Here is a 115,343-nt window from a genome sequence, read left to right as displayed (position 1 = left end):
TTTAATATTAAATGTTTCAGGTTTTACCAGACCATTATTATCAAATACTTCATCAATGGCTTGCATTCTATAGCCTTTTTTTCCACAAAAAGATTTATAAAATTGATTGTCATTTGTTAAAAAAACTGAATGCGATTCTCTAACCATATCCTGGGGAAAAATACTTGATAGTAGAACTAAACAGTCTTCTTTAGAAATACGTGAGGACAACAATAATTCTTGATGTGGATGCCATAAGCCTTGATGCAATATATTGTCCTCATACTGGATGCCATAATCATCGTTGAGTTTTGTAAGTTCCGCTTCAATATCTAATTTTATGGATTCATAACATTGCTCATAATCTAATTCTGGCGCTTTAAATTCGTTACGGTATTTTAGCGCTGAACTAAAGTTCATTTTTCCATTAGTTGAACTATATAGTTTACGCAAATAATGTTCTAATTTTCTAATTCCTATATATTCGAACGTAACAAAACGAGAACAAACTATATCCACAAAGGGTGAATTTTTTAAGCATTCATAGAATCTTGTAAAACTTGGATAACTGTCATCAATTAAATAAGCTAATAACTGTGTATCAAGGGCCACTTTAATTTTAAATGCCGGATCTACGGTGTTAAATTTTGTCATTTTGCCTATTTATTGTAAATGACTTTTTGCAAAGTCAACATCAATTAATTTGATATCTTTTTCATCAGCAGCTCGCTCTAAAATAAAATGTAGTTTTCTTAAGGCCAATCGGGGTAATTCTCCTGAAGATTTATTTACTAAATCTAAAGCCTCCTCAGTAAAAGGTTCATATGTTTCGCTTGAATCACGACTTAAGTTCAGATAATTGATTACCAGTTTTCTGAACTGGTCAGCGGAAAGTCTTTGAATATTTATTTCTCTATCAGTTAATCTATCGGCTAATGGAGGAGAAATTTTTCTAATATCTTCTAATGCTGTTCTGGTTAAAGCAATTAATAAGCACCATCTTCTCTCTTTATCAATTAATGCTCTCAAATTGTAAGCATAGGAATCACTTTCTTTTTTTGTGAGTCTACCAGATGTAATATCTTCAAATTCGTCGACTAAAAGATAAAACCTATCGAAGCCTTGATCCCGAACAATATCAATAATTGCATTCAATAATTTGACTACCTTATTATTAAGATACTTGCCAGTTCCTGAGGTTATAGTTTCCCATGTTTTACTTACCCCAAAATCTTCCGCAATAAGGTTATAGAAATAATCTGCTATAACAGCATCATTGTTTCTTTTTTCTAAAATCTGAAGGATAATTGTTTTGAGAGTTTCGTTTAATTCCGAACGTGATTTCTTGTTATTAATTTGATTCAGAAACGCATCTAAAAATGCTTTGTGATTCGCTTCATTTTCTACAGAAAATGGATCATTTTCATCACCAAACATTTTTCCTTGTGGATTGGCTAAAAATTTCGACAACTGGACTTTATAGTTATTATTAGTGTTTTTAATTTCATCTATAACTTGGGTCCATAAGTATTTTTTAAACTGCTCTTGACCAATGTTTTCAATTATAGAACCTATTAGCTGAGAAAGTGTGGTTCCTGGATTGTTAATATAAATAGCAAACGCTTTTTTACTTTTACTTTGAATAATAGACTTTGCATATAATAGTAACTGAGTTTTTCCTGTGCCATAATCTCCTGTAATTGTTCCAATTAATTTTTGGTCTTCTTCATTAGAAGCATATAGGGAATCTGCAATATAATCTACTATTTGGCGATGAACAATATCATCTATTGGGGTAAGGGCCTTGGTCTGCTCAGATGATTCGTTAATATTTGCTGTACCTGATTTAGGAAAAGGGTTAGATTTCAAATTTAATTTTTCATATCTATCCTTGTCGCTTTGGTCTTCCCTATTTTTTAAAATTTCGTTTATGTCTATTGTCATTTCCTTATTATAAGATGTGAAACATAGCTATCATTAATAATTGGATATAAATAAGTTGCTGCCTTTACTTTTTCCGCGCTATTTTTTCCTTTTACAATAAAGACTGCAGAAGTTCTCTCATAAGTCAACTCATCGTTTTCCAGAATTTGTTGAACTATGAAATTTTTTATTTCAAAAACAGAATATCGAAATTCTTTGGCAATCTCAAAAACCAATTCAGGTATTAAAATTTGACGACTCCAGAATTTCTTTCTTTCTATAAAGGCTCTTAGGTCAAAATAATTAAATGGCTTTATAAAATAAGAGATTGTGATATCCTTATTATTTTGAGTTTTCAAATTTATTGAGTTTAGATTGAATTTATCCATTATACCTAATGTAGTTCCCCATTTTAGAAAAACCTCAAAGAATCTCATCAGATGTGTTAAATCCTCATCAACAACATAGACATTACGAATATTTTCTAATTTAAATAAAATTTTGTTAAAAAATTTGTCGTCTTTAGTGGCAAACAATGGAATAGAATCCTGGACAAGCTCTTTAAGAGTAATAGATTCAAATCGATTATGATTTTCCTGACAAGGAAATAGATACCAACTGGATATTTCTTTAAATCTGAAGTAACTAAAGAATATATCTCGAAAATCTAACAAATCATTTTGTGACAATTCTTCTCCAATTTCAGAATCCTCAAAAACTTCTTTAATTATTTTATTTTCCTGATCAATTAATCCAAAATTTCTTAATGCATTTACATATTCAAGATTTTTTCTTTTTGACCATTTATTGCTAAGATCTGGTATCGTTTTTAAATAAGCATCTCTAATTTTTCTATTATCTAACTTTGTATGAGGGTAATTTTTAATTATTAGATAAATGTCTTTTATCGGTTGTAGATAATAAACGTTTGAATACGACCATCCTTTATTATACGTTTTGGATACTAAAATGTCATCCAAAATGGGAAGTTTTATAACAGGTAAACTTGATATGTCCTCAATTGTACTATTCAAGCAATAAAATGTTTTCTGATAATTTTAAATTATGTCGATGGGTAAGAGATTGCCATTTTGTTCCCCTTTCTCTTATCTTTATAATTTCAAACTTATTAAATCCACAATTTTTTGCAATCTCACCTAAAACTTTAGTGGTATCTATAAAAACTCCATAGGGAGCCGAATCTCCCAAAACTAAATAGGCCTTACTACCCTTCCTTAAAACTCTCCGCATCTCTAAAAAAACTTGGTACATATCTTGAAAATAATATAATGCAAGAATGTGAAAGCTTTTTTTGCCTTTGCGAGTCTTACTAATAGTCTCGATTTTAAATATATCCTTTAGAATATTATCCATTACTATTCTATTGTTCAAATAAAAATCTTCACGTTTCCATTTCTCAATTTCAAATTCAGACTCCTTATAATGAGTGGTCGCACCAGTAACAAGGTTTTTTCTTACTTTTTCTGTAATCTCATTCCAGTCATTCGTGAATCCAAAAAAATGAGAGCAAACCTTGGAAACTTCTCCATAATCCAAATTGTTTAAGTATGGAGGTGAGGTTATACAAATGGAACATGACCCATCATTAATATTTTCATTTTTTCTTCTGGAATCGTGCAGAAATATTTCCGTTGTTAGTTCCTTTTCTTTTACAAATTCTAGATCCTCTTTCATTTTAATTACAGTATTCTTGAAAGTATCAAGAGCAGATAAAGAATTATTTAAGGTCTTACTTCTGGAAATATACGGAATAGCGATCGGATGTATACTTACTTTGTGCAATGATTGAGTAAGGGCCAAGTTTAAAAAATAGGTTAATCTCTCATCACTTACATTTTTACTAATATAATCTCGAATAAAATAGAGTTGATATAGATCGCTTTCGGAATATAATGTCTTAAGCAATTCATGATAGTTATCCTTGTAGGTTCCATTATCTAAATCTCTTTCTAATTGGGTTAAAAATCGAGTAATTTTACTAATATCAACAGACCAATCCAGTTTTCCTTTGATAACATTATAGAGTAATTCCTGACCTTCATTACCAACCGCTTTAATTCCATTTTTTTGAGCTGAAACCAAAGTAGTGCCACAACCTGCAAAGCTTTCATATATGCAATCCTTTGAACCTAGTTTTTCGGCTTCGATAATTTTTTGAACCAATTTATATGAAAAACCGGCTGTGAATCTATACCAATCATGAATAGGGCTATTCCGGTTATCTTTCGCAGTTCCAATATCCCGATGTAAATTAACTAAACTCATGATTTATTTTTTATATGCGATATTATTTGAAAATATATAGATTACTAATTATAATGAATTTCAGTTAATCCTTTTAAAGTTTAAAGCGTAATTTGAGAGCAAATTACGTGAAAATTTTAGAAGTAAAGATTAATCTGGAAACTCTATTGAAAATATGGCCTCAATCAAGCAACTAACTACATCTGAAAGATATCTTTAAAAATAAGTTTTTTGAATTATCACATTTTCTTTTTATTAATTTTATATTTATTCTCTTCTTTTTTAATAAGTATGATTTTAAAGCCTTCATATCATCACTAATTTTTCTATTCACAATCTTAGCATAATGTTGGGTGGTTCTTAAATCTTGGTGCCCCAGCATCTTACTTACAGATTCAATCGGAACTCCATTGGTCAATATAATAGTAGTTGCAAAAGTATGCCTGGCGAGGTGAGTGGCAAGGGGTTTATTTATGCATATCTCGAATTACTCCCATATGCTAAGACAAATGACTGGTATTTTACGAAATTCGTTATTTTATATCAGTATTACAAAATATCGCGTATCGCGATACGCGATATTTTTTTATTGTATATTGTTTTATAAGCATATAATGCATATTATTGCATATCGAGATATACAATAATTGTGAACAAACCTTCTTTAAATCAACTAAAACCTCAGGATTTGCTGGTGCTGGCAAAATTAATTGTCAAGGATGGCTCTGATTATACTCAAATGGAATTAGCCCAGACTTTATATATGAGTCAATCAGAAATTAGCAGCTCTATTTCAAGATCTGTTTATGCTGGTCTCCTTTTCAAAAAAGGAAAAGAGGTTAATCGCAAATTATTTTTTGATTTTATAAAGTATGGTCTCGCAGTAGTTTTCCCTCAACATCCAGGTGCTATTGTAAGAGGTACTCCAACTGCTCATAGTGCCCCCCCACTGGCTGCCGAAATAATGAGTGATGAAAAATTTGTGTGGCCTTATGCTAAAGGAAGAGCAAGAGGCCAAAGTATAATACCCCTGTATCCAAGCGTAAATCAAGCCATTGTTTTAGATTCCAACCTATATGAAATACTGGCTTTAATGGATGCTGTACGTGCAGGTAGAGCACGCGAAAAAAATATAGCATTAGAATTCTTAGAGCAGCGTATATGTTGAAGAATACATTAATTAATAGAGCCGCCACAGTAAAAATAGCTGAAGCTTTAGGAGATTTGAATAAAGAAGTAGTTTACGTAGGCGGCGCGATGGTAAGCCTCTATATAGATGACCCTGCCGCCGAAGATATCAGGCCTACCAAAGATATTGACCTCACTTTTCAACTAGCCACCTTTGCCAAACTCGAACAACTTAGGGAAACATTAATAAGCAAGGGCTTTACTCAAAATGCTGAAGACACAGTGAATTGTAGGTTCAGATATGAAGACGTAAAAGTAGATGTAATGTCCACAAAAAATATTGGATGGGCGCCATCCAACCCATGGTTCGCCAAGGGCTTTGAAAAAGCTATTTCTATAACCCTGGATGATGTAACTATAAAAGTGCTCCCTCTTCCCTATTTTTTAGCAACGAAAATGGAAGCTTTTCTCGACCGTGGCATAAAAGATATTTATGCCAGCCACGACCTGGAAGATATAACCTATTTATTCAATTATACCAGTGATATAGACAGGCAAATCCTAAAGGCCAACAATGAGGTAAAGGAATATTTAATGGAAAAAATAAAGTTCTTACAAAGCAATCGTAAAATTTCTGCTGCCATTCATGGTAGCTTGTATTACAGCGAGGCAGATGAGCGCATGGAAATCATACAACAACGTATGCGGAATATAATTGAAGGCTAATGGAAATTACATGGAATTCACCATGCTTATAAATAAAACTCAATTACGAGCATTACCTAATATTCACAGCGATATTGAAAAGTATATTAAATATCAGGTAAGGTAAGCTCAACTCGGGTTTTAAAACTAAGAATGCTCCCTCCCTTCAAAAAAATATAAAGTATAAAAGGTCTAACCCATCCCATTAACAAAGGTTTCAATAAAACCTTTGATCTTATCTATAATTCTTTCTGAAGAAGTCTTTCGTTCTCTAAGACCGGGTTTTTTATTCATTGTATCAATTACTTCATCTCTTAAGGGTTTCTTTTCAGTAAAAAGATAATTGGCTATGACCCTGTTTAATTTTGCCTGGTCTAAGTTCTCTTCCTTGCTGATGCCTTCTAATGCCTTTTGTTTTTCAGTGGTCCAGAAAGATTCAAACTCTTCAGGAATATTCTCACGATCTCTTATAAGGGGTAAGTTTTCGGCAATAAACCTTTCGATCAATTCCTTTTTACTTCTCAATTGGGTTTCAGAAGCCATCAAATCTGAAATCTGTTTTTTCTTTTTAGCGTGATCAGCAGGACCGGAATCCTTTAGATCTGCCAACAATGTGAGTATATAAACTACATTGACCTCATCCCTGTGAATAAGCTCCACTTCGAAATCTATATCATCAAGTATCGAAACTTTCTCGTTGCTTTTATGGTTTCGAACCTTATCTCTTATATCTAAATATTTACTCTTATAATCCTCAAATGTTTGTTCATCAATATCGAGGTCACTAAAATCAAATTCAGTAAAGGTGGTTAGTACATTTTTGATACGGAGCAATTCACGGAAAGCTGTAACAAATTCTAATTCCTCGTTTTCTGAAGGTAGTTCATTCACACCTTGAACCGTGGGAGCAATCTCTAATAATTTCCTAACGGACTCATCAAATTTAGTGATGTAATTCTCATAAGGTTGCAGAATAATATCTTCTATAGCATCCTTATTAGAAAATAATGTGATGGCTTCATCAGTTGCTTTTTTTAGATTCCGGAAAGATACGACGTTACCCTGCGATTTGAGTTCGTTAAGGATCCTATTTGTTCTTGAATAGGCCTGAATTAAACCGTGAAAACGTAAATTCTTATCTACGTAAATAGTATTAAGTGTCTTACTATCAAATCCGGTAAGGAACATATTCACTACAAGCAAAACATCCAGTTGTTTGTTTTTTACCTGTTTCCCAATATCTTTATAATACGAATAAAAGTCACTTGTCGAATAGTTTCGCTGAAACATTTCGTTATAATCCTGTATGAAATCATCCAAATATTCCCTGCTATGTTTACTATCATATTCGGAATTTTCCTCAGCAGCTATTGGTAGTGCCCTCGGATCTGTTTCTATCATTCCAGTCGCTTCAGAATCTTCCTCATTAGTCTGGTAAGAAAAAATAGTTCCAATTTTCAGGTCATGTTCTCCATTTAGCTTTTTCTGGTTAAAGAGCTTATAATATTTAATTAAGGTATCCACATTGGCAACGCAAAATATTGAGGTGAATCGCTTCCCATGCGTTTTGCGAGAATGATTATTTATGATATAATCTACAATACCCTCCAACCTCTTAGGTGCCTCCATTACCTCGGCCTTATCTATAGACTCTACATCAATATCTACCACTTCATTTTTCTTTCTGAAAGTGCTTATATATTCAATTGAGAATTTTAAAACATTTCCATCCCGAATAGCATCGGTAATAACATATTTATGCAGGCATTTTTCAAATAAATCTTTCGTTGTACGCTTTCCCAGTTCATTTCTATTTGCATTATCAGCAAAAATTGGTGTTCCGGTAAAACCGAACATTTGTACATCTTCAAAATAGTTTTTTATTCTATTATGCGTATCTCCAAACTGACTACGATGACATTCGTCAAAAATGAATACCATTCGTTCATTTTTGAACCTTTCCATCTTTTTTCTGTAATACTGTTTATGAATGGAAGTATTCAGTTTCTGAATAGTTGTAACTATGATTTTCGTATCATCATTGAATTGACTAACCAAAGATTTAGTATCATTAGTGCCGTCAATACTGCCGCTACTAAAATGATTGAATTCTTTGATGGTCTGGTAATCCAAATCTTTTCGATCTACTACAAAAACTACTTTCTTAACCTCTGGGAGATTTGTTAAGATCTGGCTGGTTTTAAAGGAGGTTAGGGTTTTCCCGGATCCGGTAGTATGCCATATATAACCATTTTTCCTACTGGTCTTCACTCTTTCAACAATAGCCTCAACAGCATAATATTGATAAGGCCTTAGAGCCATTAGTATCTTTTGGCTTTCATTCAACACTATATATTTTGTGATCATCTTAGAGAGATGACATGGCTCCAGGAAAACATCAGCGAAGTCGCTTAGCTGTGTGATCTTTTTGTTTTCCTTATCTGCCCAAAAGAAAGTTTGTTTAAAGTTTCTCGCCTTTATAGGGTTATTTGCATAATATTTTGAATTCACTCCATTGCTTATTACAAAAAGCTGAATGTACTGGAACAATCCCTTCCCTGCTTGAAAACTATGTCTTTGGTAACGGTTAGTTTGGTTAAAAGCTTCTTTCATTTCCAAACCCCGTCTTTTTAACTCAATCTGACAAAGTGGAAGTCCATTTATGAGGATGGTGACATCATAACGGTTTTTATATTTACCCTCCATTTTAATCTGGTTGGTAACCTGATATTCATTCTTGCACCACTGAACCTGGTTTATGAGTTCTAGGTAACCGGTCTCACCGTTATCCTTAGTAAAATCTACCTTGTCACGAAGTATCTTCGCTCTTTCAAAGATATTCCCTTTACTTATTTTATTCAATACCTGTTGAAATTCCAGCAGAGAAAGCCTGGTATTATTATGTTTTTCTAACTGGAGTTTCAGGTTCTCTAAAAGGTCTTCTTCTGTTTTTAACTGAATAGATTTATATCCCAATCCAATCAATTGAGAAATAAGGTTACCTTCTAGAACCTGTTCTGGTTCAGTAGTCATTATTAGATGTATTCAAATTTGATAGTGGTAAGGTATAATTAATTTTAGAAATAGATTTTGAAAAACATATCAATCATTTTAATGATCGGAACATTTGATTAATTGCTTTTTTCTTCTGTTCTGTATTGGGATGAACATACAAATTCAAGGTAGTGCTTATGTTAGAATGTCCTAAAAGTACACTCACAGTCTTATAATCGCAATTACTTTCTATACATCTGGTTGCGAAACTATGTCTTAAACCATGAAATTTTAAATGCGGGATTCCCAAATCCTTCATTAAGTTCTTATAATAGTTTCTGTATGTTCTAGGCTCAGTGGGTTTAGACTCATTAGTTAGTACAAAAAATGAACTATTGACTACTTTCTTCATCGGTTTTAGAATTCTTAATAAATCACTACTTAAAGGAATTTCTCGAATTGAATTCTTAGTCTTAGGACTATCAATAATTAATTCGGTTTTACGAACACCATTTTCAATAGAATAGATACGTTGAATTGTTTTATTAATGCTTACCATTCCATTAATTACGTCTATATCTTCCCACCGCAAAGCGCAAACCTCACCAATTCGTAAACCAGTGCTTAAACATAAATATACTCCCAAGTTTCGAAAGGTAAAATGATCCTTTATATGATTCATAATTTTTTTTTGATCTGCCCGACTTAGTACTTCAAGCTGCTGATTATCCCTTACAGTAGGAAATTGTATATCGAAAGGTTCATAGTTCAAATACCCCTTCTTTGAACCGAATTTGAGTATCATTTTTAGAACGATTAGAATGTCTTTAATAGATTTTTGGCTAAGTCCTTCTTTTAATTTTTGAAATACAAATTCCTGTACCTCAGCTTCCGTAATCTGCCGATTTTCTCCAAAAACCGGTATAAGATGATTTTCTGTTAAGAGTAAATAAGCAGAGATAGTAGACTTTTTTACAAGTTGCTTTTTCTCTTGCTGCCAGCATTTACTGATTTCTAAAAATGTTTTTTGATTGGTCATTTCTTGATTTTATGTTAAAACTTCAAATCTAAAACATGACTATTTAACCTTTGGGAAAATAATTCGAGAAAGTTCCAAATTTGAGATTTCCAGAGTATGAGGATGACTGGCAGGAGAAAAAAGTTATCGATATAGCTCCTTTACAAAGGGGTTTCGATTTACCAACAAAAAAAGTAGAGAAGGGAAAATATCCCGTGGTTTATTCAAATGGTATTTTAAGGCACCATAAAAAATCAAAAGTAAAAGCACCTGGAATCGTAACCGGACGTTCGGGTACTATTGGAAAGGTCACATACGTGGAAAGGGATTATTGGCCACATAATACATCTCTCTGGGTAACAGACTTCAAAAATAATTATCCTAAATTTATTTACTTTTTCTATTTGAACCTTCACTTGGAGCGATACAACGCAGGCTCAACTGTTCCCACATTAAATAGGAATGATGTCCACTCATTAAAAAAAAGAATTCCAAAATTTATAGAACAACAAAAAATCTCTTCTTTTCTCACAGCTATAGAGAAACGTATTGAAACCCAAAACAAAATAATTAAGGACTTAACCGTATTAAAAAATTCATTAAGCAAGAAGTTATATAAACAAAAAATGAAATTTCCTGAATTTAAAAACGACTGGAAATTTTTTAAACTGGGAGAAATGGGAAAATTTTTCTCGGGAGGAACTCCTCTAACATCGAAGAAAAATTACTATGAAGGGAATATTCCCTTCATAAAATCTGGAGAAATTAATGCCGAGAAAACGGAACAATTTATTTCTAATGAAGGATTGAAAAATTCTTCAGCAAAAATGGTGGAACCTGGAGATTTAATTTTTGCCTTATATGGAGCTACTAGTGGAGAAGTGGGAATTTCCAAGTTTAAAGGAGCTATAAACCAAGCCATTCTTTGCATTAAGACAAATATAGATAATGGTTTCTTACTTTACTATCTACGAACGAATAAGAATCGGATTCTAAAAACCTACCTGCAAGGAGGTCAAGGAAACTTATCTGCTCAAATAATTAAATCATTGAAAGTTCCTGTTCCTAGTAAGGAAGAACAGCAAAAAACCGCCTCTTTATTATCTTCTCTTGACAGAAAAATTGAACTCGAAAATAAAATCTTGGAACAATATATTTTACAAAAAAAATATTTTCTACAGCACCTATTTATATAAACATGTTTTGAAGCAAGTATTGCTTTTGTTTCTTGTACTGTTGTAATAAGTATTTTTCTGATTTAATTTTTTCATCGAAAGAAGAAAGAAATTTTAAAATTTTAGTTTGTTCGGCCAAACATGGAGTTTTTATTTTTATCTTTTCAATTGTACTCTTTGATAAACTTGGTACACCCGTAGCTTCATTGTATTTTTTCCAATTTATTTGAAGGAAAAGATAATAAATGAATTTAGGAAATACTTGTTTAAATGAATGGGTATAAAACAGAGTGTCAACAGTCCAGAATTTACCTTTCAAGAAAACAGGTTTGTCAATAGTACCTTTTCGTCCAATACCTACACTTTCTCCCTCATATAAAAATCCCTCAACTGAAGTCATAAAACCTCCTGTACCAAATACAGGGATATTACCTTCCTTTAAATGTTTATAATCCCTGCCGCTACCGATTTCCAAAACATCCTCCAGTTTTACTTTTTTCCAATCATTGCATCTATTCCCATCAACATTATGAAAGCGTAGCTTTTGGCTAAAAATCTTTTTTCCTAGACCTTTCATTAAGGATTCTAAATTTTCAATTATTTTGATTTGGGCTTTTATCCTTTTCTCAATTAAATTCAAAAATGAGCCTATCTTATATTGTTCATTTATTGTAGGCAAAGCAATATTTAATTTGGAGAGCTGTTTTGCATATAAATGAACAACAGAAGAACCTTGTGCAATTCTACCTATATTATTCTTTTTTTTATTATTTAAGTAATACGCCAAAAAATTTCCATAACTATTTGTTTTTATAATATTTAGGTCTCCTCCTAGCGCGACACCCGATTTTTGGACACAAGAAGCTTTTGCAATTTCAATAGAAGACTCACCGGAGGAAGGAATGATTATATCATTTTCCTCGCTAAGTATTAAATTATCTGGATTCAAATTAGTAGTCGAAATAACATCTTCAATTACCTCATCATAATATGTATAAAGTTCACCATACCGAATACAATCTGTTTTACCCTCTATAGAAATATCATTTTTTGAGATTCCTTTACCTTTTTTAAATACAGCTATATCACCCAAACGTGTTCTCACCCATTCCTCCTTAAACTCAGGAAATCTCAAATTTGGAACATTATTGTTTTTTTTACCTTCTTCCTTCATAGTAGACATTAAAATTCTGGTTTTTTTAGATTAAGGATTTTTACTACTAAAAATTTATACCTAGTTCCTGAAAATACCCCTCAATCTCCTTATCCAATTCTGTTCTCTGAGCTTCCAGACTTTTTATTTCCTTCATTACAGCATTAATATCTACAGGTTCTTCTTCCTCAAATGTGTCAACATAACGAGGAATATTTAAATTGAAATCATTTTCTTGTATTTCTTCCAGAGGAGCTACATAGCTAAATTTATCTATAGTTTGGCGTTTTCGATAAGTATCGACTATTTTCTCTATATGGGTTTCAGTAAGTTTATTTTTATTCCCATCTTTTTCATAGCTCTCGGATGCATCGATAAATAAAATGTTATCATCATTAACTCGACACTTACTAATAACCAAAATACAAGTAGGAATACTGGTTCCGTAAAATATATTAGCTGGCAAACCGATAACTGCATCAAGGTAATTCAGTTTTTCAATCAGATATTTCCTAATTGTTCCTTCAGCAGATCCTCTGAAAAGTACACCATGAGGTAGAACACAGGCTATAGTTCCATTTTCCGAAAGTTGATAGATCATATGCTGCACGAATGCAAAGTCAGCCTTACTACTTGGCGCTAACTTGCCATACTGGCTAAAACGTTCATCATTTTCAAATAAAGGATTTTTCTTTCCGGGCCATTTTGCAGAAAAGGGAGGATTAGCTACAATGGCTTCAAATCGTTCGTTTAAGTGTTGTGGATCTCTCAATGTATCTTCTTGCTGTAAATCGAAATGACGATAATGAACATCATGAAGAATCATATTCATTCGGGCTAAATTATAAGTAGTCCGATTAAGTTCCTGTCCATAGAAATCATCTACCTTAACTTCCTTCGCTACCCGTAATAATAATGACCCTGATCCGCATGTAGGATCATATACACTTTTCAATCTTTTTTTATCACTAGTAACAAGCTTCGCAAGTATTTTCGAAACCTGCTGCGGAGTGTAAAATTCACCAGCCTTTTTACCCGCTCCACTGGCGAATTGCCCGATTAAATATTCATAGGCATTACCAAGAATATCACTATCTGCATCTTCAAGATTAAAATCGATTTCATCCAGATGCCCCAGCACTTTTGCAATTAGATTATTCCTTGCCTCAACAGAACGACCTAATTTAGTGCTACTAAGATCTAGATCTTCGAATAGCTTATTAAAATCTTCTTCACTTTCAGTTCCCATCGTACTCTGTTCTATATTGTTGAGAATACTTTGAAGATCTTCGAGAATAAAGTTATCCTGAACTTCTTTATCAGCATTCCCTTTGGTGGCTATTGCAGTGAATAATTCCTCTGGACGTAGAAAATAACCTAATTTGAGAACAGATTCTTCCTTAATAAAATCCAAATCCTCCTCACTCGTGATAAGTGTATATTCCTTTATACGCTCGGTTTCCAGCAATTTATTCGCGTATATATGCTGTTTCTCTGACAGGTACTTATAAAAAATAAAACCTAGAATATAATCTCTAAATTCATCGGCATCCATCTTCCCTCTTAATTCATTAGCAATATTCCACAGCTGTGTTTCGAGAAGTTTTTTTTGATCTTCAGACATTTAATTGATTTAAAGTGTAACGGTAGGATCCTGACCAAATATAGCAATATCTTTAAAAAACATTGATTAGATATTTACAGATAGCTTTGCGCTACCAATAGCTTACAATTTTGTGCTTAATACCAATATCATATTTTTTGTTGGGAAATAAATAAAATCCGAAATTCTATTATGAAAATGAGCGGTGATTTTCTCTTCTATATTGCGAAGGTGTCTGCCCAAATTGTTTACGGAAATTCTTAGAAAAATGAGAATGATCCTTAAAACCGCATTTTTGAGCAATGATAGAAACCGGCATTTCTGTAGTTCTAATCAAAAGGGCTCCCTTTTCGAGCCTTTTTTCCATATGAAAGCGATGAATGGTAGTACCATACATTTTTTTGAAACCTTCTTTCAATTTGGTTTTGTTGGTTCGATGAATTAAACCTAATTCTTTGAGCGAAGGTAGATCGGTATGAAGATTCCTAAGTACATAGAGGCGTACCTTCCTGAGTAGCATTTTAGTGGCAGCACTTTCCTTCTTTTCTGATTTTGATTCTGGATATGACGTGATTAATTTTTTCTCAGAATCGTTCTCTTTCACAAAGCGAAAAGCAGTAATAGCATACGAACCGGTAGCGTCTATCCCAGACATCCTCTGAATAATGCAAGGGCATCTATATAGTGTAAGATCTTCAGTTATAAAATCGACAGGAATAAATCGCTGATATAATCCTCCTTTATCGGAATTGAGTTCATCCATTATAACCGTTATTGAATTCTTCGAAAGGATCTTAGAAACCGGCTTATCATATTTTTCCTGTTCCCATTTCAAAATGTTAGGGGTTAGGTTGGTATAGGATGTTACATTGAACTTGTCATCCAGGAATATAGTAAAAAGTATTTCCGGTTGTTCAGCTTCTTTATGTGCTTCAAAACAGAAATTATATATTTCTTCAGACATCATATTCAATAGAACTCCCAAGGTATCGATAGGATCTCTCCGACCTGATGATTCCTGACGAAACATAAAATTCCCACAGGCAATTTCAATAATTTGCTGATACAACGAATTTAATCTCATTTTCTCGTCGTTGATATTCGACTCTTCCATAATTGTTGAATTAATGATTCTACTTATAATCTTCTAAGAATAACAGTGCCATCCTCTTATCTGTAAACACACGGGTAGGATAATCGGGACTGGCTGTTCTTATGAATAGCTGGCTGATTGCCAAGGCATGCTCATCCTCAACAAGTAAGGCAAGTGCTTTTGTCATATAAGCTCCTTCTATTGCAAGGTAATCCCTTGCCTCCTTTTCAGCATTGGTAACTGCCCGTAGATCGCAAAAGATGGGATAGGAATCTTCATTCTGCAGCTGTAAACGTTGACTGACTATCTCTTTGGCCATACTCCTATTGATCTCATAAATTTCTTTATAGACAAAGTACAGGATCCCATCTGAGATCCACATTTTTGCATAGGTACCATCCACAACCATTCCCGTAAAGTTTTGGATATCACTAATATATACAAATAAAATTATACCAACCTATCAGAACAGTTCAATAGGTGCTAAATATCATTCGATAAAGTTATTTCCATAGCATTTATAGCCATTTGAACGAAAAGCCATAAAACTGTTCTGAAAAGACTTTTAGCAATAACGGTTAGATTTATAATAGATAATTGTCATAGCTTGAATAGAAATTTTAAAGACAAATTTATGGCAAAGATCAAGCATAATAATTTTCTGGATACGGTGGATGAAGTCATTACCAATGCGACTAAAGCAGGGGTTCTTCATTTGCATGCAGAAGATTCAGAACTAAATGGTCGGAAGATCATAGTTAACGGGATCAACTCCTGTCATTTTGGGACCACCGGTTATTTAGGTTTGGAACAAGATGAACGTCTTAAGAAGGCGGCCATTGAAGCCATAACGAAATATGGAACTCAGTTTCCTCTTTCCAAAACCTATATCTCCCATCCATTATATGCCCGGCTCGAAAAAAAATTGGAGAAAATTTATAATAATCTAATTCTCATTACCAAAAATAGCACCTTAGGTCATATAGCTGTCATTCCTACTGCGGTGGAAGATAATGATGCCGTTATCCTGGATCACCAGGTGCATTGGAGTGTTCAGAACGCGGCCCAGTTATTAAAGATCAGGGGAATTCCAGTAAACTTGATCCGTCATAATTCTCTTGAAATGCTGGAAGACCGTATAAAAAAATTATCAGGTAAAGTTAGAAGAATATGGTATATGGCTGATGGGGTATATTCGATGTATGGAGACTATGCACCTGTCACTGATCTAATCTCTCTTTCTCAAAAATATCCTCAATTACATTTATATTTCGATGATGTACATGGAATGAGCTGGAAAGGACCTAACGGTAGTGGTTATATAATGAGTATGCTTGAAGAACTACCAGAGAATATATTATTGTTTGGAACCTTAAGCAAAACTTTTGGTGCCTCGGGAGCTGTGTTAGTCTGTCCGGATAAGAAGCTATATCGAAAAATAAAAAATTTTGGGGGGCCTCTCACCTTTTCCGCTCAACTGGAACCCAGTGCGGTAGCAGCAGCTATAGCTTCGGCAAACATTCATCTATCTCAAGAAATATACGATCTTCAAGATACGTTACATGAACGAATAAATTATTTTAATTTCCTACTACAAAAAACCAGCCTGCCCTTAATAGAAAATAATGACTCCCCGGTCTTTTATATCGGTACTGGTTTACCAGCCACCGGGTATGCTTTTGTAAAAAAGCTCATGAATGAAGGTTTCTTTGTGAACCTGGGATTGTTCCCTGCTGTACCTGTTAAAAACACTGGTGTAAGGATCACTGTATCCCGCCATAATGAATTAGAAGATATCAAAGGCCTGGTGGAAGCCATGGAATATCATTTCCCGAAAGCACTTGAAGAAACAGACAATTCTTTGGGACGTATCGGTAAAGCCTTCAATATTGAAATAAACAGCCGCAATGAAAAGGCCAAATCCACAGAAGAGCTATCGCTAACCTATACTGAGACTATTCAGGAGATTGAAGAAAGCTCCTGGAATCAATTAATGGGACATCACACTATCCTTAATTGGAAAGGACTTGAATTTCTGGAAAACTCATTCCGCAACCACGAAAGTAAAGAGCATCGCTGGAGCTTTCATTATTTTATTATAACAGATCAGCAGGGCAATCCTATCCTCGCAACTTTTATGACATGTGCCTTATGGAAGAATGATATGCTATCCCCTAGTTCCGTCTCAAAAACGATAGAAGAAAAAAGAAAATCTAATCCTTACGAACTAACTTCTCGCGTATTATCCATGGGGAGTTTATTTACTGAAGGCGTTCATTGGTATTTGGATGAAGATCATCCTTTAGCTACCCAGGCCATTAAAAAATTATTATTAGAGATCGAGATCTTAAGTGCAAGACTTGATTCTAAAATGACTGTCCTAAGAGATTTTAAAAAGGAGCCATGGTTGAGTGATCTTTTTCATCAGGAAGGTTTCATACCTATTGAAATGCCCGATTCATGTATAATAGATGATCTAAGCTGGAATAATGAAAAGGAATTTGAAGAACGTCTCAGTTCAAGATCCAGAAAGCATTTTCGAAAAGAGGTTTTGCCTTTTGAAGATAAGTTTGAAATTTCTATTCACACTGCTCCCACTCCCGAACAAATTCAACATTACTATCAATTATATAAAAATGTAAAAGCTAATAATCTGGGCCTTAACACATTTACTTATCCCGAATCACTATTTAAAAATATGGTTTCTCATACCAGCTGGGAATTTATTGAATTAAAACTAAAGGATCTCAATAAGGTAGTTGGTATAATGTTCTGTTATAAGAACGATCGGGGAATATATGTTCCAAGCCTGGTTGGTATGGACTATGACTATGCTCGCGAATTTCAGGTCTACCGTCAGTTGTTGTATCAAACCATAAAAAGAGCCAGGGATTTAAACATGAAAAGGATCGATTTAGGGTTCAGTGCCTCATTTGAGAAAAGAAAATTTGGAGCGAAGATCATTGGCAAACATGCCTTTATTCAATCCGATGATAATTATTTATTAGAGCAGTTAGATATGATGAGAAATGAGTAGTGAAAACATTCATTTTAATCACTAATTAATCATACATCCGATTTGAAAATTCCATTACCCCATTACTTTTTAATGGTCCAAGGTACTAACAAGATGTTTGACGAAATAATCCGAGAATTTCATAATGAACTAAATTCCAGCGTGGTCTCTATCCCTCAGCCTTTGAAAAAGGCGGATAAGGGTATAGATATATCTAATTGTACCCTTTCGAAATTAAAAGAAATTGTAGAAAAGGAGGATTTTGAAAATACACCTGAAGAGATTGAATTCTTCAAAAAAATAAAACCGTGCCCCATGAGCTATCTGATCTATTTCTCTGAAGTCAGATCATGCGAGATCCGTAAACCTAAAGCTGGAAAGAATTTTCAGTATAACTTCTTCGAGAAAGAACTTCAGAAGATCAATAAGTTTTTCTATAAGAATAATGATTTCGTTCAGTATATGGAACAGGGTCATGAATACCTGGATCATCAACTCTTTACCAGGCATCATCGTAAAAATTATCCCTTTATTCCGATGATCAATTATTATCAGTATCCTGAATTTTCCAGTTCACATGATATGCTTTGGTCTAAAATCCAGGCGATGTATCGTCTTATCCACTACATACGTGAAGCAATGGAGACCTTAAAACCCGGTTCTCAGGAAGCTATGCTGGATAAAAAGCACAAGGTAATGCTATGGTCGGGGTCTAAAACCTCTTTGGTAGAGCTTATATATGCATTGTGTGCGAATGGAGACCTAAATCATGGCGTAGTGGATATAAGCACTGTTACCGCTTCATTTGAAGATTTCTTCAATATCAAACTGGATAATATCTATAAAACCTACTCAGAAATAAAGGCTCGTAAAGGTCCCCGGGCAAAATACCTACAAAACTTAATTATTCGTCTGGAAACTAAAATGAACCAGGATGATGAAAAATAGATTTTCGTAGTTACGAAGAGGTACGAAAAACAAAATTCACTCAGATAATAAGTCTCTTGGAAAAAGGGTCGGTTGTTTCTTCCCTTCCATATAGCTATAAAAGCTACCAAATAAAATCATTCTGAATTAAAATGTTAAAATTTATCGTAACTACGAAAGGCATGGTGAAAGAAAACGTGCAATTAACTTCAATTTAGTAGAACGAAAGTCAAACTCTGTTAGGGGCTATCAATTTTAAAAAGTATAACCAATTGGTGGCTCCATTCTTTTAAAACGTTCTATTATGCCAACAAACATTATCACCACCGATGATCTTCGGGAATTCAAAATGGAATTGCTTGAAGAATTTAAAAAGATGCTCAACCAACAATCTTCTGGCACTCTTAAACGCTACCTAAAATCTGCAGAAGTAATGGATCTGTTGCAGATCAGTCCGGGTACTCTTCAAAATCTACGGGTAAACGGAACTCTACCCTTTTCTAAGATTGGAGGGATAATTTATTATGATGTCCACGAGATTCAAAAGCTGATGGAAGAAAATCGAGTTTTTCATTTTGATCTTTAAGCAATGAATTACATCCGACAGTTAAATGCAGCTTTTGAGAAATTCTATTTCGATGAACGATTAAATCCTACCCATATCAGCCTATATATGGCACTATTTCATGAATGGAATAGCAGTCGTTTCGCTGATGAATTCTTTGTGAATCGTAGGGATTTGATGCGAGTAGCCAAAATAGGTTCAAAATCAACTTATCACAGATGCGTTACAGATCTGGACAATTGGGGATATCTAGGATATTTTCCATCTAACAATCCATTTAAAGGAAGTAAAATTAAGATGATCGTTATCGATACGGATAAGGGACAAGATGACCAAGATTACGATCCCAAATTAGAACATCTCGCAGAACACTACTGTCCCACAAGGAGACCGGTTTTGAGACAGCACCATCCCAATAATGGACAAGTACAGAACCTTAAGCGTCCCATGAGTGGACAAGCATTGGTATCTACTATAAACAATAACAAACAATTAAAACATAAAAAACATCCAAACAATCAGGAGGATGTATTGAATTTTTTTAAAAATAAAAGTTTCAATTCGGATCATGCCAGGGAGTTCTTTGAATATTATCAGGATCGCAATTGGGAAACAAGCGATGGAATGGCCGTCAGGGACTGGCGTGCACTGGCAATTTACTGGATGGATAACATTGAGCTAATGAATATAAAAAAGCAAGTAAAAAAGAATGATGGGTCCCAAATCCAGGACAACCTTCGAACCACTAAAAAGAAAAACTATGGACAACCCTTGTAAAATAGTAGAAGGAGGCATAGAATATTCCCTAGGTAATTATGATGGAAGTTACGTTCAGTATGATTTTTCCAAGATCCTGATCTATCTCAACTGTAAGGGCAAGCTTCTATTTGGAAAGCGATTCAAAATCTATAAGGAAGATAAAGTAATCCTTCTAAAACTCTGTTCTTATTTCACCCGGGATGAGATTAATTGCAAAAAATATGGGCTTGATATCAATAAAGGGATTCTATTATCCGGACCGGTTGGATGCGGGAAAACATCGCTAATGAAGCTCTTACGGCATGTCGTTCCTCAACAACGGCCTTACGAGATGATACCCAGCCGGAATGTCTCCTTTAGTTTCAATCATCTCGGCTATAAGACCATTGAAGATTACGGCAACACAAAATTCTTCTGTTTTGATGACCTGGGGGTGGAACCTCCAGGGAGGTTTTATGGCAAAGATCTGAATGTTATGGGAGAGGTACTTTTGTCAAGGTATGAACTTTACCTGGATACCAAACATAGAATAAAAACTCATGCCACTACGAATTTAAATGCCGAAGAACTGGAAAGTAGATACGGTAACAGAGTTCGTAGCCGAATGCGGGAACTTTTTAATCTTATTGCCTTTGACGAAACTGCGAAGGATAAACGGAAATAAAATGATAAGTTTTACCTCTTTAACTCACCAATCTGACGTTTTTTAATGATCTAGCCTTCTCCTCATTTTCACTTATCAACAGGTAGGAAGCTGAAAATCATATAATTAGACACCATTTAAAACTAATAAAGAACAAACAGAACTAAATAATATTTTATTCACAAAATACTGATTTTCAGTATTTTAAAATGAAAAAGATGTAGTTTTCTCATAACGGAAATGAATAAAAATTTAAATCCATTCGTTATGAAAAAATCTATAATCCTAATTACTCTTTTCTCGCTATCCTCCACCTCTCTCTTTGCCCAGATAGGAGGTATTGAAAATTCGGTAAATGAGATTTCAGACACCATCAGAAACATTTTTCCAATCGTTTTAGGCGTCATCTTTTTAGTTGGCTTCTTATTTAACGTAGGGCATTTCTTTGGTGAGAATTCTGATCTAAAGAAAGGTGTCACTCGTGTCTTATTGTTTGTCCTTATTTCAGGAGTGGTGGTTGGCATCTTCACCTATTTAATCACCATGGTCATATAATTTCAAAGGAAAAAGGTCATGAAAAAATACGAACCCTATAAAAACATCAGAAAGCAAGCTGTAATTTTTGGCCTGACCCTACCACTTTTTGCGCTGTTCATGGTATCTATTATTGCCTCGCTACTGGTTGTCATATTCTCTTTCAGCCTGGGAGTCATTTTAGTCGCTTCTGTTTTCAATGTGAGCTTATATATCACGCTCCTTAGGATCAACAGGTTCCTGGAGGTTTTTCAAATGATCAGGGTTTTCCCGGTGATCCTCAGTAATAAAAAAAATTCAGACATCAATTATGAAAAAGATTAACCTCTCTTCTCACTGGCCCATAGCGGGTTGCAGGGACAACATCATCTTTGCAAATAATGGCAATGTACTAGGAGGTTACGAAGTAAGCCTTCCTGAGATATACTCACTATCTGAAAAGGATTTTGAAGATATTCATGCTACATGGTTTCAGGCAATCAAATCACTGCCTGTTGCAACGGTAATTCACAAACAGGACATTTATTTTAAAAAAGAATTTACTGCAGAGCAGTTACCCAATAATACATTTCTGGAAAAAGCAACCCGGCAGCATTTCGAAGGTAGGGAATATATGGAACACCGATGCCTGTTATATTTTGTTTTAACTAAAAACAAAGCCTTAAACAATGCCAAATATATAAACCCTTTTCGAAAGGTCTCAAGAAGTATTATAAATAAACTGGATGAAAGAGTTCAGGAATTTATGACCGCGGTAAACGATTCCGTTTCATTTTTAAATAATAGCAGAAAACTTTCCTTACAACCCTTAGATCCAAAGGACATTTCAGATTTGACCCATAATTATTTCAATGGGTTTAATTCAGGCTATGACACGGATGTCCTTTTGAATAAACAGCATCTTCATGCGGGCAGACATTATTTTGATGTCCTTGCCATCAACAGTGAACTATGTTTCGGTGAAAGTGTGAAGACGAGCAATACCAATGAAAAATTCACCTCTGACGATTTTATATTTCACCAGGGGTTTGTGGATGGCTTGGGGCTTACCTTAAAAGAAAACCATATCCTCAATCAGATCCTTTACCTGGATGATAAACACAAATGGCGGAAGCTACTGGATAAAAAGGTAGAAGAGCTAAGCAGGAGTTCCGGTTTTGGTTCTCAGAATAAGGTGGTTCTGGCTAAAATCCAGGAAATCCTTACTCAAATCAATTCCGATGACAATTCCAGGATCATACGCGGTCATTTCAATATCATATACTGGTCAGACCAGGCGAAGGATCTGGAAAGAATTGGATCGAAAATAAAAGCCGAACTTAAAGAGTTGGATATCCTTCCTTATTATCCACGGGGAGAAGAACGGAAAAATTATATACTAAACAGTTATTGCTGTTTTTCCTCGAATTTCTCCAATGAAGATCTCTACGTCACTGATCTAAAACACGCATTATGCCTCTTTATTAATAATACCAATTATAAATCTGACAGCACCGGGGTTATATTCAATGATCGGGAGCACAATCTGCCGATCCTGAAAGATGTCTGGGATGAACGTAAGAGGCGGATCAAAGCAAGGAACTTTACCATCTTCGCCCCTACCGGTGAAGGTAAATCCTTTTTGGCTAACAACATCCTTCGGCAGTATTTTGAAAGTGGCGTTCGCCTGGTCATCATTGATCTTGGAGGCTCCTATACGAAATTCGCCAGGCTCTATCCCGACAAGTATACCATACTACACTATGAGCATGGTAAGAATTTAGGGATCAATCCTTTTTATATCTCCAGTCCCCGGGATGTGGGGCCGGAACACCTGGAGGATCTATCTATGTTTCTTTTTGAACTTCTGGCATCCAATTTAAAAGTTACCAAAGCGCAGTCTGTATCCATAAAAAAGATCCTACGATATTACTACATCAGCGTCAAAGAGAATCATTCTTTAGATAGTTTCTACACCTTCATTGAGCAAAACCAGACAAATCTGCTTAAAAAACTTAAAATCCATCCCGACTACTTCAATGTCCTCAATTTTCTGCACGTGCTATCGGAGTATGTCGGCGATGGTCTATATAGCTTTTTGTTTGCCGCCAGCGGTGATCAGACTTACAGGATTGAAGATAAGCAACTGATTATTTTTGAACTTGACGAAGTAAAGGATAACAAAGAGATTCTTTCGGTAATGCTAAAGCTGATTAAGTCTGCTATTCAGCGTAGCATTTGGAAAAACCGTCAAGAAAAAGGAATTATATTATTTGATGAATTTGCCAAGCAATTAAAGTTTGAAAATGTACTGGAAAGTGTTGAATTCTATTACCAGGCGATCCGAAAACAGAATGGCGCCATTGGAATTATCTTACAGTCTATAAATCAACTTCCCGATAATGCTACATCAGCCAGTATCTTAGAGAATACTCAGGTGATCTATAGCCTGAACAACGAGAAAGGTTATCAGGCACTCGTAGATCGACTGCATCTTTCCAGTCATGATCATAAGCAGTTAAAATCTATTAAGAATAATCTTACGGGACCTCGCAAGTATACTGAGATGTTCATAAAAATAGGCCGGCAAAGTAACATTTTCCGTCTAGAAGTACCTCCTGAAGTGTATGCAGCATATCTCACCGATGGGGAGGAAAATACCCAGATCATGGCGCTATATGATCAACTCGGCAATATGGAGGAAGCTATCAAAACATTTATTCACCTTAAAAATCCAAAAAAATGAAAAGTAGAATATTTAATAAAAATAAAATGATGATCATGGTCATAACGATGGCTCTGCTTGCATCAGGCCCCATGTTAGCCCAGGGAATGCCTGTATATGACAACACGAATTTTATCAGTCTGGTCAAATCGCTGGTAGAATCTGCTAAACAAACTGCCAATCTGGTAAAGACGGTTAATTTTCTAAAAGCTCAGAAGGAGAATATTGAAAAGGTCAATGGTGTAATTAAGGATTTACAGGCTGTCAGGGAGATCGGCAGAAATAATCAGCGATTAATTAATGTTATGCAGAATGATCTTCGAGATATTCTGGATTCTCCCTATATCAAACCCGATGAAGTAACAAGGGTGACCGAATCTTTTAATACGGTGGTGGAGAATTCCCTGGCAACGATGGATTTTATCGATGAGATCTTATCCAGTGATCATTTGAAAATGACTGATGCAGAACGGGCCGAGGTTTTAAAGCAAAAGGAATTGGAAAGCCAGGAAATGGTGAACGATGTTCGATTAAAGACCAAACGGTATCAGCAGATCATCTCATTTCGAAAAATGCAGGATAAGATCAATAACCGGGAAACCAGCTTTTAATGACATCGGGCACCATCATATCAGCAATAGGGCTTGAATATATTGATACTGTATTCCAGACGATTCAGAGTAGTGAATTTTCTCAGTATACTATCGTAGGCATGAAAACCTTAGCTGTCCTTTTCTTTCTGGTCAACATCCTAAAGAAGTATAACGAGGGGATCGTGGAAAAAGATGGCTATACCTGGGGGCTGAGCCCGGCGGAGTTAGCAAAGAATTTTGCCGTGGTATTACTGGTAATATTCTCCACGCAAATCTTAGGATTCTTTGATGGGATCCTGGTGGCCATAGAAAACCAATATCGGGAAACCGCTCCTGCCCTCCTACCCTTGCAAATGCAAGAGATCCCGATAGAAGAAGATGTGTCAGCACTGGACGCTATGCGAAAAGCAATGGCCTTATTATATGAAGCATTGGTCACACCATTATATGGATTTAAAACCTTTGCATTTCTAATTAGCCTATTCTTATGGATAATAGATCTGTTCATTTATCCTCTTTTCCTTGCGGAGCGTTATTTTATCCTGGGAATCATGCAGGCATTCTTCCCATTGATACTTAGTCTTTCAGTATTCGAAAAGTTCCGTTCGATGGCCTATAGCTTTTTCAGAATATATGCGGGAGTATATATGCTTGTTCCCGCATTTTTCCTGGTCAATGTATTTATTAACGCGATCTACACGGAGATCAATACCAACTTCTGGCAAAACCTGTTTGGAACTGATTATGACAGTAATTTCTTTGCTCCGGTAGTAGAATTGGGTTCTATTGGGTTTATCGTGTTTCTAAAATTCAAGTTATACCGTCGAGCCATCTCCTTTACGTTGAGATTATTTACGAGTTAAAATGCCGATGGTTATAGAATCGATAAATCAGAGTCAGCAGATGTATAAACACTAAAACAATCATTATGAAAACACCATATAAAGATATTTACACCGTATTAAAACTTAATCGGTTTTTGGTTTTAGCAATCGTTATCAGCGCACAAATATTCAGTGCTTTTGCTCTGTGGGTTACATTCACAACTAATAGAAAAGCCTTGAATTCAGCTTTTGCGATCAATAATGACGGAAGTATTATTCCCTTAAAACTGGTTACACAAAAAGAGAATTTCAGGGTGGAAGCATTAGCACACCTAAGCTTATTCCATACCTATTTTTATGATATTGATGCTAACAGTTATGAGAAAAATCTTGAAAAGGCATTATGGCTGGGAAATGGTTCTGTAGCCGACTTATATCGACAGAAAAGGGCTGATGGGGTATATAATCGTCTGCTTCAGTATTCTCTGGTTCAAAAAGTACAAAGTATAGAGTCGGATATTGAAGAGATGGAGGATCATTACAGATTCCGAACAACGACCATTTTTGAAATCAATCGGGGCACTGTTGTCGACACCTATGAACTTATTTCCACAGGAAAACTTATAACAGTAGATCGGCATTTCCCTAATAATCCACATGGCCTTCTGATCACGGATTACTTTGAAAACAGCCTTAGAAAGATAATTCCGGAATCCTAAAAAATATCATCATGAAAATAGAAAAGAATAAAATTGTAGTAGTGAGTATCGTCGCTATCGTTGTCATCTTTTTGATCTCTTATACGATAATGATTATGAATGATGATCAGGACGCGCCCAAGCAATTAAATCATGCTCCCGTTCCGGAGCTTAGGGAGGAGCCACCATCCTATGATTCCAAGCTAGATGCTATCAATGACCTGAAAGAGGTAAGAGAGACAAATGTTCCCAGTATATATGATGAGAAATTAATGGATTCCTTGGGTTATTATGATCCGGAACTTCCTGAAAAAGAAAAAAAGCGGATCATAGATAGTATTTATTTCCTGGGAGAACGCAGGGCTTCAGAAGTACAGGCCATGGCTTCGCCTCCTACGACATCCCCTAGAAGGACACTCCCTCGTCCAGATACATCAGCAATCCGGGAAGAACGGAAAATTCAGACTAAGGAGATGGGACTGGAGCATCAACTATTTTTTGCCTCCAATCCTACATCAAACAAAAACACGATTTCCGGAAGTACTGATTCCGAAATACGGGTTGTTGTGGATGGCACCCAGGTAGTCAGGTCTAATTCCCGGATCCGGTTACGACTAGACCAGGATGCAACTATAGGTACCAGGAAGATCCCAAAGAATACCTCCATTTTTGGCTTTATAAGCTTTCAGCCTAACCGGGTGCTTATTGAAATTGAAAATATAAAACATCAACCTACCACTTTAAAAGCATATGATATACAGGATGGTAGTGAAGGTATTTATGTGGAAAATAATTTTCGCGAGGAAGCAACTACCGAGGTTCTGGATGATCTTTTGGGAGAGATCAATATACCCAGTGTTCCACAGGTCAGTGGCGTAGGAAAACTTCTAAAAACCAAAAATCGTAATGTAAAAGTTACGGTCTTAAATAACTATAAACTAATCCTAAAACCGGGTATATGAATTCCTGATTTTACTAAAATCCTTTGTTATGAAACCATATCTTCTAATTTCCGCGATCCTTTTAACTACCGCCCAACTTTATTCTCAAAAGATGGAACGTTTGGACACGATATTTGCCAATGAGTATAAAAACGTGGCCTTATTTTTTCCTCAGCCTATCAGCCAGGCTATTACCGGTGCGGACCATTTCGTGTTCACCCACAACAGAGAAAGACAGCAACATTTTGGCTTATTACAGGCCAAACCGGGTACAGAAAGTAATCTTCTAGTCATAGATGCTGGTGGGTCGGTCTACTCTTATATTCTGAAATATAAGAAGCAGCTTTCCAGATTAAATTATTTTGTGCGGAGTACAGAACGTATTGGCACTGAAAAACGCGATATATCCGTTACTGCTAAGGAAACAAAACTCCAAAAGAAAAAGCTAGAAAAGGATATTCACTATCTAAATTTTTGTTCCTATCTACTGGGTAAAAAAGAAAAGATTGGCAGGTTAAAGACAAAAAATCAGGGTATTCTGTTAAGTATTGAGAATATAGTTTTCAACCAAAATGAATTGTATTTTGTCATTCAGATTGAAAATGAATCCAGCCTGGATTATGATGTTAATTTTCTGAATTTATCCGTGAAAACCAGGCAAAAGGGAAAGAAAAAGTCGATGCAAACCATTATAAAAGAATCTATATTCAAGTATAAAACTCCGGTGAAGATTAAAGAAGGCCAAAGGGCAAGACTGGTCTATGTATTTCCTAAATTTTCCCTGAGCAATGACCGGCATGTCTTAGTGGAGCTGAACGAAGGAAAAGGAGAAAGGGATTTACTTTTAAAAGTCTCTCACCGGTTTATAAATAATCCTAACTGAAAAAATTTTAATGGTCAGAACGTAATTAAATTCACTAATCCTTATTGGATCGCCGCCACGAATTAACCAGCTGTTCAATATCATCTTTTATAAATTCCCAGTATTTTCCATGAAGACAGATGGGATCAAAATCATCATCAGCCTGGGAAAAATTGGTGAAGTTCTCAATGATAGTATTTCTCTCGTGCGTATAGGGGTATCGGTTCTTATGTAGGTCCAGCATATCGGAGTTGAAAAGTGCATGTAGATCCCAGAAATCCTTCTTTCTACCTCCTCGCTGGACCACATCTATTTTTATAGCTATGATCTCTTCCAGGGTAGCCATTCGTATCCCATCCTCTAATAAAGGTGGTTGAAGAAAGTGGTCCGTGTAAAAGACATCTAATTTTATAGTTTCATCCTGATCAGTTCCTATTATATAAGATTTCCCAAGCGCTGGTGGAGCGGTTAAATGGTCTATATATAGAAAGCTTAATTCCAGTTATGTAATTAATCCTTCAAAGTTGATGGTACCATAATCTGAGTTAGGCTCGGCTATGAAATGTTACAAGGTTTAGCAAGTACAAGCCAAACTAAAAATTCGCTAAAATTTTCAGAAGTAGTCGAACACAAGTAATTACTTTTAACGATTGTTAGGCAATGTTATTTTTTGTTTTTCAATATTTTCAACAGGTTCTTAGGATTTTGTCGGTTATCCCAAAATGCAGTGATTATAATTTCTTTATTATGCAATTTATAGAAAATGCTAAAATTTCCGAGAGAAGCGACTCTAGTGTCTTTAAAGTCAGTAATTTTAAAAATTAATGGTTGTTCAGCAATTTGTTTTGTCCTTTCCGAAACTAATTTTAGAAGTTTTTTAGAGTAGATATTAGATTTATTCCTATTTGCCCAATATTCTAATATTCCCACAAATTGAATGTCAGCTGTTCGAGTCCAAATTATATTGCGTTTAGCCATTCCAGATTTCTTTTGTCCATTGCTTCTTGAGAAATCAGTTTTCCATTTTTAATATCCTTTTCACTCATCTCCAGCATTATTTTTTGCTCTTGTGTCAATTCAATAATGTCCGATTCAGATGAACTTGATGTAATTAATTTATCAAGAGCGACTAAAAAATCTTTATTTCTAATTGATAGTATCTTATCAATCAATCCGTTTCGTATATTGTCTACTGTTGCCATTTTACTTGAATTTAAGGTCTAAATATCCGAAAAATTGCTCGTTTTCCCTAATGTTGTCCATCACTAAATAGATCGGTATCTACGAATTCGCGATGTTCGATCTATAAACTCAGGGCATCCCACCTACCATTCGGAATTCTTTGAATTCTTTGGCAGCCATTAATTTTATTAAGCTATCATGCAGTTTAATGTGGTAGTTAGTTAATAGTAGGAAATGAAGGTCGAGTTATTGTATCTAATACAGTCTTTACCTTTTTTTTACCATAAAACCGAAGGATCTCCTTTTTTTCAGTAAAGTTACCACGTTCAAAGATCCTTTTAATAACAGCTCTATATTGTTTTATCCAATCTATTCGATTGAAATCAGTATCCCAAAAAAGTGATTTTCTAAGTAAAGAGAGTTTAGGTGTTTTCAAATTAAGCTTTTCCTTTTCCTGAACGATATCATAATAGGTTCGTAGAATAGCGAGTGTTCCTTCCTTTAAATTAAGCTTATCCTCTATTTTTAGCGCTAAAGATGTATTTAGGTTTCTTTTACCCTTTATAATTGTATTTAAGGTTTGTGGATATTCATCAATACTCAGAGCGAATGGGTGTTGTTTTATAGAACGCTTCTCTAACTCTCTACCAAGAATAATCCCTGGATGGATTCCCTTGTATTTAAATAATCTATCCATCATCCAAATATAAAATTTTGTTTACATATTTTTTTAAATTTTAGTAGCAATTGCAACTCCTTATACATTTCCATTAAAAATGGATTGAGCTTCCTGGTGTATTCTCTCAAAATTAATTTCCAAATCTTTTTGAGAGAATGTCTGCGATTCTCCAGGATGCTTTCGTGGAATGGGTGGTAATTTAAACTGCACCTTTCTGTCTTTACCATCGGCATAGGTAATAAACTCGCCTTGCTTTAATCGAAAGAATACATCAGCTCTGATCTTTGGAATTTCATTTTCTCCCGTAATGACCCGGGTATCAAAATTAAGATTATGGCCCCTACTTACACTCCTCGTCTGATCTTTGATAATTTCAAAGAAACGTTCATAATATTTGGCGGTATCCGGATCGTTTACTTTACCGAAAAACTGGTAAGAAAGATTACTCAATATAGCTTTGCTTGCCTTGTCTCCATACATCATATCATTCTGTATCTTGTCCTGCATCACATATATGGTAGCGATGTCATAACTTCTTAAGGTGGCCGGAATACGGTACATGTTCAGCAGACGTATAGTCGGTGCTTCCTCCATCAAAAGGAAGGACGAATTAGAGTTACGTACACTCATTTGCTTGGTAATAGTATGTATAATAGCCGCAATAACAGCGGCGTATGAAGATTCAAATTTAGGATTGTTCACCACAGAGATCACGGCCGGATTTTCGGGATGATTAATATTAAGCGGTATGTCATCTGCAGACAAAGTCATAAAAATGCTTTGGGTACTAATCCTTTTTAAGGCGTTGGCCAGCGTACTCTTAACTCCGGCTGTTTGCCGTTCTGAATCTTTTCCACTAATAAAGGCATCGGCCATTGCCCTGGAAGTCCTGTTTGATTCCAAAAAGGCAATAAGGCTATCTGTATCCAGAAACTGGTAAATCGCTATTAAATGGGGCAATGTACAATATTGTGGATAGGATGTTTTCAATTTCCAGATCATCCCTCCTATTAAACCTTCTGCAGCATCATTAAAGAATTTTGTGGTTCCGCTTGTGCCTGATTCCTTTTGCTCTAATAGATTCTCAATGAGAACTCTGGAAATTTCATTGACGCTCTCTTCATTTTCCAGATAGCGGGGTGCAATCGGATTGACCCGGTGGATAATCTTATCAAAGGAGATGATCTTAAAAGGAATATCTGAATCCTTAAAAAGCGGATAAGCCATTTCGGTAAGTTCAAAATCCTTGTAATCATGAATCACCCCACAGAAATTGTACTGCTGAAAATGCTTTAGAAAACCATAGACCACACTTTCCGTTTTTCCACTACCGGCAGACCCGATAATCGACGCACCGCGTTTGATGTTAGCAATTTTAAAGTCTTTGCCACTGGTTTTAAAATTTACCTGGTACTTCCTGGCAACCTTACCCTTTATTTCAGTGGAATGACAAAAAACATAGAAAACCGTATTGATTAGTAATAAGGGGCAACCCACAAACAGTAGGCCTTCTATAATCAGCTGGGGATAAAAGTAGAAAAGAATAAACCCTATTAGCAAAAGGGAATTGATCAAAAATGCATATCTGGAAATACGGTATAAACCGTAGAAAAGCAGACTACAAAAAATGACGATTATGGTGGTATTTACAATGTTGAATTCTTCCATATCATTTATATTATTTCATTTAAATTCCGATAGAGCTTGATTTAACTGCTATATCCACTCCCCTTCTCAACCGGTTAAAAACTTTTAAAGCCAACTGGGCTTTATTGGTTGGGATGTTTGGCATCATGGGCATTCCGGTTCCTTTTAGCATTTTCATGGCAATTGCTTTTTCACTGGTTGGCAGTTTCATCAAATTTGAAAAATAACTTCTAGGGTTTTTAATGAACTCTTTCCTGGCAGTATAGGTTTCCACGAAGTTTCGTTGATATCCGAAGTTCTTATCGAATGTTTTTTCAGCTTTTCCAAAGAATTTATCACGATCAAAACCCCGTTTGACTGTTTTCCCATTTAATTCAACCTTCGATGCTCTGTATTTGCTACCGGGAGATAAGCTATACTTATTCGAAGCATCCTTACGGCTCACTATAATATGGATATGGCTTTGGTTCCCTTCTTTGGGCATTCCCTGTACAATTCGTTGCCCCGCTTGTTTATGGGGAGCTGCTTTTTCCTGTTTATTGATCTCCCGTTTCATCTGAGCAATATTCCCAGGTTGTTCTCCGCGCTCAACTTTTTGGATATCATTTTTTAGTTGAAGTATTTTGGTAGCAAAGGGCTGATTTTCCCGTACCTGTTTATCGGTGCCTTTAAAAAATCGTTGATGTTCAATTTTGGCGTAGTATTTTATATCATCAATATTGACCGGTCGGCCATTGAGTTCACGATTAAAAGAAGCCACATAATCTTTCATCACTTCGCGGGTATATTTTTTTAGATCTTCGCTGTTGTTTTTCAACCTGTTCAACTCGTATTTTGAAGGGCTTATCGTAATAGAATAAAACCTTGGTTCCGTTTTTTCCAGTTTAGCGGTATTGGCATCAATTTCCCGAACTACTTCCTCTGCTGAAATTTGATCATTATACTGATTGAAAAAGAACTCCTTATCCTGCGAATCCAATCCCTCATTTTCCTTTTCCAGATAGTCAACAAAGTCGGCAGATCCTTGAGAATAATTTCCCCCTAATTTTTGTGCTGTGATGGTGATATACATCTTTAATAATTTATAAGTCTTGTTGATTTCGTTCCTGATATTTGGGTTGCTTTTCTTCCGTATTTTTCTTCTCCAGAATCAGGGTTTGTTTTTTAGGTTCAGCTTCCTGAAACAAAGATTGCATCATGGCTACCGTTGGTTTGGTTTGTCCTTTCTCAATATCTTTTAAGATAGCGATGACTCCACTGATCCTTTTTTTGATCAGGTTTTCCAGGGTTTGCATTTTAGGGCCCATAGATTCCGTTGGAGAAATTCCATTATCCTCAAAAAACTCCAGCATCAACAGTAGGCTTATCGATTGAGATTTTGACATAGCACGGCTAAACCGTCTAAATTTTTTAGCCACAGAAGACTTGATCTTTAAAGTCTCAAATTGCTCTTTTTTATATTCTTCATCCATTTTTTAGTAAAAAACTGACTATTTTTAAGGGCTGCGGAAGGATTTTAGTAAAAAATGATTTCCGAATTCCCAGAATTTAAATAATTTAATTTTAAATAACTGATATTCAGTTATTTAAAATTGAGATGAAATATATAACGCGGCTTTGCCCGTTATCCTCTTGCTATTCCTTTTCGTCCCGCCAGGCGGGACAAAAATCTCATACAAACTAGACCAATGTCCATTTGCATTTTGAGGAATAAAATTCCATTATGTAAAAAATTATGATTGGTAAGGATATCAGCGAAAGTCAAAAATTGGGATACCTTACATAAAACTATGTGCTGAAGTTCAGCTAATTAAATATACCATATTTTTTTTCAAAAGGAAATTAATATGCTATAGAATAGCTAAAATTTTTTAGTTTTATTATTCATTTATTTCCATACTTAGAAATTAAAAAAGGAAGATTCAGGTAACAGCGAATTTTCCTTTTCTAAAATTTTAGACTACCGGTAACTAATAAAAATTTGAGGGGTAGAATAAAAAAATACCCCTAAAGTTTTTAGAGGTATTTTATAAGGGATTAAAAAATAGTTTACAGGATACCTTCATCCGCAAAGCTTACATAATCACCATCTGGTGTCAGTATTAAATGATCCAGGACTTTAATATCTAACAGTTCCGCTGCTTTGGTAATTTTTTCAGTCAGGCGTTTATCTGCTTCGCTCGGTTTCAAAGTTCCGGACGGATGATTATGTGCAAGGATTACAGAACAGGAAAGGCTTTTAAGAATAACCGCAAACAAGATGCGTAGATCTACCAAAGTACCTGTAATTCCACCGGTAGAAACTTCAAAAATACCTTTCACTTTATTTGCGTTATTAAGCAGCATTACTTTAAAAGTTTCCTGCAAGCCGATCTGGTCTTTGTTCCAGGTATTGTATAATAGTTCAGCAGCATTAACGGATGAACTTATTTTAGGCGCCTGAGAGATCTTAAAATTCCCCTGATATTTTATCGATATTTCATTAACTTTCGTTTTCATTTTAATCTGATTTAAGGTTAAAATTGAAAAAGAGGGCGTTACCGTGAGCAAGTACCCGCCCTCTATTAATTAACTACTGCTGGCTTTCTGTCTTAGCAGTTCCATTACCTAAAAGAAGAATTTCACTGGCTACCACTTCGGTGACATATCGCTTCTCTCCTTCTTTGGTCTCATAGGATCGAGTGGTCAATTTACCTTCAATGGCAATTTCTTTTCCAGTGCCCACATAATTCTCTACGATTTCAGCGGTTTTTCCCCATGTCACAACATTGTGCCATTGCGTATCCTGTACTTTTTCCCCTTTTGAATTTTTATAAAATTCATTGGTTGCAATTGAAAAGCTGGCTACTTTTTTACCACTTTCAAGATTTTTGATTTCCGGGGTTTGTCCCACATTTCCGATTAACTGAACTTTGTTTCTAAGCGTACTCATAATTAAAAGATTTAAAAATTAATAATTGATTTACTTATTATATCCGGGGCGTTTTCCTGTTTTTGATTTTTTTTACTTCGCTTCCGGGTATGTTGTTTTGAAATGATTTCATGAGATTTTTATTTGATTTACTTCCTATAGAGCCGTGTGCTGTTACCTTTTTTGATGCTGATACATTTTCAAGAGTTAGAATTAGGGAAGACTTATAAAAAGGAGTATGCGACTGGCTTATGCAGTCTGTACTAACTTCTAAATATTGGTATTTTGCATTACAAAAAAGGTAGGAACAGCAACGGCCGGGAAGGAAATGGAAATGCTGAAATTAAAAAACAACCGGAAGCGAAGTAAATGGATAAATGGAATTCCGATTTAGCGGGCGTCCTTTATTATTTAGTTTATAGAATAAGACTATAGGATGAGCACAAATTACTATATATCGAATACATCAAGAGAAAAATGAAAAGGATGCTCAAGATATCCTAAAGGAAGCTTTTTACCCGACATGGAGCATTTTGCAGAATGAAGCGGTAATGTGCTGACTGATTTACAACCAGAAAATTAATGAGATTAATAGTCACAATCTTTGGCGTTTTTTTTATTCCAAACGAAATACATGGTAATTTTTTTTTGGTTCCTAATTAATTAGTGATTCGACCTAGCTATCTGTTAAAAAGACGTGTTATAGTTTTTAATATTGTTATAACTGGATTAAGAACAATATCTATTAACCATGGAAATGCGAAAATCATAAATTCACTTCTAAAAGGAGAGTATTGGTCTAAACTCCTCTAAGTTTTAAATAGAATTTACAGGCTATATATTCAAAGTATTGTTGATTTGTTCCTTTAAATCAGTGCCATTTTATAATTGTTTCAATTCACTGATAGTTAATGTCAATTTATACACTAAACTAAATACCATAAAATTTAGAGTAGAAACAGATTATCTCCAAGTATTATTTCCGCCATAGTTCTTTATAGTTCCTGATTTGACTCTACATCCATCCTCTGGAAGTACTTTCAATTTTATAAAGTACATAATCCATTAAGGATTCTGCTTTATTTCGATCTATCAGCTCGAAGCTAACATCCCCTCCGGCTGAATGGAAAGTGAGAGTTACGAGATTTTTCTTTCTATACCAGAGCGGTTGCGAAATTGAAACAGCTTGTAGTTTCCAGATTTCCAGGTACTGCTGTTTATTTTCCCATACACCAGAATTTTTTAGAATAAATTCCTCCGAAAAACTTAGGCGCAAAGATCGAAAATATAGAAGTTGATATCCCAAGAGAATAACCGAATAAACTGATATAATGATGATCAACCATTTTAAAGGTAAATTAAGATTGTAAAATTTCGATATAATAGGAATAAGGAGCAAGGGTAGAAATCCTGCACTGATCTTTTTAAAAATAAGTAACTTATTAGGAATGATTTGAGTAACCTGTTTCTTTATTGGATTAACATGCATATATCCAAGGATCTTTGACAAAAGTTCTTGGGAAATACCGGGAATGGTAGTAATACTTTTCTCAGGATCATTCGGGCTGCTTGCCAAAAAAATTTGATCTTTTGGAGATTAAGCCTTTGTTGAAAAGGATTGTTCAAAATTTCAATAGCCTGTACTCTTTTTGCTTTTAAGCTCACCTTTTTATTTTTCCGAAGCCCCATCTCTACCTGTAGTCCTGAGTTGGATTTTTTAAGACGAAGGCCATAATATTTAATGAAGGTGTCCGCCACAGTGACTGTAATTATCGCCAATAGCAGAAGTATAATTTTCCAGACGCTTAAAGGAGAGTCTAAGTTTGGCTCCACCATGATGAATTCGGGAGGGATGAATTTATTTAAGAAAAACTGATCTTTGAGAGTAAGGTAGAAAGTGATCAACAGAAGAAGCCCGCGCAGGTAGTTGCTGATTAACCCGAGCTTTAGAAGCTGGAGAATGTTTAAAGAAAAATGCCAGTCTTCAGCGGCTTTTTCTTCTTTTTCTTCTTGCTAAATGTTTTCTTCCAGCCGGGAATAACTTATAAGAAGTTCTGCAAGTTTCTCTGCCTTTATCCTGGATAAAGCCTTTATTTCCTCCTCTTTTTCTTTGCTCCCCGCAGTATCGATTAAAACACTATAGACACCTATTAATCGCTGCACAAGGTTTCTCCTAAGATTGACCTGCTGGATTTTATTGAAAGGGAGGCTGATAGTTTGAGAATTGAAAACCCCTTTTTGAAGTACAAATTCCTCAGTTCTAGGATTAATTAAAAAAACAAACCTCGAAAAATAAAGGATACTATAAGCTAAAGCTAAAATAAAAATTATAGTAGCCACGATAGCAGCATTAAGGATTGTTTGAGAATCTAATTCGTTCATGAAAAAATAGATCCCCAAAAACCACAAATTCTTAAAAAGAAGATAAAGGCTGTTCCCAAAAACAAGTATCACTCCTATTTTAGACTGCCTCTGTGGCCGATGGAAATTACTGCTATCCATTAGAAGACACCCTTTTTGAGATAGCTTCCTTTAATGCTTCCGCATTTCTCGAAAGAAGTCCAGAAATAGTAATGTCACTGGCTGAACCACCTGCAGAAAAAATTGCCAAAGATGAAATTCCCAAGAATTTGTCCAATAAATCTTTTCTAGCCGAGACATGTTGCACCCTATTGAATGGTACGATTGTTATTTTTTCATGGAGAAAACCTCTTTTAAAAATTATATCTCTTTCTCTTAAAGCATATCCATTTCTTTTCTGTAGCTCAAAATTGCGATAGAATAACCATAAGAAAATCGGTAAGAAAAGAATTGCAGACCAAAGGATTAATATTTTGAATTCTATCATAAGAAAGTATCCTACAATTAAAGCTCCCAAAATTACTAATGCACCAATACCAGTCCGAATATTTAGCTTAATCAGATACTTATGATCGAGCCGATAGAATTCCACTTCAGTAAATCGAGGTAAAGAATTTATATCCAGTTGTTTATTTTCAAATTCTGCCTGGTTTGAGGTCATCGCATTTCAAATTTATTTATTTCTTATTGTTGGATAAAATAACTTGTCAAAGACTGGTATAAAATATAATTTGTACTCATACCTTTAATTCACTTATTCTATTTTTTTCGTACGCAATCTCAATGCATTGGCTATTACTGAAACTGAGCTAAAGCTCATGGCAGCAGCGGCAATCATAGGCGATAGTTACCATAAGCGGAATGGAAATTATATTGGAACCCAGCAAATTTCCTAAGCCAATATCAGAAACACCACGGGCAGCACTTGTAATATTAATTGCCACTTCAGGGCTCGCCGTTACAATAGCAAGGAAAGCTGCTCCTGCAGAAGCCGTAAGCCCCCATTGCTTACGTAACATTTTTAAAGGTGTAAGGAGTTGGTCAGCACCCCAATGAGCAGCCCATGCCGCAAGAACTAATACCCCTACCCATAACCATACATTCATTTTAGTCTTTTTACTATTATACTATCTTCACTTGGAAATCTTTAATATTTTAATCGCCCCACGCATCACAAATGTGAATACAATACCTCCTATAATTAGATCCGGCCATTTACTCTTCAGAAAATAAACCAGAATACCAGCCAATATCACCCCACCATTTACGATAATATCATTTGAAGTAAAAATAGCACTGGCCTGCATATGAGCCTCTTTACTTTTAGCCTTATTGATTAGCCATAATGAAATTAAATTTCCTGCCAGGGCCAGAGAGGAAATAATAATCATCCACTGAAATAAAGGTGTTTCACTACTCATAAGAAACCTGCGTAAGACTTCTACGAATCCCAGAGTAGCTAAAAACATTTGAAAATAGCCGCTGAATTTTGCGACTTTCTTTTTTCTTGAAACAGCACCTCCCACTGCAAATAAGCTTAACGCATATACTATCGAATCTGCTAACATATCAAGTGAGTCGGCGATAAGACCCATTGAAGAAGATATCCAACCGGTGGTCATTTCAATAAGGAAAAAACCAAAATTAATACCCAATACCCACCAAAGGATATTTTTTTGTTTAGTTTCATCTTCTCCAACTGGAACCTCAGCCTTTTCTGATCGTATAAATTTATCGCCCAATTTTAATTCGGAAATCGAGGAATGAATGTCTTCAATCCCTTCCTGATGATATACTTCAAGTTTTCTATTGGGGATATCAAAATCAAGATATTTTATCTGTTCATAAGATTCTAGTTTCATCCTGATCATCTGCTCCTCGGAGGGGCAGTCCATTTGATTGATTATGAAGGTACTTTTGTTCATTTTTTATAAGCTAAAAGTCTTAAGGCATTAAATACTACCAAAAGTGTGGAACCTTCGTGTATAACTACCGCTACTCCAATATTTGCGAAACCAAAAATTGTTGCGGGGATAAGCAAAGCCACAATTCCAAGACTTACCCATAGATTCTGCTTAATAATTGCCTTAGCTTTTCTACTTAATCCAATAGCAAAGGGAAGGGTTTCCAATTTATCGGCCATAAGAGCAATATCAGCGGTTTCTAAGGCAACATCACTTCCCGCAGCACCCATAGCGATTCCTACGGTGCTATTTGCCATGGCAGGCGCATCGTTAACACCATCGCCTACCATTGCTACTTTAGATTCTTTCTTTTTCAGTTTTTTTATAGCCTCTACCTTTTCTTCCGGCAATAAACTACCCCAGGCATCGGTCAATCCAATTTCTTCTGCTACTGCATCTGCTACCTTCTGGTTATCACCGGTAAGCATGATCATTCGTTTAATTCCTATTTCCTTCAATTCAGAAAGGGTCCTTTTTGCTGCCTCCCGGGGGGTATCCATTAAAGCAAGGATGCCTATATATTCTCCATTCTTACGAAGAAGCATCGTGGTGTTTCCACCACCTTCAAGATCTCGTACTTTAGTAGTTATTTCTTCTGATGGAATAGTATCATTTAGTTCTTCGTATAGATCCAAATTACCAACATAGATCTTATCATTTCCCAATGTTGCTTTAATACCTTTTCCTAACACGGCTTCCAGATTGGAGGCATCCGGGATTTCCTCGCCTTCCAGGCGCTCCTTTCCATCACGAACTACTGCTTTGGCCAAGGGATGATCACTCAAACTTTCCACGGCTACTGCTATTTTGAGAAGTTCATTTTCTGAAATATCACCAAGTGGTATTACTTGCGTAAGTTTAGGCTTTCCTTCCGTTAGAGTTCCGGTCTTATCGAAGGCAAGAGCGGTCAATTCTCCAAGATCTTCCAGAGGTCGGCCGCCTTTAATTAATACCCCGCCGCGGGCCGCTCTGGCCACTCCACTCAATACAGCACTTGGGGTCGAGATTGCCAACGCACAGGGACTTGCAGCTACCAGTACCGCCATTGCCCGGTAGAAGCTGGCGCTAAAGGGTTCGTCAATAACAAAAAAAGCGAACAAAAGAATTCCGACCAAAATAAGAACGGATGGCACAAAATATTTTTCGAATTTATCGGTGAGCAACTGGGTAGGCGATTTTTGAGTCTGAGCTTCGTTAACCAGTTTCACCAACCGGGAAAGCGTTGAATCTTTGGCTGCTTTGATAACTTTAATCTCCAAAGTATTGTTCCCATTGATCGTTCCTGCAAAAACGCGGTTTTCATCTTTGATATCATCTACCTCAGAGTAATCCTGCTCAACATTTTCTACGGGAACTTTATCTACCGGTACACTCTCCCCGGTTATTGGAGCCTGGTTTACACTACTCTGCCCGTCTACCACTACGCCATCTGCAGATATTTTACTATTTGGTTTTACGACAATGATATCCCCAATAGTGAGTTTTTCGATACCAACTTCTTCCGTTTTACCATTTTTCTTAACCAAAGCTGTTTTTGGTGCCAATTCTGCCAATGCGGCTATAGATTTGCGTGCTTTGTTCATTGCATAATGCTCCAGGGCATGCCCCAGGCTGAAGAGAAATAATAATAATGCCCCTTCTGCCCATTCTCCCAAAATAGCTGCTCCAATAGCTGCGACCAGCATGAGAAAATCAATTTCAAATCCACCTTTGGCTACGGTTTCCACAGCCTCTTTAGCAGTATAAAATCCTCCAAAGAAATAGGCTCCTATATAAAGTGAAAGACTAACCCATTGCGGAACTGATTCTACAAAGGATAGTCCAAAACCTATTCCTAACAAAACACCACAAGTAATAGCAAAAATAAGCTCTGTATTTTTCCCAAAAATACCTCCATGGGCGTGGGAATGTTCTTCGCCGGCGCCGTGGCTATCAGCCTCTTTATGATTCAGTTCATCCTCATCTTCATGCTGATGTTCCTGGCTCATCTCATTTTCTTTATTTAATTTATCAGAGGTTTTTTCCGAAGATTTAAAGCCATTTTCATGACCAGAAGAAGATTTCTTGACTTGTAGGCTTTCTTTTTCGAGCTTTGTAGTTATCTCATCAAAACTTGTTTCTCGTTTATCATATTCTAAACGGATCATTCCTCCGGCATTGGCGGAAGCTTCCAAAACACCATTGGTATTTAGCAGACTCTTTTCTATAATTCTTGCATGTCGGGTATGTCTAATCCCCTCAACCTCTATAAGAAAATGTCCATATTTCTCGGTAATTTCAGCCCCGGTTCTTTCTGCCAATGATTGAATGCGGTCAATAGAAATAATGTCGGGATCATAATGAAAACACAGTTGTGGCACCGTATCTTCCTGATCGTCTTTTATATGCACTTTATCAAGACCTTCCTTGGCTTCTAATTCCTCAATGAGCCTTTGCACACAGGTATCTTTTTCATTTGGCACCTGAGGTAGCAGTACCGGAATTTTGAGTTGTAATTTTTTCATATCCCTATTGGTTTTAAATCCATCTTTTAACCTCTTCTTTTTCGGTAAGGTCGAAATATTTAACGCCTAATGTGGCCGCACTTATCACTTCTATTGTACTGTCCAGTGCCCATCCTATAAGAGCAGAACTATTGGCAGTTATTCCTGCAATTAGAGATACTATTACTTCAATGGTATCATAAATGACATTCCATATTTGAAGCGTTCTTGCCTTTTTTAAATCGTTTTTTCTTTTTGTTTCCATAAGCTGATTTTGGTAATCACCATACTATATAGTTCCATTTTCACCTCTTTTTTATATGCTTCCTTTCTCTTCAAAAATTAAACACCACTACATTTCTCACATATTCCCTTTACTACCAGGTTTACATTTTCTGCCATATATCCCTCTGGCAGGTTAATATGTGGAATCTTATGATCGGTCAAACAAACAGTTTCATCACAATTATTGCAATGAAAGTGGATATGTAAGTCCTGTTCTACTTCGCAATTACAATCACTTTCACAGAGCGCATATTTTGGTATGCCTGTGCCATCATCTATTTGATGCACAATGTCCTTTGTTTCAAATGTGCGTATTGTTCGAGATAATGTAGCCCGGTCCGCTTTTCCAAAAGCATTTTCAATTTCGGTAAGGGTTACGGCCCTGTCTTTTTTGGCCATAAATTTATAGATCAGGATACGCATGGCTGTTGGCCGAACTTCGTGTGCCTCTAAATTTTTTTCGATATCACTCATTTCCATCATTATTTAATCCAGATCGATTCAAAGATTCTCCGGTTTTTATTCGGAAGGCATCTTCAATATCTGAAAGATAAATAATTCCATCACCGGGTTCAGTTGTTTTTGAATTCTCAAGTATAATATCGATTGCTGATTGTGCTTCTTCATTTTGACATACCAGTTCTAACTTTACCACCGGGCTGTCGGTTACACGGAAATCCAAAGAAGGCGATGCGCCTTTTGCTTTAAATGCTCCGGTACCTTCCCCCTGAGACAGCGTCATACTTTTGAATCCGCTTTCGCTAAGGGATTCTATCACTATTTGAACCCGTTTTGGCTTTATAAATGCTTTTATTTCTTTCATCGCTGTTTTATTAATTCTTTATTAAGGATGAACCCTCTGAAACTTTAATTAAAACAAACATTTTACAGAGAGCCCATCCATCTAAATTTTTAAAATTCTATTTAATGACCATGGGAATTTTGGCTTTTTTGCATTTCAGAGACCAGGTAATAGGCATTGTTATAAGCAACCAAGGTACCTTCCGGAAGTGGCTCCAGCAGTTTAATTTCAATCCATCCATCTTCATTTATCCCAGTTCTTACCTGCACCGGTTTTAATTCCCATTCTGTTTTACCTTCTTCCTGGTGTTTTTGAGCTGTAAAGATGTAAGGATTTCCCTCTTCTTCTATTACTGCATCTTCAGGTAGAGCAGGTACTGCTTCTTCTCCTGTCCTGATTTTGCCTTTGATATACATTCCTGGAATGAGATAATCTTCCTTATTATCTATCTCTGCATGAACATGTACCGCTTTGGGGTTTTGTTCAAATTGCTTCCCTACAGAATATATTTTTCCTGTAAGATTGCTTCCGGGAACTGATTCCAGTGTAAAAGCAATCTTTTGGCCTTCCTCCACCTTATAAATATCCTTTTCAAAAACCATTAGATCGGCATGCACGTGTTCATTATCCACCACCATAAACATGCTGGTTTGCGGTTCTACATATTGGCCAATTTGCACCTTTACTTTTTCTATATAGCCTTCGATAGGGCTTACTACCGGGATATATTCATACAGGTTGCCATTTCTGACTTGAGAGGCACCCAAGTTTAACTGTCTTAATTGGGATTCGTAACCACTTACCTCTCCCTTTACGGACTGAAAATCTGCCTGGGTTTGTTGAAATGACTTTCCTGAACCAACTTCTGCCTCGTATAATCGCTTCTGTCTTGCAAATTCCTTTTCTAAAAACTGCATCCGGTTATAGGCATTGATATAGTCCGTTTGTATTTTTGTCAAATTGGGATGGGATAGATACGCTAGTACCTGACCTTTATTTACCTTATCACCTTCAAGAACTTTTATTGAATTAATATTCCCGCCTAAGACAGCCGTCACGGTAGCTTCGTATTGAGGTGGTACTTCCAATTGCCCGTTCGCTTCTACTATTCCTGATAATGCTTTCTTAGTTAAAGTATCTACTTTGATTCCCAGACTATTGAATTTCATCTCTGAAAGATGCACTGAGCGCATTCCGCCACCTTCTTCTTCATTGTTACCTTCTGTTTCTTTAGAATCCGATGCTTTAGTTTCCTGAGTATTTTTTTCCAAATTAGAATTTTCTTCACACCCCAAAAACAATGTAAGTGATAAGGCAAGCATTAAAATATTTATTGATCTTCTATTCATATCGTTTTTCTTAGGTATTTTTTAATTTGATTTTTCGAGGTAATATTCGAGCTGATAACGACTATCGAGATAATCATCAAAAGCACTCCATGCGTTTATCTCGATTCTAATAGCATTTCTTATATTTTGAAGGAAGGTTACGTAATCTATAGCACCTTCCTTAAATGCCAATACTGATCCTTCTTGTTGCTCCTTAGCCAAGGGAAGCGCTTCATCCCTATAATAATTCCATGAGTTTCTCCATTTTATGAATTCTTCTCGCATATTTTTATAGGCAGTTTCGAGCTCGAGTTTATCCTGGTAAAAATTTTGCTCTGCAATCTGTCTATTTACTTTTGCCTCCTGGGTACGTCCTAATTCAGGTCCAAAAAATAACGGAATTTGGATTCCTATTTGATATTGGAAGAAGCCCGATTGCCCATTAATTTCCTGCCTGGCATACTGTCCCTGAAATTTAGGTAGAAATTCAGATTTTCGTTCTCTGGTAACCGCTTTTGCAACATTCACTCTCTGTCCTGAAACTTCAAGAGCCGGATGCGATTTGAGCGACTCTATCAGAAAGTTTAAAGGTTCATCTAATGCTTCGGAAGGTAAATCTGGCACATCATAGATCGTATCACTAACAAACCATAAATTTAAACGTTGTAATGATCTCAGGTAATCTCTATAAGCTTGTTCTAACTGTATTTTCACCTCATTCCCCTGATTTGAAGTAGCAAGATACTCCAGTTTAGAGGTAGCTTCTGTTTCATACCTGATTCGTGCAGCTCTTTCAATGTCTTCAAAAATTGAATCCATTTTCTTATATACCCGATACCTCTTTTTACTTGTATAAACTGAAGCCCAGGCCCTGCTTACTTCACGTTCCACTTCTAAAGTATTTAGTTCTAAAGCATTTTCAGCAAGTGCCACCCTTTCTTTTTGCAATTTTAACCGAGGGGCAATTCCAAAAACATCTATGCCTTGTTGTTGAACACCAATTTGCGTATAGATCCCATCAGAACCATTTCCTACCTCTTCTTTTCCTGTAAAGATTTGGGTATTCCCAAAATCATAGGCAGTTTTACGCAGTACTTCTTCGCTTTCAATTTCAAGCTGGGCAGCTTTTAGCTGAGGAAAGTTTTTGATGGCTATTTCGCGGGCTTTTTTCAAACTTATGGTCTGTAAAGTATCCTGTTGTGGATATTCAGATGAAACAGCATCAGATTGTGCATTTACGGAAAAGGTCCCGCCTAACATCAAGCCAATTATCAAAATCGTAGCTAAAAATCGCCTATTGGAAGAACCTAATTTATGGTGTTCTTTTTTCTCTCGATTTCTTTCCACGAATGTATATAATACTGGTAATACAACGAGGGTAAGCAGTGTAGCCGTAAGCATACCACCAATAACTACTGTAGCAAGTGGTTGTTGAACTTCTGCACCTGCAGATGTGGAGAATGCCATTGGTAAAAAACCGAAAATATCTGTCGTTGCTGTTAACATAATAGGTCGTATTCGTTCTTTGGTTCCTGTAAAAATTCTATCTTTTATACTGGTTACTCCTTCTTCTTTTAAAGAATTGAATCTATTTATTAGTACCAATCCGTTTAAAACTGCAACTCCAAATAGTACAATGAAGCCTACACCTGCGGAAATGCTAAATGTTAACCAAAGTGCAAAAACACCTCCGATAGCAGCCAATGGTATCGCCATATAGATCATAATGGATTGGGAAAAAGATTTTAAGGCAAAATATAGAAGCACGAAAATCAGGAATAAGGCTATCGGTACCACAATCACTAATCGATCTTTGGCACTCTGAAGGTTTTCGAACTCCCCTCCATAAGTAATATAATAACCGGGTGGCAATTCTAATTCCTCATCTAATTTTTGCTGGATATCGTTCACTACAGACTCTACATCCCTTCCCCGGGCGTTTACACCCACATAGGTTCTTCTGTAGGTATCATCTCTTGAAATTTGCATAGGTCCAGGAACGTATTCAATATCTGCTATTTCTTTGATTGGTACCTGGGTTCCATCTGGAAGGTCGATATACATGCCACGCAAATCATCTATATTCTTTCTATGATCTTCATCAAATCTTACAACTAAATCGAACCGCTTTTCACCTTCAAAAATGACCCCGGCCGTTCCTCCAGCAAAAGCAGTACTTATATAATCATTGACTTTCTGAATATCCAGTCCGTATTGGGCAATTTTATCACGGTTAAATCTAACAGTCATTTGTGGGAGACCGGAGGTTCTTTCAGCATTCACATCACCAGCTCCAGGTACGGTTTGGATAATATTGGCCATTTCCTGTACCTTTTCTGACAATACTTCTAAATCTTCACCATATAACTTTACCGCAATATCTTCTCGAACCCCTTCTAATAACTCATTAAATCTCAATTCTACGGGTTGCGTAAACACTAAATTTACCCCTGTAAGCTCTTCATTTAGTTTTTCCTTGATCAGTTCAATAAGCCCTTCCTTGGTTTCAGAAGATTCCCATTTGTCTTTGTCTTTTTCCAGGATTAGGTACATATCGGCAATATCCATTGGCATGGGATCTGTGGGAATATCAGCTACTCCAATCCTAGCCGTTACCGTTTTAATTTCAGGAAAGTTTTCTAAGAGTATGTTCTCTATTTTTTTAGAAACTTCAATGGACTCTGTTAATGAACTTCCTGGTCTTATTAATGCCTGCATCGCAATATCCCCTTCATCTAATTGAGGCACAAATTCTCCTCCCATTCTCGAAAAGAGGAAACCGGCTATCACAAGTAAAATAGCGGCAGATCCAATAACGATGAGCTTCAATTTTAATGCTCCTTTCAATAAAGGCATGTATACTTTTTGTATTCCGCCAATTATCTTGTCACTTATTTTCTCCAGCCAGCGTTCAAATTTTCCAAACCAGTTCTTTTTATTCTGAATTGGTTTCATGAATAAGGCTGACATCATAGGCACGTAGGTAAGACATAAGAAGATAGCACCTATCATGGCAAAACCAAAGGTGTAAGCCATCGGCTTAAACATTTTACCTTCCACCCCGGTAAGGAAAAGAATGGGTGTAAATACGATAAGAATTATAATTTGTCCAAAAAATGCAGAACCCATCATCGTACTTCCTGCATCATAGGCTACCTCATCCATTTTCGCCTGATTGAATTTTACTTTTCCAGATCTAATCCGTTTTTGTATTTCATATACCGTACCCTCAATTATAATCACTGCACCATCTATTATAATTCCGAAGTCGATTGCCCCCAAACTCATTAGATTGGCCCATACATTGAATTGCTTCATCAATATAAAAGCGAAAAGAAGTGATAATGGAATGGTGGTAGCTGTTATAAGTCCACCTCTTAAACTACCTAGTAATATTACCAGGGCGAAGATCACGATTAAAGCTCCTTCCAGTAAATTTGTTTTAACGGTGTCGGTTGTTCGTGCTATTAATTCACTTCGGTCAATTATCGGTGCTATGGTCAAACCTTCAGGAAGGGACTTCTCGACTTCAGCCATACGATCCTTGACATCCTGAATGACTGCGTTAGGATTCGCACCTTTCAGCATCATGATGATTCCTCCGACGGCTTCCTCCCCATCCTGGGTAAAAGCTCCATAACGTACCTGATTTCCAAACTGAACATTTTCCGCAACATCACCAATCGTTATTGGGATTGCATTTTCCGTGGTAATCGCAATTTTCTTGATATCCTCCAGTGAACGGATTAAGCCCTCACCCCTAATAAAATTTGACATTTTATTTTTCTCGATATAAGCCCCACCGGTATTCACATTGTTCCGTGCCAGCGCCTCATAAACTTCAGAGATACTTATACCCATACTGTTTAATTTCTCTGGGTTAATTGCTACCTCATATTGCTTTATGGAACCACCAAAAGAATTCACTTCCACCACACCTTCCAGTAAAGTTAGTTGCCTTTTCACTATCCAGTCCTGAATAGTTCGCAGTTCCATGGGGGAATATTCAGTTTCGTATCCTTCTTTTGGCTTTATGGTGTATTCATAAATTTGACCCAAGCCAGTTGAAATTGGCCCCATAGCAGGACTTCCAAATTTATCAGGAATGGTCTCTCCTAATTCATTAAGCTTTTCCTGTACTAGTTGACGTGGAAGATAGGTTCCCATATCATCTTTGAAAACAATAGTTACTACCGAAAGGCCAAAGCGTGAGATAGACCGAATTTCTGTAACCCCAGGTAAATTACCCATCGAAAGTTCTACGGGATAGGTTACAAATTGTTCAATATCTTCTGTTGCAAGATTAGGTGATTGGGTGATCACCTGAACCTGATTGTTAGTAATATCTGGTACCGATCCCAGATTTACGGTAGACATGGACCAAATCCCCGTACCTATAAGTGCCAAGGTGAGTAGTCCAATAATAAATTTATTATTAATGGAAAATGAAATGATTCTATTGATCATATAAAAAAATTAATTCAGTTAAACATCTCGATATTCCCTAAGTAGAGAGAGTCGATATACTGGTCTGAAGAAGTTATAGGACTTCAGGACAGGAAAGGATATAACTATCCTTTGAAAACTGAATTAAACTTTTGAAGGATCTAAAAAGGAAAGAATAGGTTCTTCCGCTGAACTGTCAAAATGAGCAAAAGCTTTAGATGGAATTTCCACAATTAAAGGCTCGAAGTGTGAGGAACCAAAATCTACTGTGTGAACATGGCAGCAATGACAACTACAAAAAGGAGGGCATAAATCCACTACTTTATCATGTGAATGGTCGAAATCTAAATCCTGGGCAGCAATCACTGTTACTTCTGAATCAGAATTCAACTGAGAAGTATCATTATCATTACAGGCTAATAAATTAAGTCCGAGTACGTAAAGCGATAATATGAGTGCCATTATTTTCACATTACAAAGATAATCAAATAGACATGCACAGGGTGTGCAAAAGCCCGGTACGCAGAATGAATCGAAGATTTTTATATGGTTTAATATGTTACTAAAATTTTTCGATATCCTATTTTCGTATAACTATAAATAATCCGTGTGTCTCTCACTAAAATTAGATTAAATATATTCTACAACAATTTTGCTCCTCTTAACCTCAAGGCATTGGCAATAACTGAAACCGAGCTAAAACTCATGGCCAGAGCCGCGATCATAGGAGAAAGTAATAACCCAAAGAATGGATATAATACACCCGCAGCAATTGGCACACCCAGGGTGTTATAAATAAGAGCAAAAAACAAGTTCTCTTTAATATTCCGCATTACTTTTTCGCTGAGTTTGATTGCCTTAAGCACTCCTTTTAAATCTCCTTTTACCAGAGTGACCTCGGCACTTTCAATCGCTACATCGGTTCCTGTACCCATAGCGATGCCAATATCCGCCTGTGCTAGTGCAGGTGCATCATTAATACCATCTCCAGCCATGGCCACTTTTTTACCTTCCGCCTGGAGTTTTTTTACTTCCTCCATTTTATTCTGCGGGATCATACCCGCTTTAAAATCAGCCAGGTTTAATTCCTTTGCCACGGCTGAAGCTGTTTTCTCATTATCTCCGGTAAGCATGATCACCTTAATACCTTCATTTTGAAGTTCGAATAATGCTTCCCTGCTGGTTTTTTTTATCTTATCTGAAATGGTTACAAATCCTACAATAATTGAATCTATTGCCAGATATGAAACTGTTTTCCCTTTTTCCTGTTCCGCAGTAACCTGATTATTTATTTCTTCTGAAATTTCAGCATTTTTAGCCTGCATTAATTTTTCATTTCCAAGCGCCAGTTGTTTTCCTTCAAAATTGGCCGTAACTCCTTTCCCGGTAACCGAATTAAATTCTGAAGCTTCGCCATATTTAATTTTTTCCGATTTCGCATAATTAACAGTTGCATTAGCCAGCGGATGTTCACTTTGTGCATTTACAGAAGCGATAAGGCGGGTGAGCTCCTTTTCAGAATATTCTGAAGAAACCGAAACAACTTTTTCTACGGAAGGTTTACCCTCGGTGATAGTTCCTGTTTTATCTATTATAAGCACATCGATCTTGTTCATTTCTTCCAGCGCACGGGCGTTCTTAATCAAAACCCCGTTTTTTGCACCTTTACCAACTCCTACCATCACAGACATGGGTGTAGCCAGACCTAAAGCACAGGGACAGGCAATGATCAATACCGCAATAGCATTTACAAGCGCATAAACATAGGCAGGATCGGGGCCATAGATTGCCCATACAGTAAAGGTTACTACAGAAATAATTACCACGATAGGCACAAAATAGGCTGAGATTCTATCAGCCAGTTTTTGGATAGGCGCCCGTGACCTGCTGGCATCATTTACCATTTTTATGATTTGCGCAAGCAGAGTTTCATTTCCTACTTTTTCAGCAGTCATGGTGAAACTTTGATTGCCATTTATGGTACCGGAATTTACTTTATCGCCTTCCTGTTTATCTACAGGAATCGGTTCCCCTGTGATCATGGATTCATCGATACTGGATTTGCCTTTTTTGATGATCCCGTCTACCGGGATTTTATCGCCGGGCTTTACTCTTAGAACATCCCCTTTCTGAATCTTATCTACGGAAATTGTTTCTTCTAACCCATCAACCATTCCGTCTTAAACTGATCAGGAAAAAAATTGGGGAATAGCATACCAAACACACTGAATATCCAGGCTACCCCCGCTCCGATACCTATTAGGGTAAACATATTCAGATTCCATGTTTTAATGGACCTGTAAGCACGTTCAAAAAACATCCAGGTTGCATAAAAAACCACCGGCAGGGAAAGTCCGAACTGTATCCAGTTCCAAATCTTCATATCTGCCAGGTCATACATTGGATTATCGGGAATCATTTCAGACATCGCTATCAGGAAAATAGGAAGTGTAAATGCTACTGCGATCCAGAATTTCTTCAAAAGTGTTTTATAACCTTTTTCCTCAGCAGACTTCTGTGGTTCTTTGGGAACCAAATCCATCCCGCAAATAGGACAATCTCCTGGTTCATCTTTTATTATTTCAGGATGCATGGGACAGGTATATTCATCCCCTTCTGAAGAAGGAGAACTCAAATCCATTTGCTCCACCAGATCCATTCCGCAGACCGGGCAATCGCCAGGTTTATCATAAGTTTTTTCTCCTTCGCAATGCATGGGACAATACCATGTGCCGGTTCCTTTACCTTTTGGTGTTTTATCTTCAGACTGATGCTTATGCTTTGCTTGTTCCTCCCCGGGGAGCATGATATGATAATTTCCTCCGTGCTCTTGTAGGGCTTTTTCAAAAACATCAAGTTTAATGTGTTCTTTCATACTGATCTCTGCCTCCCCTTTTTCAAGATTTACAGCAGCATTTACAACACCTGACACCGTATTTAAGGTTTCTTCAACATGAGATCTGCAGCCATTACAGGTCATTCCCGTAATCTTATAAGAATGTTTCATCAGTTGTCCGGCAGATTGCTCTGTATTTCCCGGCATCATTATATTATAATTACTTCCCTCTAAGGCACGCTCAAATCTCTCCAAAGAAATATGTTCCTTCATTTCAATCACTGCTTCTTCCTTATTTAGATCAACAGAAACCTTAGTGACTCCATTGACTTCGTTTAAGGATTTTTCTACATGTGACCTGCAACCATTGCAGGTCATACCAGTAATTTTATAAGTATGTTTCATCTTTTTGATTTAAACTTACTGAATTAGGAATTTCAGACGATATTAAACTTTGTAAAGTTAAGGGAGTGATGAAAGAAAGAAATTTCGATTTGATTTAAATCTAGTGAATTAAAAAACGCCTAAAATTAATAGATTAAATCTCAGGCGGTAATACTATTAAGCTGTATAAGCCTCACAAGCACTTACGCACTCTCTACAGGCCTTTGCGCAATCTTTACAATGTTGATGATCATGCTTTTCACATTCATCCGCACAAGCCTGACAAAGCTTTTTACAATAATCTACCAGATCCTGAACATCATCATACTTAGTTGCTAAGATCTGGCTTAAAGAAGAGCAAGCTTCTGCACATACCCTATCCAGTCTTATACAATCTTTCATCATTTTAACATTGTCTTCATCCAGACAGGCATCTGCACAATAATTACAATGATTAATACAATTTCCTAAAGCCTTAATTAATTTTTCATTTCTCATAATATATTAATTTATTGTTGATTCATCTAAATTAAGTATGAGTCTTCAAATTCGCTTACAGAATTATGCTAAGACCTTTCAGTTTTAAATGATTTTAACTTTGAGATGTTGATAATTAGGAATTTTTTATATCCACCAATTCCCAGTTCCAGCCATCCTGTTGTACCAGTGTCATAAAAGTTCGCCTGTTGTGTTCTATTTCGCCTGAAAAACCATTTTTACTTAGATTGATAATTAGTTTTGCATCTAAGAGCTTCTTGATACCCGGAACGGGAGGTGCTGATGGTTCCACAGTCATATGGGTAACTTCAGAAAGTACCTCAAAATAATTTTCGTAGGCGATCAACAGTGGTTTGATCTTCTGAAATTCCGGTCTTTTATCTTTGTCCACCTGGTTTGAAATGATCAATAAAGCTTCGTAAAGTCTTGCTAGCTGAAGGATAATCGCGCTTTTCTCTTTGGTATTATGAAAATAATGAATTACCGGGTAGGCACGATGTTGCTGACTGTATTTGATAATAGAATCTGATAAAGCATCTACTTTACTGATAAGTGGTTCAAAATTCTTCCCATTCCAAGATGTAAGAACAATTTCCTCAGGGCTGCTTCCAAGCGTACCCAACGTAATACCAAGTTTGCGCTGATCTATTACCGCAGACAATACCGGTATAAAATAAGTGACAGACATGGTGAGTAGAATAAGCCCCGTGAATGAATAAATACTCGTCAATACTCTCCATATATCCCCGGAAGGCACATAATCCCCCATTCCCAGGGTTGAAAGCGTAAAACCGCTATAGTATATAATTTTCCAGATATTGGCCGCAACTTTAGTAGTGCTATCTATAATAGCTCCAGGCTGAGAGTAAAGGATACAAACCAGACTCAGCCATAGGCACAACACCCAAATAAGTACAATGGCAATCAGTAAGAAATATCCTGCATGTGCCAGAATTTTAGACTTCCCGTTCTTACCTGAAAGGAAAAGAAAAAGCTTCCAGAAGAAATGAGAATACCTGCTAGTTAACCAACCTCCTCCTTGCATGGACAATGTTGTTTGAAGAATATCCAGTACTGTAGCTATATAAATAATGAGCCCTAAAGCCAGAAATATTGCCATATCATTAATTATTACTCAAATCGTTTTAAATAGAATTTAATCCTGTCAATATAAATTACACTAGTAACGGTTAACTTTTAAGTATAGTTATTTTGTAAACCCATATCTAACCATGTTTAGTAAATGATATAAGTAGGAAAATACAGGTTTTAGTGTCCATGACCTTCAGATTCGAGATATTCACCTTGAGGTCCCACTCCTTCTATATATACCAGCTGGGAACCATAATGTCCTGCTTCTGAAACCGAATAGGCTGCAAATCCCAGAACAAGGAAGACCAATATTTCAAAAATCTTATTTTCCCTTAAAAGAAAAAGACTTCCCAGTTTTAAAACAGCCCCTAAAGCACTTGCATAGATGGTCCATTCAGCATACCTATCATGTTGTTCAAGTACTTTTTTAGCAATCTCAGATAGATCGTGGGTATGAGGGTGGGCATATACTCCGGCAATATATGCTCCAATAAAACCAGTCCCGACACATAAAAGAATAACCCAGTCCAGGTTCCTTTTAAGTACAAAAAGCTGAATTAATTGTAATATCCCACCTAAAAGTAAAAGTACTATTGGAAAATGTACTACTAAAGGATGCAGGTTAGGAAAGTCATCCAGATTAGCTTTAACTGGTTTATCCTGATTATTTTCAAGTTTGGTTGATGCATTAACTTCTTTCTCCAGATCTATAGTGTCAACCTGTTGGATCGTATCTTCTTCATGGTTATGATGATAGTGCTCATCATCCTGTGCCCCTCCCAGTATGGGTAAGAACATCAAAAAAAATATAAGAACGGTTTTTTTCATAAAATTTAATTTTAAAATAACCAATACCTGTCTCCTATTATAATTGGCCTGATTAAGTAATAATTACAGAAGCTAAAAATGAAAGAAAAGGAGGGAGAAAAAGAAATTCAACTAATTAATACTTAAGACCATCCCTCCATTTTCCTCAAACTTATTATTCATGTTCATCGTCATGGTCCATAGACTCATCATGACCCATTTCCATATCATCATCTTCCATTTCTCCATGTTCCATTTCCATATCAACGTGGTCATCTTCAGTAGTTTCCCTGCAGGAGAGCATCGTAAGATTAAAAGCTCCCACAAATTAGACCAACATTAGAATTCTTAATTTTTTCATGATATTTATTTTTAAAGGTTTATTAAAATATTGCTTGTATGTAACGTATTTTTAACTGAAAAATAACTTCTTTCTGGACCCGGTTCAGAATCTTATTTCAAGATAAATCAGGGTAATTTGCCGACCTTAAAACTACCTAAACATCAGGACAGGATGATAAAAGCACTTTTAAGATAGAAAAACAGCTAATCAATAAAAACTATAGATTATGAATAACTTTTTCCAGTTTCTCCTTAATCTCTTCGGCTATCTCACCCAAATCTCCATTATCAACGGCCTGCATAGAAGCTATAGGGTTAACTGCGGCTACTTCTATCTCCCCGGCTTCCTTTTCCTGAACAATAACGTTGCATGGTAGCATGGTACCAATCCTATCTTCTGCTTTTAATGCTTTATGCGCATAAGGAGCGTTACAAGCCCCCAGAATGCGATAATTCCTAAAATTTACATCCAGTTTCTTCTTTAAAGTCTCGGTAACATTGATTTCGGTTAAAACCCCGAAACCTTCTTTTTCGAGTTCCTGGGTAACTTTTTCGAGTACCTGCTCAAAATCTCCTTTTATCGTTTATTAAAATAGTAATTCATGATCTGTTTTTTTTAAGAATAATTTTTTGCTCTTCAAACTCGTCTTTACTTATTTCACCTTTTGCATACCTTTTTTTAAGGATTTGCAAAGGCTCTTCGAGGTTGTTTTCATTCTTTGTTTTCCAACGACTAACGGGCAATAAAATCGCGGCCAGAACAACAGCTCCTATTAAAATCCACCAGTACATCATCATAATTTCAAAAATTATGGTTTCTGTTTATGGTCTTTATGCTTCTCCCCTTCTTTTTTGGATTTGTCCATATGTTGTTTCATTTTTTCCATCATTTCAGGATCGTCATGCATTTTTTCCATCATTTCCTTCATCATTTCAGGGTTTTCTTTCATTTTTTTCATCATTCCCTGCATCATTTTTTTTCTGAATTCAGGATCTTTCTCCATGGAATGCATCATCTCATGCATCATTTTTTCTTTCATTTCTGGATTTTCCTTCATTTTCTTCATCATCATTTTCCCCATCATTTCTTTCATTTCGGGATCTTTTTCCATCTTTTCCTGCATCATTTTTTTCATTTTCTCCTTCATCTCAGGATTCTTCTTCATCATGGCTTCCATTTTCCCTGATTCCATCATTTGCATATGGTTCTGCATCAATGTTTTCTTTGCCATTTCATTGTTGGCAGCCAGATCCAAAAGCTCATTGAATTGAGCCGGATTGCTGATGATTTCCTGATAAACCGCATTTCTGTTTTGCTGTGTTTCCATCGCTTCGCTGGCATTAAAAGTTGCATTACAACTTATGAATGTCGCAATAGTTCCTACTAAAAAAGTTACTTTTAAAATTGTTTTCATTGTAATTTGTTTTAAATGGTTGATAAAAGTTTTTGTTTTAAATAATACTAAGCTTTCAAGGATAACCTCGATTCCGGTATTTGCTAAACTATTTTAAAGTTTCTCATCATGCCCATATCCTCATGCTCCAGATTGTGGCAATGGTAGAGAAACAATCCTTTAAAATCTTCAAATCGCATGATCAAATCCATTTGCATACCTGGCAATAGATAAACACTGTCCTGCCAGCCTTCGTTAATAAAACCGTCTTTAGTAAGCTCCCAGAGTTTCTGGTCTACTTCTTCAGTCTTCCGGTTAAGAATATTGAATTGTAGCTGGTGAATATGAACCGGGTGTGGCATTTGCATCATATTACCCATGCCTCCCTGACCGCCCATCATTCCACCATTGCCATGCATTCCTCGACCCATCATTCCGCTGTCATCATCAGAATCTGAAGAAAACTGGTTTCCATTATTGATACGCCAGATTTCGGTAGTATCTAATTTCACAGTCTCTTCTTCGGCTACTTCAGTGCCGTTATAGATACGCCCATTAATGGTCCATTTCATCATTCCGCCCATAGCAAAAGTGAAAGTTCTGGGGTTGTTTTTATTAATGGCATCTGTGGCTGCCAATGTATTGAAAGAACTGAGCTCACCAGGTAATTGAGCATTGTTTTCTGCGGAAGCCCCCACCTTTATTTCCAGAATATCAAACTGAGTGTCATAAGGCAAGTGATTGCTACTGCTATTTCCCATCATCCCGCCATTCATCATGCCACCACCCATCATCTCCAGTGGGATAGGTAAATGGACCAGTTTAATACGACTATTTTCTGACTGTTGAGATAAATCCAACCAAACATCTATCCGCTGGGCCGGCCCTAGCATTAAATAAGGCATTCTTTTTGGCGCTTTAAGCAAACCTCCATCTACACCCAATACGGTTATCGCTTCGCCGTGATCCCATGCCAATTTATAGGCACGGGAATTGGAACCGTTTAAGAGCCTTAAACGATATTTCCCGTTTGCGCCCAGGTTCAGGGTATTATCAATTTTACCATTGATCAATATTTGCTCACCTAAAAAACCCTGCATTCGATCCATCTCTCCATCACCTAGGTATTGGAGCTGCCTATTATCATTAAAAGTCCTGTCCTGGATTACCACGGGAATATCATATTCACCCTGGGGTAAATTTAATTTTTCTTCATCTTTATCAGATACGATAAACAATCCTGCCAGTCCCTTATATACCTGTTCCCCTGTATGTTTATGCGGATGTGGGTGAAACCAATACGTTCCAGCCCTGTTCATCACTTCAAATTCATAATAATAGGTTTCGCCTTCACTTATTACATGCTCTGGGTGGCCATCATTCTCGTGAGACACGTGCAGGCCATGCCAATGTACAATAGATTCGGCCGGAATCTGGTTTTCATACCTCACCCTAACCTTATCGCCCTTTTTTACCCGAATAACAGGTCCTAAATAGCTACCCTCTATATTTTGTAAATTACCTTCACTACCTTTTATAATAGATGCTCTATAGGAATATGTTTTGGTACTACTTTCTGGATAGATGCCGGTCTGGGAAGGTAATGCGGTAAGTTGTAGATCTAAATCGGCAATAAAATCCTTGTTCATTTTATTTACGGTCTCGGGATGCCGGGTGGAGGCATCCGATTTACAGGAGGCAAAAAAAGGCATTACATAGAAACCTGCAGCTGCCAGGCTTGCAGTTTGTATAAAATTCCTTCTGTTTACGTTTTTTTTTATCATTATATTATTTTGAATTGCATTCGTAAAAATTTCAGCACAAGGAAGGTTAAAGCCCCGCTTAAATTTTAGATACTTAGACAACTTAAAAGTCGTAACAAACTAACAGCTCCTAATTCGTCAACCCTTTTTCCGGAAGTTTTCGATTTAAAAACCATCTTTCACCTAGAAAAATGAGCAACATAGAACCAAATGCTATCCAAATAAGTGCAGGATCCCTTTCTATTTTAATAAAAACAAAAGAACTTAATACCACTAGATCCAGAATTATGGCACTAATTACGATCCAAGCTTTCGCCTTTATATCTTCTCTCATTTTGGTAAGCACCCCCCAGTGAATAATAATATCCATAACCAAGTAATAAATTGCCCCAAGAGAGGCTATCCTGGAAAGATCGAAAAAGATAGTAAGCACAATAGCAATTACTATAATATACACCAGCATATGCTTTTGAATACTTCCTTTCATGCCAAAATGGCTATGTGGGATTAGCTTCATATCGGTAAGCATAGCCGTCATTCTTGACACCGCGAATACGCTGGCAATAACCCCTGAAATCGTAGCGATTATGGCTATAGAAACCGTAAACCATAAACCAAATTGGCCAAATAAAGGCCTCGATGCTTCCGCAAGACTATAATCCTTTGCTTCAATTATTTCAGGAATACTTAAATTGGAAATAACCCCCCAGGAAACCAGTAAATAGGTCACCCCGCAGATCAATAAAGATATGACAATGGTCCTGCTTACATTTTTATGCGGATTAACAATTTCACCTCCACTGTTGGTGATCGTCGTAAAACCCTTATAAGCGAGGATCGATAAGGCAAGTGCTCCAAGATATTCCATAACTCCCCTTTCCCCGCCGGTATCTCCTGAAGGTACTAAATCTGATACTACAAAACCCGAAGCATATATAGCTCCTCCGGCAAAGATCAATAATCCACCGGTTTTGAGGATCGCCATGGCTAGGGAGGATTTCCCTATTACTTTATTACCTGAAATGTTAATTACAAAGGCTAAAATGAGTAAGCTTACTCCTAAAACGGGAATGAGATAACTGTCTTTTGGCGCATCGAACAATTGCAAAGTATAACTACCAAAGGTCCTGGCCACCAGACTTTCATTAATAATCATAGAGAACGTCATCAGTAAAGCTGCAAAAGCAGTTACAAGTCCCTTTCCATATGCTTTCTCCAAATACATGGCGATACCTCCTGCAGATGGATACGCATTAGACATCTTGTTATAGGAATAAGCACTAAATCCTGATATAATTCCACCCACAATAAAAGCTATTGGAAAATACTCACCAGAAAGTTCTGCCACTTGACCAAGAAGCGCAAAGATTCCTGCACCAATCATAACATTGGTACCCATAGAAATGGCTCCTATCAGACTTAAACTGTTTTTTTTGTAATTTGACATATTGTATATCTTAAAACCAGATTTCTAAACCGGTCCCGCCCCAAAGCGGTTATCATAACTACCAATTACCTGGATTGTTTTGCTCACTACATATTCCATCCCCACTTGCCAGATAGTTTCATTTTCAAAATTTGAACCTTCAGGAAGATCATTCACCCAGCCAAAATCTATCTGGTATTCGTCTTTCCTGTTGACTAAAAACTGTACTTACTCCCATAAGAAAGAGATCTAGCAAATTCATTTTTATCAGTTCTCGCATATAATTTTCTTAATTTTTAACTTCACTCTCTCCAAGAGATTTCCTTCCTTAATGTAAGAGCTGTAAAATATTCAGATTAATTCTCCTCGTTTTTCAGTCGATAAATGATCTTCTTCATTTGGGCAATTTCGCGTTTCTGTGCTTCAATGATCTCCTCGGCTAGTTTTTTGGTTTCAGGATCTTTAATATCTGCCCTTTTACTGGTTAATATCGCAATGGAATGGTGGGGGATCATAGCCTTCATATATAAAATATCCCCAATGATAGGTCGTTGTGCTCTTACAAGACCTAAGGCCGAAATAAATAACACCAGGCTACCAATATAAATAGCGATGTTCTTTTTTTTGTTTTTATACATTTTCAGCATAAGAGATAACATGATCACTGCCATAGCTGCAATTCCCAAACAGGTCATATAAAAGCGGGTTAAACTAAAATATACATGGTCAAACTCATATGTATTCATGTACATCGTGATATACATAGCTAAAAAGGACAGACCAAGCATTAGGAAAAACCGACCATAATTGCTTCCACCAGACTTGTGGTTATTGTTATTTTCTGAATTCATCTAATTGGGTTTTTAAGGTTTATTGGGAAATTTTACTTTTCTATAGTTTTTTTTACGGAACCACAATTCAGCATTTTATCACCGAAATATGGATTTTTAATCTCCTCTACATCAGCATACCAGTATGCACCATCATTATTAAAAGCCATAGGACAGAATTTCTTGTAAATGGTCCCACCGGATAGGGCTTCCTCAAACATAGGCCCAGCCAATTCTGTAAACTTTGAAAATAACCTTCTCTGCTCCTCAATATCGTCAGTGTCTCCCAACTGCGCAGCAATTGATTTTAATTCTGCACGATCTTCTGAGAAAGAATCGACCATACTTTTCGCCGCATCCTTTGCCTGGCCGGAGTCATCATTGGTAAGTGCCATTTTGATTTCAAGATAGTTATGCCAGATCTTCCCCGTCATACCATCTATAAAATCCTGATCGGCAACATCTGCGGTTTTTTCTTCATTTTTTTTCACTTCCTGAGGCGTGTTTACTTCGACAGATTGGGTTTCTTTTTTATCCACACAGGAAGCTAATAGTAAAACTAATAAGGGAGCAATTCCCAACTTAATGATAGATCTCATAATATTAATGGTTTGGTTAATTGGTTAGGTTGATTTTTTTACACCTCTATTTATTTAAATTAATTAAAAAATTGTAGTATTTGTTATAATTCTCAACATCGATTGAATTGAGAGAGATAAATATATTTTAGCTAAAGGTTAATTAAAGTGAGCTTGCTTCTAAGGAATAGCAAAATTAAAAATCGATGAAATCAATTTCTTATGTTTTTATGGGAAAAACTTTCACAATTAAGTTTATTTAACAAAAAAGTGACATTTTATAAGAAATGAATTATAGATTCTATGGAGAAGGAATAATAAATTTCAAATTACCAAATCAAAAATTGATAACACTATCCAAAGCTTCATCAGCATCCCTATGGATAAAATTTGCCTGATAATTTAAAGTGGTTTTTAAATCACTATGTCTATATAATTTTTTCAGCATTAAAGGGTGAATTCTATCACCTGCAATATTTCCAAAACTATGACGGGCTATATGATTCGATAATGTTTTATCAATGCCACAGAGTTTAGCTATTCTTTTTAAATATTTATTGAGAAGTTTAGTGGTGCTCTTTGTCCTTGTATAAATTCGTTCAGCTTGGGTTTGATCTACTTCCCGTAAAAAAGGGAATAAATATCCGTTATTTAATTTCTTATCTGGGCGATAGTAATCAATTATAATCCTAGCTTTATTCAGGACTAGTCAATAAATTCTTAAATATTATATATTATAGCGCTTTAGCAACTGAATAACTCTGGGGTCATATTTATTCTGAATATGTTCGGTGGCATTGGCAAAGAATGATTTAGAACCATCTGCCCTTTTAATTTTTGTTTTATTTGCTTCGGAATAATTTTTTCTTGGAATTGAAATAATTATCATTGACTTCAAACTTCCTTTTCATCAAAAAGTTATTTAACTTCTTAAAATCCGGATGAGTCTTTTTATCTTACCAGAAACGTCATCCCAATCTTTTTCAAAAACAGATTGTTCTCGCCAGACATAATTCGTTTTATAATTTTGGCTAATTCTTAAGGCCAGAGGTATTCTTCCTTCTTTCTTTTTCATGTTTTTTCTCAAAATAATCTTTAAATTTGCCATACAGTTAAGATTTAAAACCTTGTAAAACAAGAATTTATTATAGAATCAGTTGATTTTTTTTATCAAGCAGAATTTCCCGCTGAAATATTTTTCATAGGAACAGCTCAAATACCTTTAAAATACAAATATTGTGCAGGCCGATTGTGCGCCTACTAATGTTGATAGTGCAAAAAAATAAAAAAATCTGGGTCTGGTCCAATATTATTTCGATGCTATGCCTGTACCGAATGATTTAGTTTTTTTGGAAAATCCAACCTAGAGATGGGACCACCTTACCACCAAACCGCCTGATTCACAGATAACAATGTTCTAGGGGACCGTGGTATTTAAGATAAATTCAAAAGAGGACAGATCTATTGGAATAAATTAGGTTATAAATCCAAATCTGTATCTCTTTGCCGGACACTGTTAAAAAAATATAATAATCCAATAGCAACCAAAATAATAATACCAGCAATAATAAATGGATAATAAAACCCTCCCACCACTAACCAAGTTCCTATAACCGGGCCCAAAATCTGGCCTATGCTATTGGTTGAGCTTTGCATAGAAATATTTCTACCCGTATTTTCTTGTGAGATTAATGAAACAGCGGACAACAGATTTGGCGTGACCATAGCAGCACCAGCAGCAAACACCACTATTAAACCGTACACAACAAATTCATTTTTGAAAAAAGGAAAGACAATTAATGAAATTCCTGAAATGAATAACCCAATGCCAATTTGCTTTTTCACAGATAGAATCTTTTCCCCATAACTGGCAAATACAGGCTGCAAAACAGCCATTATTGAACCACATAGCATAAAACCAATACCAACTTGATTACTATTAAATCCTAATTCATCTTTTCCGTAGATTGAAAAGACAGTTTCAAATAGCGTCACCACAAATTGGAAGACAAACGAAAGCACTAGTAATACGATAAAATATTTAGTAAATGTGAACCGCAAACTCACTTTTCGTGTTGTGAACTTATGTACGCGAGCGGTGTTTTTTAACCATTTCATCACAACCAAAAGGACAATCAATCCTAGTAGTGCAGCGAATAAAAAGGGCACTGAAAATCGGTCTAAATGTAGCAGGCCTAATGTATATTTTATATGAATATCAGTTTGGGACAGAAAGCCGCCAATGACAGGGCCAAAAATAACACCAGAGCTAATGGCAACACCAGACCAGGCCATTATTTTTGTTCTACGTTTTTCAGATGTAATATCACTTAAATATGCATTGCTAACTGGAATAACTGATGACGTAAAAATTCCACCAAAAATTCGAGCAATATATAGCATTGTCAAGGATGTGGCTAGGCCAGTAAGTAATTGCATAATTACAAAACCGATTAGTCCACAAATGATAATAGGTTTCCTGCCGTATCTGTCCGATAGTTTTCCCCAAACCACTACGAATAGTAACTGAAAAAATGGATAAATGCTTGTGAGCAATCCAATATGGAAATTGATAAGGTCGGTGTCAAGATTGTCTTTTAAAGCTAATCTTTCGGTATAGTAAGGAAGGGTTGGCAATAATATACCATAGCCCAACATCACTACAAACAAACTCAATAGAATTAAAAATATCCTGTTGAGTTTTTCTTTTTTGTCCATTTATTTTTTACCGATTTTTCGCTTTAATAGTTGCGCATTAATGGCCACTATAATCGTACTTAAACTCATAAATACCGCTCCTACAGCTGGTCCTAAAACAAAGCCTGAAGAATATAATACACCGGCTGCTAAAGGAATAGCCACTACATTATATCCTGTAGCCCAAATCAAATTCTGAATCATTTTATTGTAGGTGGCTTTTCCAAAGAGAATTAAGTTGGCAATATCCTGTGGGTTACTGTTGACCAGAATGATATCTGCTGTTTCGGCGGCAACGTCAGTACCTGAACCAACGGCAATACCAACATCAGCTTTTGCAAGTGCAGGCGCATCGTTCACGCCGTCTCCTGTCATTGCCACAAACTCTCCCTTACTTTCCAATTCTTTTACTATTTCCACTTTTTGATGTGGCAAAACTTCGGCGTAGTATCCATCCAAGCCGAGTTTATCGCTAACAGCTTTGGCAGTTCTTTCATTATCACCGGTAGCCATTAAAACTTTTATATTATTCTTTTTAAAGACTTTTATAGCCTCGGCAGATTCTGGTCTTATTTCATCGGCTAGTGCAATATATCCTGCCAGTTTTCCATCAATCAAGACAAAAACCACCGTTTCAGCGGCGTCACTATAGGCATCTTCGGGAATAGTTATTTTTTCATCCCTTAAATAACCAGGACTAACCACTTTTACTTGCTTACCTTCTACATTGGCCTCAACGCCTTTACCTGTAATTGCATTAAAGTTTTCAGGCTTTGGGATGGTCATATTATCTTCTTTGACTTTTTTAATAATACCTACGGCGATAGGATGTTCCGAACTTTGTTCCAATGCACTCGAAAGCCTTAAAATTTCTTCAGATGAATAAGTTTCGCTAACAGACTCAATTCGAGTAACGCCAAAATCGCCTTTGGTCAATGTTCCCGTTTTATCAAACAATAAAGCTGATATTTTTCGGGATTCTTCAAAAGCTGTCCTATTTCGAATTAATAACCCGTTTTGAGCTGAAACAGCAGTAGAAATAGCAACCACAAGTGGTATGGCAAGACCTAATGCGTGTGGACAAGCAATGACCATAACGGTAACCATTCTTTCTAAAGCATAGACAAATGGAAAGCCTAAAATCAGCCATACCGCTAATGTTCCAAAACCAATAGCCAAAGCGATATAGGTTAACCATTTTGCAGCCCTGTCTGAAAGATTTTGCATCTTGGATTTGGTTTTTTGCGCTTCTTCGACCATTTTGATGACCTTGTTGAGATAGCTATCTTTTCCAGTATGCTCAACCTTTACTTTTAAGGTACTGTTACCATTTACCGAACCACCAATAACCTTATCGTTTTCATCTTTTTTTACAGGTTTGGATTCGCCTGTAAGCATAGATTCGTTCAGGTAACTTGAACCGTCTACTATAATCCCATCAGCAGGAACTTTTTCACCTGGTTTAACCAAAATCACATCATCCTTTAGTAAATCTTCAAGAGGGATGTCTTCTATGATGTCGCCTTTTACCCTGTGCGCTTCCGCAGGCATCATACTTACCAGTAACTGTAAAGCTTTTGACGCACCTAACACACTTTTCATTTCTATCCAATGACCAAGCAACATTATGGCTATAAGTGTTGATAGCTCCCAGAAAAAGTCTTCGCCTCTTAAGCCAAATACGGTCGCGGTGCTATAAAAATAAGCTACAGAAATTGCCATAGAAATCAAGGTCATCATTCCTGGCGCACCTTTTTTGATTTCAGACCAGAATCCTTTTAAAAATGGCCAACCACCATAGAAATATACGATTGTGGAAAGTGCAAAAAGGATATATGGATTTCCGGGAAGCAAAAACTCATATCCAAAAAAGTCCTGAATCATCGGCGAGAAGAACAGTATGGGAATAGTAAGTACAAGGGTTACCCAAAACCGTTTTCTAAAATCGGCAATCATCATTTTATGATGGTCGTGGCCCATTTGACCGTGACCCGGATTGTGACCCGAATGGTCCCCACCTTTGTGGTTCATTTTAGAATGGTCTTCTTTTTTGTGTTTCATCTTCGAATGGTCCATTTTAGAATGGTCCATTTCATCGTGATTGTGGTGTTCGTGATTTTCCATTATTGTCTTGTTTAAGTGTTATCGTAATTTTTTTCTCATAGCTTCCGAAATGTTTTCGGCATAGACGCCATAGGCATCTACCAGAAGTCCTTTAATTCCATCATTGGAGGATATAGCATATAAAATGCTATTATCGTCGGTACTGCTCATACCCTCAAAACGATGCATCTCGTCAACATTAAAATCTTCTGGGTGTATTTCAATTTTTAGTGAGGCACACTCCAAACATTCTGGTTTTAGGTTAAAATCATATGTATAGCCATTTCCCTGTAAATCGTTTATGGCTTCAGAAAGTGTATCGTAATTTTTCATCTGTCTTTATTTATAGTTTATTGTAAAATAGCTGTTATCTGCTTCTGAAAATTTCTGAAAAGTCAATAATCCTTTTTCATTTAATTTTTCAATAACAGTATAATTGAATTGCTTGATGCGAATACCCCAGGCATAGGCCTTAATATTTATTTTTGATTTAATAGTGTTTTTGCCAGCTTCTAATTTTCGATCGTAAATTTTTATGATGCTTTTGGAACCAAAAAAGTTTAACAAGCCCGAGTCAAAACTCATTTCCAATTTAATATCTTTCAAGTTTTGTAAATCGTAGAGCTTTTTAAAATTTTCAGAAATGGTATTAATTTCGGTTTCTTTTGATTTTGGCTTGGAAAACGGAAAAGCCATTATCATTACATTGGCGTCATCTGGCTCACAACGGTAGGTAGTAGTGTATTTATCGGTTGATTGTTTGTTTTTGTCAAACAATTCTGTAACTACCTTTATTTCATAATATCCATTTTCCTTTATTGTTTCTCCAGCTTCAAAAGTTTGTTTATTGAGAAAATCACCTTCTTTATCAAAGTTTTCCCGAATAACAACTCTGCCTGAAATCTGCCCAATGAGCATTTCAGTTTGTCCAGTCATTGTGATGCTGAATAAAGTGATTAGTACTATAAAGCCTTGTTTTCTCATATATGGTGCATTAATTTTTTTACCTCTTTTGCCATAATATCACTTAAATCAATTCCATTTGAAGAGTGTGGGATGGTATTACAAGTCACTATTTTTTCTACTCCGGAATCCAATAAATCTTGATAGGCGTTTCCTGAAAAAACGGCGTGAATGCCTACACAAATAGGTGGTTTCATTCCTGCTTTTTTAAGATGTTGTACGGTTTCAATCATTGTTCGGGCTGTGGAAATAATATCATCTACCAAAATGGGTGTAGCATCTTTATATATATCCACATCGGGAACAGAGACTTCTACATCACGGTCACCGTGACGCACCTTTTGTAATACCGTAAATGGTGCTCCTGCATTTTTGGCGACTTCTGATACCCATTGTTCACTTTCAGAATCAGGTCCGATAAGTACCGGGTTTTCGATATTTTCTTTAATCCATTCTGAAATTGCATCGGCAGCGTGAATCACTTTATTTGGAATTTGATACACTTCTCCCAACGAACTAATTCTGTGCAAGTGAGGGTCAACCGTGGTAATGCTATCGGCGAAACCAGAAATCAATTTTCCGAAGAAACCGGAAGTCACTCCTTCTCCTTCATTAAATACTTTGTCCTGCCGCATATACGCCAAATAGGGTGCTACCAAACAGGTACACATAGCTCCTAATGATTTGGCTGTGTGGCTTAAAAAATATAGTGACAACAGTTTTTCGTCCGGTTCGTGCAAGGTGCATACCAGTACCACACATTTATCTTTAACATCAGACAATATGCGCGTGTATGATTCCCCGTCAGGGAATTTCCTTAATGTGGCTTGACCCACTTCAGCATCCATTTTTGTAGCCATTAGTTCTGTGAGTTCTTCATTTCCGGGAAGACTGAATAATATTGTTTTCATAGTATGTTCTTTAATTTATAGTTATGATGTCGTTATGGTTGTTTTCATATTCCAAGGCATAATTAAGTTCACCTTTGGATTCAGCATATATGGTATAAAGCAGTTGGTTCTCTTCGATTTGTTCTCCCAAATGCACATTTAGAAGAATCCCTGCCGATTTAGATTGTGGTGCTCCAGAAAGCTTGGCCAGTTTTGCAATTTTACGGTTATCAATTCGTTGCAAAACGCCTGACTTTTCAGCTTTAATTTCAATTTTATAAGGTGCTAAAACTGGTTTTGAAAATTGACCTTGCGCCTTACAAATGGCTACGAATTTTTCATATGCTTTTCCAGATTTGAGAATTTTATGTGCGGTTTCCTGTCCCTTTCCTTTTTCTACTTTTCCAGAAAGTTCTAATAGTTCAGTAGCTAAAAGCAATGCTCTTTCTGTTAAGTCTTTAGGTGCATCTTCCTCATTTTTCAAAACTTTTAATATATCTATGGCTTCTAAAGTTGGACCGATACCCCTTCCAACAGGCTGCGTGCCATCCGTAACTACAACTTTTACATTCAACCCAACAGCAGTTCCAACGGTTTCCATATGATTTTTTAGTTTTTCTCCCATTTCGGTACTGCGAACCTTGGCGGTTTCTCCCACGGGAATATCAATGACCACGTGAGTAGAACCAGCTGCTGCCTTTTTAGAGAGTACTGAAGCGATGAGCTGACCTTCGCTATCAATATCCAAGGCTTTTTCAATTTTAATGAGCACATCATCGGCAGGACTTAACTGCGCTGTACCGCCCCAAACAAAACATCCGCCTTCTTTTTCTACTACGGTCTTTATTTCCTCGGAAGAGAGCGTAACATTGGTCAGTACTTCCATTGTATCTGCTGTGCCTGCTGGCGAAGTGATTGCCCGTGAGGATGTTTTTGGCATAGTAAGCCCATACGCGGCAACAATGGCAACTACCAATGGTGTTGTCCTATTGCCAGGCAATCCACCAATGCAATGTTTGTCGACCACGATATCCTTGTTCCAGTTCAGTTGCTTTCCGGAAGCAATCATTGCTTTCGTTAGGTCGGATATTTCATCAATATCCATTCGGTCGCCAGCACAGGCAGTAATAAATGCCGAAAGGTGGATGTTGGAATAATCGCCTTCCACGATATCGGTTATGATGTTGTTATAGGCCTTATAATCCAGTTTTTTGTTATAGATTTTTGCCCTGACGTGGCTTAACGATTCTATAGGTTCTAAATGGGAAACATACAATGTATCATTTTGGGACACATTGAGTTTTTTCGCAGCAGCATCTGATAGTCCGATTTCATTGTGCAACAAGATATCAGAATTCAAAACATTAAGACTTGCCACGATTGATGTACTTGCGTTGGATATTCTTATTCGGGTAAGTGCCTCAAACCCTTCTGAAATACAGACGTGGCAATCTTCGCGCATATACACTACATTTTCGTTTTGGGTATAGATTCCGAGATGTTTATATTTTAATATGTTTGAGTGTGTGTCCATATTTTATTGGTTGTTGTGATTTTTCGATTTATTCTATTTCTTCGATGGTGTATAATTGCGGAATTTCTGCATCCCACCCATAGGTTTCCTTGATGCCTTTTTGCAATGCTTCTGCACTCTCTTTTTCACCGTGTACAATGAAAATACGTTCGGGTTTGTTTTTTATACTGTCCATCCAGTCCATAAGCTCTGCGTGGTCTGCGTGTGCCGAAAGCCCTTCAATTTCTGCAACTTCCATATGAAACGGCACCCATTTTCCGTACACTTTCAATTCCTTATCACCTTCCAATAATTTTCTTCCCCGAGTACCTTCGGCCTGATAACCCACAAAAAGCAAGGTGTTGTTGGGGTTTTGTGCCTGTGTTTCAAGGTAGTTTAGCATTCTTCCGCCTGTGAGCATTCCGCTTCCTGCAATCACGATTTTCGGTTTATTATCTGTTCGTAATTCCATTGTTTCCCGATAACTGCTTACGACCGTAAAGTGCGAGCACATTTCGTCACATTCGTTATCTTCCAACCTGTGCCAATCTCTTGTGCGATGAAACAATTCTAATACACTTGCTCCCATTGGGCTATCCATTATCATTTGTATTTTTGGTATTTTCTTCTCTTTCAATAATTTCCAAAAAATCAGCATCATCAATTGGGCACGTTCTACTGAAAAACTTGGAACAAATAGGCTGCCACCTCTGTTGATGGTGTCATTGACCAATTTTTCTATCTGTGGAAGTGCTTCTACTTCATCAGGATGAAATCTTCCACCATAGGTGGATTCAATAAATAATACATCCGCCGATGCTGGTTTTAAAGGTGGGTATAAGAGCAAATCATTAGTCCTACCGATGTCGCCTGAGAAAACAAAGCGTTTTCCGTGTATATCCAACTCAATGTACGTAGCACCAAGAATGTGTCCATTATATTGAAATCGAGCCCTTATGCCATCAAACAATGGAATCCATTGTGATTGCGGAATTCCTTTAAAATGAGGGATAGTTTTTTCTACATCCTTTAGGTCGTACAATGGTTCAGCAGGATTATGTTTGGAATAGCCTTCTTTATTGGCACGTTCTGCTTCTTGTTCCTGAATTTTTGCACTATCATTCAAAATGATTTTTGCAATATCCAAAGTGGGGTTGGTACCATAGATGGGACCATTAAAGCCTTGCTTTACCAATCTCGGCAGATAACCTGTGTGGTCCATATGGCCGTGGGTGAGCAAAACAGCATCAATATCAGCAACATTAACAGGTGGGTACTCCCAGTTTTTAAGGCGTAATTCCTTTAGCCCTTGAAAAAGTCCGCAGTCTATGAGTATCTTTTTATCTCCTGTATCCACTAAATATTTTGAGCCGGTTACTGTGCCTGCCGCTCCTAAGAAATGGATGTTTATTTTATTTTTTTTCATTGGTATCTATTTAGGTTGTTGTACATAATTTACTACAAGAGCTGCTCCCCAAATTTGTGCCCACCGCAGCAGGAAGGTGAGTTTCCTTTATCTTGTTTTGATTTGCTCAATTCCACTATTTCTTTATATAGATTACGAGAATCCTCTTTAATAAAAAGAGCCAATTTCTTTACTGATTTAGGTTCAAAGTGAACCATTTCCAATAGTATTTCCAAGGCTTCTTCAAGCAGTTTTGGGTCGTCTTCCAATGCTTCGTAAAATGGCTCTAGATCTAGGTTGTTCTGTTCTTGCAATTCTTCTGTTTTCATCTGTATTGTTTTTTTTGTTATTAGTTGTCATTCCCGCTCGGGCAGGAAATCTTGTTATTTTAATGGGTTCTACATAGCTCCTTTGAATCTTCAAGGATTTTTTTTCGTCTTGGATTACTGATACCGATTTGTCCCAAAAAGCCTGGATTTTCGACCAGCTCTTTACAGAGCACGATTCCTTTATTCAGTAATTGGACCTTCTCTGCTTTGGTTAGGCTCGTAAGGGCAGTTAATGGATGTAGGCCTGCTTTATCTATTCTATCTTTAAGTCCATTTCCCTGAGGATAATCCCAACTTGTCAATAACAGCCCAACACAAGTACCATATTGAATGGCATCTGTCGTAAAACGGGTATTGGTATAAACCTCTCCTTGATGTAATTTGCTTTCGTGCCCTTTGTGATGTTCCCATTGTCTTTCCACGTCCAAAAACCGTGAATGGATATATAAAGGAATCTTTACGTTGCAAAACCTGCCTTGGTCACTGTGGTATTTACATTCAATCATATAATGTTTATTGTCTTTCTGTGCAATCACATCTACTTCATGTTGTACGCAATTTCCCTGGACAATAACCCCAACCTCTGTCTTGTAGCCTTCAAATTTAAATAGCTTACCTACAAATTTTTCAAACGGAAATCCTGAAGGCCCCAATTCCATCAGGGCTTTTTTAAGCTTATATTTTGATGCGCTTACCCGTGACCTGCTTTTAAGCATTTTAAAAGCCAATTGATAGATTTTTTTGGTGGTCATCCCTTCTTCAATGAGCCCTTGTACCTCACGGGCTATCTCCTGAACATGATTTTCATCTGCTTTTGAGCGCCGTAGGGAGTTGATGAGCTTATTTATATCAAAAACCTGATACTCACCTGAATATTTTTTTATCAGAACTGATTTATTCATAACTATAATTTAATGGTCATCACCGGCAATTCGGAATGATTGGTTACACCCTCAGCGATACTTTTGGAGAAAAGACTTAAAAATCCTGTACTCCCGTGAGTACACATAGCGATCAAATCAGCATTTTTATACTTTAAAAAATTATTTATCCCTGTTTCAACAGCAGGTTCGTTATATACATTCATTGAGTACTTCTCCAATTCCGGAAAATTTTCTAGGAACTTCTTAATGGGTTTCAAACCCCTATCAATACTATTAAAATCAGTTTGTGTGTTGACTCTCAATAAATGGATATGTGCACCGCATTTTGTAGCAAGCGAAATAACCATTTTAAAGGCTTCGCTCACATCTTCCAGAAAATCTGAAACAAAAACGATATCTTTAAAAGGAAAGGATATTTCTTTGTTCTTGACCACGATTACAGGTACATCGGCTTTTCTTACGATTTTTTCTACATTGCTTCCCAGTAGTTCCCGAACTCCACCATGGGTGCCGCTACTTCCTGTAACAATAAAATCGTGATGAAAATGTCCTGAATGTTGTAGGATATTTGCTTGTCCGCCATCAAATTCAAGAAAAGTCCTACATTCCAGTCCTTCGCGTTCCGCTTTTAACTCCAAAGCCCTCAAATCAGCCCTTGCGCTTCCTATTTCTTTTACTGTTTCTGGATATCTCTTTTCTTTTTCCTTACCCAGGTCAACCCAGTTTACCGGGGTGTTTATTAAATGGAAAAAATGGATTTCGGAATTGTAAAGCTTTGCCATTTCAATTCCGAGTTCTTCTGCTTTATTGCAATTTTTTGAAAAGTCTGTTGGTACGAGTATGTTTTTCATAATATTTGTTTTTAACTATTAATTAATGCTAATTTCATTTCCAGAAGGTTTTTGTTTTTCAAAACAATCCAGATTATATATGGTTGTTTCTGCAATATTGGTCAATGCGGTTTTGGTTAAAAAAGCTTGATGGCTTGTAATTAGTACATTGTTGAAAGTCATTAAGCGTGCAATCACATCGTCTTGCAAAATGTCATCGGAATGGTCTTCAAAGAACAATCCTTCTTCTTCCTCATAAACATCCAGTCCTAAATACCCTATTTTTTTAGTTTTCAATCCTTCGATAACTGCCTTGGTGTCCACCAACCCACCACGACTTGTATTGATGAGCATTACTCCAGATTTCATTAGTGCTATATGCTCTTTATTTATTAAATGTTTTGTTGAAGCTTTTAATGGCACGTGCAGGCTTATTATATCTGCGTGCTTACAGAGCGTCGCACAATCTGAATAGATTACGCCATATTTATCAATTAGGTCTTTGCTTTCTTCTATATCCTGGGCAAGAATATTGCAGCCGAATCCGTGAAGTATTTTTACGAGTACAGACCCTATTTTTCCTGTTCCAATCACGCCAACGGTTTTCCCATTTAGGTCAAAACCAGTGAGACCGTTTAATGAAAAGTTTTGTTCGCGCACTCTATTGTGGGCTTTAATCAGTCTTCGGTTTAATGCAAGTATCAAAGCCATTGTATGTTCTGCAATGGCATAAGGTGAATAGGCTGGGACACGGGCCACTTTTATATTCAATTCAGCTGCTTTTTCTAAATCGACGTGATTGAAACCTGCCGAACGTAATGCGATAAATTTTATGCCTAGTTTGTGTAAAATATCCAAAACTTCCGAAGAGGCATCGTCACTTGAGAAAAGTGCTATGGCCTTTGAACCTTCTGCCAATAAGGCGGTTTCCTTTGTTAGCCTAAATTCCAGAAAATTCAATTGATGTTTTCCTTTATTAGCGTTTTCAATGGAAGGCTTATCGAATTTATGTGTGCTGTATATTGTTGTTTTCATAATTTATGTTCCAAATAGTTCTAAAAGTTCGTGCAATTCTTTATTGACCTGATGTTGTTTGACCACTTCATTAAAAGGGGTTAAGTGCAATTGATTGTTTAAAATCCCGACCATTACATTCTTTTTACTTTGTAAAAGTGATTTTACGGCTTCCACCCCAAGCCTAATACCCAACATCCTATCTAAAGCAGAAGGATTTCCACCACGCTGTACGTGCCCAAGTTTTGTAATTCGTAAATCGACATTGGGGTTGACTTCCTTTATTTTTGAAGAAACAAGTTCGGCACCTATTTCATCGCCTTCTGAAACCACGACAAGAAAAGCATCTTCGCTATCGTAATTTTTAACCTTATCCAATAGATAAATAAAGTCCTTTCCACTCTCGGGAATTAAAATGGCATCTGCTCCTGTGGTAAGTCCTGAATGAATGGCGATGTAGCCAGAATCCCTGCCCATTACTTCCACAATGAATACCCGATTGTGAGATTCCGCAGTGTCCTTTATTTTATCAATATTCTCAATGGCTGTATTTACTGCGGAATCAAAACCAAGGGTATAATCTGTTCCTGAAATATCATTATCTATAGTACCAGGAATGCCGATAAACGGAATGTCGCATATTTCTGAAAAAGTAAGTAGTCCTTTAAATGTGCCATCGCCACCAATGGCAATCAGGGCATCTATTTTGTTTGCATTTAGGGTTTGCAGGGCTTTTTTTCGACCTTCCAGTTCGAGAAAACGTTTGCTTCGTGCGGTCTTTAGAATTGTGCCACCCTTTTGGGTCAGTTTTTGTAATTCGTGTGATTTAAATTGAACCAAGTCACCGTCTATCAATCCTTCATATCCTTTTCTAAAACCACTAACTTTTATACCAGTTGCTTCAGCCGTTTTTGCAATGGCGTACAAGGCTGAATTCATCCCTGGACTATCACCTCCAGAGGTAAATACACCTATATGTTTTATAGTACTATCCATAGTTATAAAGCTTCTTTTTTAAGAATTTCAATGTTTTTTATACCATACAACCTATTAAAAACCATACAAGCTGTAAGGTCACCCGTTACGTTTACAGCAGTCCTGAACATTCCCAACAATCTTTCTACACCAATAATAATGATGATGCCTTCGGCTGGGATACCAACACTTCCCAAAACAGAAGCGAGTATCACCACACCACCTCCGGGAATGGCAGGTGTGCCGATTGAAGCAGCAACGATAGTTACAATGACCACAATAATATTGAGTAAACTCATTTCCAGTCCATAGGCTTGGGCTATAAAAAGGGTTGTTATCGTTTGATAAAGTGCAGTACCATCCATATTGACGGTTGCGCCAATGGGAATGATAAAATTGCTAATGGTCTTGTCCACCTTTAGTTTTTCTTCGGCTGTTTGAAGAGAAAGTGGCATCACAGCGGCAGAGCTTGTGGTTGAAAAAGCCAATAGCTGAACATCCCTTATTTTTTTCAGGAAATGCATAGGGTTTGATTTTCCAAGAAGCACAATTAGCCCTAAATAGAAAATCACTAAGAATAACAGACCGAGCAAGACGACACCCACATAGTAGGTGAGGCCAGATAGAGAACTCAAACCAACGCTAGAGGTGAGCTGTGCCATAAGACCAAAAACGGCAATAGGCACTAGAAGCATTGACCATTTTACTACTGTCATACAGACTTCCTGAATGGCACTTAGAAGCAGCTTCACTGGGCGCAGTAAAGCATTTTCAAGTGATAGCACAGCTACACCAATAATGATTGTGAAAATCACGATACTTAACATTTCACCACTTACCATAGATGCCAATGGATTTTCAGGAAGCAGGTTTGAGATGGCATCAGGAATCGTTTCAACTCCGAAGGAAAGCTCGGGTTCATCAGTTGAAACTGCCGTAATTTCATTATGCTCTTTTAGTGCTTGTTGATGAAGAAAACGACCCGGTCTAAAAATTTGGGATAGTATCGTACCAATGCTAACCGAAACTATTGTTGTGCCCAAAAAATACAGTAAAACGCCACCGCCCAGTTTTTTTAGACTTTCCTTATCGTTGCTTGCGATTCCTGTGATGATGGAAGCCACAATCAACGGGATCATAATCATTTGAACCAGTTTCAGAAATAGTACACCAGGCAATGCCAGCCAATTCCCCGCGATATCTGCTTTTTCTTTAGAAATCCATCCATTTTGTGGACTCAATAGCAGACCAAATCCAACACCTAAAAATAAGGCAATGATTACTTTAAGCCATAGACGGCTTTCTACCAGTTTAAGGAGGTAGTGGTTAAGTGATTTTAATGATTTTATCTCTGTATCAAACATTCTGTTGATTATGCTATACTAATTTTATCGTCCAAATAAACTTCCTGAACAGATTGTAATACTTTCACGCCTTTGCTAAAAGGCTTTTGAAATGCTTTTCTTCCCATTATCAGCCCAGAGCCACCAGCCCTTTTATTGATGACGGCAGTAGTTATAGCATCAACTAAATCGGACTTCCCTTTAGAACCACCGCCAGAATTTATCAGTCCTATTTTACCCATATAACAATTTGCCACTTGCAACCTGCATAAATCAATTGGGTGTTCTGTAGTGAGGGTTTCATACATTTCAGCATTGTATTTGCCAAAATCAATATTCTTAAAACCAAAATTGTTTATTGGCAATTTTTGTTTGATGATATCGGCCTGTATGGTGACACCTAAATGATTTGCCTGACCAGTTATGTCAGCAGCAGCGTGATAATCTTCTTTTTCTGTTTTAAAAGCTTTGTTACGCGTATAGCACCATAAGATGGTTGCCATACCCAGACTATGAGCTTCTTCAAAAGCCTCTGAAATTTCTTTAATCTGCCTATTGCTTTCTTTTGAGCCAAAATAGATGGTTGCACCAATGGCAACCGCTCCCATATTCCAAGCATCTTTTACCTTTCCAAATAATGTTTGGTCATATTTATTTGGGTAGGTTAGCAGTTCATTGTGGTTAATCTTCACAATAAAAGGTATTTTATGAGCGTACTTTCTGGCATTTAGACCCAAAACTCCAAACGTGGAAGCCACCCCATTACAACCGGCCTCAAGGGCGAGTTTTATAATGTTCTCTGGGTCGAAATAATCTGGGTTTTTATAGAATGAAAAGGCCGCGCTATGCTCAATGCCTTGGTCTACAGGAAGAATGCTTAAATATCCCGTGCCTCCCAGATTTCCGTTGTTGTACAATTGTGAAAGACTTCGAAGCACCTGCGGATTTCTGTTGCTACTGCCAAATACTTTTTCTAAACTATTTTTGCTTGGCACTTGCAATTCATCCTTTGTTATTTTTTCACAAACGTGTTCTAAATAGAAGTCTGCTTTTTCTCCTAAAAGTTCTACTATATTCTTGTCTGTTTTCATTTTGATAGTATTTAATGGATTCCTAAACTTTCATTTGTTTTGGCTATGGATTTTGTACCATCTGTTTCAATTCCAGTTAAAGCCCTAATAGCATCAATTGTTTCCGGGATTACAATAGCTTGGTTATCGACCACGTAGGCATAAAAGAGTTCGTCTCCCTGTACCTTCAGCATATCTTCCCATAGTGCTACTTCGTACATATCGCCCCAAGGCCTTCCCATATCCAAGAACATTTCCTTAATGGTGTTGTTAGAAACCAGACCTTGGTCATATTGAATCAATTTAATACGGCTGGACGTTTTGAAAGCATTTAGCACTTCTTGCTTTGTCGCCTGCTTTTTCAATTTCACATTCCAGTAGTGCATATGGCTCAATGTTTCGGGTACTTTTACCGCTGCGGTGATGACATCCAGTTCTGGGTCAACACTTTTAGCATCCGGACCTTGATGGCTTGGGATATCTTTTTCGGGAACCATCGTATTCATAATACCACCCAAATGACTTTCCCAAGGGTCTGTAGCTCTTCTTAAAAGTGTACCTCTGGCATAATCCAATAAATCGGCTCTTTTTAAAGCGGTCAAGGTTCTTAAAATAGACGTAGTATTACAGGAAACTACTCTTGTCGCATTCAAGTTTAGAGCTGATTTGTAATTATTTTCTGCACTAAAGGAATGCCCTGTGGTTTCGTGTTTTTCGCCACCGTGTAGAATAAATTTTATATTCTGTTCTTTATAAATCGCTACATTTTGAGCAGCAATCTTTTTAGGCGTACAGTCCACTACAAGGTCTGATTTCTTTAAAAGTTCCTGCATATTGCCTTTAACAGAAATCCCTTCAGATTTCATATTATCAGCTGCATCTTGAGTTGCTGCGTATATGTTGTAATTCTTTCTTACGGCATTTTGAATTCGCCAGTCGCTAATGATATCACATACTCCCGAAAGCTTCATATCGTTTTGTAAGTTGATGGCATCTGCCACCCTTTTTCCAATGACTCCGTAACCTATAACTGCTACATTTTTCATATAAATTGTTTTTAATTAATTATGTTTTATTGTTTTTGTCACTTGTATTCTTCATTCCCATTGGCATATTACCTTCATCGTCTGTATGTGAAATCATAAAAAGGCGTTCCGCCACAAGTATTAGAACAATCCCAATCGCTGCTACGATAAGCACCAAAGGATCGTTCAGATATTTTATATAAAGAAAAGCTGCCAATACCGCAATGTCCAATACGATGGCTATTAATGGGATGATAGGCTGAAAAACCACTTTGTTTTTAAGGTGACGGAACAGCCCCCAATGGATAGCGATATCCATAATAAGGTAAAAAATAGCCCCAATGGATGCTATCCTTGTCAAATCGAAAAGCACGGTCAGTAAAATGGCGAGGGAAGACGTGAATATTAGTGCTGGATTTTTTAAGCTACCAAGTTTGGTTAAAGAAGGCACCTGTTTCATATTGCTGAGCATTGCCAACAAGCGTGAAGAGGAAAAGATACTGGCAATGACCCCAGAAACCGTGGCAATAATGGCAATGCCAATGGTAATCCAGGAACCCCATTCCCCAAAAACAGGTTTTGCGGCGGCTGCAAGGGCATAATCTTTAGCTTCGATTATTTCAGGAATGCTTAAACCTCCCGCAACAGCTAATGCCAGGGCTACATATATCAGTGTGCAGATAAGTATGGAAAACACGATAGACCTACCAAGATTTTTATGCGGGTTTTTAATATCGGCCCCTTGGTTCGTGATAGTGGTAAAGCCTTTATAAGCAAGGATAGATAACGCCAAAGCGGCCACAAATCCGAAGCCTTGTGGTAATGTCTCAGTATTTTTGGGAATATAGTTTCCCGTAATATCGGCAAAACCTGAAATTGCAAGGCCGGCAATAGCTAAAATTGCTATTCCCACTACCTTTATAATAGCGGTAAATGTCGCGGTGGCACCAATAACCTTATTGCCCAGGATGTTCACTATATAAGCAACAACAATTAGCCCAACACCCAGGGTAGAGGCATAACCTGCATAGGACTCGGGAAATAGTCTCAACGTATATGCTCCAAAAGTGCCCGCCACCAGACTTTCGGAAACTACCATTGATACGTACATCAGCAAAGAATAAAACCCTGTTGTTGTTCCAGGTCCATAGGATTTGTTAAGGAATTTAACCACACCTCCAGACGATGGAAAAGCATTTGAAAACTTGACATAGGAATATGAGCTAAAACCCACCACAACAGCACCTGCAATAAATGCAATGGGAAATAGATCACCCACCAACTCTGCTATTTGCCCCATAAGGACAAATATGCCAGCACCAATCATTACGCCTGTACCAAGAGATATGGAACCTAATAAGGAAAGCTTATTATTTTTATCTGTGGTGTTTTTCATTTCAAAATTATTTTTCCCTGTTTTTAATCGAAGATTTCGGTTTAAAGTTTCTAATAATCAGGCGGTTGCTCTTTTCATAAGTGAAATAACTTACCGCCCAATTAAAACCAACCATCAATCTATTTCTAAATCCACTTATGGACATCAAGTGAACAACGGACCACAGCAACCAGGCGAAATAGCCTGCAAATTTAAATTTGCCCAAATCGGCAACTGCCTTGCGTTTACCTACGGTTGCTAAGGAACCTTTATCTTTATATTTGAAAGGTTTTATGGATTTGTTATTTATGATATTTAATATCGAATCGCCCAGGTATTTACCTTGTTGAATAGCGGTCTGTGCTACTTGTGGATGTCCTTTTGGGGTTTCTTTGGAAATGAGTGCTGCGATATCACCTATGGCAAAAATATTTTCGTAGCCTTCTACTTTTAAATTGGCATTGGTTTTAATACGGTTGCCTCTGACTACGTGTTTTCCATCAATACCATTTGGGAATTGTCCTTTTACGCCAGCCGTCCAGATAAGGTTTTTAGCCAATATGGTCTTATCACTTTTGGTAGTGACTTCCTTTCCATCATAATTGCTTACAGCTTCATTTAATAATACCTTTACATTTAAATCCTCTAAATATTTGAGGGTTTTCGAAGATGCTTTATCAGACATTGTACTTAACAACTCATCAATGGCTTCTATTAGATAAATATTCATAATGGAAGAAGGGTACTCTGGGTAATCTTTGGGAAGGATGTATTTGCAAAACTCTGCCAAAGCTCCTGCCATTTCTACGCCTGCTGGACCACCACCTACTATTACAAAATTTGTCAACGCGTCGCGTTCTTCATCATCACAAGTAATAGCTGCCTGTTCCAAATTTTGCAACATCATATGACGGATGTTGAGGGAATCGCGAATATCCTTCATCCCCAAACTATTTTCGGCCACAGAATCCATCCCAAAGAAATTGGTGGTCGTGCCAGTAGCCAACACTAAATAGTCATAAGAAATACTTCCCTTATTGGTCAATATAGTATTTGAATCAGGTTGAATTTCCTCAACTTCAGCCAAACGAAAGAAAACATTTTTATAGCCATTGATTTGTTTTCTGAATGGAAATACAATACTGTCAGGCTCCAGGGCACTCGTTGCCACTTGATACAATAAAGGCTGAAACTGATGGAAGTTATTTTTATCGAGTAAAACCACTTGAACTTCTTTGTGTTTCAGTTTCTCAACCAATGCCAAACCTGCAAACCCACCACCAACGATAACCACACGAGGTAATTTAGTATCGGGGAGACATATCTCATCTGTTATCTTACAAGTGGATTCTAATTTAATGCTATGTGTTTGCTTTTCTTTCATTTTTTATTTCTATCTCTTGCAATCAGTACTGAACATTTGGCATTTGTGGTCAAATATTGGGATACAGAGCCCAATACTAAGCGAGAAAAAGCACCGAGACCCTGAGAGCCTACTACAATTAAATCTGCACCCCAATCTTCTGCTTTTTCATTAATAATACTTTTGGGTAGTCCGCTAACAACGCTTGTGGTTATGGTAAGTGCTTTGTTTTCGGCCTTGATTTTATCGGAAGCCTCTGAAACGATTTTGTTTCCCAATTTTTGAGCGTTACTTTTAATTTCTTCTATGTAATTTCCTATCTTGCCGCCCATAGTATGCAATCCCAGACTGGTTGTTTTAGGAACTTCATAAACATTTATAATATGAATTTCACTATTTGAGGATAAAGTCATTTTCTTAAGCTCGTTAATGGCTACTTTACTAAAATCTGAACCATCTATGGCCAATACAATTTTCATAATTTGAAGGTGTTATTAATTGAGATGTCCTATGCCTTATTCTTGTTTATAAATGTTTGGGCATCTTCTTTCGATATGAAGTAAAAAACACTTCCGCTGTTTTTATCCTGAACAATAATTGCCGAAGCTTTATCTACTTTTGAATCATTAAGAGGGTTTACGCCAAAACGGACATCACCCAGATTTTTCTGTAATTTTTCAACACAATTTTCACAACAACCGTAATAAGTAGTTCCGTTGGCTTCAATAGGTATTTGCGTTACGCCCATAAACCTGTCGTTTACCATACACACTTTGTCGTTTGGGACAATTTCATAGTTTTGGGCAGCAGAATTGTTTTCTTTTATCTTTTTAGAGACTTCGGTATTTAACTGTAGTGTACTTTCAGTAACTTCTTTGTTCTTGTCGGCACAAGATAGAAGCAACATTGAGAGCAATAAAAGCATTACAAGACCTATGGACAATCGATAAATCTTTTCCACTGGGTTTTTACGGACTATGACTTGCATCTTACTGTTTTTTTTATTTAAAGGGATTTGTTTCATTTTATATAGTTTTAAATTAATTACGTGCTTTATTTAAGTGTATAAGTTTTCGCCAATAGATGTGTTCGTACAATCCAGACCAGTACATTCCAAAGGTGAAGGCGAACAATAATTCTTCAAAGGGGATTCCCAGAACCAGAATATGGGTTAGGCTGTCAAGGTTCCAGTACAGCTCAACATATTGCGGATAAAATGGAAGGATACTTCCAAAGTATATGAAGTATAATACCGTAAACAAGATGCCCCCAACCCATATCTTTCTTTTTAAATCTGGGCGACAGTATAATGTTGCTAAACCACCTAGGAACATCGCTATAGTACCACAATAAATATGGTTTAATGATGTAAATAGTGCTAATATTAAAAACACGATTGCTGGTACAAATAAGATGTATATATGCAAGCGATGTCTTCTGTGATTTCGCTCTGTATGTGTTATTTCTTGAAAGGTTTGTTTAAAAATAAGATTATAAAGTACCACACCTATACCACCGATTGCAAAAGAAAAAATGAGACTTTCGATATCAAACCTTGTTTTTTCAGCCAAATCAAAAAGCGAAGGTGGCATCCAATATTCTGGCATAAACAATGGTTCTGTTAAGCCAAAAGGCAATGTAATCAGGCTCATCTTGAGCATTTCTTTTCTAGAATCTTTCTTGAAGAGATATATTACTGCCCAAAGCGCCAGGATAATTAATGACCATATAAACCAGACGTATTGCATAAAATGTTACAAGCTTTTATTTTTTTATTTTAAGTTGTGCGTTGTAAAATGCCGCAATACAGGCACCAACCAGCCAACCCAGTATGAAGGTCTGTATGATTCCTAAACCAGCTTCCCACAGTGGAACATCCATTCTGATTATACTTGTAGTGTCCAATCCGTGCAAAAGGCTGTTGAAAAAGTCGATTGTGGCTTCCCTACCTGCAGTTGACATCACTATCATACAGCCCAAATAGATTAATGCTCCGGTTAGACCAAAAGCAAACCCGAGTTTTTTTACGTTTAATCGGTACATAATTTTATAGTTTTGAATTAATTATCTGATTTTAGAATCTTTTTTGATTCTTCATATTCCTCCTTTGTAATGAAGCCTTCAGCAAATCTTTTCTTAAGAATGTCTAAAGGATCTTCTTTTTTTGTTTTTTGATATGGTATATCTGTTGGAATGAAAAATATCCAAGCCAATAAAATAATCCATATAATCCACCATATTAGGTGCATACCCCCAAAGTGTCCGTCGTATAAATGCATAATTTTTAGTTTTAAATTGTTATTGATTTATTTTTGAAATTGTATATCCGTTGAGTTCATCAAGTTGCTTTTGTATGTCTTCAACCGAGAGCGTTTCGTTCATAGTGATAATTGTAGCACCTTTTGGTGCCAAAAAAATCTCTGCTTTTTCGATATTAGGATGATTCTCCAAGGTTTTCTTGACCCTTGCAACGCATCCGCCACAACTGATTCCGCTTATTTGAAATTTTTGTTTCATAACATTTGCTATTAATGATGTTGATGTCCTTTTCTTTTCTCTGTTGAACCATCATCAGACTGCTTTTCATTATGTTCGTGATTATTATGGTTTCCATTGTTGTGTCTGTGTCCTCCGTGGCCGTGAGACCCGTGAGGCATAAACAGGTGAATGGCGAACATAAATAATATGAAGTTGAAAAGGGATGAGCCTCCACCTATACCAAAAGAAGGTGTTAGAAAAATGAACAGAAGCGGTAAGCCACAGCCTAGAATCATCCATATCCAGTGATTGTTTTTCATAATCTTTAGTTTTATTACTTTTTTATTTTTTCTTTAAGTGAATACATCTTACTACTTGATTTTTCTTAAGTTCCATTTATTTTCATCGCTTTTTACTGCTATCAGATTATCAGAAATAAATTTAGATGTGATAACAGGTGGTTCTTTGCTTTTAGAGTATTTTGGGGAAATATGTAAAGCCAATTGGGTAAGGTGGTCTAGAGAATTTCCGTTCTCATCGATGACCACCTCAAAATAATGGTAGTTAACAACATCTTTTTTAAAAATATCATTAAAGCCTATGGTCTCTTTATGTACTATTAATGCCAAGGTCTTGTTACCTTGAAAGTTTAAGACATTTAGAAACTGTGGTTCGATACTTATGTTTCCTTTTTTGTCAATAAACCCATAAAGGAGTATATCATCTTTTTTCTGCGCTATAATACATTTTCCATTACTGAACAGAGGATAGTAGCCTTTGTCGGTTTTGGTCTTTACCAAGTCTTGTCTAAAATCAATGATTATAGAGCCGTTTTGGTCAATAAATGCCCAGTTATTTCCTTTTTTTACTGCTGAAAGACCATCGTGAAAAGGGGATACAAAGTCAATGTTTTCTATGGTTTGTCCAATTCCCAGTATTGGGATAATTAATAATGTGAGGAAGATTGTTTTCATTTTTTATACATTTTAGTTTGATGAAAATAGCGAATGACATAAGCCTTTATCTGCACAACTTTCGTTCATATCTACATAATTTCATCGTAATAATTTCGCTTCCAATTTTCTGTGTTTTTGTAATCTGTCATACTCAATCCAACCACATCCTTAAATTGTCTGGATAAGTGATTTACACTGCTGTAATCCAATAAGTACCCTATATCAGAGAAGGAATGCTGTTTTAGCTGTATGAGTTCCTTGACTTTTTCAATTTTTAATTTTATAAAGTACTTTTCAATGGTGGTCTTTTCCTTATATGAGAACAGTTTGCTCAATGCCTTGTAATCTCGGTGAAGGGTTGATGATAAATGTTCTGAGGTCTTAACTTTTAGCGTTAGCGGTAGCTCATCAAGTTGTTCGATTAGAAAAATTTTTATTCTTTCAACAAGCATATCTTCTTCACTTTTTACTATCTCAAAACCATTTGCGTGCAGCACTTGGGTAACCTCTTGGTTAATTTGTGCCTTGCTTAGGTCTGGTGCTTCTACTAAAAGCTTTCCTAGCTCTAGGCAAAGGACCGTTATTCCTAGTTCTTGTAGTTCTTGCTTAATTACTTTTAAGCAACGACTACACACCATATTTTTAACCCAAAATTCTTTTGGTTGTGTCATATCTAATAGGGTATTGTTATTGGGCTTTTGCTCAATAGCCAATCCTGTAATTGTATGTTTACAGGGTAATTTGCAAATAAAACTGTAGGGAATAGGGTACAACAGTTTACAGCCAAAGACTAAGCGCTGGCTATAACCAATTGTGCAGTAAAAGGGCTTTTACTGCTATGTAGAAAATCAAATTAAGTAAATCTCGTATAGAGTATGGATGTCCTTAGACAACAAGGGCGGCCTGTAGGCCTCGAAAGGAACTATATTTTTATCTAGCCCTTCAAAAAGGTTAATGTAGGAGTAAATAAATGTTTTTAAGAATACTAATTGGTCAGCTTCTAAAACCGTAGTTGATTTTTTGAAGCTGTCATTAGCTTCTTTAAGTATAGTCTGATTGTCGCAACAATCCTTTTCTTGTAATGATGTACATTTTTTAAAAGGATTATTTTCCTTTTGAACCTTGTCCTTGCAAGCTTCAGCTCTGCTGAAGAATGCCATATCCACTAACTTATTACAGCAAAAATGCATATTTACTGTAAAGGAAGAGGTTGATAGCAAAATAAATGCTGCCAAAAAGAAAGACAATATTTTTGTAAAAAATGTTTTCACTAGGTAAAGTTAAGAAATTTTGTTTAACATTTAAGTAAAATAAGTTTTGCTTTCAATACGCTCATTATTAATATTTTATGAATGTTAAACAAATTTCCATTCATACAAATATAAATCTAAAGATTAAACAGAATAATGACTTTTGTCATATTTCAGTAAAATACAGATTGATATGTTTGTAGAATTAAATACTTAGTTATGAAGAAGATACTGATTGCGATACTGGCAATTACAATTGTACAGTCAATATTTTCTCAAGAGAGAATATCTGAACTTTCTTTTGAATATGAAGCGTCTTCTAGAGGGTTCTATCAAAGAATTAAAGTTGAAAAAGGTATACTTTTTTTTCAGGAGAACAGAAATAAAAGTAAAGATGTTACTGTTGAAATAGATGAAAAGCAATGGGAAAAATTAGTTGGATTGGTTAAAAAAGTAGAGCTTGAAAGTCTTTCCTTATTTAAGGCTCCATCTAAGAGAAGGGAAATTGATGGTGCTGCCATTGCAAAATTGAAAGTGATTAAAAACGAGAATGAATTCACGTCTACTAACTTTGACCACGGCAACCCGCCATTGGAGATTAAAAACCTTGTAAATTATATTATTTCATTAAGTCAATCAGGTAAAAAGGATTGATATTTTACTCAAAAAAATAATCTCAATTTATGTTAAACAAAATTAAAATGTTGAAATTTTTGTAGCTTTGCAGAACCAATGAAGAAGGTTTTTTATAAAATAGTATCCTTTTGTATGGCACTTTTAGTGTTCCTATCTACATTGTCTTTCACAATTGAAAGTCATTATTGTGGGGATGTTTTAGTGGATACTTCAATGTTCGATGCTGTAGATACCTGTGGTATGGAAACCCAACAAAAAACTGATTCTTCGGAATGCAGTTTGGCTAAAAAAGACTGTTGCAGTAACGAGCAATTAGTTGTAGATGGTCAAGATAACTTAAAACTTTCTTTTGATAAATTAAATAAAGAGCAACAGAAATTAGTTGCTACATTTATTTACACTTATATAAATCTGTTTGCAGAACAACAAACAGAAAAAACTACTTTCACGGATTATTCTCCGCCTCCCTTGGTCAGGGATGTTCAAGTTTTAGACCAAACTTTCCTTATTTGATTTTTAAGTAATTAGTACTGTAGTCCAACATTAAATTGTATGGACTAAACTGCTTGGTTTTTGTTTTAGACAACAAAATTATAATTACTTAAAAACTCATTTATATGCTAAATAAAAGCATCAAATTTTTAATAGAAAATAAACTAGTAGCGGTTCTGTTACTAGCCTTATTCGTGGCTTGGGGTATTGTAAATGCACCTTTTGAATGGAATACTGGTTCCTTACCACGTAATCCTGTAGCGGTGGATGCCATTCCCGATATTGGCGAAAACCAACAAATTGTATTTACGAAATGGGATGGACGTTCGCCACAAGATATTGAAGACCAAATAACCTATCCGCTTACCACTTCACTTCTTGGTATTCCTGGGGTAAAGACCATACGGAGTTCTTCGATGTTCGGTTTTTCCAGTATTTATATCATTTTTGAAGAAGACATAGAATTTTATTGGAGTCGAAGCCGTATTCTCGAAAAATTAAATTCGTTGCCCGCTGGATTATTACCCGACGGAGTGAATCCCGCACTGGGTCCGGATGCTACAGGTCTAGGGCAAATTTATTGGTACACATTAGAGGGTCGTGATGAAAATGGAAATGTAACAGGCGGTTGGGACTTACAAGAATTAAGAAGTATCCAGGACTTTTATGTGAAATATGCACTGTCCTCAGCAAGCGGTGTTTCAGAAGTAGCCTCTATTGGTGGTTACGTTTTAGAATACCAAGTGGATGTCAACCCAGAGTTGATGAAGCAGTATAAAATTGACTTAAATCAAGTCGTTAAAGCTGTTAAGCAAAGTAACCAAGACGTAGGTGCGCAAACATTAGAAATAAACCAAGCTGAATATCTAATCCGGGGTTTAGGATATGTTAAGTCTATTTCAGACCTAGAGAATGCAGTAGTTACTTCAGAAGATTTTACCTCTATACGCTTAAAGGATATTGCCAATGTCTCTCACGGACCTGCAACAAGAAGAGGGCTTTTAGATAAAGAAGGTGCTGAAGTTGTAGGTGGTGTTGTAGTAGCCCGCTACGGCGCTAACCCTATGGCGGTTATTAATAATGTTAAGGAGAAAATAAATGAACTAAGTTCAGGCTTACCTTCTAAAACTCTGAGCGATGGAAGGACATCGCAGTTGACCATTGTTCCTTTTTATGATAGAACCGAACTCATACAGGAAACATTAGGAACACTTGATGAAGCATTGACTCTAGAAATTTTGATAACCATTTTCGTAATTATCATTATGGTATTCAACCTCAGAGCTTCTGTATTGATTTCAGGACTATTACCTGTGGCGGTATTGATGGTTTTTATATCAATGAAGTTGTTTAATGTAGATGCCAATATTGTCGCCTTATCTGGTATTGCCATCGCCATTGGTACAATGGTAGATGTGGGAGTTATTCTATCTGAAAATGTACTGCGTCATATAGATGAAAATGACCAGAACCTACCAATGAATACAGTTGTATATAATGCCACAGCCGAGGTCTCTGGCGCTATTCTAACTGCTGTTATGACCACAATAATAAGTTTTATTCCTGTATTCACTATGATAGGAGCTGAAGGTAAGTTATTTAGACCTTTGGCCTTCACAAAAACAGCGGCACTCACAGCATCTCTTATAGTGGCATTATTTCTTATACCACCTTTTGCAGCCTATTTTTTCAGAAAGCGTAATGTAAAAATTTCTTTTAGATACATTCTCAATATTGCTTTAGTAATAATTGGTCTGTTAGCAGTAATTTTTGGACATACCCTTGGGCTTATACTGGTTGCATATGGTATCGTTGGTTTACTGTCTATTAAAGAAAAAATATCGGCAGATAGAGCTAATATCATCAACATATTTATTTCAGCCTTTGCCATTGTATTCTTGTTGGCGGAATATTGGAGACCATTGGGTGTAGATAGAAGCATTTTCTGGAACTTAATATTTGTAGGCCTGATATGCTTTGGCCTGTTGGGTATATTTACGCTATTTAGGAGCTATTATGTGCGCATATTAAATTGGGCGTTACGCAATAAACTCTTGTTTCTAGCCATACCCACTGCTATTGTCATCTTCGGTGTTATGATAATGCGGAATACGGGTAAGGAATTTATGCCATCACTTAATGAAGGTTCTTTCCTCTTAATGCCAACTTCTATGCCTCACGCTGGGGTTGAGGAGAACAAGCGTGTTTTACAACAATTGGATATGGCCGTTGCTAGCATCCCAGAGATTGAAACGGTGGTTGGTAAATCAGGACGCACAGAATCGGCTTTAGACCCAGCACCGTTGTCAATGTATGAAAATGTAATTCAGTACAAGTCTGAATACATTTTAAATGATAAAAGAGAAAGACAACGATTTAAAGTTAATGAAGATGGTCTCTTTATGTTAAAGGATGGTAGCTTGGTTACAAATCCAAATGTTGAATTGGAAGTAGACGAAGGCAAGTATGATGCCACCTTATTAAAAGACCCTTTTAACATTACTGATAGACAACTTATACCAGACGACGATGGTGAGTATTATAGAAACTGGCGACCAGAAATTGAATCGCCAGATGATATTTGGAAAGAGATTGTAAAGGTAACTAAACTTCCCGGAGTTACTTCAGCACCTAAATTACAACCTATTGAAACCCGATTGGTAATGCTTCAAACGGGTATGCGAGCACCAATGGGTATCAAAGTGAAAGGGCAAGATTTAAATGAGATAGAAGCCTTTGGAGTGCAATTGGAGGATATATTAAAACAAGCCGACGGTGTTAAGGATGAAGCCGTTTTTGCAGACCGAATAGTTGGTAAACCTTACCTTTTATTGGATATCGATAGAGACAAGCTTGCTCGTTATGGTATTTCCATACAGCAGGTACAGCAAGTGATACAAGTGTCTATAGGTGGTATGGTGCTTACACAAACTGTTGAAGGCAGGGAGCGATATGGAATACGCGTACGTTATCCAAGAGAGCTACGTGCAAATCCAAATGATTTAAAAGATATTTATGTTCCGGTAGAAAAGGGCAACCCAGTACCCATAAGTGAATTGGTTACCATTCGTTATGAGCAAGGACCACAAATCATAAAAAGTGAGGATACTTTTTTAGTAGGTTACGTGCTCTTTGATAAGTTGGATGGTTATGCCGAGGTAGATGTGGTAGAAAACGCCCAAGCACTCATACAAGAGAAGATTGATAATGGACAGCTTGTTGTGCCAAAAGGAATTAACTATCAATTTACAGGAACCTATGAGAACCAATTAAGGGCCGAAAAAACACTTGGTGTAGTTGTGCCACTCGCATTGCTAATTATATTTCTCATTCTTTATTTCCAGTTCCGTTCTGTTGCAACATCCCTTATGGTTTTTACAGGTATTGCCGTGGCTTTTGCAGGAGGCTTTCTAATGATTTGGTTTTATGGACAGGATTGGTTTTTGAACTTTAGCTTCTTTGGTGAAAACCTACGAGACCTGTTCCAAATGCACACTATAAACTTGAGTGTTGCCGTTTGGGTTGGTTTTATTGCCCTATTCGGTATTGCAACTGATGATGGTGTGGTTATGGCAACTTATTTGACCCAAACCTTTGATAGAAATACCCCAGAAACAAAACAGGAAATTAGGGCATCTGTAGTTGAAGCTGGAGAAAAGCGTATCCGTCCGTGTTTAATGACAACTGCAACAACTATTCTCGCTTTGTTACCTGTATTGACATCAACAGGTCGTGGGAGTGATATAATGATTCCGATGGCAATCCCTTCATTTGGCGGAATGCTTATAGCACTTGTAACGCTATTTGTTGTGCCAGTTTTATTCAGTTGGAAGCAGGAATTTCAATTAAAACGAGCTACAAAATGAGATATATAATTTTAATAATATTTGTTTTTTTCGCTTTCGCGGAAGTAAATGCACAAGATTTAGCATCCTATATTCAGGAAGCTGAAAAGAATAATCCAGAAATTCAAGCTTTTGAATTGCGCTACAACATAGCGGAAGAAAAGGTAAATGAAGCAGATTGGTTACCAAATACAGAGATTGGCGTAGGCTACTTTGTGAGCGAACCAGAAACCCGAACAGGGGCGCAACGTGCACGTTTTTCAGTAAAGCAAATGTTGCCTTGGTTTGGAACCATATCAGCAAGGGAAAACTATACTTCATCAATGGCCGAAGCCCAATTTGTTGATATAGCGATTGCAAAAAGAAAACTTTCGTTATCAGTATCCCAATCCTATTATAAACTCTATGCCATAAGTGCAAAACAGGGTATTCTGGATGAGAATATAGAACTTCTGGAAACCTATGAACGCCTTGCATTAACCTCTGTAGAAGTGGGAAAGGCATCAGCGGTTGATGTACTTCGCCTTCAGATAAGACAGAACGAGTTGATTCAGCAGAAAGAAGTGCTGGAACAAGATTATTTGGCGGAGCAAGCGCTCTTTAATAATCTTTTGAATCGTGATGAAAATATTGCCGTAGAGGTCGTAAAGCAGATGATAATTCCCGAAGAAGATGTGTTTATTTTGACTGACAATCTACAGCTTAACCCAGAACTTATTAAATACGATAAATTATATGAATCTATCGAAGAAGCCGAATTATTAAACCAAAAAGAGAGTGCGCCCAATATCGGTTTTGGTTTGGACTATGTGCCTGTATCAGAACGTCCAGATATGAATTTTTCCGATAATGGTAAAGACATTGTGATGCCTATGGTTTCTATTTCAATTCCCATTTTCAATAATAAATATAAGTCAGTGACAAAGCAAAATGAATTGAAACAATTGGAAATAAAATCACAGAAAGAAGAGAGGCTCAATAACCTTGAAACACGTCTTGCACAAGCTATTTATAATAGAAATACAATGAGAATTAAGTTTAATGTACAAACAGACAATTTAAAGCAGGCGAATGACGCCGAAGAAATTCTCATTAAGAATTACGAAACCGGAACTATAGATTTTAACGATGTGCTCGATGTACAAGAATTGCAGTTAAGGTTTCAAATCAATTTAATCGAATCTAATAGAGGGTATTATACAGAATATGCCATCATAAATTATTTGACAAAATGAAAACAATAAAAATTATTACGCTATTACTTTTCACAACTTCAATTTTTGCCCAAGTAGGCACAAACGGAAATGATAGAAAGGAAGATGGGCGACCTGTTAAGGAGTATAACCTTACCATTGAGGAAAACGAAATGACACTTGGAGGTGTTACTGCCAATGCAATGACCATCAATGGAGGTATCCCTGGGCCTGTTTTGGAATTTAATGAAGGAGACCTTGCTATAATCAACGTAACCAATAAAATGGATGAAGAAACTTCAGTGCATTGGCACGGATTGATACTTCCCAATTTTTACGACGGGGTTCCATATTTAACTACCCCACCGATTGAGCCAGGAACAACCTTCCAATACAGGATTCCAATCAACCAATCGGGAACATATTGGTACCATTCCCACACAATGCTACAAGAACAAAAAGGTGTTTATGGGTCTATTATCATTCATCCAAAAGAGAAAACCTTGGAATATGATAAAGATTTAGTCGTGGTATTATCAGATTGGACCAATGAAAAACCAATGAATGTATTACGAAACCTTAAAAGAGGTAACGAGTGGTATCAAGTTAAAAAAGGCACAGCAGTGCCATTAAGTAGGGTCATTTCAGAAGGTGCCTTTGGTGCTCAACTTAAATTTTGGAGAGACCGTATGGAAGGGGCTGATATTGCAGACATTTATTATCCCGCATTTTTGTCCAACGGTAAAAAACTGGCAGAGTATCCAGAATTTACGGCTGGCGAAAAAGTAAGGCTTCGCTTCATTAACGCATCGGCTTCTACCTATTATTGGATGGACTTTGGCGGAGGTAACCCAATGTTGGTTTCCAGTGATGGTGTTGACGTGCAACCCGTTTCCAAAAGCAGATTTCTCTTTGGCATAGCCGAAACGTATGATGTAATTGTAACTATTCCAGAAGGAACTATTGAAATTACCGCAACCGCTCAAGATGGTTCAGGTCATACCTCTATACAGTTAGGTAATGGCACTCTTTACCCAGCCAAAAGAATTGATAGACCTGATAAGGTAGCGATGATGAAGCAAATGGCTAAAATGGATATGAAAATGGGAGCACCTGCAATGGTTGGAAACAAGAAGAAGAATACACCCGAAGTTTTAATGCAGAAGTACGGAATGAAGATGAATATGAAGGACGGCGAGATGAAAATGGGGAACGATAAGATGTCGATGAAAGATGGCAAAATGAATGACCAAATGGATATGAAGATGGATGATACAATGGGAATGAAAAAAGACTCGATGTCAATGAGCCATAATGGAGCATCAAATAAAATGGAAGGTCATATGCACAATATGCCAATGATGCAGAAGGATTCTACTTCTTTTGATTATGAGGAGCGAAAGACATACTTCAACTATGATTTTTTAGAGGCAAAAGAAAAAACTGAATTTAAGGCAGATTTACCAGTAAATGAAGTGTTGCTTAACCTAACAGGTAATATGAATCGCTATGTATGGAGTATGAATGGGGTTCCATTATCAGAAACCGATAAGATAAATATAAAAGGAGGCGAGGTAACCAGAATTACATTAAATAACCTGACTATGATGCACCATCCAATGCACTTGCACGGTCATTACTTCAGGGTCATCAATGAAAAAGGAGAACGTTCCCCATTAAAGCATACCGTGAACGTACCACCAATGCAGAAAGTTATTATTGAATTTTATAACGAAGAGTATGGCGATTGGTTCTTTCATTGTCACGTATTGTACCATATGATGGGTGGTATGGCAAGAGTGTTTAGTTACGATACCCCAAGGGATGATAGAATGAAAGATTATCCAGTTCAGAAACTTATCGATGAGACAGACCATTATTATTCGTGGGGATTGGCTCGTGCAGGTTCAAATTTTAATGAACTCTTTTTAACGTCGAGCAATATCCGAAATGAATTTGGTTTGAGAACAGAGTTCGATTACGACCAAAATCTTGAAGCCGAAATAAGTTATAATAGGTATCTGAACGATTGGGTACGTGTTTATGCAGGAGTAAATACCGAAACGTCAACACCAGATTCTTACGATACATTTAATACCGTAGGATTGGTTGGTGTAAAGTATTTTACGCCTTATAGATTTAATGTAGATGTGAGTATGGACCATCAGCTACGCCCAAGAATACGTTTGGACAGAGAATTATTGATTTTTCCAAGAATTTTTTTGGAAGGCGAATACGAATACAGAGCAGATTTTGGATGGGTCAATGATTTAGAGAATAATAAATCATTTGAAAGCGAAACACAATGGTTGGTAGGGGTTGCATACATTCTTTCGCGCAATTTTTCAATCCAAGCTAACTACAATAACCGATATGGATTGGGTGGTGGACTATTAGCAAGATTTTAAACAACTAAAAATTAAAAAGATGAACTATTATTTTAATAAAACAATCAATGGAACCTTCGAAGAGGTCATCGAGAAAGTGACACAAGGATTAAAGGAAGAAGGTTTTGGAATCCTTACAGAAATTGATGTAACAGAAACACTAAAGAAAAAACTGGATATAGACTTTAAAAAGTATAGGATACTCGGAGCTTGTAATCCGCCCTATGCACATAAAGCTTTGCAAGCAGAAGATAAAATTGGAACGATGTTGCCCTGCAATGTCATAGTACAGGAAATCGAAGCAGGTATCATTGAAGTTGCGGCCGTAAACCCAATGGCATCAATGCAAGCTGTAAAAAATGAAAAATTGAATGAGGTAGCCAGCGAAATAACTGCAATGTTGGAAAACGTCATTGAAAAATTATAAGACACTATAAAAAGGCAGTAATAATAATTAATAAACACAAACTTAAATTAAAACAAAATGAGCAAATTAAAATCAACATTAGGTATAGTTGCGATAGCATTCATAACCTTAACAGTAATGTCTTGTAAAGACAACAGCAAAGAACAAAATAGCACGGATGGAGACCATTCACAAATGAACCACGATAACAGTGATGGTCATCACGACGGCGAAAAGAAGGAAATGGCAATGAGTGGAGATAGTAATGCGCAAGCGGTATTAAATGACTATTTCAACTTAAAGAATGCGTTGGTGGGAGATGATAATGGCAAAGCCAAAGAACTTGGGGCAACCCTCGCAACATCCTTAGGAAATTTTGACGCCTCACAATATACCGATACCCAGCAATCGGAATTAAAGGATATTGTTGAGGATGCAGTTGAACACGCAGAACACATTTCAGAAAGTGATATAGCACACCAGCGCGAACATTTTAAAGTTTTAAGTAAAGATGTAATAGATATGGTAGCTATAACAGGAGCAGAGATGAAGCTTTACGAGCAGTTTTGCCCTATGTATGATGGCGGTACGGCGTGGTTAAGTACTAAAGAGGAAGTGCGTAATCCCTACTACGGTAGCAAAATGTTAACCTGTGGCAAAGTGCAGCGAGAAATCAACTAAATGAAAATAGTAAAAATCATAGCGATTGTTTTATTGGTGGTGTTTGTAGGTATTCAATTTATACCATCATCTCGTAACCAAAGTGATTCTGTACCCGAAACTGATTTTATGTTGGTTAATGATGTTCCAGAGAACATTCAAAACAAGTTACAGGTATCCTGCTATGATTGTCACAGTAATAATACGCAATACCCGTGGTATAACAAAGTTCAGCCTGTTGCTTGGTTTTTGGAAGACCATATTAAAGAAGGCAAGGCCGAACTGAATTTCAACGAATGGGATTCACTATCAACCCGAAGAAAGACCAGTAAGTTAAGGTCTATCATCAAACAGATTGAAAATGGCGAAATGCCTTTAGATTCTTATACGTTCATTCATAGAGACGCAAGGTTTTCAGAAGCAGAGGCAGAAGAAATAATCAATTGGGTAACACAATTAAAAGACAGCTTATAAATAATTAAAAAATAAAAAGATGAAAAAGTTAAAAATGAGTATAGCCACTATGTTGTTGTTGGTAGTTTCTTTTACCAATGCACAGGAAAAGGAAAAAATGAAGATGGACCATAAAATGGACCACGGTAAAATGATGAATATGAACAGTGATCCAAAAGCAGAAGCAATTTTAAATGATTACTTCAGTCTAAAAGATGCCTTGGTGGCAGACGATAGCAAAAAGGCAGCCCAAGAAGGCACAAAATTGGTAGCTTCTCTTAAAGCCTTTGATACCAGTAGCTATACCAAAGAACACCAAGAAGAATTGGCCGATATTATTGAAGATGCTACCGAGCACGCAGAACATATTTCTGAAAGTGCCATAGACCACCAACGCGAGCATTTTAAAACGTTAAGTAAGGATATTACTGATATGGTAGCTATTACGGGTACAAAAAGCACGTTATACGAGCAATTTTGCCCAATGTATGATAAAGGTAGTGCTTGGTTAAGTACAAGTAACGAAGTTAGGAACCCGTATTACGGAAGCAAAATGCTTAAATGTGGAAAAGTTCAAAAAACTATTCAATAGATAGCCTTTTGTATAAAAATATTTTCAATGTTCTGGTTTATTAGTTAACAGAAGGTTGTAAAATGATAAAGATATCCGAATAGTTTTTAAGTCCTGTCCTGGGAAGGAAAACAATGTTGATGGTTAGTGTTAGTTCCTTCCCTAGTCAGGCACAATTAATTTTGAAAAGAAAAGTTGATTTGGTTAATAGCAGCCTGCACAAGGGAGAGAGAATATATCCCTAAAATAATAACATCTCTCTTCCTATGTCAGGCAATTAAAAATTTATGATGAAGAGAAGTTTAGTGAAGAGTACTTGATTGTGAGGGGTAAACATTTGGTTGGTTTATTGGTTAATAAAGGTTGCCTCTCATTTTCAAGTATTATTTAAAGGATTTTGCATATAAAAAAGGAAGATATAACAATGAAAGAGTGTTGCAAAGACGGGTGTCAAAATACAACTGAAAAGTCTGTAGTTAGAAAATGGTTCAATTACATAATATATACCATACTAATCTTAATAGTTGGTGGTGCTTTGGCGCTTCAATTATTTAGTTAAGGAAATAAATTGAAAATGACTAAAGTGAACACAATAGAAAAATCTGAAAGAATTGGCTTTTACAAGCAACTGTTTAAAAAGGTATTGCTTACTGCAAGTATAGTGATTGCTCTATCGTTAAGTTATATACTATGGGTAGGTGTAGATTCCGCCAGCCAATTTCTACCCTTTATAATTGTTGGTTTGGCTTTGGTCAAAACCATTTTTATCGTAAGGCTCACTTTTATACAGTTAAGTAAAATAATAGGCGAAAGTCATCAGCTAACCCACGTTCTTACTTTATTTGGAGTATTGATTATTTTGATTGTCCTTTCGTTTTCAGCAGATTATCACGCTTTATATACTTTGAACCCTGAAAATTTTAAATCGAGTACAGCGCTCAATGGCTCATTTTCATTACAGTTTTTTGAGTTTTTATATTTCAGCTTAATTACTTTTTCATCGGTTGGCTTCGGAGATATTGTACCATTGAATATTGCAGGTAAACTATTGGTAATGATGGAAGTTTTCTTGAGCTTTTTGGTATTGGTATTTGGTATTGCAAACATTAATAGAATTCACGTTAACAAATAACCCCTTTAAAAATATAAATATGAAAGTACTTAAAATTATTACACTCATAACTGTTCTCATTTCAACAGTCAGCATTACCAATGCACAGAATGATAAAGATTCTAAAGATAAAGAAGATGTTATCGCAGTAATGAAAGCTTACAAAGATGCACTACAAAACTTAACGACCGAGGGGACATTTGAACTATTTACAGAAGATTCAAAAGTATTTGAATCTGGTGGTGTAGAAGGCTCGTATGCGCACTATATAGAACACCATTTGGGGCCTGAGTTGGGGCATTTCAAAAAATTTGAATTTTCAGATTATGAAATTGATGCGGAAGTAGATTTGCCTTATGCATTTACTACTGAAACCTACATCTACACTATCGTGCTCAATCCAGATGAAAAAGGCGAAAGTAGAACGATAAAGAAAAAAGGAGTAGCGACGTCTATCTTAAAAAAGATGGATGGTAAATGGAAGATTATTAAAACACATTCTTCGTCAAGAAATGTAAAATAAAATTTAAACTGTGAGCGAATTCTTAAAACAATGGGGCGAAGCGGCCTATACGACCACCGGATTTTTCTGGATGGCGCTTTGGGCATTCATCTTGGGATACATCATCAGTAGTATGATACAGATTTTTGTGACTGAAAAAAGGATGCAAAAAACAATGAACGAGAGTGAAGGTAAAAGTGTACTCTTAGGCACGTTTTTCGGTTTTATAAGCAGCTCGTGTAGTTTTTCGGCTTTAGCGGGCACAAAATCTATCTTTAAAAAAGGTGCAAGCTTTGTGTCTTCCATTGCTTTTCTTCTTGCATCGACCAATCTCGTAATTGAGCTTGGAATCATCATTTCCATATTTTTGGGATGGCAGTTTGTAGTCGGCGAATATGTAGGTGGAATCCTTTTAATTCTTATTTCGTGGATTTTGATACGAATAATCAATCCTAAAAAGCTCATAGAAAAAGCGCGCAAGAATTTAGAGAACGAAGATGACGATTCAATGGATGATTCCAAAGATTGGAAAAAACAAATCAAGAAAGAAGATAGTTGGGCAAGGGTTGCCAAAAAATATAAGATGGAATGGCAGATGGTATGGAAGGACGTTACCGTTGGCTTTACCATTGCAGGTATCGTCGCAGCCTTCGTTCCCGATTCTTTCTTCCAGACACTATTTATCAATAGTGGTCAAGGCAATACAGACTTTACCTTTCTTGAAATATTGGAACATATCGTTGTAGGACCTATTGCCGCATTTTTAACTTTTATTGGCTCAATGGGTAATATTCCGTTGGCGGCATTGCTTTTTGGAAAGGGCGTGAGTTTTGCAGGGGTTATGGCTTTTATTTTTAGTGATTTGGTAGTCTTTCCTGTACTTCGTATTAACGCCAAGTATTATGGGTGGAAAATGTCGCTGTTCATTTTATTCTTACTGTTTACGGCATTAATAGGAACAGCTTTGGCTCTGCATTACTCTTTCGATTTGTTGGGTATGTTGCCTGACACATCACAAGTTAAAATACAGGACAAAGAGCATTTCAAAATTGACTATACCTTCTATTTGAATATGGCTTTTCTCGCAATTTCAGGATATCTCATATACTTAGGGTTTTTCAAGAGAAAGGATGTAAAGCACTCAATGAGCGAAATGGCACCGAAAAGTCCATTGCTTGAAAGTGTTTTAAAATATGCGGCCTATATCTGTTATATATGGTTGGCAGGTGGACTGATTGTAAAATTTTTCGTGAATTAAAATATAGATAAAGAATAAAGTAAAAACAATAATGGTCAACAGAAAAACAGCAAAATGGATTAGAAAAGCACACCGTTACTTGGGTATCTTCTTAGGTATCCAGTTTTTGATGTGGACGATTAGCGGGATGTATTTCAGTTGGACAGATATAGATGAAATTCACGGCGACCAGTTTAAAAAAGTAGCACCTAAACAGAAGTCTTTTAACGATTTACTCGGTACATCTCAACTCGATACAGAGCAACCAATCCAAACTTTAGAACTATTGGAAATTGCAAACGAACCTTACTATTGGATTAATGAAACACAACTTATTAATGCCAGAACAGGACATAAGAAAAATGGGGTTTCTGAAGAAGAGGCGCAAGAAGTTGCAAATAGGTATATGCTAACCGATTTAAAAATAGCTGAAATTCAACGGGTCGATACGGTAGGGCAGCATCACGAATATCGTGGTCGTCCACTTCCGGCGTATGAAATTTCGTATGAAACACCTCAAAATTTAAAGGCCTACGTGGCCATTGAAAATGGCGCATTTCAAACGGTAAGACACAGGGATTGGCGTTGGTTCGATTTCCTTTGGATGACACACACTATGGATTATCAAGGTAGAGACAATTTTAACACATTAGTATTGCGAGGGTTTTCACTATTAGGGTTGATTACTGTATTAAGTGGTTTTTTACTTTGGTACACGTCATCCCCAACCATTAGAAAAATAATTAAAAAGAAACGAAAATAAGTAACACTAAAATCAATATATAATGAAAATTCAAATCAAAATTCAAAAAAAAACAATTACACAAAATTTGTAGGTATGCTGGCGGCATCATTTGTGGCAATGTACATTACAATGTACCTAAACTCTTATCAATTAGATCACGTCTATTTTAGCCTTACTCGTTTTTATATGAGTTGCTTGGGTATTGCTGCTATGGCCATTATAATGTTTGTGGCGATGCGTAATATGTACCAAAACAAAAAGAAGAATATCGCCATTGTTTTGGGTAGCATTGTGCTATTTGTTGGTGCATTAGGATTGGTACGCGATCAGAAGTCAACGGTAGGAGACATATTGTGGATGAAAGCAATGATACCTCACCACTCTATTGCGATTTTAACAAGTGAGCGTGCTGATATCCAAGATCCAGAAGTTAAAAAGTTAGCTGAAGATATTATCAAGGCACAAGAAAAGGAAATTGCAGAAATGAAAGCAATGATAAAACGATTGGAAAATAACAAATAAATAAAATTAAAATGAATAAAAACATCATTTATATAAGTGTTGCCTTGATTGTTGGCCTGTTAGGCGGCTTTCTACTATTCGGTGGAGGTTCTGCGGACAAGGCAACAAATAATGCGAAAGACACCCACGACCATTCAGAAGAAATTGCTTCTAATCAAATGTGGACGTGTTCTATGCATCCACAGATTATGCAACCAGAACCTGGGGATTGTCCCATTTGTGGAATGGATTTAATTCCAGCCGAATCTGGTGCAGATGGTCTTAATGCCAATGAAATAAAAATGACCGATAACGCAATGGCACTGGCCAATATCCAAACATCACTTGTAGGAAAAGGACAAATGGGAAATAATTCCCTTAAATTATCTGGTAAGATAAAAGCTAATGAAGAGTCAAATGCAGTACAGGTTACATATTTTGGAGGAAGAATAGAAAAACTGTACGTTAATTCTACAGGAGAACGTGTTGGAGCAGGACAACGCTTGGCAACTATTTATTCGCCAGAATTGGTTGCTGCACAGCAAGAACTGCTTACCGCTTCATCATTAAAAGAATCGCAACCAGAATTGTATAAGGCTGTTAGGAACAAACTTAAACTTTGGAAACTTTCCGAAAAGCAAATCAACGCCATAGAAACTGCTGGGAAAGTGCAAGAAAACTTTCCGGTTTTTGCAACCGTTTCAGGAACGGTAACAATGAAAATGGTAGAAGAAGGGGATTATTTAAAGCAAGGACAACCCTTATATAAAATTGCGAATCTCAATACAGTATGGGCAGAATTTGATGCTTATGAAAATCAAATTGCATCCCTAAAAGAAGGGCAAACTATTAAAGTGACCACAAATGCTTATCGCAATGAGGTTTTTGATGCAAAAGTCTCATTCATCGACCCCTTATTAAATTCTGCAACTAGAACGGTGGTTGTAAGAGCGGTCTTGCAAAATAAGAAAGACCTCTTTAAACCGGGAATGTTTGTGGAAGGTATAATTGAGGGTACGCAAACAAGCACCGAGAATACCGTTTCCGTACCGTCAACCGCTGTTATGTGGACGGGAGAACGCTCTGTAGTCTATGTCAAAACAAACCCTAATGAAGCTATTTTTGAAATGAGGGAAGTTTTATTGGGCAATGCCAATGGCGATAGTTATACCATTCTTGAAGGTTTAAAGAATGGAGATGAAGTCGTAACTAACGGAACGTTTACCGTAGATGCCGCTGCACAATTACAGGGAAAAAAAAGTATGATGAATGCATCTGGTGGTAAAACAATGACAGGCCACGAAGGGCATTTGGGAATGCAAGAAGATAATTCTGGAGAAAATACAAATGAAGCCAACCATTCTCAAATGAAAGAAAGGATTGAAGTTTCAAACAAATTTCAGAATCAGTTAAAACAGGTTTTTGATGATTATATCCTTTTAAAAGATGCTTTGGTAAATGATGATGCCAAGGGCGCTCAACAGGCAGGAAAACAAATAAACCAATCTTTGAAAAAAGTGGATATGAAATTATTATCTGATGAAAAAGCACATAACCATTGGATGACCATTCAAAAAGAACTAAAGACCTCGGCTAATACTATTGAGAACAATTCAGATATAGCAACACAAAGAGCACATTTTAAACATCTTTCTGCGCATATGATAAGTAGCGTGCAACTTTTTGGTGTTAACGAAAATGTATATATCCAGTTTTGTCCAATGGCCGATAACAATAAGGGAGCTTATTGGATTAGTTTGGAAAAAGAGGTGCGAAACCCATATTATGGAGAGGCTATGTTAACCTGTGGCGAAGTAAATGCAACTTTACAATAAAGCGAATTATGGATTAATCAAGTAATCTGAATAAGACCATAAATTAATTTTGGTTTTATCACGGCGAACGATAATGAGTGAAAGTAGAAGAAATAGAAGAAAAAATGACAGAAAGAAACATCAGCCTAAAAGTGATATTTCAAGAAAAGATAAAATTATCGCTTTAGTTGTGATAGTATTGATTTTTGTAGTTGCTGCAATAGCTGCTGTTTATTATTCTCTATACAAATCTGGATTAAAATTATTTTGAAACAAGTACTATATGAATGAGATTATCCATATTAAAAATATGGTCTGCCCAAGATGTATCTCGGCGGTATCTAATATTTTGGAACAACTTGAAATACTGTATGTTTCTATAAAACTGGGGGAGGTTAAATTAGTTTCTTCATTAAGTGTCCAGACCAAAAATGGTCTTTCCAAAGCGCTTCAAAATTCAGGTTTTAGTTTGATTGACGACCGTAAAAGTCAACTTATTGAACAACTGAAAACATTGGTTGTAGATAAAATCCATCATTCTTCCGAGGAGCTCGATTTCAAATGGGCAGATATTGTTACAGGCGAACTTAACTTGGATTATAAATATTTAAGTTCACTTTTTTCGTCGGTAGAAAGTATTACGTTCGAGCAGTACATCATAAACCAGAAAATTGAACGTGTTAAAGAACTTATAGTTTACGATGAATTAACCTTGAGTGAGATAGCTTTTCAACTACATTATAGTAGTGTCGCGTATTTAAGCAATCAGTTTAAAAAGGTTACAGGAATGACACCTACACAGTTTAAAAAAAGCACAAATCAGAATCGCAAATCTTTGGATGAGATTTGATGTTAAACTCTGTTAATCCGAAAATTTTACAAATCATTCGGCATATTCCATAACAAAAAACACTACTTCAAATATTAAATTGTCCTTACTAATGTCTGCTATATTAGTGGACTAATTTTAACAATTTTAATTCTTAAATATTTATGAAAAATTCAAAGTTAATCGAAGCTTTAAATAATTGTGTAACACATTGTAATTATTGTGCAGATGCTTGTCTTGACGAAGGCGACATCAAGATGATGGTAGATTGTATAAGAACTGATAGGGCTTGTGCTGAAATCTGTAGAGCAACAGCAAATTTGCTTGCGTCAAATTATAAAGATGTAAGAAGTATGGTAGAGCAATGCCGTGATATTTGTAAAAAATGTGCTGATGTATGTTCTAAGCACGACCATAAACATTGTCAAGAATGTGCAGACGCCTGTAGAAAATGTGAGAAAGCTTGTGAGGAATATTTAAAATAATACAATTCACTTTTATTAAGCATAATTAGGTGCTGCCACCTCAAATTTCCAAAGACCACAGCTAAAATTGTGGTTTTTTTTATTTTATTGAAAATTGGGTATAACTTACCTTGTTTGGAGTAGAAATTCGATTAGTTTCAATTTAACAACCGTTACCAAGATAATTCTACAAATCATTCAGCTTATAACGCAACATACTAAAGACTTTAAATCCTGAATTTTGTAGTGTATCAATAAGAATGCGATTATGGAGACAATTAACATATTTGAAACTAAAGAAAAGAACCACAAACAGGGTATAAAAGAATCATTCCCTGTTACAGGAATGACCTGCGCATCGTGTGCATCAAGTGTTGAATCTGTATTAAAACACACAGATGGCGTATTTGATGCAAGCGTAAACTTTGCGAGCAGTTCTGTTCTTGTAGATTACGACAAAGAGTTGAGTCCTAATCAATTTCAAAATGCACTTCGCGAAGTGGGTTATGACATTATCATTGATGCGGAGAATCCTTCAGAAGTACAACAAGAACTTCAACAAAAGCATTATAAGGACATAAAAAACCGTACTATCTGGTCGGCTATACTTACGCTCCCCATTTTTGTGTTGGGAATGTTCTATATGCAATGGGAACCAGGGAAGTGGATTTCTTTGGTATTGGCCTTTCCCATTCTTTTTTGGTTCGGGCGTAGCTTTTTCATCAATGCGTTCAAGCAGGCCAAACACGGTAAAGCTAATATGGATACCTTGGTCGCTTTGAGTACCGGAATCGCCTTCATCTTTAGTGTATTTAACACTTTCTTTCCTGAATTTTGGTTGAGTCGTGGCATCGAGCCTCACGTATATTACGAAGCGGCTACCGTCATTATTACCTTTATTTCCTTGGGGAAACTATTGGAAGAAAAGGCTAAATCAAATACATCTTCGGCCATAAAAAAACTGATGGGCCTTCAGCCTAAAACCCTTAAAATTATTGAGAATGGGGAAGAAAAAGAAATCCCTATTTCATCCGTACAGGTGGGTCAGACCATTTTGGTACGTCCCGGAGAAAAGATTCCCGTAGATGGCGAAGTTTCCAAGGGAAGCTCTTATGTAGATGAAAGTATGATTACGGGAGAACCCGTGCCAGTTCAGAAATCCCAAGGGGAAAAGGTGTTTGCTGGTACGGTTAATCAAAAAGGGAGCTTTCAATTTACCGCTGAAAAAGTAGGTGGGGAAACCCTGCTTTCCCAAATCATTAAAATGGTGCAGCAAGCGCAGGGGAGTAAGGCCCCCGTTCAAAAACTGGTCGATAAGATTGCCGGTATTTTCGTTCCTGTGGTATTGGGTATTTCCATTGTAACCTTCATTGTCTGGATGTCAGTAGGAGGCGATAATGCCTTCTCACAAGCCTTATTGACCTCGGTAGCCGTATTGGTTATCGCTTGTCCCTGTGCCCTGGGCTTGGCAACGCCGACTGCCATAATGGTGGGTATCGGCAAGGGAGCGGAAAATAATATTTTGATAAAAGATGCCGAAAGTCTAGAGCTTGGACATAAAGTGAATGCAGTAATCCTTGATAAAACGGGTACGATTACGGAAGGAAAACCATTGGTAACCGACATTTTTTGGAAGCATAAGCTTGAAAATAAAAATGAATACAAGGAAATTCTTTTGGCTATCGAATCACAATCAGAACATCCTTTGGCAGAAGCGGTAGTCAATCATTTAAAAGAGGAAAATATTGTACAAGCAGAAATTACTTCCTTCGAAAGTATCACGGGAAAAGGTGTAAAGGCCAAATCAGAGAATGGTTCAAAATATTATGTGGGCAACCATAAACTTATGGTCGAAAAGAATATTCAAATCGACGCTTCTTTGATACAAACAGCAGAAAGTCTGGAAGAGAAGGCAAAAACAGTCATATTCTTGGGTAACGAAAATCAAGTGCTTGCGATACTGGCAATTGCGGACAGGATTAAAGAAACTTCAAAAAAAGCCATCGCTACGCTTCAAGAAAGGGGCATCGAGGTCTATATGCTCACGGGAGATAACAATAAAACGGCTTCCGCCGTGGCAAATCAGGTGGGGATTTCAAATTACCAGGGCGAAGTAATGCCTTCGGACAAAGCCGCTTTTGTTGAAAAATTACAGACAGATGGAAAGATAGTCGCAATGGTTGGCGATGGTATCAACGATTCGCACGCTTTGGCGCAAGCCAATGTAAGTATTGCAATGGGTAAAGGTTCGGACATAGCAATGGATGTCGCAAAAATGACCTTGATAACGTCAGATTTGCAATCCATCCCAAAAGCATTGGAACTGTCAAAAAGAACCGTGTTGGGCATACGTCAAAACTTATTTTGGGCATTCATTTATAACATCATCGGTATTCCAATTGCAGCGGGAATTCTGTATCCCGTAAACGGTTTTTTATTGGACCCGATGATTGCAGGCGCAGCAATGGCATTCAGTAGTGTATCTGTTGTTGCAAATAGCTTAAGACTTAAACGAGTAAAACTTTAATAATAAATAAATTCAATACTATGAAAACTTTAAAATTTAAAACAAATATCAATTGTGGTGGGTGTGTATCAAAAGTAACCCCTTTTTTAAACAAACAAGAAGGTGTAGAAAGTTGGGAAGTAGATACCTCTAATCCTGATAAAATCCTAACCATTGAAAGCGATGGTGCAACCGAAGAAGATGTAAAATCGGTTTTGCAAAAAGTGGGATTTAAAGCCGAACCTATAGATTAATACGTTTTTTTAATATGGTTTACATTTTAATTTCGGTTGTGATTGTTCTCTTTGCTGTTCATTTTTATAGAAAAGCGAAACGCCATAGCGTAAAGCCATTTCCAGAGCATTGGCACAAATTACTGATGGATAATGTGCTGTTTTATAGAAACCTTTCAAAAGATAGGCAGCTGATTTTTCAGCAAAAAATGATGCTATTTTTAAGTGAGGTCTATATCGACACTGTGAAGCTTGAATTGGAAGAATTGGACAAGATTTTAATTGCGGCAAGCGCAGTAATCCCTGTTTTTGGCTTCGAAGAATGGCACTACACCAATTTAAGCGGCATCCTTTTATATCCAGATAAATTTAATGAGGATATGCACTCTAGTAGTAAGGATAACGCATGGAATATTGGTGGAATAGTTGGGAATGGAAGGTTCGAGAAACAGATGATACTTCCTTAAAAAGCATTATACCACGGCTTTAAAAATACCAGCGATAAAAGTAATACCGGCATACACGAATTCGTACATCTTATAGATAAGTTGGACGACAGAACAGACGGTGTGCCAGAACAGCTAAGGGAACATCAATATGCAATACCTTGATTAAATTTAATCCATGAAGAGATGAAAGCGATAAATGATAACCATTCTGCTATTAGAAAATATGGAGGAACCAATCAAGCTGAATTCCTGGCCGTTGCTTCAGAGTATTTTTTTGAACGTCCAGACTTCCTAAAAAAGAAACATCCCGAATTATTCAAAATGTGATTAAATGTTTTAATCAAAAAATGACTGATGTTGCCTAAAGATGTGAGGTCTTAAAATGGATTGATAAGAACAGAATGAAGAGGAGCACATTCATTAATTCTATCGTTTTTTGGTACTAGAAGCTTTTCCCAAAATGTTGAGCTCTGAAATTGTCACTGATGAAGTTGGATAAACTTTAAGAGTAAAAGCATATTTAATTCTACAGAAGACCGAGCTGTAAAACGGATTGCTTTTTTCACTAAATTCGCTGCGCTATTCAAAATGGGAAAAAAGATTCAAATAGTGATAATTGTACTTACCCTTGGCATTTTTTTAGTGCCAACGAGCGTATGGGCACATATTGATCTTTCCCACCCATCTGAAAAAATCAGTTGTGCAGATAGTGCAGAACACTCAAAGAGCGATTGTTGCAAGGGTCATAAAAGCCAAGACAAGAAAGAAAAGGATTGCGATGGAACCTGTGGAAGTATTTCCTGCCATTGCCCATCAACCACAATTTTACCAATAAATTATTCTTCAACTTCAGAAGCATCAAATCCTGTTGCTATGGCTGCTTTCAAAAATCTTTGGAACTATGCAAAACAACAGCCAAAACCAGTCTATTTCCAGATTTGGTCCCCGCCAAAATTAAGTTAGTTCATCTACCTTGACAGCCAAAGCTATGTCAGATTGAAAACGAACTTCTTGTTTTCAAAATTAAAACGTATCAAATAATTCAAATCTTTTATAATGAAATCAATATTTAACATATTGATAGTGCTATCGGTGGTGCTATCAACAACTACGGGCTTCGCCCAAATTAAAAACCCAACAAGGGAAACTGTAAAAATTCTCGGTAACTGCGATACGTGTAAATCAGCTATCGAAAATGCGGGAAAGCTTAAAAATGTGGCCAGCGTTACTTGGAACAAGGACAGCAAAATGGCAGAAATAAGCTTCGATTCCGAAAAAACAAATCGGGACGAAATATTAAAACGCATCGCGTTGGCAGGTTATGACAACGACGAATATCTGGCACCGGATGCTGCTTATGCACAACTTGCCGAATATTGCAAGTACGAAAGACAGCAAAAGCAGCCCATAAGGGCTATGGACCATACCAAAATGGAGAAGAAAAAAAATAAACCAATGGAAGAAATGACAATGCCTGAAATGACGGAAACAAATCCAATGGAAGCCGTGTTCAATAATTATTTTGCTATAAAAGATGCCCTGGTAAAAACCAATGCGACGATAGCGAATGGAAAATCTGCGGAATGGTTGACTATATTAAAAAACTTGAAAACAGAAGCGTTGACGGCGGAAGGGCAAACCGCTGTAACCAAGGTAATGCCATCTTTAATGGAAGCCGCAAAAAGCATTGCAGCAACCAAGGATATTGGCAAGCAACGGGAAACATTTAAGGTTCTGTCAAAATATATGCACGATATAATTTCTGTTTACGATACCAATGAGACCCTTTATTACCAATACTGCCCAATGCAGGATGCCAATTGGTTGAGCAAGGACAAGACCGTTAAAAATCCCTATTATGGTTCTCAAATGTTAAGCTGTGGCTCTACCGTGGAAACTATTGACACTAAAAATTGAATTCAATAAAATTTGATTTTTGATACCAAAATGAAAAAAATTATAATAATAATCCTGTTTCTCGAAACGCTTTCCATAAAGGCACAAAATATAGTGCGCTACGACCTATATGTTCGTGATACCATCGTAAATTTTACGGGTAAGGAAAAACGTGCCATCGCAGTGAACGGACAAATACCAATGCCAACGCTAACGTTCACAGAAGGCGACATTGCCGAAATTTATGTGCACAATGAGTTGGATGAAGAAACAGCCCTGCATTGGCACGGTCTGTTTTTGCCCAATAAGGAAGATGGCGTACCTTACCTTACCCAAATGCCCATTCCGCCGCATAGCGTCCATAAATATACCTTCCCAATCATACAGCACGGGACCCATTGGTACCACAGCCATTTTGGGCTTCAGGAACAGATTGGTATGTATGGTTCTATGATTTTGAACAAGAGACCGGACGATAAGACCTTCAGAAAAGGCATTGACGACCTGCCCACCATTCCCATAGTATTGAGCGAATGGACGGACTTGAAACCAGAAAATGTGCATCGTATGCTCCACAACGCATCCGACTGGTTTGCCATACAAAAAGGGACTACACAGAGTTATGCCGAGGCTATTAAAAAGGGGCACTTTAAAACAAAACTTCATAATGAATGGAAACGGATGCTTGCAATGGACGTGAGCGATGTGTATTATGACAAATTCCTCATCAATGGCAAAAGTGAAAATGAAGATACATCCCTCAAGGGCTTAAAAGCTGGCGATAAAGTACGGCTGCGCGTTTCAAATGGCGGTGCTTCCAGTTATTTTTGGCTTACCTACGCCGGTGGTAAAATAACCGTGGTGGCCAACGACGGTAATGATGTGGAACCTGTGGATGTTGATAGAATGTTTATTGCTGTATCAGAAACCTATGATGTGGTTGTTACCATTCCTGCGGACAATACTGCCTTTGAATTTTTAGTAACACCGGAAGACCGTACAAAATCGGCTTCCATATATCTTGGAGAGGGCATCAAAAAACTTACGGAACGGCTTCCAAAACTGAAATATTTTGAAGGTATGGAAATGATGAACGAAATGATGAAGATGAACGGCGATCTGGACCAAATGGGAATGAGTATGAGTATGCAGCAAATGGATATGAACGTGGTGATGTATCCTGAAATAACCGGTCCTGAGGATAACGGAAAAGACAAGAAAATGGAAATGGATGGCGAAGATCCTAATGGCCACAAAATCGATGGAAAACAGGATATGGATGGAATGAAGATGAGCGAAGCTATGTACAAGAGCAACGAACTTGCAAACATTACGACCCTCAACTACGCTATGTTGAAATCGCCTACGGTAACAAAACTTCCACAGGATGCACCCATAAAGGAACTGCACTTTACGTTAACCGGCAATATGAACCGTTATGTTTGGAGCTTGGACAATAAGGTTATTTCAGAAAGCGATAAAATATTAATAAAAAAAGGGGAGAAAGTAAGGATTACCCTGTATAACAATTCAATGATGCGACACCCGATGCACCTGCACGGCCACGACTTTAGGTTGCTCAACAGCCAAGGCGAGTATGCACCGCTAAAAAATGTAGTGGATATTATGCCTATGGAAACCGATGTTATCGAGTTTGAGGCCAATGTAGAAGGCGACTGGTTTTTTCACTGCCACATATTGTACCATATGATGAGCGGTATGGGCAGGGTTTTCAGTTATGAAAACCAAGAGCCAAATCCTTTGATACCAAACCCTGAATTGGCGTTAAGAAAATTAAAAGGTGACGACCGGGATTTCCACCTGATGGTAGAAAACGATTTTGCGACCAACGGAAATGATGGATTGCTGATGGCTCAAAGTACACGATGGAGTTTTGGCACCGAATGGCGTTTGGGCTACAATGATATGCACGGTTATGAAACAGAAACACACATAGGAAGGTATATTGGAAAAATGCAGTGGCTGATACCGTTTGTTGGGTTTGATTGGCGCTATAGAAAATTGGGACATAATGAGGTTGAGGAAAATTTGTTTAGCCAAAAAAACACCAAAGATAAACGCTCTTTAGTGAGCATAGGAGTCAATTACACCCTACCGATGTTGGTAATGGCACAAGCAGAAATATTTACGGACGGTAATATCAGGTTACAATTTGAGCGCAATGATATACCCGTAACCCAAAGGTTGCGTATGAACCTGATGTGGAATACAGATAAGGAATATATGGCTGGTTTGCGTTATATCACAACACGTAATTTGGGGATTACCACTCATTTCGACAGTGATATGGGTTTTGGAGTCGGTCTTAATTTAAATTATTAATGGAAAATTATGTCCATTCCATCATTGGTAAATTCAAAAATAGAATTTCTACGTCATCCAAAAGGAAATTAGGTTTTTCATACGGCGTTAGATTTCCAACTTGTAAAAATTAATGAATTAACAATCGAAAAAGATGGCAGATGTTGTTTTTTAGAAGTTCACCACACTATTCAGTACATCATCTGCTTCTTTATGGATAAAATTGCCCCATAATTCAAGGTGGTTTTTAAATCACTATGTCTATATAATTTGTAGCATTAAAGGATTAATGGAATCGCCGGCAATCTTGTATGTCTGGCGGTGTGATTAGAAAGACTTTTATTTTTTCTTTTTAGCTATTTTTTTTAATGTTTTTTAGAAGGTTCGTAGTAATCTGATCATAAATAAAATTGTTCAGTTTCTCTGTTTAAAGGTTCACGGAGGCATTAATCACTCCATCTTCCTCTGATGGGATTCTATTGCACGGAACCGTCAATAGTTGCAGCTAAATTCCAGTTTTTTATAATTATGTGTCATTCTGCTTTACCTTTCATTTTATTTTAAACCGACCAGATAATTTTTGCAAATTCCTTTTTAAAGCATTTAGGATTTCATTATTCGTGTAAGGATTGACACTCCCAGCATAGGGACACCAAAAACCCCTATTACTTTTTTGTGTTCGTAAATCTGATCAAAGGTACTATAATCCTGCGCGCGGTCCTTAAAATCGCCATAAATACCCGGATCGCCTGGTACGGGTTCCCAAAGGTTATCTTTTCTGTGTGGATCTTCTTGCTCATTTGTTAACTGACCCTCAATCCCGTATTTTGCCATATAATGGTCAAGAAAATCGGGCACTAATTTATTTCGTAAAATTGTTTGAATCGTAGGGTATCCTACCATCCTTAGCCGATCTACTGTTTTTCGACTTCTACAATGGCCCTGGCCGCAACTTCCGGCTGGTATATTTTTCCCACAGGCATAGGTTTTTGGATAAACCTTGTTTTTACCCAGACTGCTCCACTTCAAAATCCTGTAATTCTTTCAGAAGCCTTTCGGTGCCTTCCACAGTAATTTTTTGATAAAGAGGGCTGGATTCTCCTGAAAAATCATAATAAGCCGCAAGATGCACCACAGAGGCAATTCTATTTCCATAGGCAAAACGTACTCGTTCAAAGGCATTTTTTATACTGGTATCTGAGGTGAAGTCTATACATACACATTCTGCCGTGGGTGGAGGAAAGGGATAACCCACATTATCCAGCCCTACGACAAGATACTTTTTAGCAAGTTCGTTAATATGGTTAGCCCACTGCTTCCACTCACAACAATAACTTCTTTATTTGCCTGAATTGCCGGTTTGTCCATGCCTTATATTATACTATAAATTTTATACTTCGTCCATCTACCCTATCTCTTTTATGGGATTTAAATTCATATGCTTCACATCAGGATCGTCACACCAACTTCACTGTCACCTTCCAAATTTTTTCAAAAAAACCCGGACGTGGCCGGGTTTTTAACAAAACTTGATTTAAATCTTTAAGCTTTAAAAGTAGCACAAGCTTCTGCACATTCGCGACATGCTTTCGCACAATCCTTACAGTGCTGTGCATCATGTTTATCACATTCCTGAGCACATTTTTCGCATACTTTTTTGCAATAATCAACTAACCCCTGTACATCTTTATAACTGGTTGCTAAAATTTGACTTAAGGCAGAACAGGCTTCAGCACAAACATGGTCTATACGAATACAATCTACCATCATCTTTACATCATCTTCATCAAGACAGGCATCTGCACAAAAATTACAATGGTTAATACAATTTCCAAGGGCTTTAATTAGTTTTTCATTTCTCATAATTTATTAAATTTTTTGATTCTACATAAAATTAAGCATGCACATTAAAAATTACTTTTAAAATTATGCTAAGGTCTTTCTGTTTTAAATTATTTTAACTTAGATGTAAAATAATTAAGAATATTTTGTGTCTACATGTTCCCAATTCCATCCTTCCTGACGCACTAAAGTTTTGAAAAATAGACGATTTTTGCTCACCTTTGCTGAAAACCCATCCGTATCAAAATTCTCCAGTATAAGTTCCTTTTCTAAAAGCCTATGAGTAGTTGAAGCCGGAGGGCCCGAAGGTAAGAGCCTCATGTGGGTTACCTCGGCGATTACTTCAAAATAATTATCATAAGCTACTATTAGTGGTTTTATGTCTTTAGAATCAGGTCTGAATTCCTCTTTAATTTGATCTGAAATAATCAACAAAGCTTCATAAAGCCTTGCCAGTTGCAGAATAATCGCATTTTTCCCTTTATTATTATGAAAATAGTGAATTACCGGGTAAGCCCGGTGTTGCTGGCTATATTTGATTATGGAGTCTGAAATTTCATCAATTTTACCTGTTAGCCGATCGAAATTTTCACCATTCCAGGCACTCATTACAATTTCTTCGGGACTGCTTCCCAGTGTACTTAAACTTATGCCAAGTTTACGCTGGTCTATGACTGCTGAAAGGACCGGAATAAAATAGGTGACAGACATGGTGAGGAGAATAAGCCCTGTAAAGGAATATATCGTGGTAAGTACCCTCCAAAGATCGGTGGAGGCTACATAATCCCCCATTCCTAAAGTTGAAACCGTAAATCCACTATAATACGTAATTTGCCAGAAACCGGCCGGAATTTTTGTGGTACTATCTATAATAGAGCCAGGAGAAGAATAAAGTATAAAAACCATGCTCGCCCATAAAAAGAATACCCAGATTAGCACAATAGAAATTAGTAGAAAATAACCCGCATGGGCCAGCAATTTAGAATTACCGTTCCTGCCAGAAATCAGCAATAAAAACTTCCAGAAAAAATGTGAAAAACGGCTGGTAAGCCAACCCCCGCCCTGCATGGATAAAGTGGTTTGCAGAATATCCAGAACTATGGCGACATACAGGATTATTCCGATAATTAGATAAATTTCCATATAGGTATTTTTGGTTAGTTAAAAAGGCCGAAAAATTAAGGCATTCAATTATTTTGATAGAGAACTAAATAAAATTTGGTCTAAGTTCATGCCGTATCGAGCCATTCTATTCAGGATATTAAAATTTTTAAATGATGGTGAAAAATATCCGGTGTCAAAATTAAAGCTTAGATTTTATATAAGAAATCAAGTAAAGATTACATAATGTAAGGATTATCATAAGATTAAACTTAAGAAAGATAATCTCAAATTAAAAGTTAATAACACTATCCAGAGCTTCATCAGCATCACGATGAATAAAATTTGCCTGATAATTTAAAGTGGTTTTTAAATCACTATGTCTATATAATTTTTGCAGCATTAAAGGGTGAATTCTATCACCTGCAATATTTCCAAAGCTATGACGGGCTATATGATTCGATAATGTTTTATCAATGCCACAGAGTTTAGCTATTCTTTTTAAATATTTATTGAGAAGTTTAGTGGTACTCTTTGTCCGTGTATAAATTTGTTCGGCTTGAGTTTGATCTACTTCCCGTAAAAAAGGGAATAAATATCCATTATTGAATTTCTTATCTGGGCGATAGTAATCAATTATAATCCTAGCTTTATCAGGAATTTTTAAACTTAGAGGTTTACCATTTTTTTCCATGACATAGTATAAACGTTTATCCTTGAAATCAGACCATTTTAATTTAATTACATCTGAGATTCGCATCCCGGCAAAATAAAAAGAAAACAACCATATGTTGTGAGTATGCCATATAGTTGAGTACTTCTCTAATTCGAGTGATTCTATCTTCTCAATTTCTTCTACATTCAATCCAATTTTATTACCTGAGGATATTCTAATTTTCTCTTTCTCACCAGCAAAAGGATAATATTTCTGGGCAATTACTCCTTCTTTAATTGCAATATTATAAAGAGTTCTAATGAAAATAAGCTGATTGGTTATTGTCCTTGGTTTATGATTCAGGTAAGAAGAACAAAATGTCTTATATTTTCTAATAAAAGATTCGTCAATATCCCTGAATCTTAGGTTATCATTTTTTTTAAAATATGCAACGCCATCCATCCAGTGATATTTAGATCTTCTTGCCTCGCTCACTCGCTTTAACCGTCTTTGTTTAATTTCTTGGATGATTTTTGCCTTACTTCTCGAATTCTTTAGTTGTATAAATTCTTCAATATTATATAGTATTGATAACTGCGCTTTAGCAACTGAAAAAACTCCCGTGTCATATTTACTTTGAATATGTTCAGTGGCAACAGTAAAGAAAGATTTAGAGCCATCTGGCCCTTTTAATTTTTGTTTTATTTGCCTTGGCGTAATTTTTTTCTCTGCATTGAAATAGATATCATTGACTTCAATCATCCTTTTCATCAAAAAGTTATTTAACTGCTTAAAGTTTGGATGAGTCTTTTTAACCTTACAAGCAACGTTATCCCAATCTTTTTCAAATACAGAATGTCCCAGCCAAACATAATTCGTTTTATAATTTTCGCTAATTCTTAAGGCCAGAGGTATCCTTCCATCCTTCTTTTTCATGTTTTTCCTCAAAACAATCTTTAAATTTGCCATACAGTTAGGATTTAAAACCCTGTAATATAATAATTTACACCTAAAAACTAGTACAGAATAAGTACAGAATAAGTACAGAATCGGTTGATTTTAGGCCATATTATATAATATCAAAATTTATCAAAACAACATTAACTAATTGATTTTCAGGTGTTTTAGATAGATTTGACTTCTAGCAGAATATTTTCATAACCCGGAGGTCCCGAGTTCAAATCTCGGTCTCGCTACAGGAATTAAAAAGCCGAAGTTTTCACTTCGGCTTTTATTTTTTAACATATAATTACTTCTCAATAAGTCTATGAAAAGCATAAAAAGCCGGAATACACATTCCGGCTTTATAGTTTATTAGAACTGGTAATTAAGACTTACTCCTCCGTAAAGCACCGTATCTAATGGTGCAGGAATATAAGCATCATCTAACTGATTCAGAAAAAGCATGTAATAATACTGGGTGCCCGTCAGGTTATTCGCTCCCACGTAGGCATCCAGCTGAAATTTCCCAAAATCAGTGCGGTAGCCTATTTTCGCATTCAGCAGGTTGTAAGGATCGGCTACATTTTCCCCATCTGATGTAAATGCCACGGCATCGCGATAATTATAGGTTAGATTTCCGTAGAAGCCATAGTTGCTTTGAAAATCAATTCCGGCGTTGACCACCCATGGAGCTACTCCGGCGACCATATTTCCGCTGTAATCAGCGGTTACAGGCTGCCCATCACCATCAAGCGACTGGTAGCGATAGTTCCCATATTCAAAATCTGAATAGGTCATGTTGGTGAAAATATCAATATTGCTGAAAAAGCCCGTCTCGGCACGGTAGGCATTGAATTTCAGCAGCATTTCCACTCCTTTATTATCGAGTTCTCCTCCGTTCGCCACATATGTATAGGCCGTAGTGCCATCGCCCGCCGGGACCGCAAC

Annotated in this window: 115 protein-coding genes and 4 pseudogenes (2 of these 119 cut by a window edge); 40 read left to right on the top strand and 79 right to left on the bottom strand. The window is 36.6% G+C overall.

Annotated features, from left to right (window positions below; translation table 11 throughout):
• The 5 genes and pseudogenes from GRFL_RS15345 to GRFL_RS15325 form a co-directional block, all read right to left on the bottom strand.
• Window positions 1–633, bottom strand: the 5' portion of a protein-coding gene (locus tag GRFL_RS15345) for a hypothetical protein (protein ID WP_083645430.1). The gene continues 465 nt to the left of window position 1, outside the view; the window shows 633 of its 1,098 coding nt (coding positions 1–633); its start codon is at window positions 631–633; its stop codon lies beyond the left edge, outside the window.
• Between the two features lie 9 nt (window positions 634–642).
• Window positions 643–1,923 (bottom strand): BREX system ATP-binding domain-containing protein, encoded by a 1,281-nt coding sequence (locus GRFL_RS15340; RefSeq protein WP_236995815.1) that lies wholly within the window; start codon window positions 1,921–1,923, stop codon window positions 643–645.
• Entirely contained in the window at window positions 1,920–2,882 is a 963-nt protein-coding gene (locus tag GRFL_RS15335) for a hypothetical protein (protein ID WP_139839256.1), read from the bottom strand. Before GRFL_RS15335 ends, GRFL_RS15340 begins: the two co-directional genes overlap by 4 nt.
• A gap of 46 nt (window positions 2,883–2,928) precedes the next feature.
• Window positions 2,929–4,188: a methyltransferase gene (locus tag GRFL_RS15330; protein ID WP_083645428.1), complete on the bottom strand. Its 1,260-nt coding sequence runs from the start codon at window positions 4,186–4,188 to the stop codon at window positions 2,929–2,931.
• Between the two features lie 172 nt (window positions 4,189–4,360).
• Window positions 4,361–4,642, bottom strand: a pseudogene (locus GRFL_RS15325) (tyrosine-type recombinase/integrase); the annotation flags it as partial.
• Between the two features lie 174 nt (window positions 4,643–4,816).
• Between GRFL_RS15325 and GRFL_RS15320 the strand changes: the two are divergent.
• Entirely contained in the window at window positions 4,817–5,335 is a 519-nt protein-coding gene (locus GRFL_RS15320) for a hypothetical protein (protein WP_083645426.1), read from the top strand.
• On the top strand, window positions 5,329–6,021 hold the full coding sequence (locus tag GRFL_RS15315; protein WP_236995814.1) for a nucleotidyl transferase AbiEii/AbiGii toxin family protein: 693 nt from the start codon (window positions 5,329–5,331) through the stop codon (window positions 6,019–6,021). The genes GRFL_RS15320 and GRFL_RS15315 overlap by 7 nt, the downstream gene beginning before the upstream one ends.
• 171 nt (window positions 6,022–6,192) lie before the next feature.
• On the opposite strand, the gene GRFL_RS15310 is transcribed toward GRFL_RS15315, so the two are convergent.
• Both GRFL_RS15310 and GRFL_RS15305 read right to left on the bottom strand, forming a co-directional pair.
• Entirely contained in the window at window positions 6,193–9,033 is a 2,841-nt protein-coding gene (locus GRFL_RS15310; protein ID WP_083645425.1) for a type I restriction endonuclease subunit R, read from the bottom strand.
• A 73-nt stretch (window positions 9,034–9,106) separates the two neighbouring features.
• The gene (locus GRFL_RS15305; protein WP_083645424.1) at window positions 9,107–10,033 is read right to left on the bottom strand and encodes a tyrosine-type recombinase/integrase; all 927 of its coding nucleotides are present in this window, start codon (window positions 10,031–10,033) and stop codon (window positions 9,107–9,109) included.
• Between the two features lie 80 nt (window positions 10,034–10,113).
• Here GRFL_RS15305 and GRFL_RS15300 point away from each other — a divergent pair, with 80 nt between their 5' ends.
• Window positions 10,114–11,208 (top strand): restriction endonuclease subunit S, encoded by a 1,095-nt coding sequence (locus GRFL_RS15300; protein WP_083645423.1) that lies wholly within the window; start codon window positions 10,114–10,116, stop codon window positions 11,206–11,208.
• Here the strand turns inward: GRFL_RS15300 and GRFL_RS15295 are convergent.
• The 4 genes from GRFL_RS15295 to GRFL_RS15280 form a co-directional block, all read right to left on the bottom strand.
• Entirely contained in the window at window positions 11,201–12,361 is a 1,161-nt protein-coding gene (locus tag GRFL_RS15295; protein ID WP_218919542.1) for a restriction endonuclease subunit S, read from the bottom strand. The two genes, GRFL_RS15300 and GRFL_RS15295, sit on opposite strands and share 8 nt — an antisense overlap.
• Before the next feature lie 46 nt (window positions 12,362–12,407).
• Window positions 12,408–13,964 carry a type I restriction-modification system subunit M gene (locus GRFL_RS15290; protein WP_083645422.1) on the bottom strand — a complete coding sequence of 519 codons (1,557 nt, stop codon included), beginning with the start codon at window positions 13,962–13,964 and terminating at the stop codon, window positions 12,408–12,410.
• A gap of 169 nt (window positions 13,965–14,133) precedes the next feature.
• Window positions 14,134–15,012 carry a helix-turn-helix domain-containing protein gene (locus GRFL_RS15285; RefSeq protein ID WP_236995813.1) on the bottom strand — a complete coding sequence of 293 codons (879 nt, stop codon included), beginning with the start codon at window positions 15,010–15,012 and terminating at the stop codon, window positions 14,134–14,136.
• 64 nt (window positions 15,013–15,076) lie between these two features.
• Window positions 15,077–15,445, bottom strand: coding sequence for a DUF7793 family protein (locus tag GRFL_RS15280; protein ID WP_086047668.1), 369 nt, complete (start codon window positions 15,443–15,445; stop codon window positions 15,077–15,079).
• 225 nt (window positions 15,446–15,670) lie between these two features.
• Here GRFL_RS15280 and GRFL_RS15275 point away from each other — a divergent pair, with 225 nt between their 5' ends.
• The 13 genes from GRFL_RS15275 to GRFL_RS15215 all read left to right on the top strand — a co-directional run bounded on the left by GRFL_RS15275 (window position 15,671) and on the right by GRFL_RS15215 (window position 28,123).
• The gene (locus tag GRFL_RS15275; protein ID WP_083645419.1) at window positions 15,671–18,073 is read left to right on the top strand and encodes a bifunctional aminotransferase class I/II-fold pyridoxal phosphate-dependent enzyme/GNAT family N-acetyltransferase; all 2,403 of its coding nucleotides are present in this window, start codon (window positions 15,671–15,673) and stop codon (window positions 18,071–18,073) included.
• A 72-nt stretch (window positions 18,074–18,145) separates the two neighbouring features.
• On the top strand, window positions 18,146–19,000 hold the full coding sequence (locus tag GRFL_RS15270) for an RteC domain-containing protein (RefSeq protein ID WP_341475753.1): 855 nt from the start codon (window positions 18,146–18,148) through the stop codon (window positions 18,998–19,000).
• A gap of 283 nt (window positions 19,001–19,283) precedes the next feature.
• Entirely contained in the window at window positions 19,284–19,565 is a 282-nt protein-coding gene (locus GRFL_RS15265; RefSeq protein WP_083645417.1) for a helix-turn-helix domain-containing protein, read from the top strand.
• A 3-nt stretch (window positions 19,566–19,568) separates the two neighbouring features.
• Window positions 19,569–20,321 (top strand): hypothetical protein, encoded by a 753-nt coding sequence (locus tag GRFL_RS15260; RefSeq protein ID WP_083645416.1) that lies wholly within the window; start codon window positions 19,569–19,571, stop codon window positions 20,319–20,321.
• Window positions 20,305–20,967, top strand: a complete 663-nt coding sequence (locus tag GRFL_RS15255) for an ATPase (RefSeq protein ID WP_083645415.1) — start codon at window positions 20,305–20,307, stop codon at window positions 20,965–20,967. Before GRFL_RS15260 ends, GRFL_RS15255 begins: the two co-directional genes overlap by 17 nt.
• Window positions 20,968–21,213: 246 nt before the next feature.
• The gene (locus tag GRFL_RS15250; protein WP_083646190.1) at window positions 21,214–21,501 is read left to right on the top strand and encodes a hypothetical protein; all 288 of its coding nucleotides are present in this window, start codon (window positions 21,214–21,216) and stop codon (window positions 21,499–21,501) included.
• Between the two features lie 18 nt (window positions 21,502–21,519).
• Window positions 21,520–21,804: a hypothetical protein gene (locus tag GRFL_RS15245; RefSeq protein WP_083645414.1), complete on the top strand. Its 285-nt coding sequence runs from the start codon at window positions 21,520–21,522 to the stop codon at window positions 21,802–21,804.
• On the top strand, window positions 21,791–24,205 hold the full coding sequence (locus tag GRFL_RS15240) for a TraG family conjugative transposon ATPase (protein ID WP_083645413.1): 2,415 nt from the start codon (window positions 21,791–21,793) through the stop codon (window positions 24,203–24,205). The genes GRFL_RS15245 and GRFL_RS15240 overlap by 14 nt, the downstream gene beginning before the upstream one ends.
• A 26-nt stretch (window positions 24,206–24,231) precedes the next feature.
• Window positions 24,232–24,795 carry a conjugal transfer protein gene (locus tag GRFL_RS15235; protein WP_423738272.1) on the top strand — a complete coding sequence of 188 codons (564 nt, stop codon included), beginning with the start codon at window positions 24,232–24,234 and terminating at the stop codon, window positions 24,793–24,795.
• Window positions 24,795–25,640: a hypothetical protein gene (locus GRFL_RS15230; protein ID WP_083645412.1), complete on the top strand. Its 846-nt coding sequence runs from the start codon at window positions 24,795–24,797 to the stop codon at window positions 25,638–25,640. The genes GRFL_RS15235 and GRFL_RS15230 overlap by 1 nt, the downstream gene beginning before the upstream one ends.
• Before the next feature lie 65 nt (window positions 25,641–25,705).
• The gene (locus tag GRFL_RS15225; RefSeq protein ID WP_083645411.1) at window positions 25,706–26,320 is read left to right on the top strand and encodes a conjugal transfer protein TraK; all 615 of its coding nucleotides are present in this window, start codon (window positions 25,706–25,708) and stop codon (window positions 26,318–26,320) included.
• A gap of 11 nt (window positions 26,321–26,331) precedes the next feature.
• Window positions 26,332–27,261 (top strand): conjugative transposon protein TraM, encoded by a 930-nt coding sequence (gene traM, locus GRFL_RS15220; protein ID WP_083645410.1) that lies wholly within the window; start codon window positions 26,332–26,334, stop codon window positions 27,259–27,261.
• A 28-nt stretch (window positions 27,262–27,289) separates the two neighbouring features.
• Window positions 27,290–28,123, top strand: a complete 834-nt coding sequence (locus GRFL_RS15215) for a DUF4138 domain-containing protein (RefSeq protein WP_083645409.1) — start codon at window positions 27,290–27,292, stop codon at window positions 28,121–28,123.
• Window positions 28,124–28,157: 34 nt separating this feature from the next.
• On the opposite strand, the gene GRFL_RS15210 is transcribed toward GRFL_RS15215, so the two are convergent.
• The 62 genes and pseudogenes from GRFL_RS15210 to GRFL_RS14910 form a co-directional block, all read right to left on the bottom strand.
• Entirely contained in the window at window positions 28,158–28,538 is a 381-nt protein-coding gene (locus GRFL_RS15210; RefSeq protein WP_257787372.1) for a nucleotidyl transferase AbiEii/AbiGii toxin family protein, read from the bottom strand.
• A 227-nt stretch (window positions 28,539–28,765) separates the two neighbouring features.
• The gene (locus GRFL_RS15205; protein WP_083645407.1) at window positions 28,766–29,080 is read right to left on the bottom strand and encodes a type II toxin-antitoxin system RelE/ParE family toxin; all 315 of its coding nucleotides are present in this window, start codon (window positions 29,078–29,080) and stop codon (window positions 28,766–28,768) included.
• On the bottom strand, window positions 29,062–29,304 hold the full coding sequence (locus GRFL_RS15200) for a hypothetical protein (RefSeq protein WP_083645406.1): 243 nt from the start codon (window positions 29,302–29,304) through the stop codon (window positions 29,062–29,064). The genes GRFL_RS15205 and GRFL_RS15200 overlap by 19 nt, the downstream gene beginning before the upstream one ends.
• A gap of 197 nt (window positions 29,305–29,501) precedes the next feature.
• Window positions 29,502–29,984 (bottom strand): helix-turn-helix transcriptional regulator, encoded by a 483-nt coding sequence (locus GRFL_RS15195; RefSeq protein ID WP_083645405.1) that lies wholly within the window; start codon window positions 29,982–29,984, stop codon window positions 29,502–29,504.
• A gap of 57 nt (window positions 29,985–30,041) precedes the next feature.
• A complete protein-coding gene (locus GRFL_RS15190; protein WP_083645404.1) occupies window positions 30,042–31,631 on the bottom strand; it encodes a type IV secretory system conjugative DNA transfer family protein in 1,590 nt (529 codons plus the stop codon).
• A gap of 19 nt (window positions 31,632–31,650) precedes the next feature.
• The gene (gene mobB, locus GRFL_RS15185; protein WP_026934544.1) at window positions 31,651–32,682 is read right to left on the bottom strand and encodes a MobB family relaxase; all 1,032 of its coding nucleotides are present in this window, start codon (window positions 32,680–32,682) and stop codon (window positions 31,651–31,653) included.
• 10 nt (window positions 32,683–32,692) lie between these two features.
• On the bottom strand, window positions 32,693–33,082 hold the full coding sequence (locus tag GRFL_RS15180; protein ID WP_026934545.1) for a BfmA/BtgA family mobilization protein: 390 nt from the start codon (window positions 33,080–33,082) through the stop codon (window positions 32,693–32,695).
• A 577-nt stretch (window positions 33,083–33,659) separates the two neighbouring features.
• Entirely contained in the window at window positions 33,660–34,109 is a 450-nt protein-coding gene (locus tag GRFL_RS15175) for a JAB domain-containing protein (RefSeq protein WP_026934546.1), read from the bottom strand.
• A gap of 73 nt (window positions 34,110–34,182) precedes the next feature.
• Window positions 34,183–34,542: a single-stranded DNA-binding protein gene (locus GRFL_RS15170; protein ID WP_026934547.1), complete on the bottom strand. Its 360-nt coding sequence runs from the start codon at window positions 34,540–34,542 to the stop codon at window positions 34,183–34,185.
• Between the two features lie 994 nt (window positions 34,543–35,536).
• Entirely contained in the window at window positions 35,537–36,010 is a 474-nt protein-coding gene (locus tag GRFL_RS18395; RefSeq protein WP_083645403.1) for a PH domain-containing protein, read from the bottom strand.
• Window positions 36,011–36,534: 524 nt separating this feature from the next.
• A complete protein-coding gene (locus tag GRFL_RS15155; RefSeq protein ID WP_158091613.1) occupies window positions 36,535–36,903 on the bottom strand; it encodes a PH domain-containing protein in 369 nt (122 codons plus the stop codon).
• A 112-nt stretch (window positions 36,904–37,015) separates the two neighbouring features.
• Window positions 37,016–37,543 (bottom strand): PH domain-containing protein, encoded by a 528-nt coding sequence (locus tag GRFL_RS15150; protein ID WP_026934549.1) that lies wholly within the window; start codon window positions 37,541–37,543, stop codon window positions 37,016–37,018.
• Between the two features lie 148 nt (window positions 37,544–37,691).
• The gene (locus tag GRFL_RS15145) at window positions 37,692–37,988 is read right to left on the bottom strand and encodes a hypothetical protein (RefSeq protein ID WP_026934550.1); all 297 of its coding nucleotides are present in this window, start codon (window positions 37,986–37,988) and stop codon (window positions 37,692–37,694) included.
• A 27-nt stretch (window positions 37,989–38,015) separates the two neighbouring features.
• Window positions 38,016–38,807 carry a cation efflux transmembrane domain-containing protein gene (locus GRFL_RS15140; protein ID WP_026934551.1) on the bottom strand — a complete coding sequence of 264 codons (792 nt, stop codon included), beginning with the start codon at window positions 38,805–38,807 and terminating at the stop codon, window positions 38,016–38,018.
• Window positions 38,804–41,350, bottom strand: a complete 2,547-nt coding sequence (locus tag GRFL_RS15135) for a heavy metal translocating P-type ATPase (RefSeq protein ID WP_026934552.1) — start codon at window positions 41,348–41,350, stop codon at window positions 38,804–38,806. The genes GRFL_RS15140 and GRFL_RS15135 overlap by 4 nt, the downstream gene beginning before the upstream one ends.
• Window positions 41,351–41,363: 13 nt before the next feature.
• Window positions 41,364–41,594 (bottom strand): hypothetical protein, encoded by a 231-nt coding sequence (locus tag GRFL_RS15130; protein ID WP_026934553.1) that lies wholly within the window; start codon window positions 41,592–41,594, stop codon window positions 41,364–41,366.
• Window positions 41,595–41,671: 77 nt separating this feature from the next.
• Window positions 41,672–42,088 carry a Fur family transcriptional regulator gene (locus tag GRFL_RS15125; RefSeq protein WP_026934554.1) on the bottom strand — a complete coding sequence of 139 codons (417 nt, stop codon included), beginning with the start codon at window positions 42,086–42,088 and terminating at the stop codon, window positions 41,672–41,674.
• Window positions 42,081–42,437 carry a P-II family nitrogen regulator gene (locus GRFL_RS15120; protein ID WP_037321283.1) on the bottom strand — a complete coding sequence of 119 codons (357 nt, stop codon included), beginning with the start codon at window positions 42,435–42,437 and terminating at the stop codon, window positions 42,081–42,083. The genes GRFL_RS15125 and GRFL_RS15120 overlap by 8 nt, the downstream gene beginning before the upstream one ends.
• A gap of 101 nt (window positions 42,438–42,538) precedes the next feature.
• Complete coding sequence (locus GRFL_RS15115; protein WP_423738271.1) at window positions 42,539–43,687, bottom strand: efflux RND transporter periplasmic adaptor subunit; 1,149 nt, start codon at window positions 43,685–43,687, stop codon at window positions 42,539–42,541.
• 99 nt (window positions 43,688–43,786) lie between these two features.
• The gene (locus GRFL_RS15110) at window positions 43,787–48,211 is read right to left on the bottom strand and encodes a CusA/CzcA family heavy metal efflux RND transporter (protein ID WP_083645399.1); all 4,425 of its coding nucleotides are present in this window, start codon (window positions 48,209–48,211) and stop codon (window positions 43,787–43,789) included.
• A gap of 123 nt (window positions 48,212–48,334) precedes the next feature.
• Complete coding sequence (locus GRFL_RS15105) at window positions 48,335–48,652, bottom strand: DUF6660 family protein (RefSeq protein ID WP_236995811.1); 318 nt, start codon at window positions 48,650–48,652, stop codon at window positions 48,335–48,337.
• Window positions 48,653–48,831: 179 nt separating this feature from the next.
• Window positions 48,832–51,431 (bottom strand): annotated as a pseudogene (locus GRFL_RS15100) (heavy metal translocating P-type ATPase).
• Window positions 51,432–51,587: 156 nt separating this feature from the next.
• On the bottom strand, window positions 51,588–51,908 hold the full coding sequence (locus tag GRFL_RS15095; protein WP_083645398.1) for a four-helix bundle copper-binding protein: 321 nt from the start codon (window positions 51,906–51,908) through the stop codon (window positions 51,588–51,590).
• Between the two features lie 115 nt (window positions 51,909–52,023).
• The gene (locus GRFL_RS15090; protein ID WP_083645397.1) at window positions 52,024–53,028 is read right to left on the bottom strand and encodes a potassium channel family protein; all 1,005 of its coding nucleotides are present in this window, start codon (window positions 53,026–53,028) and stop codon (window positions 52,024–52,026) included.
• Between the two features lie 149 nt (window positions 53,029–53,177).
• Complete coding sequence (locus GRFL_RS15085) at window positions 53,178–53,828, bottom strand: DUF2231 domain-containing protein (protein ID WP_083645396.1); 651 nt, start codon at window positions 53,826–53,828, stop codon at window positions 53,178–53,180.
• Between the two features lie 154 nt (window positions 53,829–53,982).
• A complete protein-coding gene (locus tag GRFL_RS18050) occupies window positions 53,983–54,132 on the bottom strand; it encodes a hypothetical protein (RefSeq protein ID WP_157493005.1) in 150 nt (49 codons plus the stop codon).
• Between the two features lie 235 nt (window positions 54,133–54,367).
• Window positions 54,368–54,753, bottom strand: a pseudogene (locus tag GRFL_RS15080) (DUF302 domain-containing protein).
• Entirely contained in the window at window positions 54,750–54,947 is a 198-nt protein-coding gene (locus tag GRFL_RS15075; protein ID WP_083645395.1) for an SHOCT domain-containing protein, read from the bottom strand. The pseudogene GRFL_RS15080 and the gene GRFL_RS15075 overlap by 4 nt, the downstream one beginning before the upstream one ends.
• A gap of 11 nt (window positions 54,948–54,958) precedes the next feature.
• Window positions 54,959–55,564 carry a hypothetical protein gene (locus GRFL_RS15070; protein ID WP_083645394.1) on the bottom strand — a complete coding sequence of 202 codons (606 nt, stop codon included), beginning with the start codon at window positions 55,562–55,564 and terminating at the stop codon, window positions 54,959–54,961.
• Window positions 55,565–55,647: 83 nt separating this feature from the next.
• Window positions 55,648–57,327, bottom strand: coding sequence for a multicopper oxidase family protein (locus GRFL_RS15065; protein WP_083645393.1), 1,680 nt, complete (start codon window positions 57,325–57,327; stop codon window positions 55,648–55,650).
• Between the two features lie 109 nt (window positions 57,328–57,436).
• A complete protein-coding gene (locus GRFL_RS15060; RefSeq protein ID WP_083645392.1) occupies window positions 57,437–58,753 on the bottom strand; it encodes an APC family permease in 1,317 nt (438 codons plus the stop codon).
• A gap of 24 nt (window positions 58,754–58,777) precedes the next feature.
• Complete coding sequence (locus GRFL_RS18310; RefSeq protein ID WP_011709062.1) at window positions 58,778–58,909, bottom strand: hypothetical protein; 132 nt, start codon at window positions 58,907–58,909, stop codon at window positions 58,778–58,780.
• A gap of 179 nt (window positions 58,910–59,088) precedes the next feature.
• A complete protein-coding gene (locus GRFL_RS15055) occupies window positions 59,089–59,583 on the bottom strand; it encodes a DUF305 domain-containing protein (protein ID WP_083645391.1) in 495 nt (164 codons plus the stop codon).
• A gap of 32 nt (window positions 59,584–59,615) precedes the next feature.
• On the bottom strand, window positions 59,616–60,161 hold the full coding sequence (locus GRFL_RS15050; RefSeq protein WP_083645390.1) for a DUF3347 domain-containing protein: 546 nt from the start codon (window positions 60,159–60,161) through the stop codon (window positions 59,616–59,618).
• A gap of 901 nt (window positions 60,162–61,062) precedes the next feature.
• Window positions 61,063–61,248 (bottom strand): hypothetical protein, encoded by a 186-nt coding sequence (locus tag GRFL_RS18245; RefSeq protein WP_236995810.1) that lies wholly within the window; start codon window positions 61,246–61,248, stop codon window positions 61,063–61,065.
• A gap of 371 nt (window positions 61,249–61,619) precedes the next feature.
• Window positions 61,620–62,858, bottom strand: coding sequence for an MFS transporter (locus GRFL_RS15040; protein ID WP_083645389.1), 1,239 nt, complete (start codon window positions 62,856–62,858; stop codon window positions 61,620–61,622).
• The gene (locus GRFL_RS15035; RefSeq protein ID WP_083645388.1) at window positions 62,859–64,961 is read right to left on the bottom strand and encodes a copper-translocating P-type ATPase; all 2,103 of its coding nucleotides are present in this window, start codon (window positions 64,959–64,961) and stop codon (window positions 62,859–62,861) included.
• Between the two features lie 18 nt (window positions 64,962–64,979).
• Window positions 64,980–65,273 carry a phosphoribosylpyrophosphate synthetase gene (locus GRFL_RS15030; RefSeq protein WP_083645387.1) on the bottom strand — a complete coding sequence of 98 codons (294 nt, stop codon included), beginning with the start codon at window positions 65,271–65,273 and terminating at the stop codon, window positions 64,980–64,982.
• 6 nt (window positions 65,274–65,279) lie between these two features.
• Window positions 65,280–65,924 (bottom strand): hypothetical protein, encoded by a 645-nt coding sequence (locus GRFL_RS15025; protein ID WP_083645386.1) that lies wholly within the window; start codon window positions 65,922–65,924, stop codon window positions 65,280–65,282.
• Window positions 65,921–66,814, bottom strand: coding sequence for a ribose-phosphate pyrophosphokinase (locus GRFL_RS15020; RefSeq protein WP_008616396.1), 894 nt, complete (start codon window positions 66,812–66,814; stop codon window positions 65,921–65,923). Before GRFL_RS15020 ends, GRFL_RS15025 begins: the two co-directional genes overlap by 4 nt.
• A gap of 10 nt (window positions 66,815–66,824) precedes the next feature.
• Window positions 66,825–68,327, bottom strand: coding sequence for a thymidine phosphorylase family protein (locus GRFL_RS15015; RefSeq protein ID WP_083645385.1), 1,503 nt, complete (start codon window positions 68,325–68,327; stop codon window positions 66,825–66,827).
• 28 nt (window positions 68,328–68,355) lie between these two features.
• Complete coding sequence (locus GRFL_RS15010) at window positions 68,356–69,732, bottom strand: MBL fold metallo-hydrolase RNA specificity domain-containing protein (RefSeq protein WP_083645384.1); 1,377 nt, start codon at window positions 69,730–69,732, stop codon at window positions 68,356–68,358.
• A 32-nt stretch (window positions 69,733–69,764) separates the two neighbouring features.
• Window positions 69,765–70,040 (bottom strand): hypothetical protein, encoded by a 276-nt coding sequence (locus GRFL_RS15005; RefSeq protein WP_083645383.1) that lies wholly within the window; start codon window positions 70,038–70,040, stop codon window positions 69,765–69,767.
• Window positions 70,041–70,099: 59 nt separating this feature from the next.
• Window positions 70,100–70,942 (bottom strand): restriction endonuclease, encoded by an 843-nt coding sequence (locus tag GRFL_RS15000; protein WP_083645382.1) that lies wholly within the window; start codon window positions 70,940–70,942, stop codon window positions 70,100–70,102.
• 2 nt (window positions 70,943–70,944) lie between these two features.
• Window positions 70,945–71,775 (bottom strand): universal stress protein, encoded by an 831-nt coding sequence (locus GRFL_RS14995; RefSeq protein ID WP_083645381.1) that lies wholly within the window; start codon window positions 71,773–71,775, stop codon window positions 70,945–70,947.
• 18 nt (window positions 71,776–71,793) lie between these two features.
• Window positions 71,794–72,789 carry a 2-hydroxyacid dehydrogenase gene (locus tag GRFL_RS14990; RefSeq protein ID WP_008616405.1) on the bottom strand — a complete coding sequence of 332 codons (996 nt, stop codon included), beginning with the start codon at window positions 72,787–72,789 and terminating at the stop codon, window positions 71,794–71,796.
• 3 nt (window positions 72,790–72,792) lie between these two features.
• Complete coding sequence (locus GRFL_RS14985) at window positions 72,793–73,764, bottom strand: ATP-dependent 6-phosphofructokinase (RefSeq protein WP_072316401.1); 972 nt, start codon at window positions 73,762–73,764, stop codon at window positions 72,793–72,795.
• 2 nt (window positions 73,765–73,766) lie between these two features.
• Entirely contained in the window at window positions 73,767–75,107 is a 1,341-nt protein-coding gene (locus GRFL_RS14980) for a dicarboxylate/amino acid:cation symporter (RefSeq protein WP_083645380.1), read from the bottom strand.
• Between the two features lie 8 nt (window positions 75,108–75,115).
• Complete coding sequence (locus GRFL_RS14975; RefSeq protein ID WP_083645379.1) at window positions 75,116–76,177, bottom strand: class I fructose-bisphosphate aldolase; 1,062 nt, start codon at window positions 76,175–76,177, stop codon at window positions 75,116–75,118.
• 11 nt (window positions 76,178–76,188) lie between these two features.
• Entirely contained in the window at window positions 76,189–77,202 is a 1,014-nt protein-coding gene (locus tag GRFL_RS14970; protein ID WP_083645378.1) for a type II glyceraldehyde-3-phosphate dehydrogenase, read from the bottom strand.
• Window positions 77,203–77,221: 19 nt separating this feature from the next.
• Complete coding sequence (locus GRFL_RS14965) at window positions 77,222–78,577, bottom strand: APC family permease (protein ID WP_083645377.1); 1,356 nt, start codon at window positions 78,575–78,577, stop codon at window positions 77,222–77,224.
• A 7-nt stretch (window positions 78,578–78,584) separates the two neighbouring features.
• The gene (locus GRFL_RS14960) at window positions 78,585–79,940 is read right to left on the bottom strand and encodes an NAD(P)/FAD-dependent oxidoreductase (protein ID WP_083645376.1); all 1,356 of its coding nucleotides are present in this window, start codon (window positions 79,938–79,940) and stop codon (window positions 78,585–78,587) included.
• Window positions 79,937–80,398: a universal stress protein gene (locus GRFL_RS14955; protein ID WP_083645375.1), complete on the bottom strand. Its 462-nt coding sequence runs from the start codon at window positions 80,396–80,398 to the stop codon at window positions 79,937–79,939. Before GRFL_RS14955 ends, GRFL_RS14960 begins: the two co-directional genes overlap by 4 nt.
• 29 nt (window positions 80,399–80,427) lie before the next feature.
• The gene (locus GRFL_RS14950; protein WP_083645374.1) at window positions 80,428–80,943 is read right to left on the bottom strand and encodes a hypothetical protein; all 516 of its coding nucleotides are present in this window, start codon (window positions 80,941–80,943) and stop codon (window positions 80,428–80,430) included.
• Window positions 80,944–80,959: 16 nt separating this feature from the next.
• Window positions 80,960–81,667 (bottom strand): lycopene cyclase domain-containing protein, encoded by a 708-nt coding sequence (locus tag GRFL_RS14945; RefSeq protein WP_083645373.1) that lies wholly within the window; start codon window positions 81,665–81,667, stop codon window positions 80,960–80,962.
• Between the two features lie 16 nt (window positions 81,668–81,683).
• A complete protein-coding gene (locus tag GRFL_RS14940) occupies window positions 81,684–81,962 on the bottom strand; it encodes a DUF5676 family membrane protein (protein WP_009778898.1) in 279 nt (92 codons plus the stop codon).
• A 17-nt stretch (window positions 81,963–81,979) separates the two neighbouring features.
• The gene (locus GRFL_RS14935) at window positions 81,980–82,198 is read right to left on the bottom strand and encodes an SHOCT domain-containing protein (protein WP_009778899.1); all 219 of its coding nucleotides are present in this window, start codon (window positions 82,196–82,198) and stop codon (window positions 81,980–81,982) included.
• A 19-nt stretch (window positions 82,199–82,217) separates the two neighbouring features.
• Window positions 82,218–82,436, bottom strand: a complete 219-nt coding sequence (locus GRFL_RS14930) for a heavy-metal-associated domain-containing protein (protein ID WP_009778900.1) — start codon at window positions 82,434–82,436, stop codon at window positions 82,218–82,220.
• An 11-nt stretch (window positions 82,437–82,447) separates the two neighbouring features.
• Window positions 82,448–82,717, bottom strand: a complete 270-nt coding sequence (locus GRFL_RS14925; RefSeq protein ID WP_083645372.1) for a hypothetical protein — start codon at window positions 82,715–82,717, stop codon at window positions 82,448–82,450.
• A gap of 51 nt (window positions 82,718–82,768) precedes the next feature.
• Window positions 82,769–83,371: a WG repeat-containing protein gene (locus GRFL_RS14920; RefSeq protein ID WP_009778902.1), complete on the bottom strand. Its 603-nt coding sequence runs from the start codon at window positions 83,369–83,371 to the stop codon at window positions 82,769–82,771.
• A 71-nt stretch (window positions 83,372–83,442) separates the two neighbouring features.
• Window positions 83,443–84,024: a helix-turn-helix domain-containing protein gene (locus tag GRFL_RS14915; RefSeq protein WP_083646183.1), complete on the bottom strand. Its 582-nt coding sequence runs from the start codon at window positions 84,022–84,024 to the stop codon at window positions 83,443–83,445.
• Window positions 84,025–84,201: 177 nt separating this feature from the next.
• Complete coding sequence (locus GRFL_RS14910; RefSeq protein ID WP_139839217.1) at window positions 84,202–84,624, bottom strand: HYC_CC_PP family protein; 423 nt, start codon at window positions 84,622–84,624, stop codon at window positions 84,202–84,204.
• 198 nt (window positions 84,625–84,822) lie between these two features.
• Between GRFL_RS14910 and GRFL_RS14905 the strand changes: the two genes are divergently transcribed.
• From GRFL_RS14905 to GRFL_RS14800, 24 genes and pseudogenes are all read left to right on the top strand, one after another.
• Entirely contained in the window at window positions 84,823–85,257 is a 435-nt protein-coding gene (locus GRFL_RS14905; protein WP_009778905.1) for a hypothetical protein, read from the top strand.
• A 78-nt stretch (window positions 85,258–85,335) separates the two neighbouring features.
• Window positions 85,336–85,752: an HYC_CC_PP family protein gene (locus GRFL_RS14900; protein ID WP_083645371.1), complete on the top strand. Its 417-nt coding sequence runs from the start codon at window positions 85,336–85,338 to the stop codon at window positions 85,750–85,752.
• Window positions 85,753–85,856: 104 nt separating this feature from the next.
• Entirely contained in the window at window positions 85,857–89,597 is a 3,741-nt protein-coding gene (locus tag GRFL_RS14895; protein ID WP_083645370.1) for an efflux RND transporter permease subunit, read from the top strand.
• Entirely contained in the window at window positions 89,594–90,811 is a 1,218-nt protein-coding gene (locus GRFL_RS14890) for a TolC family protein (protein WP_083646181.1), read from the top strand. The genes GRFL_RS14895 and GRFL_RS14890 overlap by 4 nt, the downstream gene beginning before the upstream one ends.
• Complete coding sequence (locus GRFL_RS14885; protein WP_070237423.1) at window positions 90,808–93,177, top strand: multicopper oxidase domain-containing protein; 2,370 nt, start codon at window positions 90,808–90,810, stop codon at window positions 93,175–93,177. Before GRFL_RS14890 ends, GRFL_RS14885 begins: the two co-directional genes overlap by 4 nt.
• A 19-nt stretch (window positions 93,178–93,196) precedes the next feature.
• Complete coding sequence (locus GRFL_RS14880; RefSeq protein WP_008991354.1) at window positions 93,197–93,583, top strand: DUF302 domain-containing protein; 387 nt, start codon at window positions 93,197–93,199, stop codon at window positions 93,581–93,583.
• Between the two features lie 57 nt (window positions 93,584–93,640).
• Complete coding sequence (locus tag GRFL_RS14875) at window positions 93,641–94,243, top strand: DUF3347 domain-containing protein (RefSeq protein WP_083645369.1); 603 nt, start codon at window positions 93,641–93,643, stop codon at window positions 94,241–94,243.
• Entirely contained in the window at window positions 94,244–94,696 is a 453-nt protein-coding gene (locus tag GRFL_RS14870) for a heme-binding domain-containing protein (RefSeq protein ID WP_083645368.1), read from the top strand. It abuts the gene before it with no gap.
• A 19-nt stretch (window positions 94,697–94,715) separates the two neighbouring features.
• Complete coding sequence (locus GRFL_RS14865) at window positions 94,716–95,267, top strand: DUF3347 domain-containing protein (protein ID WP_083645367.1); 552 nt, start codon at window positions 94,716–94,718, stop codon at window positions 95,265–95,267.
• Between the two features lie 562 nt (window positions 95,268–95,829).
• Window positions 95,830–96,378, top strand: a complete 549-nt coding sequence (locus GRFL_RS14860) for a potassium channel family protein (protein WP_394330317.1) — start codon at window positions 95,830–95,832, stop codon at window positions 96,376–96,378.
• Between the two features lie 19 nt (window positions 96,379–96,397).
• A complete protein-coding gene (locus GRFL_RS14855) occupies window positions 96,398–96,880 on the top strand; it encodes a YybH family protein (RefSeq protein WP_083646179.1) in 483 nt (160 codons plus the stop codon).
• A gap of 10 nt (window positions 96,881–96,890) precedes the next feature.
• On the top strand, window positions 96,891–98,117 hold the full coding sequence (locus GRFL_RS14850; RefSeq protein ID WP_070237428.1) for a permease: 1,227 nt from the start codon (window positions 96,891–96,893) through the stop codon (window positions 98,115–98,117).
• 31 nt (window positions 98,118–98,148) lie between these two features.
• Complete coding sequence (locus GRFL_RS14845) at window positions 98,149–98,859, top strand: PepSY domain-containing protein (protein WP_026754891.1); 711 nt, start codon at window positions 98,149–98,151, stop codon at window positions 98,857–98,859.
• Between the two features lie 75 nt (window positions 98,860–98,934).
• Complete coding sequence (locus GRFL_RS14840) at window positions 98,935–99,363, top strand: DUF305 domain-containing protein (RefSeq protein ID WP_083645366.1); 429 nt, start codon at window positions 98,935–98,937, stop codon at window positions 99,361–99,363.
• 11 nt (window positions 99,364–99,374) lie between these two features.
• The gene (locus tag GRFL_RS14835) at window positions 99,375–101,177 is read left to right on the top strand and encodes an efflux RND transporter periplasmic adaptor subunit (protein ID WP_083645365.1); all 1,803 of its coding nucleotides are present in this window, start codon (window positions 99,375–99,377) and stop codon (window positions 101,175–101,177) included.
• A 73-nt stretch (window positions 101,178–101,250) separates the two neighbouring features.
• Window positions 101,251–101,427: a hypothetical protein gene (locus GRFL_RS18105; RefSeq protein WP_169833977.1), complete on the top strand. Its 177-nt coding sequence runs from the start codon at window positions 101,251–101,253 to the stop codon at window positions 101,425–101,427.
• A gap of 12 nt (window positions 101,428–101,439) precedes the next feature.
• A complete protein-coding gene (locus GRFL_RS14830) occupies window positions 101,440–102,006 on the top strand; it encodes a helix-turn-helix domain-containing protein (protein ID WP_083645364.1) in 567 nt (188 codons plus the stop codon).
• Between the two features lie 143 nt (window positions 102,007–102,149).
• Window positions 102,150–102,470, top strand: coding sequence for a four-helix bundle copper-binding protein (locus GRFL_RS14825; protein ID WP_083645363.1), 321 nt, complete (start codon window positions 102,150–102,152; stop codon window positions 102,468–102,470).
• Window positions 102,471–102,717: 247 nt separating this feature from the next.
• Window positions 102,718–104,976, top strand: a complete 2,259-nt coding sequence (locus GRFL_RS14820) for a heavy metal translocating P-type ATPase (protein WP_083645362.1) — start codon at window positions 102,718–102,720, stop codon at window positions 104,974–104,976.
• 20 nt (window positions 104,977–104,996) lie between these two features.
• Window positions 104,997–105,209, top strand: a complete 213-nt coding sequence (locus GRFL_RS14815) for a heavy-metal-associated domain-containing protein (RefSeq protein WP_083645361.1) — start codon at window positions 104,997–104,999, stop codon at window positions 105,207–105,209.
• Window positions 105,210–105,223: 14 nt separating this feature from the next.
• Window positions 105,224–106,002, top strand: a pseudogene (locus tag GRFL_RS14810) (M90 family metallopeptidase).
• Window positions 106,003–106,225: 223 nt separating this feature from the next.
• On the top strand, window positions 106,226–106,600 hold the full coding sequence (locus GRFL_RS18045; RefSeq protein WP_086047670.1) for a hypothetical protein: 375 nt from the start codon (window positions 106,226–106,228) through the stop codon (window positions 106,598–106,600).
• A 93-nt stretch (window positions 106,601–106,693) separates the two neighbouring features.
• Window positions 106,694–107,554 (top strand): DUF3347 domain-containing protein, encoded by an 861-nt coding sequence (locus GRFL_RS14805; RefSeq protein WP_083645360.1) that lies wholly within the window; start codon window positions 106,694–106,696, stop codon window positions 107,552–107,554.
• A gap of 30 nt (window positions 107,555–107,584) precedes the next feature.
• Entirely contained in the window at window positions 107,585–109,876 is a 2,292-nt protein-coding gene (locus tag GRFL_RS14800) for a multicopper oxidase family protein (protein ID WP_083645359.1), read from the top strand.
• A gap of 582 nt (window positions 109,877–110,458) precedes the next feature.
• Here the strand turns inward: GRFL_RS14800 and GRFL_RS18100 are convergent.
• The 6 genes from GRFL_RS18100 to GRFL_RS14770 all read right to left on the bottom strand — a co-directional run.
• Window positions 110,459–110,758 carry an SDR family oxidoreductase gene (locus tag GRFL_RS18100; protein ID WP_083645358.1) on the bottom strand — a complete coding sequence of 100 codons (300 nt, stop codon included), beginning with the start codon at window positions 110,756–110,758 and terminating at the stop codon, window positions 110,459–110,461.
• A 103-nt stretch (window positions 110,759–110,861) separates the two neighbouring features.
• A complete protein-coding gene (locus GRFL_RS14790; RefSeq protein WP_083645357.1) occupies window positions 110,862–111,110 on the bottom strand; it encodes a Rossmann-fold NAD(P)-binding domain-containing protein in 249 nt (82 codons plus the stop codon).
• Window positions 111,111–111,397: 287 nt separating this feature from the next.
• Window positions 111,398–111,718 (bottom strand): four-helix bundle copper-binding protein, encoded by a 321-nt coding sequence (locus GRFL_RS14785; protein WP_083645356.1) that lies wholly within the window; start codon window positions 111,716–111,718, stop codon window positions 111,398–111,400.
• A 114-nt stretch (window positions 111,719–111,832) separates the two neighbouring features.
• Window positions 111,833–112,840, bottom strand: a complete 1,008-nt coding sequence (locus GRFL_RS14780) for a potassium channel family protein (RefSeq protein ID WP_083645355.1) — start codon at window positions 112,838–112,840, stop codon at window positions 111,833–111,835.
• Between the two features lie 250 nt (window positions 112,841–113,090).
• On the bottom strand, window positions 113,091–114,422 hold the full coding sequence (locus GRFL_RS14775) for a site-specific integrase (protein WP_083645354.1): 1,332 nt from the start codon (window positions 114,420–114,422) through the stop codon (window positions 113,091–113,093).
• Between the two features lie 345 nt (window positions 114,423–114,767).
• Window positions 114,768–115,343: the 3' portion of a TonB-dependent receptor gene (locus GRFL_RS14770; protein WP_083645353.1), read on the bottom strand. The gene runs 1,785 nt beyond the window's last position; 576 of the gene's 2,361 nt are visible here — the last part of the coding sequence; the start codon falls outside the window, past its right edge; it ends in the stop codon at window positions 114,768–114,770.

It is taken from the genome of Christiangramia flava JLT2011, from assembly GCF_001951155.1.
GTDB classification, from domain to species: Bacteria; Bacteroidota; Bacteroidia; order Flavobacteriales; family Flavobacteriaceae; genus Christiangramia; species Christiangramia flava.
This window is presented reverse-complemented; position numbering and strand designations above follow the sequence as displayed.

Bases quoted from the DNA above. Each gene is read 5' to 3' on its own strand.
- mobB (WP_026934544.1), bottom strand. From the start codon at position 32,682: ATGTATATCACCATCACAGCACAAAAATTAGGGGGAAATTATTCTCAA.
- GRFL_RS14975 (WP_083645379.1), bottom strand. From the start codon at position 76,177: ATGAAAACAGACAAGAATATAGTAGAACTTTTAGGAGAAAAAGCAGAC.
- GRFL_RS15155 (WP_158091613.1), bottom strand. From the start codon at position 36,903: ATGAACGAATTAGATTCTCAAACAATCCTTAATGCTGCTATCGTGGCT.
- GRFL_RS14955 (WP_083645375.1), bottom strand. From the start codon at position 80,398: ATGAAAATTGTATTGGCCATAGATGGTTCAGATTTTAGTAAAGTAGCC.
- GRFL_RS14950 (WP_083645374.1), bottom strand. From the start codon at position 80,943: ATGAAACAAATCCCTTTAAATAAAAAAAACAGTAAGATGCAAGTCATA.
- GRFL_RS15270 (WP_341475753.1), top strand. From the start codon at position 18,146: ATGGTCCAAGGTACTAACAAGATGTTTGACGAAATAATCCGAGAATTT.
- GRFL_RS15340 (WP_236995815.1), bottom strand. From the start codon at position 1,923: ATGACAATAGACATAAACGAAATTTTAAAAAATAGGGAAGACCAAAGC.
- GRFL_RS15195 (WP_083645405.1), bottom strand. From the start codon at position 29,984: ATGATGGATAGATTATTTAAATACAAGGGAATCCATCCAGGGATTATT.
- GRFL_RS15140 (WP_026934551.1), bottom strand. From the start codon at position 38,807: ATGAACAAAAGTACCTTCATAATCAATCAAATGGACTGCCCCTCCGAG.
- GRFL_RS15215 (WP_083645409.1), top strand. From the start codon at position 27,290: ATGAAACCATATCTTCTAATTTCCGCGATCCTTTTAACTACCGCCCAA.
- GRFL_RS18395 (WP_083645403.1), bottom strand. From the start codon at position 36,010: ATGCATGTTAATCCAATAAAGAAACAGGTTACTCAAATCATTCCTAAT.
- GRFL_RS15130 (WP_026934553.1), bottom strand. From the start codon at position 41,594: ATGGAAACAAAAAGAAAAAACGATTTAAAAAAGGCAAGAACGCTTCAA.
- GRFL_RS15245 (WP_083645414.1), top strand. From the start codon at position 21,520: ATGAAAAAATACGAACCCTATAAAAACATCAGAAAGCAAGCTGTAATT.
- GRFL_RS14905 (WP_009778905.1), top strand. From the start codon at position 84,823: ATGAAGAAGATACTGATTGCGATACTGGCAATTACAATTGTACAGTCA.
- GRFL_RS15065 (WP_083645393.1), bottom strand. From the start codon at position 57,327: ATGATAAAAAAAAACGTAAACAGAAGGAATTTTATACAAACTGCAAGC.
- GRFL_RS15330 (WP_083645428.1), bottom strand. From the start codon at position 4,188: ATGAGTTTAGTTAATTTACATCGGGATATTGGAACTGCGAAAGATAAC.
- GRFL_RS14835 (WP_083645365.1), top strand. From the start codon at position 99,375: ATGAATAAAAACATCATTTATATAAGTGTTGCCTTGATTGTTGGCCTG.
- GRFL_RS15015 (WP_083645385.1), bottom strand. From the start codon at position 68,327: ATGGACACACACTCAAACATATTAAAATATAAACATCTCGGAATCTAT.
- GRFL_RS15295 (WP_218919542.1), bottom strand. From the start codon at position 12,361: ATGAAGGAAGAAGGTAAAAAAAACAATAATGTTCCAAATTTGAGATTT.
- GRFL_RS14915 (WP_083646183.1), bottom strand. From the start codon at position 84,024: ATGACACAACCAAAAGAATTTTGGGTTAAAAATATGGTGTGTAGTCGT.
- GRFL_RS15310 (WP_083645425.1), bottom strand. From the start codon at position 9,033: ATGACTACTGAACCAGAACAGGTTCTAGAAGGTAACCTTATTTCTCAA.
- GRFL_RS15110 (WP_083645399.1), bottom strand. From the start codon at position 48,211: ATGATCAATAGAATCATTTCATTTTCCATTAATAATAAATTTATTATT.
- GRFL_RS14800 (WP_083645359.1), top strand. From the start codon at position 107,585: ATGAAAAAAATTATAATAATAATCCTGTTTCTCGAAACGCTTTCCATA.
- GRFL_RS18100 (WP_083645358.1), bottom strand. From the start codon at position 110,758: ATGGTAGGATACCCTACGATTCAAACAATTTTACGAAATAAATTAGTG.
- GRFL_RS15280 (WP_086047668.1), bottom strand. From the start codon at position 15,445: ATGGTTGTGGATGGTACCTATGCAAAAATGTGGATCTCAGATGGGATC.
- GRFL_RS14890 (WP_083646181.1), top strand. From the start codon at position 89,594: ATGAGATATATAATTTTAATAATATTTGTTTTTTTCGCTTTCGCGGAA.
- GRFL_RS18245 (WP_236995810.1), bottom strand. From the start codon at position 61,248: ATGGCAAATTTAAAGATTATTTTGAGAAAAAACATGAAAAAGAAAGAA.
- GRFL_RS14930 (WP_009778900.1), bottom strand. From the start codon at position 82,436: ATGAAACAAAAATTTCAAATAAGCGGAATCAGTTGTGGCGGATGCGTT.
- GRFL_RS15275 (WP_083645419.1), top strand. From the start codon at position 15,671: ATGGCAAAGATCAAGCATAATAATTTTCTGGATACGGTGGATGAAGTC.
- GRFL_RS14980 (WP_083645380.1), bottom strand. From the start codon at position 75,107: ATGTTTGATACAGAGATAAAATCATTAAAATCACTTAACCACTACCTC.
- GRFL_RS14965 (WP_083645377.1), bottom strand. From the start codon at position 78,577: ATGAAAAACACCACAGATAAAAATAATAAGCTTTCCTTATTAGGTTCC.
- GRFL_RS14880 (WP_008991354.1), top strand. From the start codon at position 93,197: ATGAACTATTATTTTAATAAAACAATCAATGGAACCTTCGAAGAGGTC.
- GRFL_RS14780 (WP_083645355.1), bottom strand. From the start codon at position 112,840: ATGGAAATTTATCTAATTATCGGAATAATCCTGTATGTCGCCATAGTT.
- GRFL_RS15010 (WP_083645384.1), bottom strand. From the start codon at position 69,732: ATGAAAAAAAATAAAATAAACATCCATTTCTTAGGAGCGGCAGGCACA.
- GRFL_RS15260 (WP_083645416.1), top strand. From the start codon at position 19,569: ATGAATTACATCCGACAGTTAAATGCAGCTTTTGAGAAATTCTATTTC.
- GRFL_RS14920 (WP_009778902.1), bottom strand. From the start codon at position 83,371: ATGAAAACAATCTTCCTCACATTATTAATTATCCCAATACTGGGAATT.
- GRFL_RS14845 (WP_026754891.1), top strand. From the start codon at position 98,149: ATGGTCAACAGAAAAACAGCAAAATGGATTAGAAAAGCACACCGTTAC.
- GRFL_RS15255 (WP_083645415.1), top strand. From the start codon at position 20,305: ATGGACAACCCTTGTAAAATAGTAGAAGGAGGCATAGAATATTCCCTA.
- GRFL_RS15025 (WP_083645386.1), bottom strand. From the start codon at position 65,924: ATGAGAAAACAAGGCTTTATAGTACTAATCACTTTATTCAGCATCACA.
- GRFL_RS15060 (WP_083645392.1), bottom strand. From the start codon at position 58,753: ATGTCAAATTACAAAAAAAACAGTTTAAGTCTGATAGGAGCCATTTCT.
- traM (WP_083645410.1), top strand. From the start codon at position 26,332: ATGAAAATAGAAAAGAATAAAATTGTAGTAGTGAGTATCGTCGCTATC.
- GRFL_RS15265 (WP_083645417.1), top strand. From the start codon at position 19,284: ATGCCAACAAACATTATCACCACCGATGATCTTCGGGAATTCAAAATG.
- GRFL_RS15070 (WP_083645394.1), bottom strand. From the start codon at position 55,564: ATGAAAACAATTTTAAAAGTAACTTTTTTAGTAGGAACTATTGCGACA.
- GRFL_RS14895 (WP_083645370.1), top strand. From the start codon at position 85,857: ATGCTAAATAAAAGCATCAAATTTTTAATAGAAAATAAACTAGTAGCG.
- GRFL_RS14840 (WP_083645366.1), top strand. From the start codon at position 98,935: ATGCTGGCGGCATCATTTGTGGCAATGTACATTACAATGTACCTAAAC.
- GRFL_RS18045 (WP_086047670.1), top strand. From the start codon at position 106,226: ATGGGAAAAAAGATTCAAATAGTGATAATTGTACTTACCCTTGGCATT.
- GRFL_RS15050 (WP_083645390.1), bottom strand. From the start codon at position 60,161: ATGAGATCTATCATTAAGTTGGGAATTGCTCCCTTATTAGTTTTACTA.
- GRFL_RS15175 (WP_026934546.1), bottom strand. From the start codon at position 34,109: ATGAAAACGAAAGTTAATGAAATATCGATAAAATATCAGGGGAATTTT.
- GRFL_RS15005 (WP_083645383.1), bottom strand. From the start codon at position 70,040: ATGAAAACAGAAGAATTGCAAGAACAGAACAACCTAGATCTAGAGCCA.
- GRFL_RS14870 (WP_083645368.1), top strand. From the start codon at position 94,244: ATGAAAATAGTAAAAATCATAGCGATTGTTTTATTGGTGGTGTTTGTA.
- GRFL_RS14885 (WP_070237423.1), top strand. From the start codon at position 90,808: ATGAAAACAATAAAAATTATTACGCTATTACTTTTCACAACTTCAATT.
- GRFL_RS14855 (WP_083646179.1), top strand. From the start codon at position 96,398: ATGAAAGTACTTAAAATTATTACACTCATAACTGTTCTCATTTCAACA.
- GRFL_RS15000 (WP_083645382.1), bottom strand. From the start codon at position 70,942: ATGAATAAATCAGTTCTGATAAAAAAATATTCAGGTGAGTATCAGGTT.
- GRFL_RS15075 (WP_083645395.1), bottom strand. From the start codon at position 54,947: ATGATGATGTACTGGTGGATTTTAATAGGAGCTGTTGTTCTGGCCGCG.
- GRFL_RS15200 (WP_083645406.1), bottom strand. From the start codon at position 29,304: ATGGCAACAGTAGACAATATACGAAACGGATTGATTGATAAGATACTA.
- GRFL_RS15225 (WP_083645411.1), top strand. From the start codon at position 25,706: ATGAAAACACCATATAAAGATATTTACACCGTATTAAAACTTAATCGG.
- GRFL_RS14945 (WP_083645373.1), bottom strand. From the start codon at position 81,667: ATGCAATACGTCTGGTTTATATGGTCATTAATTATCCTGGCGCTTTGG.
- GRFL_RS15085 (WP_083645396.1), bottom strand. From the start codon at position 53,828: ATGAAAAAAACCGTTCTTATATTTTTTTTGATGTTCTTACCCATACTG.
- GRFL_RS15145 (WP_026934550.1), bottom strand. From the start codon at position 37,988: ATGAATGTATGGTTATGGGTAGGGGTATTAGTTCTTGCGGCATGGGCT.
- GRFL_RS14815 (WP_083645361.1), top strand. From the start codon at position 104,997: ATGAAAACTTTAAAATTTAAAACAAATATCAATTGTGGTGGGTGTGTA.
- GRFL_RS15040 (WP_083645389.1), bottom strand. From the start codon at position 62,858: ATGGACAAAAAAGAAAAACTCAACAGGATATTTTTAATTCTATTGAGT.
- GRFL_RS15170 (WP_026934547.1), bottom strand. From the start codon at position 34,542: ATGAGTACGCTTAGAAACAAAGTTCAGTTAATCGGAAATGTGGGACAA.
- GRFL_RS15250 (WP_083646190.1), top strand. From the start codon at position 21,214: ATGAAAAAATCTATAATCCTAATTACTCTTTTCTCGCTATCCTCCACC.
- GRFL_RS14775 (WP_083645354.1), bottom strand. From the start codon at position 114,422: ATGGCAAATTTAAAGATTGTTTTGAGGAAAAACATGAAAAAGAAGGAT.
- GRFL_RS14935 (WP_009778899.1), bottom strand. From the start codon at position 82,198: ATGCATTTATACGACGGACACTTTGGGGGTATGCACCTAATATGGTGG.
- GRFL_RS14805 (WP_083645360.1), top strand. From the start codon at position 106,694: ATGAAATCAATATTTAACATATTGATAGTGCTATCGGTGGTGCTATCA.
- GRFL_RS14985 (WP_072316401.1), bottom strand. From the start codon at position 73,764: ATGGATAGTACTATAAAACATATAGGTGTATTTACCTCTGGAGGTGAT.
- GRFL_RS18105 (WP_169833977.1), top strand. From the start codon at position 101,251: ATGAGTGAAAGTAGAAGAAATAGAAGAAAAAATGACAGAAAGAAACAT.
- GRFL_RS15240 (WP_083645413.1), top strand. From the start codon at position 21,791: ATGAAAAAGATTAACCTCTCTTCTCACTGGCCCATAGCGGGTTGCAGG.
- GRFL_RS15230 (WP_083645412.1), top strand. From the start codon at position 24,795: ATGACATCGGGCACCATCATATCAGCAATAGGGCTTGAATATATTGAT.
- GRFL_RS15020 (WP_008616396.1), bottom strand. From the start codon at position 66,814: ATGAAAACAATATTATTCAGTCTTCCCGGAAATGAAGAACTCACAGAA.
- GRFL_RS15205 (WP_083645407.1), bottom strand. From the start codon at position 29,080: ATGGCTAAACGCAATATAATTTGGACTCGAACAGCTGACATTCAATTT.
- GRFL_RS15305 (WP_083645424.1), bottom strand. From the start codon at position 10,033: ATGACCAATCAAAAAACATTTTTAGAAATCAGTAAATGCTGGCAGCAA.
- GRFL_RS15030 (WP_083645387.1), bottom strand. From the start codon at position 65,273: ATGAAAAATTACGATACACTTTCTGAAGCCATAAACGATTTACAGGGA.
- GRFL_RS15150 (WP_026934549.1), bottom strand. From the start codon at position 37,543: ATGACCTCAAACCAGGCAGAATTTGAAAATAAACAACTGGATATAAAT.
- GRFL_RS14900 (WP_083645371.1), top strand. From the start codon at position 85,336: ATGAAGAAGGTTTTTTATAAAATAGTATCCTTTTGTATGGCACTTTTA.
- GRFL_RS15055 (WP_083645391.1), bottom strand. From the start codon at position 59,583: ATGAATTCAGAAAATAACAATAACCACAAGTCTGGTGGAAGCAATTAT.
- GRFL_RS14820 (WP_083645362.1), top strand. From the start codon at position 102,718: ATGGAGACAATTAACATATTTGAAACTAAAGAAAAGAACCACAAACAG.
- GRFL_RS15290 (WP_083645422.1), bottom strand. From the start codon at position 13,964: ATGTCTGAAGATCAAAAAAAACTTCTCGAAACACAGCTGTGGAATATT.
- GRFL_RS15090 (WP_083645397.1), bottom strand. From the start codon at position 53,028: ATGGCAATATTTCTGGCTTTAGGGCTCATTATTTATATAGCTACAGTA.
- GRFL_RS14960 (WP_083645376.1), bottom strand. From the start codon at position 79,940: ATGAAAGAAAAGCAAACACATAGCATTAAATTAGAATCCACTTGTAAG.
- GRFL_RS14785 (WP_083645356.1), bottom strand. From the start codon at position 111,718: ATGAGAAATGAAAAACTAATTAAAGCCCTTGGAAATTGTATTAACCAT.
- GRFL_RS15095 (WP_083645398.1), bottom strand. From the start codon at position 51,908: ATGAGAAATGAAAAATTAATTAAGGCTTTAGGAAATTGTATTAATCAT.
- GRFL_RS15120 (WP_037321283.1), bottom strand. From the start codon at position 42,437: ATGAAAGAAATAAAAGCATTTATAAAGCCAAAACGGGTTCAAATAGTG.
- GRFL_RS15125 (WP_026934554.1), bottom strand. From the start codon at position 42,088: ATGAGTGATATCGAAAAAAATTTAGAGGCACACGAAGTTCGGCCAACA.
- GRFL_RS15035 (WP_083645388.1), bottom strand. From the start codon at position 64,961: ATGGAAAATCACGAACACCACAATCACGATGAAATGGACCATTCTAAA.
- GRFL_RS14990 (WP_008616405.1), bottom strand. From the start codon at position 72,789: ATGAAAACAACAATATACAGCACACATAAATTCGATAAGCCTTCCATT.
- GRFL_RS15315 (WP_236995814.1), top strand. From the start codon at position 5,329: ATGTTGAAGAATACATTAATTAATAGAGCCGCCACAGTAAAAATAGCT.
- GRFL_RS14995 (WP_083645381.1), bottom strand. From the start codon at position 71,775: ATGAAAAACATACTCGTACCAACAGACTTTTCAAAAAATTGCAATAAA.
- GRFL_RS14970 (WP_083645378.1), bottom strand. From the start codon at position 77,202: ATGAAAAATGTAGCAGTTATAGGTTACGGAGTCATTGGAAAAAGGGTG.
- GRFL_RS15105 (WP_236995811.1), bottom strand. From the start codon at position 48,652: ATGGCACTCATATTATCGCTTTACGTACTCGGACTTAATTTATTAGCC.
- GRFL_RS14865 (WP_083645367.1), top strand. From the start codon at position 94,716: ATGAAAAAGTTAAAAATGAGTATAGCCACTATGTTGTTGTTGGTAGTT.
- GRFL_RS15190 (WP_083645404.1), bottom strand. From the start codon at position 31,631: ATGGAAGAATTCAACATTGTAAATACCACCATAATCGTCATTTTTTGT.
- GRFL_RS15135 (WP_026934552.1), bottom strand. From the start codon at position 41,350: ATGAAAAAATTACAACTCAAAATTCCGGTACTGCTACCTCAGGTGCCA.
- GRFL_RS14925 (WP_083645372.1), bottom strand. From the start codon at position 82,717: ATGAAAAACAATCACTGGATATGGATGATTCTAGGCTGTGGCTTACCG.
- GRFL_RS14940 (WP_009778898.1), bottom strand. From the start codon at position 81,962: ATGTACCGATTAAACGTAAAAAAACTCGGGTTTGCTTTTGGTCTAACC.
- GRFL_RS14875 (WP_083645369.1), top strand. From the start codon at position 93,641: ATGAGCAAATTAAAATCAACATTAGGTATAGTTGCGATAGCATTCATA.
- GRFL_RS15235 (WP_423738272.1), top strand. From the start codon at position 24,232: ATGATGATCATGGTCATAACGATGGCTCTGCTTGCATCAGGCCCCATG.
- GRFL_RS14830 (WP_083645364.1), top strand. From the start codon at position 101,440: ATGAATGAGATTATCCATATTAAAAATATGGTCTGCCCAAGATGTATC.
- GRFL_RS15180 (WP_026934545.1), bottom strand. From the start codon at position 33,082: ATGGATGAAGAATATAAAAAAGAGCAATTTGAGACTTTAAAGATCAAG.
- GRFL_RS14825 (WP_083645363.1), top strand. From the start codon at position 102,150: ATGAAAAATTCAAAGTTAATCGAAGCTTTAAATAATTGTGTAACACAT.